Source organism: Streptococcus sp. sy018 (genome assembly GCF_007859185.1).
In the GTDB taxonomy this organism is placed as follows: domain Bacteria; phylum Bacillota; class Bacilli; order Lactobacillales; family Streptococcaceae; genus Streptococcus.
In genome coordinates this window covers 403,701-486,975 of record NZ_VOHN01000001.1, presented here as the reverse complement: position 1 = coordinate 486,975, position 83,275 = coordinate 403,701, and the positions used below count along the sequence as shown (strand labels likewise).

The 83,275-nt window shown below is 38.8% G+C and carries 73 protein-coding genes and 1 pseudogene (1 of these 74 running past the window's edge); 56 read left to right on the top strand and 18 right to left on the bottom strand.

Annotated features, from left to right (window positions below; genetic code table 11):
- From FRX52_RS02305 to FRX52_RS02295, 3 genes are all read left to right on the top strand, one after another.
- Positions 1-4,691, top strand: a 4,691-nt coding sequence (locus FRX52_RS02305) for a MucBP domain-containing protein (RefSeq protein ID WP_146538359.1), incomplete at its 5' end; no start/stop codon positions are given.
- Positions 4,692-4,876: 185 nt separating this feature from the next.
- The gene (locus tag FRX52_RS02300) at positions 4,877-9,148 is read left to right on the top strand and encodes a MucBP domain-containing protein (protein ID WP_146538358.1); all 4,272 of its coding nucleotides are present in this window, start codon (positions 4,877-4,879) and stop codon (positions 9,146-9,148) included.
- A gap of 182 nt (positions 9,149-9,330) precedes the next feature.
- Positions 9,331-18,573: a YSIRK-type signal peptide-containing protein gene (locus FRX52_RS02295; RefSeq protein ID WP_146538357.1), complete on the top strand. Its 9,243-nt coding sequence runs from the start codon at positions 9,331-9,333 to the stop codon at positions 18,571-18,573.
- Positions 18,574-18,681: 108 nt separating this feature from the next.
- Here the strand turns inward: FRX52_RS02295 and FRX52_RS02290 are convergent, their stop codons facing one another.
- Positions 18,682-19,299, bottom strand: a complete 618-nt coding sequence (locus FRX52_RS02290) for a Pr6Pr family membrane protein (protein WP_146538356.1) — start codon at positions 19,297-19,299, stop codon at positions 18,682-18,684.
- 590 nt (positions 19,300-19,889) lie between these two features.
- On the opposite strand from FRX52_RS02290, the pseudogene FRX52_RS02285 reads away from it, so the two are divergent.
- The 17 genes and pseudogenes from FRX52_RS02285 to FRX52_RS02205 all read left to right on the top strand — a co-directional run.
- A pseudogene (locus FRX52_RS02285) lies at positions 19,890-20,759 on the top strand (DUF2130 domain-containing protein); the annotation flags it as partial.
- A 57-nt stretch (positions 20,760-20,816) separates the two neighbouring features.
- Entirely contained in the window at positions 20,817-21,710 is an 894-nt protein-coding gene (truB, locus tag FRX52_RS02280) for a tRNA pseudouridine(55) synthase TruB (protein WP_146538354.1), read from the top strand.
- Positions 21,697-22,623, top strand: a complete 927-nt coding sequence (locus FRX52_RS02275; RefSeq protein ID WP_146538353.1) for a bifunctional riboflavin kinase/FAD synthetase — start codon at positions 21,697-21,699, stop codon at positions 22,621-22,623. Before truB ends, FRX52_RS02275 begins: the two co-directional genes overlap by 14 nt.
- A 66-nt stretch (positions 22,624-22,689) precedes the next feature.
- The gene (locus FRX52_RS02270; RefSeq protein WP_146460635.1) at positions 22,690-23,097 is read left to right on the top strand and encodes a Spx/MgsR family RNA polymerase-binding regulatory protein; all 408 of its coding nucleotides are present in this window, start codon (positions 22,690-22,692) and stop codon (positions 23,095-23,097) included.
- 3 nt (positions 23,098-23,100) lie between these two features.
- Entirely contained in the window at positions 23,101-23,376 is a 276-nt protein-coding gene (locus tag FRX52_RS02265) for a UPF0223 family protein (protein ID WP_146538352.1), read from the top strand.
- Positions 23,366-24,133: an inositol monophosphatase family protein gene (locus FRX52_RS02260; RefSeq protein ID WP_146538351.1), complete on the top strand. Its 768-nt coding sequence runs from the start codon at positions 23,366-23,368 to the stop codon at positions 24,131-24,133. Before FRX52_RS02265 ends, FRX52_RS02260 begins: the two co-directional genes overlap by 11 nt.
- A 54-nt stretch (positions 24,134-24,187) precedes the next feature.
- Positions 24,188-25,504 (top strand): RsmF rRNA methyltransferase first C-terminal domain-containing protein, encoded by a 1,317-nt coding sequence (locus tag FRX52_RS02255; protein WP_146538350.1) that lies wholly within the window; start codon positions 24,188-24,190, stop codon positions 25,502-25,504.
- A gap of 11 nt (positions 25,505-25,515) precedes the next feature.
- On the top strand, positions 25,516-26,382 hold the full coding sequence (locus FRX52_RS02250) for a phosphate ABC transporter substrate-binding protein PstS family protein (protein ID WP_146538349.1): 867 nt from the start codon (positions 25,516-25,518) through the stop codon (positions 26,380-26,382).
- A gap of 1 nt (position 26,383) precedes the next feature.
- On the top strand, positions 26,384-27,319 hold the full coding sequence (gene pstC, locus FRX52_RS02245; protein WP_146460625.1) for a phosphate ABC transporter permease subunit PstC: 936 nt from the start codon (positions 26,384-26,386) through the stop codon (positions 27,317-27,319).
- On the top strand, positions 27,309-28,193 hold the full coding sequence (pstA, locus tag FRX52_RS02240) for a phosphate ABC transporter permease PstA (protein ID WP_146538348.1): 885 nt from the start codon (positions 27,309-27,311) through the stop codon (positions 28,191-28,193). The genes pstC and pstA overlap by 11 nt, the downstream gene beginning before the upstream one ends.
- A 9-nt stretch (positions 28,194-28,202) precedes the next feature.
- Entirely contained in the window at positions 28,203-29,006 is an 804-nt protein-coding gene (pstB, locus tag FRX52_RS02235) for a phosphate ABC transporter ATP-binding protein PstB (RefSeq protein ID WP_146495488.1), read from the top strand.
- Positions 29,007-29,018: 12 nt separating this feature from the next.
- On the top strand, positions 29,019-29,777 hold the full coding sequence (gene pstB, locus FRX52_RS02230; RefSeq protein ID WP_146460618.1) for a phosphate ABC transporter ATP-binding protein PstB: 759 nt from the start codon (positions 29,019-29,021) through the stop codon (positions 29,775-29,777).
- 15 nt (positions 29,778-29,792) lie between these two features.
- The gene (phoU, locus tag FRX52_RS02225) at positions 29,793-30,449 is read left to right on the top strand and encodes a phosphate signaling complex protein PhoU (RefSeq protein ID WP_146460616.1); all 657 of its coding nucleotides are present in this window, start codon (positions 29,793-29,795) and stop codon (positions 30,447-30,449) included.
- 68 nt (positions 30,450-30,517) lie between these two features.
- Positions 30,518-33,064, top strand: coding sequence for a M1 family metallopeptidase (locus tag FRX52_RS02220; RefSeq protein WP_146538347.1), 2,547 nt, complete (start codon positions 30,518-30,520; stop codon positions 33,062-33,064).
- Between the two features lie 87 nt (positions 33,065-33,151).
- On the top strand, positions 33,152-33,826 hold the full coding sequence (locus tag FRX52_RS02215; RefSeq protein ID WP_146538346.1) for a response regulator transcription factor: 675 nt from the start codon (positions 33,152-33,154) through the stop codon (positions 33,824-33,826).
- The gene (locus FRX52_RS02210) at positions 33,816-35,123 is read left to right on the top strand and encodes a cell wall metabolism sensor histidine kinase WalK (protein WP_146495479.1); all 1,308 of its coding nucleotides are present in this window, start codon (positions 33,816-33,818) and stop codon (positions 35,121-35,123) included. Before FRX52_RS02215 ends, FRX52_RS02210 begins: the two co-directional genes overlap by 11 nt.
- A gap of 53 nt (positions 35,124-35,176) precedes the next feature.
- Entirely contained in the window at positions 35,177-35,371 is a 195-nt protein-coding gene (locus tag FRX52_RS02205) for a DUF3272 family protein (RefSeq protein ID WP_146460607.1), read from the top strand.
- Here FRX52_RS02205 and FRX52_RS02200 read toward each other — a convergent pair.
- Complete coding sequence (locus FRX52_RS02200) at positions 35,346-36,107, bottom strand: biotin--[acetyl-CoA-carboxylase] ligase (protein ID WP_146495477.1); 762 nt, start codon at positions 36,105-36,107, stop codon at positions 35,346-35,348. The genes FRX52_RS02205 and FRX52_RS02200 overlap by 26 nt on opposite strands.
- 167 nt (positions 36,108-36,274) lie before the next feature.
- Between FRX52_RS02200 and metK the strand changes: the two genes are divergently transcribed.
- Together metK and FRX52_RS02190 are read left to right on the top strand one after the other, a co-directional pair.
- Positions 36,275-37,462 carry a methionine adenosyltransferase gene (gene metK / locus FRX52_RS02195; protein WP_146538345.1) on the top strand — a complete coding sequence of 396 codons (1,188 nt, stop codon included), beginning with the start codon at positions 36,275-36,277 and terminating at the stop codon, positions 37,460-37,462.
- Between the two features lie 113 nt (positions 37,463-37,575).
- Complete coding sequence (locus FRX52_RS02190; RefSeq protein ID WP_146538344.1) at positions 37,576-38,835, top strand: UDP-N-acetylglucosamine 1-carboxyvinyltransferase; 1,260 nt, start codon at positions 37,576-37,578, stop codon at positions 38,833-38,835.
- 76 nt (positions 38,836-38,911) lie between these two features.
- Here FRX52_RS02190 and FRX52_RS02185 read toward each other — a convergent pair whose 3' ends face one another.
- A complete protein-coding gene (locus FRX52_RS02185; protein WP_146495472.1) occupies positions 38,912-39,145 on the bottom strand; it encodes a GlsB/YeaQ/YmgE family stress response membrane protein in 234 nt (77 codons plus the stop codon).
- Positions 39,146-39,172: 27 nt separating this feature from the next.
- Positions 39,173-40,414, bottom strand: coding sequence for an aminopeptidase (locus tag FRX52_RS02180; protein WP_146538343.1), 1,242 nt, complete (start codon positions 40,412-40,414; stop codon positions 39,173-39,175).
- 141 nt (positions 40,415-40,555) lie between these two features.
- On the opposite strand from FRX52_RS02180, the gene FRX52_RS02175 reads away from it, so the two are divergent.
- The 3 genes from FRX52_RS02175 (at position 40,556) to FRX52_RS05465 (ending at position 42,246) form a co-directional block, all read left to right on the top strand.
- The gene (locus FRX52_RS02175; protein WP_146460595.1) at positions 40,556-40,687 is read left to right on the top strand and encodes a DUF4044 domain-containing protein; all 132 of its coding nucleotides are present in this window, start codon (positions 40,556-40,558) and stop codon (positions 40,685-40,687) included.
- An 81-nt stretch (positions 40,688-40,768) separates the two neighbouring features.
- Positions 40,769-42,079: a GTPase ObgE gene (gene obgE / locus FRX52_RS02170; RefSeq protein ID WP_146538342.1), complete on the top strand. Its 1,311-nt coding sequence runs from the start codon at positions 40,769-40,771 to the stop codon at positions 42,077-42,079.
- Between the two features lie 14 nt (positions 42,080-42,093).
- Complete coding sequence (locus tag FRX52_RS05465; RefSeq protein WP_186603316.1) at positions 42,094-42,246, top strand: hypothetical protein; 153 nt, start codon at positions 42,094-42,096, stop codon at positions 42,244-42,246.
- A gap of 66 nt (positions 42,247-42,312) precedes the next feature.
- Here the strand turns inward: FRX52_RS05465 and FRX52_RS02165 are convergent, their stop codons facing one another.
- Positions 42,313-42,948, bottom strand: coding sequence for a copper homeostasis protein CutC (locus FRX52_RS02165; RefSeq protein WP_146538341.1), 636 nt, complete (start codon positions 42,946-42,948; stop codon positions 42,313-42,315).
- A gap of 13 nt (positions 42,949-42,961) precedes the next feature.
- Complete coding sequence (locus FRX52_RS05515; RefSeq protein WP_261378945.1) at positions 42,962-43,603, bottom strand: hypothetical protein; 642 nt, start codon at positions 43,601-43,603, stop codon at positions 42,962-42,964.
- Between the two features lie 68 nt (positions 43,604-43,671).
- Here FRX52_RS05515 and FRX52_RS02155 point away from each other — a divergent pair, with 68 nt between their 5' ends.
- On the top strand, positions 43,672-44,223 hold the full coding sequence (locus tag FRX52_RS02155; protein WP_146538340.1) for a GNAT family N-acetyltransferase: 552 nt from the start codon (positions 43,672-43,674) through the stop codon (positions 44,221-44,223).
- A gap of 7 nt (positions 44,224-44,230) precedes the next feature.
- On the opposite strand, the gene FRX52_RS02150 is transcribed toward FRX52_RS02155, so the two are convergent.
- Complete coding sequence (locus FRX52_RS02150) at positions 44,231-45,082, bottom strand: AraC family transcriptional regulator (protein WP_146538339.1); 852 nt, start codon at positions 45,080-45,082, stop codon at positions 44,231-44,233.
- A 133-nt stretch (positions 45,083-45,215) separates the two neighbouring features.
- Here FRX52_RS02150 and FRX52_RS02145 point away from each other — a divergent pair, with 133 nt between their 5' ends.
- From FRX52_RS02145 to radC, 5 genes are all read left to right on the top strand, one after another.
- Positions 45,216-46,658 carry a glycoside hydrolase family 1 protein gene (locus FRX52_RS02145; protein ID WP_146538338.1) on the top strand — a complete coding sequence of 481 codons (1,443 nt, stop codon included), beginning with the start codon at positions 45,216-45,218 and terminating at the stop codon, positions 46,656-46,658.
- Between the two features lie 96 nt (positions 46,659-46,754).
- A complete protein-coding gene (locus FRX52_RS02140; protein ID WP_398586890.1) occupies positions 46,755-47,396 on the top strand; it encodes an SGNH/GDSL hydrolase family protein in 642 nt (213 codons plus the stop codon).
- 63 nt (positions 47,397-47,459) lie between these two features.
- Positions 47,460-48,896 carry a 6-phospho-beta-glucosidase gene (locus FRX52_RS02135; protein ID WP_146538337.1) on the top strand — a complete coding sequence of 479 codons (1,437 nt, stop codon included), beginning with the start codon at positions 47,460-47,462 and terminating at the stop codon, positions 48,894-48,896.
- A 72-nt stretch (positions 48,897-48,968) separates the two neighbouring features.
- The gene (locus FRX52_RS02130) at positions 48,969-50,078 is read left to right on the top strand and encodes an AI-2E family transporter (protein WP_146538336.1); all 1,110 of its coding nucleotides are present in this window, start codon (positions 48,969-48,971) and stop codon (positions 50,076-50,078) included.
- A 76-nt stretch (positions 50,079-50,154) separates the two neighbouring features.
- A complete protein-coding gene (radC, locus tag FRX52_RS02125) occupies positions 50,155-50,844 on the top strand; it encodes a DNA repair protein RadC (RefSeq protein WP_146538335.1) in 690 nt (229 codons plus the stop codon).
- Here radC and FRX52_RS02120 read toward each other — a convergent pair.
- From FRX52_RS02120 to FRX52_RS02095, 6 genes are all read right to left on the bottom strand, one after another.
- Complete coding sequence (locus FRX52_RS02120) at positions 50,831-51,541, bottom strand: gamma-glutamyl-gamma-aminobutyrate hydrolase family protein (RefSeq protein WP_146538334.1); 711 nt, start codon at positions 51,539-51,541, stop codon at positions 50,831-50,833. The two genes, radC and FRX52_RS02120, sit on opposite strands and share 14 nt — an antisense overlap.
- Complete coding sequence (locus FRX52_RS02115; protein WP_146495546.1) at positions 51,525-52,178, bottom strand: redox-sensing transcriptional repressor Rex; 654 nt, start codon at positions 52,176-52,178, stop codon at positions 51,525-51,527. Before FRX52_RS02115 ends, FRX52_RS02120 begins: the two co-directional genes overlap by 17 nt.
- 115 nt (positions 52,179-52,293) lie before the next feature.
- Entirely contained in the window at positions 52,294-52,641 is a 348-nt protein-coding gene (locus FRX52_RS02110) for a DUF1831 domain-containing protein (RefSeq protein WP_146538333.1), read from the bottom strand.
- A 1-nt stretch (position 52,642) separates the two neighbouring features.
- Complete coding sequence (locus tag FRX52_RS02105; protein ID WP_146538332.1) at positions 52,643-53,761, bottom strand: cysteine desulfurase family protein; 1,119 nt, start codon at positions 53,759-53,761, stop codon at positions 52,643-52,645.
- Positions 53,762-53,763: 2 nt separating this feature from the next.
- Positions 53,764-54,744 carry a ribose-phosphate diphosphokinase gene (locus FRX52_RS02100; RefSeq protein ID WP_146538331.1) on the bottom strand — a complete coding sequence of 327 codons (981 nt, stop codon included), beginning with the start codon at positions 54,742-54,744 and terminating at the stop codon, positions 53,764-53,766.
- 76 nt (positions 54,745-54,820) lie between these two features.
- On the bottom strand, positions 54,821-55,390 hold the full coding sequence (locus FRX52_RS02095; protein ID WP_146538330.1) for a CYTH domain-containing protein: 570 nt from the start codon (positions 55,388-55,390) through the stop codon (positions 54,821-54,823).
- Between the two features lie 207 nt (positions 55,391-55,597).
- Between FRX52_RS02095 and FRX52_RS02090 the strand changes: the two genes are divergently transcribed.
- From FRX52_RS02090 to FRX52_RS02070, 5 genes are read left to right on the top strand one after another with little or no spacing between them, the layout of a single operon-like run.
- Positions 55,598-56,266 carry a GTP pyrophosphokinase family protein gene (locus FRX52_RS02090; protein ID WP_398586889.1) on the top strand — a complete coding sequence of 223 codons (669 nt, stop codon included), beginning with the start codon at positions 55,598-55,600 and terminating at the stop codon, positions 56,264-56,266.
- Positions 56,241-57,083, top strand: a complete 843-nt coding sequence (locus FRX52_RS02085; RefSeq protein ID WP_146495437.1) for an NAD kinase — start codon at positions 56,241-56,243, stop codon at positions 57,081-57,083. The genes FRX52_RS02090 and FRX52_RS02085 overlap by 26 nt, the downstream gene beginning before the upstream one ends.
- Positions 57,073-57,969, top strand: a complete 897-nt coding sequence (locus FRX52_RS02080; protein WP_146538329.1) for an RluA family pseudouridine synthase — start codon at positions 57,073-57,075, stop codon at positions 57,967-57,969. The genes FRX52_RS02085 and FRX52_RS02080 overlap by 11 nt, the downstream gene beginning before the upstream one ends.
- A 3-nt stretch (positions 57,970-57,972) precedes the next feature.
- Positions 57,973-58,962, top strand: coding sequence for a phosphate acetyltransferase (gene pta, locus FRX52_RS02075; protein WP_146495433.1), 990 nt, complete (start codon positions 57,973-57,975; stop codon positions 58,960-58,962).
- Between the two features lie 51 nt (positions 58,963-59,013).
- Complete coding sequence (locus tag FRX52_RS02070) at positions 59,014-59,769, top strand: SDR family oxidoreductase (RefSeq protein WP_146538328.1); 756 nt, start codon at positions 59,014-59,016, stop codon at positions 59,767-59,769.
- On the opposite strand, the gene FRX52_RS02065 is transcribed toward FRX52_RS02070, so the two are convergent.
- On the bottom strand, positions 59,754-60,305 hold the full coding sequence (locus FRX52_RS02065) for a TetR/AcrR family transcriptional regulator (protein ID WP_146538327.1): 552 nt from the start codon (positions 60,303-60,305) through the stop codon (positions 59,754-59,756). The genes FRX52_RS02070 and FRX52_RS02065 overlap by 16 nt on opposite strands.
- A 130-nt stretch (positions 60,306-60,435) precedes the next feature.
- Here FRX52_RS02065 and FRX52_RS02060 point away from each other — a divergent pair, with 130 nt between their 5' ends.
- A complete protein-coding gene (locus FRX52_RS02060; protein WP_146495427.1) occupies positions 60,436-60,789 on the top strand; it encodes a DUF1304 domain-containing protein in 354 nt (117 codons plus the stop codon).
- 101 nt (positions 60,790-60,890) lie between these two features.
- Here the strand turns inward: FRX52_RS02060 and rpsT are convergent, their stop codons facing one another.
- Complete coding sequence (rpsT, locus tag FRX52_RS02055; RefSeq protein WP_146460545.1) at positions 60,891-61,142, bottom strand: 30S ribosomal protein S20; 252 nt, start codon at positions 61,140-61,142, stop codon at positions 60,891-60,893.
- An 85-nt stretch (positions 61,143-61,227) separates the two neighbouring features.
- On the bottom strand, positions 61,228-62,145 hold the full coding sequence (coaA, locus tag FRX52_RS02050) for a type I pantothenate kinase (protein WP_146538326.1): 918 nt from the start codon (positions 62,143-62,145) through the stop codon (positions 61,228-61,230).
- Between the two features lie 227 nt (positions 62,146-62,372).
- On the opposite strand from coaA, the gene FRX52_RS02045 reads away from it, so the two are divergent.
- The 9 genes from FRX52_RS02045 (at position 62,373) to nox (ending at position 71,572) form a co-directional block, all read left to right on the top strand.
- The gene (locus FRX52_RS02045) at positions 62,373-62,951 is read left to right on the top strand and encodes a class I SAM-dependent methyltransferase (RefSeq protein ID WP_186603314.1); all 579 of its coding nucleotides are present in this window, start codon (positions 62,373-62,375) and stop codon (positions 62,949-62,951) included.
- A complete protein-coding gene (locus tag FRX52_RS02040; protein WP_146495544.1) occupies positions 62,951-64,228 on the top strand; it encodes a pyrimidine-nucleoside phosphorylase in 1,278 nt (425 codons plus the stop codon). The genes FRX52_RS02045 and FRX52_RS02040 overlap by 1 nt, the downstream gene beginning before the upstream one ends.
- Positions 64,229-64,248: 20 nt before the next feature.
- Positions 64,249-64,911, top strand: coding sequence for a deoxyribose-phosphate aldolase (deoC, locus tag FRX52_RS02035; protein WP_146538324.1), 663 nt, complete (start codon positions 64,249-64,251; stop codon positions 64,909-64,911).
- Complete coding sequence (locus FRX52_RS02030) at positions 64,898-65,287, top strand: cytidine deaminase (RefSeq protein WP_146538323.1); 390 nt, start codon at positions 64,898-64,900, stop codon at positions 65,285-65,287. The genes deoC and FRX52_RS02030 overlap by 14 nt, the downstream gene beginning before the upstream one ends.
- 60 nt (positions 65,288-65,347) lie before the next feature.
- The gene (locus FRX52_RS02025; protein ID WP_146538322.1) at positions 65,348-66,397 is read left to right on the top strand and encodes a BMP family protein; all 1,050 of its coding nucleotides are present in this window, start codon (positions 65,348-65,350) and stop codon (positions 66,395-66,397) included.
- Positions 66,398-66,521: 124 nt separating this feature from the next.
- Positions 66,522-68,054, top strand: a complete 1,533-nt coding sequence (locus tag FRX52_RS02020; protein ID WP_146538321.1) for an ABC transporter ATP-binding protein — start codon at positions 66,522-66,524, stop codon at positions 68,052-68,054.
- The gene (locus FRX52_RS02015) at positions 68,047-69,108 is read left to right on the top strand and encodes an ABC transporter permease (RefSeq protein ID WP_146538320.1); all 1,062 of its coding nucleotides are present in this window, start codon (positions 68,047-68,049) and stop codon (positions 69,106-69,108) included. Before FRX52_RS02020 ends, FRX52_RS02015 begins: the two co-directional genes overlap by 8 nt.
- Position 69,109: 1 nt before the next feature.
- The gene (locus FRX52_RS02010; RefSeq protein WP_146460528.1) at positions 69,110-70,075 is read left to right on the top strand and encodes an ABC transporter permease; all 966 of its coding nucleotides are present in this window, start codon (positions 69,110-69,112) and stop codon (positions 70,073-70,075) included.
- 126 nt (positions 70,076-70,201) lie between these two features.
- Positions 70,202-71,572, top strand: coding sequence for a H2O-forming NADH oxidase (gene nox / locus FRX52_RS02005; protein WP_146460525.1), 1,371 nt, complete (start codon positions 70,202-70,204; stop codon positions 71,570-71,572).
- Between the two features lie 91 nt (positions 71,573-71,663).
- Here the strand turns inward: nox and FRX52_RS02000 are convergent, their stop codons facing one another.
- Positions 71,664-72,644, bottom strand: a complete 981-nt coding sequence (locus FRX52_RS02000) for an L-lactate dehydrogenase (protein WP_146460522.1) — start codon at positions 72,642-72,644, stop codon at positions 71,664-71,666.
- Between the two features lie 180 nt (positions 72,645-72,824).
- Between FRX52_RS02000 and gyrA the strand changes: the two genes are divergently transcribed.
- The 4 genes from gyrA (at position 72,825) to FRX52_RS01980 (ending at position 77,525) form a co-directional block, all read left to right on the top strand.
- On the top strand, positions 72,825-75,272 hold the full coding sequence (gyrA, locus tag FRX52_RS01995) for a DNA gyrase subunit A (protein WP_146538319.1): 2,448 nt from the start codon (positions 72,825-72,827) through the stop codon (positions 75,270-75,272).
- Positions 75,273-75,280: 8 nt separating this feature from the next.
- On the top strand, positions 75,281-76,018 hold the full coding sequence (locus tag FRX52_RS01990) for a class A sortase (protein ID WP_146538318.1): 738 nt from the start codon (positions 75,281-75,283) through the stop codon (positions 76,016-76,018).
- Positions 76,019-76,093: 75 nt separating this feature from the next.
- Complete coding sequence (locus FRX52_RS01985; protein WP_146538317.1) at positions 76,094-76,495, top strand: VOC family protein; 402 nt, start codon at positions 76,094-76,096, stop codon at positions 76,493-76,495.
- 67 nt (positions 76,496-76,562) lie between these two features.
- A complete protein-coding gene (locus tag FRX52_RS01980) occupies positions 76,563-77,525 on the top strand; it encodes a DUF1002 domain-containing protein (RefSeq protein ID WP_146538316.1) in 963 nt (320 codons plus the stop codon).
- Positions 77,526-77,535: 10 nt separating this feature from the next.
- Here FRX52_RS01980 and FRX52_RS01975 read toward each other — a convergent pair whose 3' ends face one another.
- Positions 77,536-78,483 carry an FAD:protein FMN transferase gene (locus FRX52_RS01975; RefSeq protein WP_146538315.1) on the bottom strand — a complete coding sequence of 316 codons (948 nt, stop codon included), beginning with the start codon at positions 78,481-78,483 and terminating at the stop codon, positions 77,536-77,538.
- A gap of 127 nt (positions 78,484-78,610) precedes the next feature.
- Between FRX52_RS01975 and FRX52_RS01970 the strand changes: the two genes are divergently transcribed.
- The 6 genes in view from FRX52_RS01970 to FRX52_RS01945 are tightly spaced (at most 59 nt apart) and all read left to right on the top strand, a layout consistent with a single transcriptional unit that may run on beyond the window.
- Positions 78,611-79,189 (top strand): thymidine kinase, encoded by a 579-nt coding sequence (locus tag FRX52_RS01970; protein WP_146538314.1) that lies wholly within the window; start codon positions 78,611-78,613, stop codon positions 79,187-79,189.
- An 18-nt stretch (positions 79,190-79,207) separates the two neighbouring features.
- Positions 79,208-80,287 carry a peptide chain release factor 1 gene (gene prfA, locus FRX52_RS01965; RefSeq protein WP_146495395.1) on the top strand — a complete coding sequence of 360 codons (1,080 nt, stop codon included), beginning with the start codon at positions 79,208-79,210 and terminating at the stop codon, positions 80,285-80,287.
- On the top strand, positions 80,287-81,135 hold the full coding sequence (prmC, locus tag FRX52_RS01960; protein ID WP_146538313.1) for a peptide chain release factor N(5)-glutamine methyltransferase: 849 nt from the start codon (positions 80,287-80,289) through the stop codon (positions 81,133-81,135). Before prfA ends, prmC begins: the two co-directional genes overlap by 1 nt.
- Positions 81,110-81,754, top strand: a complete 645-nt coding sequence (locus FRX52_RS01955) for an L-threonylcarbamoyladenylate synthase (RefSeq protein ID WP_146538312.1) — start codon at positions 81,110-81,112, stop codon at positions 81,752-81,754. The genes prmC and FRX52_RS01955 overlap by 26 nt, the downstream gene beginning before the upstream one ends.
- A 59-nt stretch (positions 81,755-81,813) precedes the next feature.
- Positions 81,814-83,067 carry a serine hydroxymethyltransferase gene (gene glyA / locus FRX52_RS01950; protein WP_146538311.1) on the top strand — a complete coding sequence of 418 codons (1,254 nt, stop codon included), beginning with the start codon at positions 81,814-81,816 and terminating at the stop codon, positions 83,065-83,067.
- Between the two features lies 1 nt (position 83,068).
- Positions 83,069-83,275 carry the beginning of a nucleoid-associated protein gene (locus FRX52_RS01945; RefSeq protein ID WP_146538373.1) on the top strand. Its footprint extends 768 nt past the window's final position, so 207 of the gene's 975 nt are visible here — the first part of the coding sequence; the start codon lies at positions 83,069-83,071; its stop codon lies off the right edge, out of view.

Below are 83,275 nucleotides of genomic sequence, written 5' to 3'. Positions count from 1 at the left end.
CGTCAGAAGGTGTGCAAGGTGCGACTCAAACTGGTCAAATCACTTCAAGCTTGACTAATGATAACCGTGTGACGAAAGTGACCTACACCTTTGATGGTGACACAACGAAGACGGTTCCAGGTGAGGGTACTTACACAATCAATCCAGAGACTGGAGAAATTACCTTTGTGCCAGATCCAAGCTTCACAGGTACAGCAACGCCAGTTGAAGTGACGGTAACGGGTACTATCACCAATGAAAATGGCGATGAGTCAACCGTTTCGACAACCGGTACTTACACGCCGACTGTGAAAGCCGCTGAAATCACTGTGACCAACGATGAGTCAGAAGGTGTGCAAGGAGCGACTCAAACTGGTCAAATCACCTCAAGCTTGACTAATGATGAGCGTGTGACGAAAGTGACTTACACCTTTGATGGTGACACAACGAAGACGGTTCCAGGTGAGGGTACTTACACAATCAATCCAGAAACAGGTGAAATTACCTTTGTGCCAGATCCAAGCTTCACAGGTACTGCAACGCCAGTTGAAGTGACGGTAACGGGTACTATCACTAATGAAAATGGCGAGGAGTCAACGATTTCAACAACCGGTACTTACACACCAAGTGTGAAAGCGACTGAAATCACTGCGACCAACGATGAGTCAGAAGGTGTGCAAGGAGCCACTCAAACAGGTCAAATCACCTCAAGCTTGACCAATGATGACCGTGTGACGAAAGTGACCTACACCTTTGATGGTGAAACAACGAAGACGGTTCCAGGTGAGGGTACTTACACAATCAATCCAGAAACAGGTGAAATTACCTTTGTGCCAGATCCAAGCTTCACAGGCACCGCAACACCAGTTGAAGTGACAGTAACAGGTACTATCACCAATGAAAATGGTGAGGAGTCAACCATTTCAACAACTGGTACTTACACGCCGACTGTGAAATCAGCTGAAATCACTGCGACCAACGATGCGTCAGAAGGTGTGCAAGGAGCCACTCAAACAGGTCAAATCACCTCAAGCTTGACCAATGATGAGCGTGTGACGAAAGTGATCTACACCTTTGATGGTGAAACAAGTAAGACGGTTCCAGGCGAGGGTACTTACACAATCAATCCAGAGACTGGTGAAATTACCTTTGTACCAGATCCAAGCTTCACAGGTACTGCAACGCCAGTTGAAGTGACAGTAACGGGTACTATCACCAATGAAAATGGCGAAGAGTCAACGATTTCAACAACCGGTACTTATACGCCAAGTGTGACTCCAACAACGACGTCATTCGTGGATGGCGATGGTAACCCAATCCTTCCAAATGAAGAGGGCAACGTGCCATCGAAAGACATCCCAGGTTATGAGATTGTCTCAAGCACAACGGATGAGAATGGTAACACGGTTCATACCTACCGTAAAGTAACAACACCAGTTACCTCATTCGTGGACGGTGATGGTAACCCAATCCTTCCGAATGAAGAGGGCAACGCCCCATCTAAAGATATTCCAGGTTATGAGATTGTCTCAAGCACAACGGATGAGAATGGCAACACGGTTCACACTTACCGTAAGGTGACAACGCCAGTGACCTCATTCGTAGATGGTGATGGTAATCCACTCCTTCCGAATGAAGAGGGTAATGTGCCATCTAAAGACATCCCGGGTTATGAGATTGTCTCAAGCACAACGGATGAGAATGGTAACACAGTCCACACTTACCGTAAGGTGACAACGCCAATTACCTCATTCGTAGATGGTGATGGTAACCCAATCCTTCCGAATGAAGAGGGTAACGTGCCATCGAAAGACATCCCAGGTTATGAGATTGTCTCAAGCACAACAGATGAGAATGGCAACACAGTCCACACTTACCGTAAGGTAACAACGCCAGTGACCTCATTCGTGGACGGTGATGGTAATCCAATCCTTCCGAATGAAGAGGGCAACGTGCCATCGAAAGACATCCCGGGTTATGAGATTGTCTCAAGCACAACGGATGAGAATGGTAACACGGTTCATACCTACCGTAAAGTAACAACACCAGTGACCTCATTCGTGGACGGTGATGGTAATCCACTCCTTCCGAATGAAGAGGGTAACGTGCCATCTAAAGACATCCCAGGTTATGAGATTGTCTCAAGTACAACGGATGAGAATGGTAACACAGTTCACACTTACCGTAAGGTAACAACGCCAGTGACCTCATTCGTGGATGGTGATGGTAATCTACTCCTTCCGAATGAAGAGGGCAACGTGCCATCTAAAGACATCCCAGGTTATGAGATTGTCTCAAGTACAACGGATGAGAATGGTAACACAGTTCACACTTACCGTAAGGTGACAACGCCAGTAACCTCATTCGTGGACGGTGATGGTAATCCACTCCTTCCGAATGAAGAGGGCAACGTGCCATCTAAAGACGTCCCAGGTTATGAGATTGTCTCAAGTACAACGGATGAGAATGGTAACACAGTTCACACTTATCGTAAGGTAGTGAAAACAACGACGTCATTCGTAGATGGTGATGGGAATCCAATCCTTCCAAACGAAGAGGGCAACGTGCCATCGAAAGACATCCCAGGTTACGAGATTGTTTCAAGCACAACGGACGAGAATGGTAACACAGTTCACACTTACCGTAAGGTGACAACACCAGTGACATCGTTTGTAGATGAGGATGGTAATGTGATTTCGCCAAATGAAAATGGTAAGCAGCCATCTAAGGTCATCTCAGGCTATGAGCTAGTAGGTTCAAGCACAGATGAAAATGGCAATGTGGTTCACACTTATCGTAAGGTAGTGAAAACAACCACGTCATTCGTAGATGGTGATGGGAATCCAATTCTTCCGAATGAAGAGGGTAACGTGCCATCGAAAGACATTCCGGGTTATGAGATTGTTTCAAGCACAACGGATGAGAATGGTAACACAGTCCACACTTACCGTAAGGTAACAACACCAGTGACATCATTCGTGGATGAAGACGGCAACGTCATCTCGCCAAATGAAAATGGTAAACAACCGTCTAAGGACATCTCAGGCTATGAGCTAGTAGGTTCAAGCACGGATGAAAGTGGCAATGTGGTTCATACTTATCGCAAGGTTGTGAAGACAACCACGTCATTCGTGGACGGTGATGGTAACCCAATCCTTCCGAATGAAGAGGGCAATGTGCCATCGAAAGACATCCCAGGTTACGAAATCATCTCAAGTACAACGGATGAGAATGGTAACACGGTTCACACTTACCGTAAGGTAACAACACCAGTGACCTCATTCGTAGATGAAGACGGCAACGTCATCTCGCCAAACGAAGATGGTAAACAACCGTCTAAGAACATCTCAGGCTATGAGCTAGTCGGTTCAAGCACAGATGAAAATGGCAATGTGGTTCACACTTATCGCAAGGTAGTGAAAACAACCACGTCATTCGTGGACGGTGATGGTAATCCAATCCTTCCGAATGAAGAGGGCAACGTGCCATCGAAAGACATTCCGGGTTATGAGATTATCTCAAGCACAACGGATGAGAATGGTAACACAGTCCACACTTACCGTAAAGTAACAACACCAGTGACATCATTCGTGGATGAAGACGGCAACGTCATCTCGCCAAACGAAGATGGTAAACAACCATCTAAGGCCATCTCAGGTTATGAGCTGGTTGGTTCAAGCACGGATGAAAATGGCAATGTGGTGCACACTTATCGCAAGGTAGTGAAGACCACGACATCATTTGTGGATGGTGATGGTAATCCAATCTTTCCGAATGAAGAGGGTAACGTGCCATCGAAAGACATCCCAGGTTATGAGCTTGTCTCAAGTATAACGGATGCGAATGGCAACACAGTTCACACTTATCGTAAGGTAACAACACCAGTGACATCATTCGTGGATGAGGATGGTAATGTCATCTCACCAAACGAAGACGGTAAACAACCATCTAAGGATATCTCAGGCTATGAGCTAGTAGGTTCAAGCACGGATGAAAATGGCAATGTGGTTCACACTTATCGCAAGGTAGTGAAAACAACCACGTCATTCGTGGATGGTGATGGTAATCCAATCCTTCCGAATGAAGAGGGCAACGTGCCATCTAAAGACATCCCAGGTTACGAAATCATCTCAAGCACAACGGATGCGAATGGCAACACAGTTCACACTTACCGTAAGGTAACAACGCCAGTGACATCATTCGTGGATGAAGACGGTAACGTCATCTCACCAAATGAAGATGGTAAGCAACCATCTAAGGCCATCTCAGGCTATGAGCTAGTAGGTTCAAGAACGGATGAAAATGGCAATGTGATTCACACTTATCGCAAGGTAGTGAAAACAACCACGTCATTCGTGGATGGTGATGGTAATCCAATTCTTCCGAATGAAGAAGGTAACGTGCCATCTAAAGACATCCCAGGTTATGAGATTGTCTCAAGCACAACGGATGCCAATGGTAACACAGTTCACACTTACCGTAAGGTTGTGAAGAAAGAAGAGCCAAGTGTTCCAACACCAAGCTCTCCTAAAGCGCCAACTCCAGCTAAACCAGCTGAAGCGAAGCCAGCACCAGCTACTAAGACAGAAAACAGACTTGAAGTTCTTCCAAATACAGGAACGGAAAACACAGCAACAGCATCAGCTCTTGGTGTGGGTATGATTTTAACTGCTCTTGGTTTAGCAGGTAAGCGTCGTCGTAAGGAAGATTAAACTTTGTGAAATAGTCTCTGAACGACCAAAAACCACCTATCGTAAGATAGGTGGGTTTTTTATTTACATCCTACAAAAGTGATTTTTTTGACTTTTTAGCTTAAAAAATTGACAAAAGGGGAGAAAGAGCGATATGATAGAATTGTGTATATTGATTACGCTTACTATAAAAAGGAGATGGTTTTATGTTTAGAAAAGGAAAACGTGAAGACACAGCCCAACGCTTCACGATTAAGAAGTTTAAGTTTGGTGCTGCGTCAGTATTGATTGGTACAGTCTTTGCAGTCTTTGCAGGTGCTGCTCAAGCCGAAACAGAAACATCAGTAGCTGAAGGTACGATGTCAACGACGCTTGTGTCAGAAACTGAGGTTTCATCTACTGAAGTATCAACAGTAGAAACACCTGTTGTTGCAGAAGAAGTGGTTTCTGAGCCCGTAGCAAGCTCAGAAGAAACAGTAGCTTCATCAGAAGTTGCAACATCAAGTGAGGAAGTTTCTGAAGAAAGCAAGTTAGAAACATCAACGTCTTCAAGCGAAGAAACGGTTAAAGAAACGAAAGCAGAAGCAACGACAACTGCAATTTCAGCTTCAACTTCAACAAGTGCATCAGTTACGACACCTTCTCGTGTTGTAGCCACCACTTACAAAGTGACTTATACAGATGTTGAAACTGGTGTAGTGATTGCCAATGGTCGTAGCAAGTCAACAGCTACTACAACAAGTTTGCCAGTTGAAGAGACAGACAAGGTGACGTTTGAAGTCACTGAGAAAGCGAACATGTCATTACCAGAATTGACTGGCTACAAGTTGGCGGCAGGTCAAGCCGAGGTTCAAGTAGCCATCATTACTTATGGTGATCGTAATAGTCGTTTTATCAACTTTAACGTGGTTAAAGAAGATGTAGCAGCGGCAGGTGGCAACAACGATAATGAAACAGAATCAGCTGGATTCCGTGCTGTTATCATGCCAGATAATGAAACTGATGTAGATGAAGTTCAAGATAAAGGGAATTTTGAAGAACTTAATAAATTCTCAAATAAAGATGGTATCGTCTATGTTTTGAATGGTGATACAGGTGAAATTGTTGAAGTGGATACTACAGCAGGTACAGAATACTATATCACGTCAGGCATGTCACAAGCCGCAGCTGGCTATGATAGTCTAGAAGCATTAGGACAAAAATATGCTGCTCAATTTAAAGAAGATACAGAACTAACCGTTAATGGTGTGGCTTTCAATGGTCTAGGTGTTACAGATGATGGAACAACACTCTATATGTATATGACAGCTGATTTTTCAAGTAATAGCAGATATCAATTTTATGAAAAAGATCGTGGTGTTCCACTGGCTATTTTGAAAATGACGGCAGAGAGCAGGACTTGGGAAGTTGTTTCAGACTACAAGCAATGGGATACAGCTAATTATCCTAATGCTAATATGCCAAGTTACACTATGGGAGCTATAGATCCTACGACAGGAATCTACTACATCGCTACCGCAGAAAATACATTTAATAGAAATTTTTCAGAAGTTTTACCAGCGACAAATGAAGAAGCTAACGCTCAAAAAGACCAAAGAGATATCGTGTTGCGTTTTTGGTCATATAATCCTGAAAATAGTGAATTTAGAAATATTGGTTACATTAAGACAAATGCTAATCAATATAATGGAACAGATGGCCATACAACAAATGGAGATATTGCTTTCACCGATGAAGGTAAAATGGTCATTATCTTACGTCCAACTGGAGCTGGAAATTTAGCAAAAACAGGAGAATCTTTACAATACATCGTTGAATCTGATGTTATTTCAGCTGCGGCACGTACGGGAACAAAATACACTAAGATCGAAGGAACCCTATCGGCTCCATTTGCAGTTGCTGGTTTAACCAATGGAACAGGTATTGATTCTGATGGGGTAGTTTATTATTCAACTTCTCGCTCAACGATTGGTAAAATTGTTGATAATGGTGATGGAACCTTTACAGCAACGGATGCTATTTATACAAGTTCAACAACTAGTACAGGACTTTGGTCAGACTTAGCAGCAGTAACCTATCGTGCCAAAGGAACTGTTCGTATTTTTTATCAAGATACTGAAGGCAATAAAATTTCAGAAAACAATAAAATTGTCGGAAAACGTGGTGAAAATTATGATGCAACCGTACCTGAAGTCAAACCACAAGAAATTACAACGACTGATGGTAAAACATATCGTATCGTTCGTAGTGAAGGAACTGAGATTGGTAAACTTAAATCTGAGGTAATTGAAGTCACACATATCTATCAAGAAGTTAAGGGTTCAGTGGTCGTTAATTATGTTGATGAATCAAACACCGTTCTTCAAGAGTCAGTAACAGATACGGAAGAAACGTCAACAGGCACAAGTTATGACACGACAGACAACAAACCAACAAGATTAACCAAAGACGGTAAAACGTATGAATTGGTAAGAACTGAGGGGAATGAAACAGGAACGGTAACAGAAGGTAGAACCGAAGTCACTTATGTTTACCGTGAAGTTAAGGGTTCAGTAGTCGTTAATTATGTCGATGAATCAAATACCGTTCTTCAAGAGTCAGTAACAGACACGGAAGAAACGTCAACAGGCACAAGTTATGACACGACAGACAACAAACCAACAACCTTAACCAAAGACGGTAAAACGTATGAGTTGGTAAGAACTGAGGGTAATGAAACAGGAACGGTAACAGAAGGCAGAACTGAGGTCACTTATGTTTACCGTGAGGTTAAAGGTTCAGTAGTGGTTAATTATGTCGATGAATCAAACACAGTTCTTCAAGAGCCGGTAACAGATACAGAAGAAGCGTCAACAGGCACAAGTTATGACACGACAGACAATAAACTAACAAGATTAACCAAAGACGGTAAAACGTATGAATTGGTAAGAACTGAGGGTGATGAAACAGGAACGGTAACAGAAGGTAGAACCGAAGTCACTTATGTTTACCGTGAAGTTAAGGGTTCAGTGGTTGTTAATTATGTCGATGAATCAAACACAGTTCTTCAAGAGCCAGTAACAGATACGGAAGAAGCGTCAACAGGCACAAGCTATGACACGACAGACAACAAACCAACAAGATTAACCAAAGACGGTAAAACGTATGAATTGGTAAGAACTGAGGGCAATGAAACAGGAACGGTAACAGAAGGCAGAACGGACGTCACTTATGTTTACCGTGAAGTAGTTTCTCCAACGCCGACAGGTTCAGTAGTTGTTAATTATGTCGATGAATCAAACACCGTTCTTCAAGAGCCAGTAACAGATACGGAAGAAGCGTCAACAGGCACAAGTTATGACACGACAGACAATAAACCAACAACATTAACCAAAGACGGTAAAACGTATGAATTGGTAAGAACTGAGGGTGATGAAACAGGAACGGTAACAGAAGGCAGAACCGAAGTCACTTATGTTTACCGTGAAGTAGTTTCTCCAGTAAAAACTTCAACGACAACATCATTCGTGGATGAAAACGGTACGCCATTGTTACCAAGTGAAGAAGGTAGTCAACCATCTAAAGATATCTCAGGATATAAGTTGGTAGGATCAACCACAGATGAGAAAGGCAATGTTGTTCACACATATCGTAAGGTAGTGAAGACGACAACATCATTCGTGGATGAAAGTGGAACGCCATTGTTACCAAGTGAAGAAGGTAGTCAACCATCTAAAGATATCTCAGGATATAAGTTGGTAAGCTCAACCACAGATGAGAAAGGCAATGTTGTTCACACATATCGTAAGGTAGTGAAGACGACAACATCATTTGTGGATGAAAGTGGAACGCCATTGTTACCAAGTGAAGAAGGTAGTCAACCATCTCAAGCCATCTCAGAATATAAGTTGGTAAGCTCAACTACAGATGAAAAAGGTAATGTAGTTCACACTTATCGTAAGGTAGTGAAAACGACAACATCATTCGTGGATGAAAGCGGTACGCCATTGTTACCAAGTGAAGAAGGTAATCAACCATCTAAAGATATCTCAGGATATAAGTTGGTAAGCTCAATCACAGATGAAAAAGGCAATGTTGTTCACACTTATCGTAAGGTAGTGAAGACGACAACATCATTCGTGGATGAAAGTGGAACGCCATTGTTACCAAGTGAAGAAGGTAGCCAACCATCTCAAGATATCTCAGGATATAAGTTGGTAAGCTCAACCACAGATGAAAAAGGCAATGTTATTCACACATATCGTAAGGTAGTGAAGAAAGAGGAACCAAGTGTTCCAACACCAAGCTCTCCTAAAGCTTCAGCTAAACCAACTAAATCATCTGAAGTGAAGCCAGCACCAGCTACTAAGACAGAAAATAGACTTGAAGTTCTTCCAAATACAGGAACGGAAAACACAGCAACAGTATCAGCTCTTGGTGTGGGTATGATTTTAACTGCTCTTGGTTTAGCAGGGAAGCGTCGTCGTAAAGAAAACTAATCATCCTTGAGTAGTCTCTCGACAATAAAAATTCATCTATCTTTGATAGATGAATTTTTATTTATATTAAACAAAGATGATTTTGTAGGACTTTTTACCTTAAAAAATTGACAAAATAGGTAGGGAGCGATATGATAGAATTGTATATATTTTTATGCTAACTATAGTAAAAGAGGGGTTTTATGTTTAGAAATGGTAAACATGAAGACACAGCCCAACGCTTCACGATTAAGAAGTTTAAGTTTGGTGCTGCGTCAGTTTTAATCGGTACAGTCTTTGCAGTCTTTGCAGATGCTGCTCAAGCCGAAACAGAAACATCAGTAACTGAAAGTACAACGTCAACGACGCTTGTGTCAGAAATTGAGGTTTCATCTACTGAAGTATCAACAGTAGAAACACCTGTTGTTGCAGAAGAAGTGGTTTCTGAGCCCGTAGCAAGTTCAGAAGAAACAGTAGCTTCATCAGAAGTTGCAACATCAAGTGAAGAAGTTTCTGAAGAAAGCAAGTCAGAAACATCAGCGTCTTCAGGCGAAGAAACTGCTAAAGAAACGAAAGCAGAAACAACGACAACTGCAACTTCAGCTTCAACAAGTGCATCAGTTGCGACACCTTCTCGTGTTGTAGCTACCACTTATAAAGTGACTTATACAGATGTTGACACTGGTGCAGTGATTTCCAATGGTCGTAGCAAGTCAACAGTTACTACAACAAGTTTGCCAGTTGAAGAGACCGACAAGGTAACGTTTGAAGTTACTGAGAAAGCCAACATGTCATTGCCAGAATTGACTGGCTACAAGTTGGCAGCAGGTCAAGCAGAGGTTCAAGCAGCCATCATTACTTATGGTGATCGTAATAGTCGTTTTATCAACTTTAACGTAGTTAAAGAAGATGTAGCAGCGGCAGGTGGTAACAAGGATAATGAAACAGAATCAGCTGGTTTCCGTGCGGCAAACGATCCTGCTAATTTTGAAGAAGAAGTGACTGCTAACTCTATTTATACAACTCCTGATGGTAAAGTTAAGTTTATTATCAATGGTTATCAAGGTACAGAGTTTGGTAGAGTGAGTCAATTTCCTGAAGATTCAGCAACAGGTGGACGTACGGATATACCATTAACAGCAGAAGAAGCAAGAAAAATTGCAGCAGAATCTCGTTTATGGAAAGGCAAATTACGTCCTACAGGTACAAGATTAAGTACAGCTGATAAGTATATTTATGATACTCAAGGACCGTATGAATTTTTAACCACTGAGATTTATCGCACAGTATATGAACAAGGAAATGATTATGTTTATATTCAAAATTGGAGCAAACGATTTGATTTAGCAGAAGAATCAAAAGCAAGTGGTTATGCTATCGTAGGAGTTCAACCATTAAATTTGCCGCCAGGGCTAGCTTATAATGCTAAAACAGATACGATTGAAGGTTATATTGCTGCTTGGATTCAAAATGGTGTTTACCAGACACGTACTCGTTTTACTTTGAGTACAGCTGAGGGTAACACTGTTAATTACACTATGGATGGCTTACGTCAAGGATGGATAGGATGGACAGATAGTTCAGCACCTAAAGTAATTGCACAATCAAGTGAATATACTGTAGGGGATACTATTGATTATTCTATCGGCTATTCTGATAATGACCGCATTGCTACAGATGATGAAGCAAACTATACAGTCAATCCAACAGGGACACGTATTCAGGGAGCGACATCAACTAATTCTTCATTGAATTATCGAACGAATACGACAAGTTTTACTGCTAAAGATGGAACAACGTTAAGGTCAGAAAATACGGCAAGACCAATTACCTCAACAACAGGTGTTGCGGGTGTTATTGGAGGAGGAACTGGAACGATTTCTAGTTTAATCCCAGGAACGGTTTATACACCATCAACTGGTAAGATTACAGGTAATGCGACAGCAGTTGGTATCTATACTCTAACGGTCTATGCAAAAGATTTTGAAAATACGATTACTGCAGAAAATAGTGATCAATGGAACATGTATGGGCAAGAAACTCAAGAGAACATGACCATTTCTATTAAACCAAAAGTAGAAGTTAAGAATGTTGAAGCTTATGCAACGGACGTTCCAGTGACTATTTCTAGTGGTGTAAATAAAGCCATTATTACGATGCCAGATGGTACGGTAACTTATTTAAATAACCAAGATAATAGTTGGGTGGTTACTTCGGGAACAACCAATACGGCAGTAACAGAAGGTCAAACTCTTGGTAATGTAGGTGAGCTATTTAACCTTCCAGTGACTAGTGATGCGACACAATATGTTGGTATTGATACAATAGCTGTTGAAGCAATTGTTGACAATGTCCAAGCAGTTATACCGAAATCAACAGTAACAGTAACCGATGCGACAGGTGTTGTGCGTAACGCTACTTTAAATAAAGTAACTGGTAAATATGAATTACCTGATGAAGAAGCCTATGTTGTTGTTGAAAATAGTGATGGCACATCAACTATTACTGAGCGTCGTGTGTATGATAGTGCTAAAGCCAATGGCCAACATGATTATATTGTCTATGAATTTACAAGAACCTACAATGCAACATCGTCATTAGAAAATTTATCAGAAAAAGTATTGGAGATTAAAACCAATGGTCAAGTGACAACTGTTGGAGAGGTAACACGAACGGTTACCTCAAATACTCAAGGTTATGTAAGGGTTAATTATGATGGTCTCACAAAAGTATGGACGGCTAGCGATAATTCTACTGTGACAGCTAGAGAAGAAGGGACAGGCTGGCTCATAGAAACCGATAGTGGCTATGGTGGCTTTGTAGCGCGTCGAGAAGTTACCGCAACAGATGTGGCCTCAATTCAAAATGATGTCCCGACAAGTAGTTCTACTAGTTATAGTAGTCTAAAAGGAACAACAGTTGATTTATTTAATGCACCATCGGCAGCGGTTAGTTTTTCTGACCAAGAAGATGATGCATCTAGTGACCAACAATCAGAAACGATTGTAACCGGTTTGACAGTGACTGCTCCAGATGAAACAGTCATTGAATTTAATTCTGCTAAGGATGAAGAGACAGCTTTCATTGATGCCCAAAGAGAAGCATCTGCTAAAGCATCTGAATTAGCTAATGCTATTGTATCAAGTGAACGCCATCAACAGAGTTTAGCATTAGCAGAAGAAACTGTTCGCCGTGCCGAAGAAAAATTAGAACATGCTCGTCAAGCCTTAACAATATCGAAACTAAGAGATGGGGCAACGGTTAATAGAACTAAAGCAGAATCAACTGTTACAGAAGCAGAACAAGCATTAGAGGTAGCTAAGGCAGATCTTAGTGCTAAATCAGTTACTGCCGGAACTGATGAAACAACGATTCAAACGATTAAGGAACAATTAGCCCAAGCCTTGACAAAGGTAGAAGAAACCCGTACTGCTTTGATTGATGCGTCTAATCTAGCAAAAGAAGAAATGAAAGCTTATTTGTTAGATCAAGTTGGTGTTTATACTGTAACAGTAACAGCAGTTGATTCGAATGGTCTTGTGACCAATCCAACTATTGACGAGACAGATTCAGGTTCAATTGTGGAGTATGCTATCGCTTCAACAACCTACAATATCACAGTTCAAGATATTTCAGGAACGCCAGAATATACATCAGGTGTACTTAATGAAACGCAAACAGATAGCATGGCAGATAACTTTACTGTGTCAGATGCTAATGCAAGTTTGGTTTATGGTTTAATTGATCCTGCAACAGGTTCAGAAAGCACAAGTGTTACAACTAGTGAAGGTACCTACACGATTGATACTAACACAGGTGAGATTAGCTTTGCTCCGGTGACAGATTTTGTCGGCACTGCAAGTGCTATCACAGTTAAAGCAACAGCCACCTCTACGGCTCAAGATAATAGTACTTTTTCTTATTCAGCAACAACAACTTATACACCAGTTGTTTATGGCATGTCTGCAACAGATGTGACTTCTGAAGATTATCAAGGTGTTACTCAAACTGGTCAACCTCGCTTTGAATCGCTGAATAATAGTGAGAATACGACCGATTATTCAGAAACAAGCTCTAATGAATCGCTTGTATCTATTTCAACAACAGGCGCTTACCGTTTAGCAAACGCTGATAGTGAAGGTAAGGTAGTTGTTGATGGCGAAGGAACTTATACGATCGATACAGATACAGGTTTGGTCACCTTTGTTCCAGAACAAACCTTCACCGGTCAAGCAGGAGGAGTATCGGTTATTGCAACAGGTACAGTAACTGATAAAGAAGGTAAGGTCTTAACGGTTACAGCGACTGGCACCTACACACCACGCGTGATTAACCTAACGCCAACAGGAACAGATCGTGAAACAAGTGGTCCACAAGGGCAAGCTCAAACGACGAATGCGACGAGCATGTTTAAGGCTGGAACAGATGGCAACGGCACAGAAGGTTTAGATGAATCAAGTCTGACTTTGTTAGATGAGTCAGGTAATCCAACAACTACAGTAACAGTAGCTGAAGGAACCTATACTTTAGAAAATGGCATAATTACTTTCCAACCACTCTCAAGTTTTGTTGGTACAGCAACACCTGTTCGTGTTCGTGTGCAAGATTTAAGTGGTGATTCTGCGACCAATACCTACACGCCGACAGTGACAGATGTTACGATGACATCAGAAAATGCGTCATCAGAGGCAGTTCAAGGAGCAACGCAAACGGGTACACCAACCTTTGAAACATCTGATTCTTCAGTAACTATTACAGGATACAGCTTGGTTGGAGCAAATGAAAATGGTCAAGTCGTTGTCGAAGGCGAAGGTACTTACACGATTGATTCAGCGACAGGTCAAGTGACCTTTATTCCAGATCCAAGCTTTACTGGAACGGCGACTAGTGTGACGGTAACGGCAACGGATTCAAATGGTGAGACCCAAACTGCAACCTATACACCAACTGTTATTCCTGCAACAATTGTTGCGACCAACGATGAATCAGAAGGTGTGCAAGGTGCGACTCAAACTGGTCAAATCACCTCAAGCTTGACCAATGATGAGCGTGTGACGAAAGTGACCTACACCTTTGATGGTGAAACAAGTAAGACAGTTCCAGGTGAGGGTACTTACACAATTGACCCAGACACTGGTCAAGTGACGTTTATCCCAGAACCAGGCTTCACAGGTACCGCAACGCCAGTCGAAGTGACGGTAACGGGTACTATCACTAATGGAAATGGCGAAGAGTCAACCGTTTCGACAACCGGTACTTACACGCCGACTGTGAAAGCCGCTGAAATCACTGCGATCAACGATGAGTCAGAAGGTGTGCAAGGTGCGACTCAAACTGGTCAAATTACCTCAAGCTTGACCAATGATGACCGTGTGACGAAAGTGACCTACACCTTTGATGGTGAAACGACGAAGACAGTTCCAGGTGAGGGTACTTATACAATTGACCCAGACACAGGTGAAATTACCTTTGTGCCAGAACCAGGCTTCACAGGTACCGCAACACCAGTTGAAGTAACAGTAACAGGTACTATCACCAATGGAAATGGCGAAGAGTCAACGATTTCGACAACTGGTACTTACACGCCAAGTGTGAAAGCAGCTGAAATCACTGCAACCAACGATGAGTCAGAAGGTGTGCAAGGTGCGACTCAAACAGGTCAAATCACCTCAAGCTTGACCAATGATGACCGTGTGACGAAAGTGACCTACACCTTTGATGGTGACACGACGAAGACAGTTCCAGGTGAGGGTACTTACACAATTGATCCAGACACTGGTCAAGTGACGTTTATCCCAGAACCAGGCTTCACAGGTACCGCAACGCCAGTCGAAGTGACGGTAACGGGTACTATCGCCAATGAAAATGGCGAAGAGTCAACCATTTCGACAACCGGTACTTATACGCCGACTGTGAGAGCAGCTGAAATCACTGCGACCAACGATGAGTCAGAAGGTGTGCAAGGTGCCACTCAAACTGGTCAAATCACCTCAAGCTTGACCAATGATGACCGTGTGACGAAAGTGACCTACACCTTTGATGGTGACACGACGAAGACAGTTCCAGGCGAGGGTACTTACACAATCAATCCAGACACAGGTGAAATTACCTTTGTGCCAGATCCAAGCTTCACAGGTACTGCAACACCAGTTGAAGTGACGGTAACGGGTACTATCACTAATGGAAATGGCGAAGAGTCAACCGTTTCGACAACCGGTACTTACACGCCGACTGTGAAAGCCGCTGAAATCACTGCGACCAACGATGAGTCAGAAGGTGTGCAAGGTGCGACTCAAACTGGTCAAATTACCTCAAGCTTGACCAATGATGACCGTGTGACGAAAGTGACCTACACCTTTGATGGTGAAACGACGAAGACAGTTCCAGGTGAGGGTACTTATACAATTGACCCAGACACAGGTGAAATTACCTTTGTGCCAGAACCAGGCTTCACAGGTACCGCAACACCAGTTGAAGTAACAGTAACAGGTACTATCACCAATGGAAATGGCGAAGAGTCAACGATTTCGACAACTGGTACTTACACGCCAAGTGTGAAAGCAGCTGAAATCACTGCAACCAACGATGAGTCAGAAGGTGTGCAAGGTGCGACTCAAACAGGTCAAATCACCTCAAGCTTGACCAATGATGACCGTGTGACGAAAGTGACCTACACCTTTGATGGTGACACGACGAAGACAGTTCCAGGTGAGGGTACTTACACAATTGATCCAGACACTGGTAAAGTGACGTTTATCCCAGAACCAGGCTTCACAGGTACCGCAACACCAGTCGAAGTGACGGTAACAGGTACTATCACCAATGAAAATGGCGAAGAGTCAACGATTTCAACAACTGGTACTTACACGCCGACTGTGAAAGCGGCTGAAATCACTGCAACCAACGATGCGTCAGAAGGTGTGCAAGGAGCCACTCAAACTGGTCAAATCACTTCAAGCTTGACTAATGATGAGCGTGTGACGAAAGTGACCTACACCTTTGATGGTGAAACAACGAAAGTTGTTCCAGATGAGGGTACTTACACAATCAATCCAGAGACTGGTGAAATTACCTTTGTGCCAGAACCAGGCTTCACAGGTACCGCAACACCAGTTGAAGTGACAGTAACAGGTACTATCACCAATGAAAATGGCGAAGAGTCAACGATTTCAACAACTGGTACTTACACGCCAAGCGTGACTCCAACAACTGGTACTTACACGCCAAGCGTGACTCCAACAACGACGTCATTCGTGGATGGTGATGGTAATCCAATCCTTCCGAATGAAGAGGGCAACGTGCCATCGAAAGACATCCCAGGTTATGAGATTGTTTCAAGCACAACGGATGAGAATGGTAACACGGTTCACACTTACCGTAAGGTGACAATGCCAGTGACCTCATTCGTGGATGAGGATGGTAATGTGATTTCACCAAGTGAAGAGGGCAACGTACCATCTAAAGATATCCCAGGTTATGAGATTGTCTCAAGTACAACGGATGAGAATGGTAACACAGTTCATACTTACCGTAAGGTAACAACACCAGTGACCTCATTCGTAGATGGCGATGGTAACCCAATCCTTCCGAATGAAGAGGGCAACGTGCCATCTAAAGATATCCCAGGTTATGAGATTGTCTCAAGTACAACGGATGAGAATGGTAACACAGTTCATACTTACCGTAAGGTGACGACGCCAGTGACCTCATTCGTGGATGAGGATGGTAATGTGATTTCACCAAGTGAAGAGGGCAACGTACCATCTAAAGATATCTCAGGTTATGAGATTGTCTCAAGTACAACGGATGAGAATGGTAACACCGTTCACACTTACCGTAAGGTGACAACACCAGTGACATCATTCGTAGATGAAGATGGTAATGTGATTTCGCCAAATGAAAATGGTAAGCAGCCATCTAAGGTCATCTCAGGCTATGAGCTAGTAGGTTCAAGCACAGATGAAAATGGCAATGTGGTTCATACTTATCGCAAGGTAGTGAAGACCACAACGTCATTCGTGGACGGCGATGGTAACCCAATCCTTCCAAACGAAGAGGGCAACGTGCCATCTAAAGACATCCCAGGTTACGAGATTGTCTCAAGCACAACGGATGAGAATGGCAACACGGTTCATACCTACCGTAAGGTAACAACACCAGTGACCTCATTCGTGGATGAAGACGGAAATGTCATCTCACCAAACGAAGATGGTAAACAACCGTCTAAGGACATCTCAGGCTATGAGCTGGTTGGTTCAAGCACGGATGAAAATGGCAATGTGGTGCACACTTATCGCAAGGTAGTGAAAACAACCACGTCATTCGTGGACGGTGATGGTAATCCAATTCTTCCGAATGAAGAGGGTAATGTGCCATCTAAAGACATCCCAGGTTATGAGATTGTCTCAAGCACAACGGATGAGAATGGCAACACAGTTCACACTTACCGTAAGGTAGTGAAAACAACAACCTCATTCGTGGACGGTGATGGTAACCCAATCCTTCCGAATGAAGAGGGTAACGTGCCATCTAAAGACATCCCAGGTTATGAGATTGTCTCAAGCACAACGGATGAGAATGGTAACACAGTCCACACTTACCGTAAGGTGACAACGCCAGTGACCTCATTCGTGGATGAAGACGGCAACGTGATTTCACCAAATGAAAATGGTAAACAACCATCTAAAGACATCTCAGGCTATGAGCTAGTAAGTTCAAGCACGGATGAAAACGGCAATGTGGTTCACACTTACCGCAAGGTAACAACACCAGTGACCTCATTCGTGGATGAGGATGGTAATGTGATTTCACCAAGTGAAGAGGGCAACGTACCATCTAAAGATATCTCAGGTTATGAGATTGTCTCAAGTACAACGGATGAGAATGGTAACACCGTTCACACTTACCGTAAGGTGACAACACCAGTGACATCATTCGTAGATGAAGATGGTAATGTGATTTCGCCAAATGAAAATGGTAAGCAGCCATCTAAGGTCATCTCAGGCTATGAGCTAGTAGGTTCAAGCACAGATGAAAACGGCAATGTGGTTCATACTTATCGTAAGGTAGTGAAAACAACCACGTCATTCGTAGATGGTGATGGTAATCCAATTCTTCCGAATGAAGAGGGTAACGTGCCATCGAAAGATATCCCAGGTTATGAGATTGTCTCAAGCACAACGGATGAGAATGGCAACACAGTCCACACTTACCGTAAAGTTGTGAAGAAAGAGGAGCCAAGTGTTCCAGCACCAAGTTCTCCTAAAGCGCCAACTCCAGCTAAACCAGCTGAGGCGAAGCCAGCACCAACCACTAAGACAACAAACAAACTAGACGTTCTTCCAAATACAGGAACTGAAAACACAGCAACAGCGTCAGCTCTTGGTGTGGGTATGATTTTGACTGCTCTTGGTCTTGCAGGTAAACGTCGTCGTAAGGAAGATTAAACATTGTGCAATAGTCTTTGAACGACCAAAAACCACCTATCGTAAGATAGGTGGTTTTTTAGTGAGAAATAAAACCCTTTATCATCATAAGATAAAGAGCCTAGGTTGTTATTTTTTTCCGATAAATTTTTTAAGTAACAGTAAGCCATAACCAAATAAAAGGTATCCAATAAAAATGGCTAATGAATTTGTTAAGACACTCGTCCAACCATACTTACTGACATTGATAAAGAAATAAGGAAAAGGACTGTCAGTAGCACCAGGAATAGGTAGTTTAGTCACTAAGCCGTTAAAAAGGGCAAAGAAGCTATAGAGTAAAGGAACGATTGTCCAACGAAATGGATCAAAAATGCGATAGCTATTCTTTTTATCCAAGATAAGGGTGTCTAAAATCATGCCGATGGGAATAATATAGTGAACTAGGAAGTTACGGATATTCCAAAAATCCTCGGGTTTGACCAATGGAGCCAGTAAAAAATGATAGATGACAAAAGTAATGGTAATAGCCATAGTGACCCCACCTTTGAGGCGTAGGAGTCGGTCTTGGTTAAGAGTGTGACGTTTGCTTTCTAGTAGAACTATAAAAATGAGAAAACTAAAAACGAGTATATTAGAAAGCACCGTGTAATAAAGGAGCATTCCCCAACCGTCCTTAGCGATTTGTAGGCTGACGCCTAAAATGCCCAAAGCAGCTAAGAGGCTGCGATAACGTTGTCTATATGACATAAAAAATCCTTTCAAAAATAAAACATAATGTCACTATTATAGCCTAGTTAAACCTCAAATTTCAAGTGCTTGGCTCAAAATATGTTAAAATGAAAATGAAGAATCATCATAAAGGAGAAAACATGAATCAGATTATTTGTCCACATTGTGAAACGACTTTTACGGTTAATGAAAATGACTATCAAAAACTTTTGAATCAAGTTCGTGGTCAGGAATTTGACAAAGAAATTCAAGAACGCTTGCACCGTGAGATTGGTTTGGTTGAGGAAAAACTCAATAATCAATCGCAGCAAGAATTGATGAAAAAAGACCATGAAATTTCACAACTGACCTTGAACTTGGAACGTTTAACGGAAAAAAATGCGGCAGAGCTTGCTAAGACTGAAGCTGATAAGGATAGGCAGCTAGAAGTACTGACTAAAAAACTTGAAACGTTGGAGTTAGAAAATCAAGTAAAATTACAAGCCAGTCTCGCTCAAGTTGAAAGAGAGCGGGATCAACTTACGATGAAGTTAGAGAATTTAGCTGAAAAAAACGCTTCAGAACTCGCTAAAACTGTAGCTGACAAAGATAGGCAACTAGAAGCCCTAGCCAATCAATTATTATTAAAAGAAAAGGAACAGGAGCTATCCTTGGCTAAGCTACAGGGCGATTATGAGCGTGACCTGCAAGCAGCTAATGAGCAGGTGGAATTTTACAAGAATTTCAAGGCTCAACAATCAACCAAGGCTCTTGGCGAAAGTTTAGAACATTACGCAGAAAACAAGTTCAATGAGATTCGTCACTTGGCCTTTCCTAACGCGACGTTTATAAAAGATAATCAGGTATCAGATAGTGGTTCTAAGGGAGATTACATCTACCGAGAAGTGGATGAGCATGGGGTTGAGATTCTCTCAATTATGTTTGAGATGAAAAATGAAGCAGATACGACCAAGACTAAGCATAAAAATAAGGATTTCTTTAAAAAATTAGATAAGGATAGACGAGAAAAAGGTTGTGAGTATGCTGTCTTAGTCAGTATGTTAGAGGCTGACAATGATTATTATAATATCGGTATTGTTGACGTCAGTCATGAATATAAAAAGATGTATGTGGTGCGTCCACAATTCTTTATTCAGTTGATTGGTTTGCTGCGTAATGCAGCTATGGATGCTCTGAAATACAAACAGGAATTAGCCATCATTCGTGAACAAAATATTGATATTACTCATTTTGAGGAGGATTTAGATGCCTTTAAGATGGCATTTGCTAAAAATTATCAGAGTGCGAGTAAGAATTTCAAAAAAGCGATTGAGGAGATTGATAAATCAATCAAGCGTATGGAAGCTGTTAAGGCAGCTTTGACAACCAGCGAAAATCAATTACGTCTAGCTAATAATAAATTAGAAGATGTTTCGGTGCAAAAATTGACACGGAAAAATCCAACGATGAGAGCAAAATTTGCTGAATTAAAAGAATAAGTTATTCATAAGGAGGAGTGCTTTTCCCTCCTTTTTTTTTGTGATATAATAGCAGTTATGATGAACGGAATTATCAATCTAAAAAAAGAGGCAGGCATGACCAGTCATGATGCAGTATTTAAACTGAGAAAGATTCTCCGAGAGAAAAAAATTGGTCATGGGGGAACCTTGGATCCTGATGTGGTTGGTGTCCTTCCTATTGCTGTTGGTAAGGCAACAAGGGTTATTGAATACATGACAGATAGTGGTAAGGTTTATGAGGGAGAGATTACTTTGGGCTTTTCAACCACTACAGAAGATGCTAGTGGGGAACGCGTTGATTATCTAGCGGTGAATGATGCCTTAAAGGCAGAGCAGATTGATCAAGCTATGGCAGGTTTCATTGGTGAGATTATTCAGGTTCCACCAATGTATTCAGCAGTTAAAGTCAATGGTCGTAAACTTTATGAATATGCTAGAGCTGGTGAGAGTGTTCAACGTCCTAGTCGTCAGGTGCAGATCATTGATTTCCAACGTACCAGTGATTTAATCTTTGAACAAGGCTTGTGTCGTTTTCATTTTCGTGTGGCATGTAGTAAGGGGACTTATGTTCGCACCTTGGCAGTTGATTTGGGAGCTAAATTAGGCTATCCCAGTCACATGTCTTATTTAGAACGCACGGCTTCAGCGGGACTAACCTTAGACCGAGCCTTAACCCTGTCAGAGATTGAAGACAAATTAGTCAAGGATGACCTCTCTTTTTTACTGCCTATTGAACATGGGGTAATGGGCTTACCAAGGGTTGATTTGACTTTTGACCAAAAAGAAGAAGTTGGCTACGGTCGTTTTATCACGCTTGATTGTCAAGAACAACTAGTCGCCGCTTTTTATCAAGACCAGCTAGTAGCCATTCTTGAGCAGCGTGAGCAATTTTATAAACCTAGAAAAGTATTAAACAATGAAAATTCATGAAATAACTAATTACCATCAAATTCAAGAAAATGAAGAAACGATTTTGGTTTTAGGCTATTTTGACGGCCTCCATTTAGGGCATAAGGCCCTTTTTGATGAGGCAAAAACAGTTGCCAAGGACAAAGGACTAAAAGTGGTTGTCCTAACATTTCCAGAAAGTCCACAATTAGCCTTTGCTAAGTTTCATCCTGACTTGCTTCGCCATATCAGTTACCCAACCAAACGCTATGCCAAGTTTGCGGAGTATGGTGTTGATGACTTGTACTTGTTGCCCTTTACGAGTGACTTTGCTAGCTTAAAGGCCAAGGATTTTATGGCGACTTATCTGAAAGCTCTAAACCCTCATACCATTGTGGTTGGCTTTGATTATAAGTTTGGTTCTGATGGTAAAACAGCTAGTTACCTAGCCAGTCAAAGTCAATGTCAAGTGATTGAAGTACCAGAAGTCCAAGATAGCGATCAAAAAATTAGTTCGACTAGAATTCGTCAGCTATTAGCCCAAGGTCAAATCCAACAAGTCAATCGTTTGCTTGGTTATGACTATTCGATTAGAGGGTTAGTTGTGCATGGGGATGCTAGGGGCAGAACCATTGGTTTTCCAACAGCCAATATTGCCTTACTAGATCAAGTTCATTTACCAAGCGACGGGGTTTATGTCACCGAAGTGCGTGTGAAAAATCAAGTCTATCGTGCCATGACCAGCATTGGCAAAAATGTGACTTTTGGTGGTAACGACTTACGAATTGAATCACACCTGTTTGATTTTACTGGCGAGATTTATGGTGAAACCATTGAAATTTTTTGGTTGGATAAAATTCGAGAAATGGAAAAATTTTCTGGTATTGAAGAGTTGATTTGTCAACTAGAAGCCGATCAAAAAATCGCTAAAAATTGGAAAAAGCTAGCTATTTAAGGTTAAATTTGATATAATGAAAGGGCTTAGAATTTCTAGAATCATTATTTTATAGGAGTATATCGAATGATAACCTTATTTTTATCTCCTAGTTGTACTAGTTGTCGTAAGGCTAGAGCTTGGTTGATGAAACATGATGTCTCCTTTGTAGAACATAATATTATGACAAGTCCTTTGAGTCGTGAAGAATTGATTAAAATTTTATCTTTAACAGAAAATGGAACAGAAGATATTATTTCAACACGATCGAAGATTTTTCAACGTTTGAATATTGATGTTGAGGAGATGTCTATTACAGAATTACTAACTTTGATTGCCGAGAATCCAAGTCTATTGCGTCGTCCAATTATCATGGATAGTAAACGCATGCAGATTGGTTTCAATGAAGATGAGATTCGTGCCTTCTTATCAAGAGATTACCGTAAGCATGAATTAAGACAGGCAACTATTCGTGCGGAAATAGGAGGGAGCTAACTCATGAAAAATTATAGCTATCCGATTGATGTATCTTGGAGCACTAGCGAGTTGACTGCTGTGCTTCATTTTTTAGGTTTAGTTGAACAAGCCTATGAGGGGAATGTTACAGTTGAAAACTTACTGGAAGCTTATCAAGCCTTTAAGCAGGTCGTTCCTAGTAAGGCACAAGAAAAACAGCTAGATCGTGAGTTTGAAAAAAATAGTGGTTATTCAACTTATCGGGCTGTTCAAGAAGCTAAAAATCTTGAGAAAGGTAGATTGTCGCTTGGAAAATAAGTACAGTTTTGCTTGTCAACTGATTCGTCAAGCAGGTCAGTTATTAAGGCAACGTCTATCAGAGGAGTTGATTGTTGAGGAAAAATCAGGATTTGCTGATTTAGTCACGAACTTAGACCTAGCAATACAGGATTTTTTAGTTGAACAGATCAAGACCCACTACCCAACAGATGCTATTTTGGCAGAAGAGAAAAATCTTTACCATGATTTGATGACAGGAACGGTTTGGATTCTTGATCCCATTGATGGAACGACCAATTTTATTGTTCAAAAAGATGATTTTTGTATTCTTCTAGCTCATTATCACAAGGGTCAAGCACAATTTGGTTTGATTTATCAAGTCATGGCTGACAAGCTATATCATGGTGGTGGAGAGTTTGAGGTTTATTGCAATGAAGACAAGTTATTGCCTTATCAAGATAAACCCTTAACACGCTCTCTTTTTGCCTGCAATAGTCAAATGTATCGAGATAATGTTGCTCACTTAACTGATTTTCTCAATCAAACCTTGGGTGTTCGTATGTATGGTGGGGCAGGTATCAGTTTATCCTATGTGTTGTCAGGACGTTTGTCTGGTTACATTTCCAATATTCAAGTTTGGGACTATTTACCTGCCAAGATAATGGGAGAAAAGTTGGGGTATTGCTTGTTGACCTTATCTGGTCAAGAGCCAGATTTTAAAACCCGACAAGAAGTGATGTTTATCCCAAAAGTTAAGCAAGAGGAAATTTTGGCTTATTTATCGGGCATTAGATAAGCGACTTACGGAATTTTTTTGCCAGAAACCCCTTTCTTATAGTATAATAAAAGTATGAAAACGATATTACCACAGGCCTTTATTGATAAGTATCGTGAGCTTTTAGGAGAAGAAGCAGACGCCTTTTTTGCTAGCTTTGATCAACCTGCTCGCTCTGCCTTTCGCATAAATCCCTTGAAAAAACAGAGGGTTGATTTTCCTCAGGCCATTCCTAATACAGAATGGGGCTACTATGGTAAGATTAGTGGCAAATCTCCTGAACATGTGACAGGTTTGATTTATTCGCAAGAACCAGCAGCTCAAATGGTTGGACAGGTAGCAAAACCAGAACCTGGAATGCGCGTGTTGGATTTGTCGGCTGCACCAGGCGGGAAATCAACTCACTTGTTATCTTATCTTGGTAATCAAGGCATTTTAGTTAGTAACGATATTTCTAAAAAAAGAAGTCAAGTATTGGTTGAAAATATAGAACGTTTTGGAGCAAGAAATGTTGTGGTGCTTAATGAAAGTGCCGACCGTCTAGCCAAGGTCTTCCCTAATTATTTTGATTTGATTGTTTTTGATGGGCCTTGTTCTGGTGAAGGTATGTTTCGGAAAGATCCAGAAGCCATTCAATATTGGACAGTTGATTATCCTAACCAATGTGCAGACTTACAAAAATCCATTTTACAAGATACTCTGACTATGCTAGCTCCAGGTGGGCGATTGGTGTATTCAACTTGTACGTGGGCTCCCGAAGAAAATGAGGGCGTGGTTAGTTGGCTTTTACAAGAATACCCAGAACTTACTTTGCTTGATGTGCCTAAATTAAATGGTATGGTTGAAGGCATTGATTTGCCACAAACGGCTCGAATGTATCCACATCAGTTTGATGGTGAAGGACAATTTGTTGCTCACTTTCAAGATCAAAGACTACCAGCATCAATCCGTATTAAATCAGGTCACTCTAATTTGACTAAGGGACAAAAAGCCTATTGGCAAGAGTTTGCCAAAGAACATTTAAAGGTGGATTTAAGTGGCATGTTGCAGGTTTTTGGTGATCAATTATATCTGTTACCTCAAGAGTTGCCTGATTTATCTTCCTTAAAAATTGCACGCAACGGTTTACATCTAGGAACGTTTAAGAAAAATCGCTTTGAACCATCGTTTGCATTGGGGATGGCTCTAAGTTCGGATGAAGTCAAACAAACAGTAACTATTAGTGAAACAGATTTCAACAAATATGTGTCAGGGCAAACAGTGACTTTGCAAGAACCTTTGTCAACAGGCTGGTATCAACTGTTAGTGGGAGGTAATGGTTTGGGCTTTGTTAAGGTCGTTGGTCAAGTGATTAAAAATTATTATCCTAAGGGATTAAGATTTCAGGTATAAAGGAAAAAGAAATGAAAAAACAACTTAAATTGGCATTTACAGCGTTGATTGTTCTATCAACGTTTAGTCTAGCGGCGTGTTCTAAGTGGATTGATAAAGGTCAATCAACAACTGCTGTAGGCTCAACGGCCTTACAACCTCTAGTTGAGGCTGTTTCTGATGAATTCTCTAAAAATAATATTGGTAAATACATCAATGTCCAAGGTGGTGGGTCTGGCACAGGTTTATCACAAGTTCAATCGGGTGCAGTAGATATTGGGAATAGCGACCTTTTTGCTGAGGAAAAGTCAGGAATTGACGCAGCTGCACTGGTGGATCATCAAGTAGCGGTTGTTGGAATAGTGCCAATTGTTAACAAAGCTATTACTGTTGACAATCTGACTGTTGAACAACTTAAACAAATTTTTACAGGTCAAATTAAGAACTGGAAAGAAGTTGGAGGTCAAAATTTGCCGATTACGGTTATCAACCGTGCTTCTGGTTCTGGTAGTCGAGCGTCTTTTGATGCAACAATCATGAAAGATGCCCAACCTCTTAAAGCACAAGAGTTGGACTCAAATGGTATGGTGCGTAGTATTGTAGCTCAGACGCCTGGAGCAATCTCGTATTTAGCTTTCTCTTATACAGATGATACTGTTAAAAAGATTAAGTTAAATGGTTATGAACCAACTTCAGAAAATGTTCAAGTCAATAATTGGCCAATTTGGTCTTATGAACACATGTACACCAAAGGGCAACCAACAGCCTTAACGAAGGAATTTTTGGACTACATGATGAGTGAAGAAGTTCAAAATACAGTGATTAAGGATATGGGTTACATTTCCATTAACGATATGAAAGTGAAAAAAGATGCCAAAGGTGTCGTAACGGAGAAATAAAATGTCTAATGAAATTTCAAAACGTTTATTATCAACTTCAAAAAATTCCAAACTGGAGAAGTTTGGTAAGACCATTACCTTTTTCTGCCTCCTTTTAATTGTTTTTGTGGTTGCTATGATTCTCCTTTTTGTCGCTCAAAAAGGTTTAGCAACTTTTATCAAGGATGGTGTCAATCCCATTAGCTTCCTATTTGGTACAGATTGGAATCCGTCGCAAACAGGTCCAGATGGTTTGCCGATCTTGGGAGCTTTACCTATGATTTTAGGCTCTTTCTTTGTCACTTTCTTGTCAGCCTTGTTGGCGACCCCATTTGCGATTGGAGTGGCTCTCTTTATGACAGAAATCTCACCTAAGCGAGGGGCAAAAATCATGCAACCAGCTATCGAACTTTTGGTCGGTATTCCGTCGGTTGTTTATGGTTTTATCGGTTTAACGGTGGTTGTGCCTGCCGTTCGTTCGGTATTTGGCGGTTCAGGATTTGGTATCCTGTCAGGTGTCTTTGTACTCTTTATCATGATTTTGCCAACAGTCACTTCAATGACGGTTGATTCACTAAAAGCAGTTCCACGTCACTATAAAGAGGCGAGTTTGGCTTTAGGAGCAACTCGTTGGCAAACAATTTCTCGTGTCATTTTACAGGCAGCTAAGCCAGGGATTTTAACAGCAAGTGTTTTTGGCATGGCGCGTGCTTTCGGAGAAGCCTTGGCTATTCAAATGGTAGTAGGAAATGCGGCACTGATGCCAACCAGTTTAATCAGTCCGGCTTCAACCTTGACTTCTGTTTTGACTATGGGAATTGGTAATACGGTTATGGGGACTGTTCGTAATGATGCCCTTTGGAGTTTAGCCCTAATTCTTTTATTGATGAGCTTGTTCTTTAATAGCATGATTAAACTAATTACACGTCCGAAAGGTAAGAAAAACTATGTACGCTAAAAAAACTGATAAAATTGCCACAGGTGTTCTCTATGGTATTGCCGGCTTTGTCTTACTTATCTTGATAGGTTTAATTGGCTATATTCTAGTTCGTGGTTTATCACATATTTCATGGTCTTTTGTAACAGGTCAATCAAGTGCTTACAAGGCAGGTGGGGGCATTGGGATTCAGCTCTACAATAGTATCTTTCTCTTAGTGATTACACTTCTGATTTCTTTACCCTTATCACTGGGAGCAGGTATTTATCTATCTGAATACACAAAGGCAGGTCCAATCACAAACTTGATTCGTAATGCCATTGAGATTCTTAGTTCGCTACCGTCTGTTGTGGTTGGTCTATTTGGTTTCTTGGTCTTTGTTGTTCAAATGGATTATGGCTTTTCAATTTTGTCAGGTGCTATGGCTTTGACTATTTTCAATCTACCAATGATGACCAGAAATGTAGAAGAAAGTTTGAAAGCTGTTCACCATACTCAACGTGAAGCAGGCTTGGCTTTGGGACTTTCTCGTTGGGAAACCATTATTTATGTGGTTGTTCCAGAAGCGCTACCAGGTATCATAACTGGGGTAGTCTTAGCGAGTGGTCGTATTTTTGGTGAAGCAGCAGCTCTCATCTATACGGCTGGTCAATCAGCTCCAGCACTTGATTGGTCAAACTGGAATCCTTTAAGTGTAGCTAGCCCAATTTCTATTTTCCGCCAAGCAGAAACCTTGGCAGTTCATATTTGGAAGGTTAATGGTGAGGGGCTGTTACCAGATGCAGTACAAGTGTCTGCGGGAAGTGCAGTTATCCTATTATTCTTTATCCTTATCTTTAATTTTTCGGCCCGTTATCTAGGTCGAAAACTTCATGCCAAATTGACATCACAATAGAGGAGAATTATGGTCGAATATAATTGGAATGAAAAGCATATCATCACTTTTGATAAAGATAATGTTGCTCTAGAAACCAAAGATTTACATGTTTTTTATGGGACAAAAGAGTCAATCAAAGGCGTGGATATGCAGTTTGAAAAAAATAAAATAACTGCTTTAATTGGTCCATCTGGTTCAGGAAAGTCAACCTTTTTAAGAAGTTTGAATCGAATGAATGATACCATTGACATTGCTCGAGTGACAGGAGAAATTTGGTATGAGGGCTTAGATGTGAATCGTCCTGATATCAACGTTTATGAGATGAGAAAACAAATTGGCATGGTTTTCCAACGCCCAAATCCCTTTGCTAAGTCTATTTATCGTAACATCACTTTCGCTCATGAGCGTGCAGGGGTCAAAGACAAGGCATTTTTAGATGAGTTGGTGGAAACGTCACTCAAACAAGCAGCTCTTTGGGAACAGGTTAAGGACGATCTCCACAAGTCAGCATTGGCACTTTCAGGTGGTCAACAACAACGCTTGTGTATTGCTAGAGCAATAGCAGTGAAGCCAGACATTCTTTTGATGGATGAGCCAGCTAGTGCTCTTGATCCGATTTCAACCATGCAGGTCGAAGAAACCATGATGGAGTTGAAAAAAGATTACACCATTATCATCGTCACTCACAACATGCAACAAGCAGCTCGTTCAAGTGATTATACTGCGTTTTTCTATAGTGGTGATTTGATTGAGTATGATCAAACCAAGAAAATTTTCCAAAATGCAAACTGTCAGTCAACCAATGACTATGTTTCTGGACGTTTTGGATAGAAGGGGGATAAGATGCAAGATCCAATTTTACATATCAGCGATATTTCCCTTTACTATGGGAAGAAAAAATCATTAAACAATATTTCCATGGATATTTTCCCAAATGAGATCACGGCTTTTATTGGTCCATCAGGATCAGGGAAATCAACACTTTTGCGTTCCATTAACCGAATGAATGACTTGATTCCAAGCGTTACCATTACTGGATCAATTATGTATAAGGGACATAACATTTACAGTCCACGGATGGATACGGTTGATTTGCGTAAGGAAATTGGCATGGTCTTTCAACAACCCAATCCGTTTCCAATGTCGATTTACGAAAACGTTGTTTATGGCTTACGTTTGAAAGGTGAAAATGACAAACAAAAGTTTGATCAAGTTGTAGAAACGTCACTCAAACAAGCGTCAATTTGGGACGAAGTTAAGGATCGCTTACACGATTCAGCCCTTGGCTTATCAGGTGGTCAGCAACAGCGGATTTGTATTGCTAGGGTACTAGCAACCAGTCCTAAAATTATCCTACTAGATGAACCGACATCTGCTCTTGATCCGATTTCCTCAAGTAAGGTTGAGGAAACCCTTTATGAATTGAAGTCAGATTATACACAGATTATTGTCACCCATAGTATGCAACAAGCCAGTCGAATTTCAGACAAGACAGCCTTCTTCTTGAATGGTGATTTGGTTGAATACGATGATACGAAGAAAATCTTCCTTAATCCAAGCAAGCAAGAGACAGAAGATTATATTACTGGTAAATTTGGTTAGAAAAAGGAGAATACTATGTTACGCACTCAGTTTGAAGAAGAACTAGAAAAATTACACAATCAATTTTATTCGATGGGAACAGAAGTACTTGCTCAAATCAATAAGACAGTTCGTGCTTTTGTGAGCCATGATGTTGATTTGGCCCAAGAAGTCATTGCAGAAGATGATGTGGTCAATGATTATGAGGTTAAATTGGAGAAAAAATCTCTTGAAATTATTGCCTTACAACAGCCTATTGCCCAGGACTTACGCAATGTTATTACAGTTTTGAAGGCTTCAAGTGATGTGGAGCGTATGGGTGATCATGCGGTTTCAGTTGCAAAAGCAACCTTGCGTATGCAAGAGGAAAGTAATTACTTGCCAGCTATTGAAGCAGAAATCAAGAAAATGGGACGTGCCGTTAAGGCCATGGTAGAAGATGCCCTAGATGCTTACGTCACAGGTGATGCAGATAAGGCTCGTGATGTCGCAAAAATTGATGCTGATATTGACAACTATTTCCGTAATATTCAAAGTCAAGCTATCGAAGAAATTCGTCAAAATCCAGACACTATTTTTGCTGGTAAAGAGTATTTCCAAGTCTTGCTGTATTTAGAGCGAATTGGTGATTATGCTAAAAACTTGTGTGAGTGGGTTGTTTATTTGAAAACTGGTAAGATTATTGAATTGTGATATAATAAAGACAAGTAAGGAAGTACGATGGTTACTTCCTTTCAGTCTATATAAAGAAGGAGAAAAAGATGGAAACCGTTGAGCATTTAGTCAAACGTTTTGTCCCTGAGCATTATGATATTTTCTTAGATATCAATCGAAAAGATAAAATCTTCTCGGGTCGAGTTGCGATTAAGGGACAGGCAATTAAAGAAACCATTGCATTTCATCAAAAAGATTTGAAGATTGAAACGGTTCTTGTATCAGGTAAAAAAGTGGAATTTGAAGTTAATCACGATTTGGAAGAACTTCGTTTCCAGGTGGAGCAAGTTGGTCAACAAGAGCTTGAACTTACTTTTTCAGGTCATATTACAGATGGTATGACAGGAATGTACCCATCTTATTATACAATCGATGGGATTAAAAAAGAGGTGCTTGCTACTCAATTTGAAAGCCATTTTGCAAGACAAGTTTTTCCATGTCTTGATGAGCCAGCGGCTAAGGCGACTTTTAGTTTATCAATTAAATTTGATCAAGGCCAAGGAGAAGTTGTTCTCTCCAATATGCCTGAAATTGATATAGAAAAACGTCAAGAAACAGGTATCTGGAGCTTTGAAACAACCCCACGCATGTCAACTTATCTACTAGCTTTTGCGATTGGTGAACTTCAAAGCAAGTTAACAACCACTAAGAGTGGTGTAGAAGTTGGCATTTTTGCCACCAAGGCACATAAATCCTCTTCGTTAAATTTTGCACTTGATTTTGCCAAGCGAATTTTGGAGTTTTATGAAGACTACTTTGGTGTTCCTTATCCATTGAAACAGTGTTATCATATTGCTTTGCCTGATTTTTCAGCAGGAGCAATGGAAAATTGGGGCTTGATTACTTATCGTGAAATTTATCTCTTGTCAGATGAGAATTCAACCTTGATGAGTCGTCAGCTTATTGCACTAGTGATTGCGCATGAAGTAGCTCATCAATGGTTTGGTAACCTTGTGACAATGACTTGGTGGGATGATTTATGGCTCAATGAAAGTTTTGCTATGATGATGGAAAATCTAGCTGTTGATAGGCTAGAACCTACTTGGCAAATTAGCAATGATTTTAAAATTAAAGAGATTCCCTCTGCTCTTAATCGTGATGCCATTGATGGTATCCAATCTGTTCATGTGGCTGTCAATCATCCAGATGAAATTCAAACGATTTTTGATGGTGCCATTGTTTATTCTAAGGGTAGCCGTCTAATGTTTATGCTTTATCATTGGTTGGGTGAAGAAGCCTTTGTTGCTGGTTTGCGAGATTACTTTGAGCAACATCAATATGGTAATACGGTTGGTCAAGATTTGTGGAATGCCTTATCTGGTCATTCGGACAAGGATGCAGCTAGCTTTATGGAGAGTTGGCTAGAACAGCCAGGTTTTCCAGTTGTTACAGCCAAGGTAGAAAATGATACCTTAATCCTTAGTCAAAACCAATTCTTTATTGGTCAACATGAAGCAAAAGGTCGTCTGTGGCATATACCACTCAATAGTAACTGGTCAGGTATTCCAGACACCTTGTCAAAAGCTGTTCTTAAAATTCCTAATTTTAGTCAGTTAGCAGCCAAAAACAAAGGTGCTTTTCGTCTTAACCTAGGTAATACGGCTCATTTCATTAGCTATTATGATGGGCAGTTGCAGACTGATTTGATGGCTGATTTAGCTGAGTTAGATCAGATGAGTAAATTGCAAATCATCCAAGAGTATCGTTTACTTGCCGCCAGTGGCTTGATTTCCTACACCCAATTGCTACCATTTTTGACTGTTTTTAGTCAGGAGAGCTCTTATCCTATGCTATCAGCCTTGCAAGGACTTGTCTATAGCTTAAGAAATATCATTGATGAAGGCTCCGAAGCGGAGCAAGCTCTCAAACAACTTGTTATTAAAAGTTTTCAAACTAGTTATGAGCAATTAGGTTTAGTGGCTCAAAAAGATGAAGATGACGCTATTGAAAAAAGCCGTCATATCATGTTGAGCATGTTATCATGGGCCAATCACGCGGAAGTTGCGACTCGTTTGCAAGAGGTTTTTAACCAATATACAGATAAATTGGATGAAATTCCAGCAGGGATTCGTCATGCTGTTTTGTCTAATCAATTAAGACGAGCTGAAAGTCAATCTCTTGTGGATCAATACTTAGAGCAGTATGTTCAAACAAGTGATGGTGTATTGCGTGTCGAATTACGAGCAGCTCTAGCCTTGACCCAATCAAAAGCTACTCTTGATCAGTTAGTGACATCTCTAAACAATAAAGATATCATCAAACCACAAGATTTATCGAGCTGGTATTTGGCGTTACTGCAGTCAAACTTTGCTCAAGAACGCTTATGGACATGGGCAAAAGAAAATTGGTACTGGTTGAAGAAAACCTTTGCTGGTGATATGAGTTATGCTGATTTTGTTAGTGTTGCTGCGGCTTGCTTTAAGTCAGAAGAACGCTTGGCAGAATTCAAAGCATTTTATGAACCAGAATTATCTGACTTGGCCCTAACTCGTGAGATTGAAATGGGTATGCGTGAAATTCAATCACGAATTGATCAAGTGTCTAAAAATAAACTCGAGTTAGAACAAGCTATTTTAGCTCACATAAAGGCCTAGTAGAAGGAGAGAGAGTTTGACTTCTGAACTCTCTCTTTAGTCTAGCTTAAGAAAAGTTTGTTAAACTTCTCATTAGAAGGAGATATCATGATTAAAATTTTATTAGTTGAAGATGATTTAAGTTTGTCCAATTCAGTTTTTGATTTTTTGGATGATTTTGCTGATGTCATGCAGGTTTTTGACGGTGATGAAGGTCTTTACGAGGCTGAAAGTGGTGTTTATGATTTGATTTTATTGGATCTTATGTTACCTGAAAAAGATGGCTTTCAAATGCTAAAAGAGTTAAGAGAAAAAGAGGTCTTGACACCAGTTATCATTATGACAGCCAAAGAAAGTCTAGATGATAAAACTAATGGTTTTGAGTTAGGAGCAGATGATTATATTACCAAACCTTTTTACTTAGAAGAGTTAAAAATGCGTATTCAGGCCTTGCTCAAACGTTCTGGAAAACTAACGGATAACAATCTGCATTATGGCGATCTTGAAGTGAATACCACGACCAATACGGTTTTAGTTGCTAATCAAGAGGTCGAACTATTAGGTAAGGAATTTGATTTGTTAATTTATTTTCTACAAAATCAAAACGTCATTTTACCAAAATCTCAGATTTTTGATCGGATATGGGGATTCGACAGTGATACCACCATTTCAGTGGTTGAAGTCTATGTTTCCAAAATTCGTAAAAAGCTAAAAGGAACTGATTTTGTGAATAATTTACAAACACTAAGGAGTGTGGGGTATATTTTAAAGAATGCTGAGTAGAATTAAAGGGTTATCCAAATCTGAAAATTTTCCCTTTTTTCTCCACTTTTTAGGTGTTTTTACAGGGATATTTTTGGTCATGACGGTCATTATCTTACAAGTCATGTCTTTTGGAATCTATACCACTGTTGATTCCAATCTCAGAACGGCACAAAAGGATATTTCGTCTTATGTGACCTTGGCCATGATAAAAAATAGTTTTAACGCCATTACTGACAATAATAAAACAACTGCTGACGATCAGTCTAAGTTAATCCCACCTAGCGAAGTGATTGCTAATACCGATGTTATTTTATATAGCTCTGATGGTAATATCTTAAATACACTTGATACCTTATCAGGTCTTGAATACGTCAAATTGGACAAGAAAAATTTAGATAGCATTGTCAAAGTGTCCCTAACCAATATTTTGGGAGAAACCCTTGAGTATAGGACTTTGACGGTGCCAGTGCAGAACGTGATTTATCCTGAAGTGGCCTATGCTATGATTGCCATTAACACCAATCAGTTAGAAGAAGCTAATAATCGCTATGCTAAAATGATTGTTATTGTCATGATAACTTTTTGGGTAGTGTCAGTGGGAGCCAGTGTTTACTTAGCCAAATGGAGTCGTCGTCCAATCTTGGCCAATTATGAAAAACAAAAAGCCTTTGTTGAAAATGCTAGTCATGAGTTACGTACGCCTTTAGCAGTTCTGCAAAATCGCTTAGAAACTCTATTTCGTAAGCCCAATTCAAGTATTATGGATAATACGGAAAATATCGCGTCAAGCCTAGATGAAGTTCGTAATATGAAATTGTTAACGACTAATTTACTTAATTTGGCTCGACGTGATGATGGCATAAAACCCGACTTAGAAACCTTATCATCAGACTTTTTTAATGACATTTTTACTAATTATCAAATGATAGCAGAAGAACAAGGTAAATTGTTTAAGGTAAATAATCAAGTCAAACACCAAGTTGTTTCAGATAGAATCTTATTAAAACAGTTGATGACGATTCTTTTTGACAATGCCATGAAATATACCGATAAAAATGATGAAATTGTTTTTGAAGTAAAATCAACAGATAAACATTTTTATTTGAGTGTGGCTGATCAAGGAATTGGGATTAGCTCTGAGGATAAAAAGCATATTTTTGATCGTTTTTATCGAGTCGATAAGGCTAGAACAAGGCAACAAGGCGGTTTTGGCTTAGGATTGGCTCTGGCTAAGCAAATTGTAGATTCGTTGAAAGGAACGATTACTGTTCAAGATAATGAGCCCAAAGGCACCATTTTTATCGTTAAATTCTAGTAAAAAAGTAACTGGTTTTTGTTTTCCAGTTACTTTTTTGTTAGAATAGGATTATGACAATTTTACAATTTTTGTTGGTGGCATTTTTTTGTGCCTTAGAAACCATTTTTTTCAATCAAGCCTTATTTAATGGAGAGTATTTGATTGCAGCCTTTTGGGGATTTTTGCTCTATCGTGATCTTAGACGGGTTTATTTTGTGACAAAATTAACGGAAAGCCTGTTCACATTTCCCAAGAAGAAAGACTAATGTGGTGACTGGAGAGACGTTTTTGGCTGTTATCAGTTAGTTGAACCACTAATTCTCCTTTTTGACTAATGTCAATCACAAGTCCTTCATAGCTTTTACCTTTGTCGGTAAAGCTTATTTTTTTATCCAAAACCAAGGATTTATCACGATAAACCCTAATTAAATCGCGTTTTGGTGTATTAAAGAAAATTTGCCAAATCTCACTGATGAGCTGGTTGCGACTAATGGGTGGTGTTTCTTGGAAAAGTGAATGAGCAATTTGGTTCAATTCAGAAGGAAATTCACTAATGAAAAAATTGATTCCGACTCCAATTAAGAGGTCAGTTACCACATCTTGTTCTGAGGATAAACTTTCGGTCAAGATACCTGCAATTTTTTTACCTTGGTAGTAGATGTCGTTGACCCATTTGATACCACAATCAATCCCAGTCAGACGCTGAATAGCCTTGACAATACTGGTTGCTGTCATCATAGTATAGACTGGTAAATCATCGTAGGAACAATTTGGTTTGAGGTGTAAAGTCATATAAATGCCACCTTGATTGGTATAAAAAGGACGACCAAAACGTCCAACAGCTTGTTCTTGTTGGGGAGCAAGGTAGAGAACTGGTAGCTGCTCTGCACTTTTCAGGTTTAGTTTGGCATCTAATTGGGTGGATTGGCTGTTGGAATTGACAGAGACCTGAAGCCCAGTAGCCTGACTAATTTCTTTGGCTGATAGATAATCCGTTTTCATATTCTAAGTATAATAAAAAATGACCGTAATAGGCAACTAAGAAAGCTAAATTTTGATAAAATATGTTAAAATAGTAGAGTTAATGAGTCCCGAAAAGGTAGTTGTCTAGATAGGTAGCTAGTACTTTGTAACTTTTTAACAAGATTTATTAAAAGGGGGACATTTTTATGTCAGAACGTAAACTATTCACTTCTGAATCAGTATCTGAGGGACATCCTGATAAGATTGCTGATCAAATTTCAGACGCTATCTTGGATGCGATTTTAGCAAAAGATCCAGATGCTCATGTAGCAGCCGAAACGGTTGTTTATACAGGATCTGTTCATGTTTTTGGTGAAGTTACGACATCAGCTTATGTTGATATCAATCGCATTGTTCGTGATACCATTGCAGAGATTGGCTACACCAAGACGGAGTATGGTTTTTCAGCTGAAACGGTTGGCGTGCATCCGTCATTGGTTGAACAATCTCCAGATATTGCCCAAGGTGTTAATGAAGCCTTAGAGGCTCGTCAAGGTCAAGAAGATGCCCTGGATCGAATTGGCGCAGGGGATCAAGGTTTGATGTTTGGCTTTGCCATTGATGAAACACCAGAATTCATGCCCTTACCGATTTCTCTTTCTCATCAATTGGTTAAAAAATTGGCTGATTTACGGAAGTCAGGTCAGTTGAGTTACCTAAGACCAGATGCCAAAAGTCAAGTAACGGTTGAGTATGATGAAAATGATCAACCAATCCGAGTAGATACTGTGGTGATTTCAACACAACATGATCCAGACGTCAGTCAAGACCAGATTGCCAAAGATGTCATTGATAAGGTCATTAGAGCAGTAATTCCAGCTCATTATTTAGACGATAAAACTAACTATTTGGTTAATCCAACAGGCCGATTTGTTATTGGAGGCCCTCAAGGAGATTCGGGCTTAACCGGTCGTAAGATTATTGTGGATACTTACGGTGGTTATGCTCGTCATGGTGGTGGTGCTTTTTCAGGCAAGGATGCAACAAAGGTTGACCGCTCTGCTTCTTACGCAGCTCGTTATATTGCAAAAAATATTGTTGCAGCAGGTTTGGCTAAAAAAGTAGAAGTTCAACTGGCCTATGCTATCGGTGTGGCAAAACCTGTTTCGATACGTTTAGACACTTTTGGAACTAGCCAAATGTCTGAAGAAAAACTGCAAGAAGCCGTACGTCAACTGTTTGATTTACGACCAGCAGGCATTATCAAGATGTTGGATTTGAAGCGTCCTATTTATCGTCAAACGGCTGCCTATGGTCACATGGGACGAACAGATATTGAGCTACCATGGGAGCGTTTAGATAAGGTTCAAGCTTTGCAGAATTATTTTCAGTAAATAAAACAAGGAGGTATAGAACCTCCTTTTATTTTGGATAAATCATTTGTAAAAATTAGTGAAATGTGATAAACTAGTAAAGTTGAATATAGTGTTAAGAAAGAATAGAACGTATGCGTAAGATTGTAATCAATGGTGGTAAACTTCTAAGTGGAGAAGTAGCGGTTTCTGGTGCCAAAAATAGTGTGGTGGCCTTAATTCCAGCTATTATTTTAGCAGATGATATTGTCACTTTGGATGGTGTGCCAGCCATTAGTGATGTTGACAGTTTAGTAGAAATTATTGAGATTATGGGCTGTGTGGTTAAACGTGATGGTGAAACCCTTGAAATTGACCCACGAGGTGTTAAAAATATCCCTCTACCTTATGGTAAAATCAACAGCTTGCGTGCCTCTTATTATTTTTATGGGAGTTTGTTAGGTCGTTTTGCAGAAGCCACAGTTGGCTTGCCAGGTGGTTGTGACTTGGGTCCTCGTCCGATTGATCTTCATTTGAAGGCTTTTGAAGCCATGGGAGCTAAGGTTTCTTATGAAGGTGAGTCTATGCGTTTGGCGACAGATGGTAGTCCACTTCAGGGAGCTCATATCTACATGGATACAGTGAGTGTTGGAGCAACCATCAATACCATGATTGCAGCAGCTAAGGCTCAGGGGAAGACTGTTATTGAAAATGCAGCGCGTGAACCTGAGATTATTGATGTGGCAACGTTGTTAAATAATATGGGGGCTAATATCCGTGGGGCAGGTACAGATGTCATAACCATTGAAGGTGTTAAACACCTACATGGCACACGTCATCAGGTTATTCCAGATCGCATTGAGGCAGGAACCTACATTGCTATGGCAGCAGCTATTGGTCAAGGTATTCGTGTCACAAATGTTTTATATGAACATTTGGAAAGTTTTATTGCTAAACTGGAAGAAATGGGTGTGCGAATGACCATTGATGAAGATAGTGTCTTTGTTGAAAAACAAGATAATCTCAAAGCAGTGTCAGTTAAGACATCGCCGTATCCAGGTTTTGCGACCGATTTGCAGCAACCAATCACTCCTTTACTTTTAACAACTCAAGGTCGTGGTAGCATTATTGATACGATTTATGAAAAACGAGTTAATCATGTGGCTGAGTTAGCACGTATGGGTGCAGATATTTCAGTTGTTGGTGGAAAAACAGTTTACAATGCCCCAAATCAACTAACGGGTGCAGCAGTTAAGGCAACGGATTTGCGAGCGGGTGCGGCATTGGTAACGGCTGGTTTGATGGCTCAAGGAAAAACAGAAATTACCAATATTGAATTTATTTTGCGAGGTTATTCTAATATTATTGAAAAATTGACAGCTCTAGGAGCAGATATTCAATTGGTTGAAGATTAAAAAACTAGGATGAATTATCCTAGTTTTTTATTTTGTCATAAAAAAGGTCAATGCCTCTTAACATCGACCTTTTTGGTTAGCGATTATCCTTAGGAATAAAGATACTTAGAATAATCACGGCACCAAGAATTGCTGGAAAGATTGGTCGTCCAGCAAGATATGGCCCCCAGTCGCCTAAAAGCCATTGACCTAGACTAGCACCAATTAAACCGACTATAATGCGAGTTAGACATCCGATACGATGGTTACGTTTGGTAATCAAACCAGCCAGTCCCCCAATAATAGTCCCAACAATAATTGCTTGAATCATAATATTCTTATCTTTCTAATCTTTGTGTTAGATAGCCCATTCGCCACCACGGAAGATTGGGACACGCTGACCGTCAGCTGTAATCCCATCAATATCCATCTTCTCAGAACCAATCATAAAGTCCACATGTGTTGTTGAACGGTTAAGACCAGCAGTTTTCAGCTCATCTTGGGTCATGTCAACTCCACCTTCAACACTGTGAGCATAGGCTGAACCGATGGCCAAATGATTTGAAGCATTTTCATCAAAAAGGGTATTAAAGAAAGTTAATCCAGAGAGAGAAATTGGCGTTTTATGTGGGACTAGGGCAACTTCCCCAAGAGAACGAGCTCCATCATTTTCTTCAATGAGGCGTTTAAGGGTTTCTTCACCTTTTTCTGCCTTGACATCAACAATTTGACCATCCTTGAAAGTGAAGGTCATGTTCTCAATGACGACTCCGGCATAACTCAATGGTTTGGTGCTAGTGACAACCCCATCAGCACGACGATAATCTGGAGCAGTAAAGATTTCTTCAGTTGGCATGTTGGCAATGAACTTTTCACCTTGAGCATTGAAACTACCCGCAGCTTCCCAAATGTGATTTTTTGGCATACCAAGGGTTAAATCTGTACCTGGTGCAAGATAGTGAAGGGCGTCAAACTGCATGTCATTAAGGATTTTTGCTTTTTCTGTTAATTTAGCTTCATGCTCATCCCAAGCCTTAACTGGGTCTGCTTCATAGATACGATTCATCTTAAAGATAGCATCCCAAAGGGCATCCACTTGTTCTTCACGAGTTTCCAGATTAGGAAAGACCATTGCAGCCCATTCAGGACTAGAAGCTGCAGCTAAGTTCCAGCTAATTTTATTAGCTTGAGTAGCAATTCGTTGTTTTTCAAGAGCGGTATTGATGGCTTTAGTGGCGGCTGCTAGACGTGTTGAATCTACACTAGCATAGGCACTTGGGTTATTTGATAGAACAACTAAACGACTAGCCTTTTTGTCTAAAAAGTAGTTAGATTTATCCACTAGGTATTGTGGGATAGTCGTCAAGCGTTCTTCATCGGCATGTAAATAACGTTCTCGAGTAATGGCTTCATCAGTAAAGTCAACAATGACCTCACTTGCTCCTTTGGCATAAGCTTCCTTTGTCAATAGACGAGCCAACTCGTATTGACGGACATCAATGGTTAAACAAAGGGTATGTCCTTTTTGAACATTGACTCCTTTTGCGATTAGTAATTTTGCATATTTTTCGAGTAATTGATCAAAATTTGCTAGTGTCATAAGCATCTCCTTTTATGTGATAGGCTTAATATAGCATAATTTGGTAGAAATCTCAATTAAGAAAGCGTTGGGTAAGGCTTGAAAAAAAGTGTCATTCATGATAGGATAGTTAAAGAGTAAATTAAGAAAAGGTGAGAAATTATGGCTTTTGGCGATAATGAAGTAAGAAAAAAAACGCTTTTTGAAAAAATCACATTGGTTGTCGTTGTTATCATGCTTTTGATTACAATTGGTGCTGCTGTATTGACAGCTATTAGTGCAATTTCAGCCTAGTTTATCTAGGCTTGTTTGAACAAAGGGTGACAAATTGACCAAGTGATGTTTTGTCCCTCTTTTTTTGTATAGGAGAAATAAATGAGTATGTTTTTAGATACTGCCAAAATCAGCGTTAAGGCAGGTCGTGGTGGTGATGGTATGGTGGCCTTTCGTCGTGAAAAATATGTCCCAAATGGTGGTCCTTGGGGTGGTGATGGTGGCCGTGGTGGCGATGTTATTTTCATCGTTGATGAGGGCTTACGCACCCTGATGGATTTTCGTTACAATCGGAAATTTAAGGCTAAATCTGGCGAAAAAGGCATGACTAAGGGCATGCACGGACGTGGGGCAGAAGACCTTTATGTTCGTGTGCCTCAAGGCACAACGGTACGTGATGCTCAAACTGGCAAAGTGATTACGGATTTGGTGGAACATGGTCAAGAATTTATCATTGCCAAAGGTGGTCGTGGTGGTCGTGGTAATATTCGTTTTGCAACCCCTCGCAATCCTGCTCCAGAAATTGCTGAAAATGGTGAACCAGGTGAAGAACGCGAACTGGCTCTTGAGTTGAAAATCCTAGCTGACGTTGGTTTAGTAGGGTTTCCGTCAGTTGGGAAATCAACCCTTTTAAGCGTGGTCACGGCAGCCAAACCTAAGATTGGGGCTTATCATTTTACAACCATTGTGCCTAATTTAGGAATGGTGAGAACCAAATCTGGCGATGGTTTTGCCATGGCTGATTTACCAGGTCTGATTGAAGGAGCCAGTCAAGGTGTCGGTCTTGGTACCCAGTTTCTTCGCCATATTGAACGAACTCGTGTTATTTTGCATGTCATCGATATGTCAGCAAGCGAGGGGCGTGACCCTTACGAAGATTACTTGGCCATCAATCATGAATTGGAAACTTATAACTTACGTTTGATGGAACGGCCACAGATTATCGTTGCCAACAAGATGGATATGCCAGAATCTGAAGAAAATTTAGCGATTTTTCGTGAAAAATTAGCTGCTACTTATGACGAGTTTGATGAACTACCACTGATTTTCCCGATTTCTAGTATTGCCCATCAAGGCTTGGATAATCTATTGGAAGCTACGGCAGAATTACTAAATCAAACTGATGAATTTCTGCTTTATGAAGAGGCTGATTTGGAAGAAGAAGTTTATTATGGCTTCAATGGTGAAGAAAAAGCCTTTGACATTTCTCGTGATGATGACGCCGCTTGGGTTCTATCTGGTGAGAAGTTAGAGAAACTTTTTGTCATGACCAATATGGAACGTGATGAGTCAATTATGAAATTTGCTCGTCAGTTGCGTGGTATGGGGGTTGATGAAGCCCTTCGTGAGCGTGGTGCTAAAGATGGCGACATTGTTCGTATTGGTAATTTTGAGTTTGAATTTGTGGATTAAAAAGGAGGATGATTATGGGTGATAAGCCAATATCTTTCAAGAATGAGGAAGGTCAATTTATCTCAGCAGCAGATATTTGGACGACTGAGAAACTAGAAGAACTGTTTAATACCCTTAATCCTAATCGCCAATTACGTTTGGCAAAAAATCATCAAGATAAAGAATAAATAAAGCACCTAGAATAGCTATTCTAGGTGCTTTATTATTATCAGATATGATAGTTAAGATAAGATTTAGATGATTTTTGTGCCATGAACGATAGGTGTCCCAATTTGTGAAGCTAAGCTATGACAGTTTTGAGCAGTGACGCCACCCCCAATCATGATTTCAATTCTATTATTGGCATAATCAACTAAAGATTTGAGATGATTAATATTATCAGTAATTGGCTGTCTAAGATTGGCTGAACCATGCACTAAGACACGAGTAAAGCCATAATCAATCAGTTGTTCTAAGGCTTGAAACTGCTCTGCTTTAGGAATAAGGTCAAAGGCCATGTGAAAAACCAGGGGCAATCTTTGAGTGCTTGGGAGCAAGGATTCAATGGCTAGGCAATCAAGTCGATTGTCTTGAGTTAGTAATCCCATGACTAAAGCGTCACTTCCTAACTTGATTGCTTTCAAAATATCAGTTCTCATCAGCTCTATCTCTTCTTGAGTATAGACAAAATTTCCCCCACGCGGTCGAATCATGGTGGCTAATGCAATCCCCTTGCTGTGTAGAATTTTAGCAGCATGTTCAATAGTTTGAGCAGAAGGCGTGACACCACCAATGGCTAAATGTTGGCACAACTCGACACGCGCTACTTGATGGGGGCTTAACTCCAAAAGATTTTCTACCGTTTCGGTACAAAGTTCCTTGATTAACATATTTTTTCCTTATTTAATTATCATCTTGGTTAGAAATAGAGGCTCCAGATGTCACATCAGACCATCCGACCAGTGCTTGTCCGCTATCATCTAAGTAGGCTTTTAGAAGTGGTGAAATATCTTGGGTGTATTGGAAGATGCCTCGTAGTTTTTTTTGGTCATCATAGAGGGCTTGATAAGTTTGAATCAACCGTTGGTTGAAACTATCTAGGGGAATTGGCAGATGAAGGCTATCCGTTTGGCTGGTCTTGATGTCTGATAAGATCCAAGATTCCAATTGCTCCACATCATCTGCAAAGAAAAAACTACCGTCAGGTTGCCCATTACTGTATAGCACCTGTCCTTTTTCATCAAAAATCGTTAGTCGTAGGGGCAGATAATGCAATAGCTCTTGCGTTTGCTTGTCAATAAATTGGCGAATTTGCCTTGCGATTTGCCAAGGGTGTTCAGCAGAATTTAGTATAAGCAAAGGCAGTTCAGTTTCAACTGTGCTTGTGCTGAAAATGGCTTGATGAGTGTTAGTTATGTTTTGCGTAAAGTCATCAAGACTAGAAATAGTCAGTTGTAACAAATCATCAAAATAAGTTTGAATGTCTTGCCAAAAGGCCAATGTTTGTTTGTCGCGATAAAGGGCGAGAGCGTTCAATCTTTTCATAATCTCATCTTACGTTTTTTTATCAAAAAAAGCAACTAAGTGCTATAATAAAGATAGGAGGTGTTAAGATGAGTAAAAGTCCTTGGCTTATTTTGGCTGAACATCAGATTATTGAAACACAACGACTGCGTTTGCGTCCACTTTCCCTAGCTGATGCAGAAGATTATCATGAATTTAATATGGATGACGATTTGTTAAAATATAGTTATATGGCCAGTCGCACCAAAGAAGAGAGTTTAGAAGAATTAGTCCTGTGGAATCTCAAAACTCCCTTGGGTCGTTATGGTATTGAACTGCTGAGTGAAGGTAAAATTATTGGTAATTCTAGCATTCGCTTGGACGACACAAGCACGAAAGCAGAGATTGGAATTACCTTAAATCGTCATTATCACCATCAAGGCTATGCTAGAGAAACGCTTGCTGCCCTAAGAGATTTGGCGGTAAGCATGCCGACGGTTAATTATTTGAAAGCAAGTTGTAACCAAGACAATCAGGCTAGTCGAGCTGTGCTAGAGGCCATTGGCATGAATTTGGAAGAAACTCTTGAGAACACGACCAGTCTTAGAGGTCATCAAATCACCACCTTAATTTATGGCTTAGATGTATCCAAAAACGCTTAGGTTTAGTCTAAGCGTTTTTGATGAGTTGATTTTTTCGATATTGGCTAGGTGTGACTTGATGATAGGCTTTGAATTGTCGATTAAAGTTGGAAAGGTTATTAAAGCCGACTTGCTGAGCAATCTCAAGAATCGAATCAGTCGTGTCAACTAAACGTTCACAAGCCTTATTAAGCCTAACCTGAATGATAAAATCAGTGCAGGTAGTTCCTGTATGCTCCTTGAAAAGAGCCATAAAATGCGTCTTGCTATAGCCCATCTGTTGGGCAAGCGTATCAATGCTCAAGGGAGTATGATAGTTGTGATTGATGTAGTCAATTAACTCACGAATTTTTTCATTTTTACGGTAAATGTCGTTACTTTGCTTACGCACGACATAGCGATAATAAAAGAGATAATAGATGAGTTCTTGTAATTTTGATTTGAGTAAAATCTCAAAATGTCGCTCTTTCTTCTCCACTAGCTGAAAAATTATAAACAAACAAGTTTTGATGTCTTGGTAGCCAGACATATCAGGCTTGATACAAGGTGTCAATTTATACTGGCTATTTTGTAAGGGTTGTAAATAGCGTAAGCTCACCAAATCAACCATGGAAGCCCCAAGCATATCAAGATGGCAATTAAAGACAGCCGTCAGATGTTCCTTTTGAGCCAATGGATGAATAGAGTGCATACCATTGGGACGGATTAGGATAATATCACCAGCTTGGCTATTGAAATAATCATAATCAATATGATAACGGGCAGTTCCCTCATGCACATAGTGGATTTCTAGTTCAGGATGCCAATGAAAAAGAATATCAGGACGTCCATTTTGGACATGGATTTGTTGAAATTGGTAAGGTAGTGGATTATTACTCATATTAGATGACCCTTTTTATTTTTTTTCTATTATAACAAAATCAGACAAAAGTATCAGTTTTTCGCAGGATAGTGTCGGAAAAATCTATGAAAATAGACTATATTATTAGTAAAAAGACATAGGAGGGTAAGAAATGACACAGTCAATTTTTCCAAAAAACTTTTTATGGGGTGGGGCAACAGCAGCCAATCAGCTTGAAGGAGCTTACAATCAAGATGGCAAGGGCTTGTCTGTACAAGATGTCACACCAAATGGAGGCGTGCCAGCTAATTCAGCAGATAAAAATCCTCGGATTACTGACTACCCAACGTCTGATAATCTCAAACTTGAGGGAATCGATTTTTATCATCGCTATAAAGAAGATATTGCACTCTTTGCTGAAATGGGTTTTAAGGTCTTTCGCATGTCTATTGCCTGGTCACGTATTTTTCCAAAAGGAGATGAATTAGAGCCAAACGAAGCTGGTTTAGCTTTTTATGATAAGGTTTTTGATGAATTGGCCAAATATGGTATTGAACCTTTGGTGACCTTATCACATTATGAAACGCCCTTATATCTAGCACGCACCTACAATGGTTGGGCTAGTCGTGAACTAATTACTTTTTATGAACGTTATGTGCGAACCGTCTTTATGCGCTATAAGGATAAGGTAAAATATTGGTTGACCTTTAATGAAATTAACTCTGTGCTTCACGCGCCATTTATGTCTGGTGGCATTGTGACGCCTGTGGAAAACCTGTCTAAACAAGATTTGTATCAAGCCGTTCATCATGAACTAGTAGCGTCAGCCCTTGCAACTAAGCTTGGTCATGAGATTAACCCTGAATTCAAAATTGGTTGTATGGTTCTAGCCATGCCGACCTATGCGATGACAGCCAATCCTTTGGATCAATTAGCTGTTCGTCAATTTGCTAATCATAATTATTTCTTTAGTGATGTTCATGCGCGTGGCAAGTACCCTAATTACATCAAACGCTATTTCAAAGAAAATGATATTAGCATTGAGTTTGCTGAAGGTGATGAAGAAATCCTACAACACACCGTTGACTTTATTTCCTTCTCTTACTACATGAGTGTGGCTCAGGCCCATAATCCAGAAGATTATAATACAGGTCGAGGTAATATCATGGGTGGCGTTACCAATCCTTATTTATCAGCATCTGAATGGGGCTGGCAGATTGATCCGATAGGCTTACGTCTGGTCTTAAATGATTTTTATGATCGCTATCAGTTGCCACTTTTTATTGTAGAAAATGGACTTGGGGCCAAGGATGTTTTGGTTGATGGAGCTGACGGGCCAACGGTTGAGGATGACTATCGTATTGATTATTTACAACAACATCTTATTCAAGTTGGAGAAGCTCTACAAGATGGGGTTGATGTGTTGGGCTATACCACTTGGGGCCCAATTGATTTAGTGTCAGCATCGACTGCTGAATTAAGTAAACGTTATGGTTTTATCTATGTCGATCGTCATGATGATGGTAGTGGTAGCCTAGCACGTTATAAGAAAAAATCATTCTATTGGTATAAAACTGTCATTGCCAGCAATGGAGCTAGTTTGTACCAAGATTAGTCACCAATCAATAGATTTCTTCAAAACTATAAAACGGGTATTTTGTTTAATAGTGTTTGATATTGTATAATAGAGAAGTAACATGATGTCATGTTAATGATTTTATTAAGGAGAGGAAAACTTATGTTAGAAACAGGAAATCAAGCTTTAAACGATTATATCATGCAACGTTTTCAAGGCTTTATACAAGACAATCAGAAAGAGAAAAAAGGCGGCATTGTTTTTGCAGGAGATTCGATTACCGAATTTTTCCCTTTAAAAAAATATTTAGGGCGTGACCATCATTTGATTAACCGAGGCATTGCTGGAACAGATACGGTTTGGTTACAAGAACATTTAGCAGAGCAGGTTTTAGCTGTAGAGCCTAGTAAGGTTTTCTTGTCTATTGGTACTAATGATATTGGACGCGAGTATCCAAAACAAGAGACGATTGAACGTTTCAGTCAAATCATTAGTCAAATTAAATCTAATAACCCCTTTGTTCAGATTTATCTACTTTCTATCTTCCCTGTCAATGAGTCTGTAGACTATCAAGAAAAAGTTAAGATTAGAACTAATCAAGCTATTCAATCTTTAAATCAAGACTTATCTCAATTACCAGGTGTTGAATTTATTGACTTGTACCCATTATTATTGGATAAGGATGGGCAGTTAGCAGCTAATCTGACAACAGATGGGCTTCATCTGACTATGCCAGCCTATGAGATCATTTCTAAAAAACTAGCTCTGTATTTATAAACCAATTGATTTTTTGATATCAAAAGATAATTTAATCTTTTATCAATTATAAGGAGTAATGAGATGACAATTTATCCAGAATTTCCTAAAAATTTCCTTTGGGGTGGTGCTACGGCTGCTAACCAGTGTGAAGGAGCTTATGATGTTGATGGTCGTGGCTTAGCTAATGTTGATGTTGTGCCAATCGGTAAAGACCGTTTCCCCATCATAGCAGGTCAAAAGAAGATGTTCGACTTTGAAGACAGCTATTTCTATCCTGCAAAAGAATCTATCGATTTTTATCATCGCTACAAGGAGGATATTGCCTTATTTGCTGAAATGGGTTTCAAAACCTATCGCATGTCAATAGCTTGGTCACGCATTTTTCCAAAAGGTGACGAATTAGAACCAAATGAAGCAGGTCTTGACTTCTACGAAAAAGTGTTCAAGGAATGTCATCGGTATGGGATTGAACCCTTGGTCACCATTACTCACTTTGACTGTCCAATGCACCTGATTAAAGAATATGGTGGCTGGCGTAATCGTCAGTTAATCACGTTTTACGAACGCTTGTGTCGTACTCTTTTCACACGTTATAAAGGACTGGTCAAATACTGGTTGACTTTTAATGAAATCAATATGATTTTACATGCGCCATTTATGGGGGCGGGTCTTTACTTTGAAGATGGTGAAAATCAAGAACAAGTCAAATACCAAGCAGCCCATCATGAATTGGTAGCATCAGCCTTAGCGACTAAGATTGCTCATGAAATTGAACCAGAAAATAAAGTTGGTTGTATGTTAGCGGCAGGTCAATATTATCCCAATACACCCCATCCAGATGATGTGTGGGAGAGTTTGAAATTAGATAGAGAAAACTACTTTTTTATTGATGTTCAAGCGCGTGGTGAGTACCCAAATTATGCCAAAAAAGAGTGGGAACAAAAAGGGATTGACATCAATATTGAACCCAAAGACTTGCTACTTTTGAAAGAGAACACGGTTGATTTTATTTCTTTCTCTTATTATTCTAGTCGAGTAGCTTCAGCAGATCCAGCAGTCAAGGAAAAAACGGCTGGTAATATCTTTGCCTCAATCAAAAATCCTTATCTCACAGAGTCAGAGTGGGGGTGGCAAATTGATCCACTTGGTCTAAGGATTACCCTTAATACCATATGGGATCGTTATCAAAAACCGATGTTTATCGTTGAAAATGGTCTGGGAGCAGTAGATACACCAGATGAAACAGGCTATGTGGCAGATGATTACCGTATTGACTACCTGCGTGAGCATATTAAGGCGATGAATGATGCCATTAACCAAGACGGTGTGGAACTCTGGGGCTACACGACTTGGGGTTGTATCGATCTCGTATCTGCCGGTACTGGTGAAATGAAAAAACGCTATGGTTTTATCTATGTTGATCGTGATAATGAAGGAAATGGTAGCCTAAAACGTTCCAAGAAAAAATCGTTTGATTGGTACAAACAAGTTATCGCAACTAACGGCAGTATGTTATAATAATGATAAAGGTGGAGAATACCTCTCACCTTTATTTTTGCTATTTTATTAGAGAGAAGTTTAGGATAAAAAATGACATTTAATCGTTCACGTTTTCTTTTTATTATTATTAGTTTTGCAAGTTGCTATGCAATAATGACTTACTGGTCTGTGGGAGCCTCTTTGATCAATACCCTAAAAAATGCATTGATGCCTTTTATAACAGGTGCAGGTATTGCCTACGTGATTAACATTGTTATGAGTGGCTATGAAAAACTGTTAACTAAGCTGTTTAAAAAATCTTTTAAGGGGTTACGAGCGCTTAGTTTATTGCTCGCCTATTTAACATTTATTTGGGCCTTTGTTTTTATTTTTTCAATTGTTTTACCAGATTTGATTAGTAGTCTAAAACGACTTTTAGCCATTAAACCATCTGATATTCAAAATATTTTGATGGAAGTTCAACAAAATGATAAGGTAACGAAACTTTTAGATTATTTAGGTGGCGAAGTTGTCATTAGTCAACAAATTTCTAGTTATAGTCAACAAATCTCTAATCAATTTTTAGGCCTACTATCAAACTTACTGTCATCTGTGACAAAGTTTGCTTCAGGTTTGATGTCTTTGTTTGTGAGCCTTATCTTTTCTATTTATGTTTTATCAAGTAAGGAAAGTCTAGCGAGACAGGTAAATCTTTTGCTTGATACTTATTTAGGTCGCTTTGCTAAAAGTTTTCATTATGTTCGAGAAATTCTACATAAACGTTTTCGTGGTTTCTTTGTAAGCCAAACCCTTGAAGCAATGATTTTAGGTACTTTAACTACTATTGGTATGTGGATTTTCAAATTACCTTATGCTCCAACTATAGGTATTGTGATTGCTTTTACAGCGATTATTCCAGTTGTAGGTGCTTATATCGGGGTCACAGTCGGAACGATTTTAATTTTAACCCAATCAGTGAATCAAGCGATTTTCTTTCTTATCTTTGTGATTATTTTGCAACAGTTTGAAGGCAATCTAATTTACCCTCGAGTTGTAGGTGGCTCTATAGGTTTACCAGGAATGTGGGTTCTATTATCCATTACTGTAGGTGGAGCCTTGGGTGGTATTCTAGGTATGCTTTTAGCAGTACCTCTAGCTGCAACCTTTTATCAGTTAATCAAAGATCAGGTGGTTAACATTCAAGCTAGAAAAAATAGATGATATTTTTAAAAAGCGAGCGTCCAAAAAAGGAAGCTCGCTTTTTCTTACGAATAATAAGATAGGAGGTAGATAAGTGATGTATGAGATTAAGTTGAGAAAAGATGTTTTTTTGCCCCGTGAGCGTCTATTAAACGACGGAGCAGCTCAACTAAGTAATCAAGAACTATTGGCTATTTTATTACGTACAGGTACAAAACAATCATCGGTTATTGAGATAGCTACAAAAATAATCAATAATCTTAATAATTTAGCTGAATTCAAAGAATTATCTATTCAAGAATTGCAGCAAGTGTCAGGAATTGGGCAAGTTAAGGCGATTGAATTGAAGGCAATGATTGAGTTAGGTAAGCGTATCACTCAAGCAGAATACTTAAAAGAACATCAGATTTTAAGCAGTGAGCGTATTGCTAAAAAAATGATGTTGGAATTTGGCGATAAAAAACAAGAGCACCTAGTGGCACTCTATTTAGATACACAAAATCGTGTGATTCAGCAAAAAGTCGTTTTTATAGGAGGAGTGAGACGCTCGATTGCAGAATCAAGAGAAATTCTTCACTATGCTTGTCGAACAATGGCGACCTCCCTTATTATCGTTCATAATCATCCGTCAGGTGTTCCACAACCAAGTGAGAGTGATATTAGTTTTACAGAAAAACTTCATCGTTCCTGTCAAGATTTGGGAATTATTCTACTCGATCACATTATTGTTGGGCAACGTCGTTACTACAGTTTTCGTGAAAAGGACCGAATACTTACAAACGGTTAACAACATAATCAAAAAGGGCTAAGTCTTCTGGGCGACTTTTATGAAGCAATTCTGGATGCCATTGAACTCCCAAAAAATTACAATCAGTCGCAAGAACTGCTTCAATGGTACCATCCTTAGGATCACGAGCAATGACTTTTAGATTTGGTGCTAATTCTTTAATACTTTGATGGTGAAAAGAATTGATACTAGCTGTTTTTCCATAGATCTCTGCTAGAATACTATCTGAATCGACTTGCATATCTTGAGAAAGGTAGTCAGAAGGATGATCTTGCCAATGATTTTCAATCGTTTGATTCAAGTTGCCTCCAAGAGCAACATTCATCAACTGAGTTCCTCGGCAAACTGAAAAAATTGGTTTTTTTTGAGCTAAGGCTTCCTTAATCAAGGCTAATTCAAATTCGTCACGTTCTCGTAAAAAATCGCAATCATCTGTTTGAATGGTCTCTCCATAAAATTCTGGAAGAACATTTTGACCGCCAGTTAAGATAAGTTTATCAATTAGATTGATATAAGTGGCAGCATATTCTGGTTTACTAATGGGTAGAATAAGAGGGAGGCCGCCAACTCTTTTCACCCCCTCAACAAATCCAGTTGCCGTATAAGAAATATTGACACCGTCAGGGGTCATTTGATCTAGTGTCGTGCGTTGATTACCAGTGATTCCAATAATAGGTTGCTTATTGTTTATTGTCATTGTCATCTTGATTCATAAAGTAAAGAAGAGTCTGTAATTCACTTGTCAAATCGACATATTGAACAAAGACATCTTTAGGGAGGTTAAGGTTTATTGGTGAAAAACTTAAAATGCCTTTTATTCCAGCTTCAACTAAGAGATCAGCAACTTCCTGAGCTTTAACACTAGGAACAGTTAGAATGGCTGTATGACTGGCTAAATGCTCAAGTTTTTCCTTAATACTAGCAATATCATAAATAGGGATATTATCAGGGGTAGTCTGACCAATCAATTCATGTTCAGCAGTGTCAAAGGCTGCAACAATTTGCATCTTATTGCGTTCATGAAAACGGTAATGAAGAAGGGCTCGTCCGAGGTTTCCAACGCCAATTAGGACAACATTGGTGATAGAGTGGTCGTTGAGAATATCAGCAAAGAAGTTCATTAGTTTTTTGACGTCATAGCCAAAGCCACGTCGCCCTAATTCTCCAAAATAAGAAAAATCACGACGAACGGTTGCCGAATCAATGCCAATAGCATCAGCAATTTGACGAGAGTTAACTTTTTCAATATTTTCTGCATTAAGTCGTTTGAAGATACGATAGTAAAGAGATAAACGACGAGCAGTAGCATTTGGGATGCTTTTATCAATAGTCATAAATGTCATACGCTTTCTTTGAAATGTAATTTAGTTTAGATTCTATTTTAATGAAAGTTTGTGAATTTTTCAATAAAATAGCTTTGAGTTTAATAAAAAGCGCCGAAACGCTCTTTTAGACTGTGAATTTATCAAAAATCCCACGTTCTACCAAGCTATTCATGAGAAAGTAGAACTTATCTTGAAAAATTTTATGTTGTTCTGACTTGAAAATATTAACAGAACGAAGACCAGATTGATCTGTAATAGTCAATTTGAAACCTGTTAATTCTTTGTTGACGATGATTTTTAGTGGGAAACCTTGATTAGAATTGGGGATTTCTTCTAACAATCGAGTCAGTTCGTAGTGACCAATTTTATTTTCAAAAAAAGTGGTGTCACGCAGGGTGTATTTTTTTATTTTAGGGCTGATTGCATAACGGTATTGACAATCAGGTAGATGAATTTCTTGTTTAAATGCCATACTAATGTTTTATCACTTTCTTTAAGATTTGAGCTAAAGCAAGGACTTCAGCAAGGGTATTATATTCAGAGAAACTAATTCTAATCACTTCTTTGAGACGTGGAGAAGTCTTGCCGTAATAACTAGCTAAGACATGGCTTGGTTCGATATTACCAGTGGTACAGGCTGAACCTGCTGAAAGCGAGAAACCAGCCAAGTCGAGTTGAGTTAATAAGAGAGCATTATTCGTTTCTGGAAAACCTAAGCTAAGGACGTAAGGAAGGCTATTTGCCCCTTGATTAAGATAATAATTAACACCTAGTTGATCTAGTTGTTTCAAGAAACTAGCTTTCAATCCATAGATTTGTGCTAAGTTTTCCTTTTCTTTTGCTAAACAGTCCAATAAAGCAGTGGTCATACCTGCAATGCCTATTAGATTTTCGGTGCTTGCACGTCTATTGTTTTCTTGTTGTCCACCATGTAAAAGTGGAGTTAGTTTAAGGGTATTGTGATAGAGAAAACCACACCCTTTAGGCCCGTGAAATTTATGAGCTGACGCAGACAATAAATCAATATGTAGCTCCTGAGGATGAACGGATAATTTACCGATCACTTGAATGGCATCAACATGAAAAACTGCTTGATGTTCTGTTAAAAGTGTGCCAATCTCCTCTATTGGATAAACATCACCTGTTTCATTATTGGCATACATGATGCTGACCAAGATGGTGTCTGGTCGCAAGGCTTCTTTTACTTGTTGAGCAGAGATGGTTTGATTGATAGGTTCTAGGTAAGTGACTTCAAAACCACATGTTTCTAAATAGCTCATGGTATGTAAGACGGAGTGATGTTCAACACTTGTTGTAATTAAGTGTTTTCCCTTATCTTGATTGGCCAAGGCATAGCCTTTGATCGCCAAGTTATTGCTTTCTGTTCCACCAGATGTAAAAATTAGTTGATTATCCTTAACTGCTAAAGCTTGAGCTAGTTCTTGACGGCATTGGCGAAGGAGTTGATTGGCTTTACGTCCATCTTGATGAAGACTAGATGGATTTCCAAAAACCTGGCTCATCACCTGTGTCATCCGTTCAATCACTTTCGGTGTTAAATGACTGGTTGCCGCATTATCAAAATAGACCATGATTAAGCATCCTTTTCATCAACACGGTAAGAGAAGAGTGGACTGAGTGGTTGTCGTTCTTGAATGCGAATAATCGCTTCTCCGATTAACTGGCTGGCTGAAATATAAACCAACTGTTCAGGTTTTGGATGTTGACTCTTAATGGAATCTGTAGCAATAATTTCTTTGATTGGGGCAGCATTTAAGACATCTGCGGTTGTTTTGGTTAGGTGGGCATGACTAACAGCCGCATAAATTGCAGTTGCACCACCAGCTTCTACAATTTTAGCAGCTTCAGCTAAGGTTTTTCCGGTATTCAAGATGTCATCAATTAGAATCGCCTGTTTACCAGCCACATCTCCAATGATGTAGCCTTCTTCACGATTGGCATCATCCTTGGCATAATCGATAATCGCGATTGGGGCATCAAGATATTCTGCTAGACTGCGAGCACGTTTAATACCTGAATTTTTTGGACTAACAACAACGACTTCATCAGCTGGGAAATGTTGATTGATGTAACGTTTTGCAAAAAGAGGGGTAGTTAATAAATTATCTACGGGAATATCAAAGAAACCTTGAACTTGAACAGTGTGCAAATCTAGAGTAAGGATACGATTAACCCCCGCCTTAACTAGCATATTCGCAACTAGTTTAGCTGTAATTGGTTCACGGGAAGAAGCAATGCGATCTTGACGAGCATAACCAAAATAAGGAATAACAACGTTTATAGTATTAGCACTGGCTCTTAGGCAGGCGTCAATCATAATCAGTAATTCCCACAAGTTATCATTAACGGGAAAGCTTGTTGATTGAATAATATATATGTCAGCTCCTCGAACGCTTTCTTCAATGTTAACCATAATTTCACCATCAGCAAATTGACGTGAAGAGACCTTGCTCAAGGGAATACCGGCAGCACTGGCAATTTTTTCTGCCACTTCCATATTAGAGGAAAGTGAGAAAAGTTTGACGGTTTTTGTAAAATGATTGTGATCAGACATCAATAAAAGGCTCCTTTTATAAAAAACTTCATTTTATTTTATCAAAAATGGCAAAAGATTTCAGTAAGTAACTATTTTAATTTTTAGGGAGTGTGCTTGCAAAACGAGCAAGTTTACTTTTGGCAAATTTATAGTTGATATTATATTTTTTCAAAAAAGCTTGAAAATCAGCTTCTCCTTTACTAGCATCGTTAACTTCTAACTCTAATTCATAGTCTTTGATTTGGGCATAGCGATTGCTGTCTAAGGCAATCAACCCAATGTCAATCTGACTTTCACGGCGAATGGTTGTTAGGTTACCGAGTAGATTAAGTTTACTTAAATCAATTCCCGCATCCAAAATAGGTTGAGTGACTGTATTGATTGGAAAATGTCCTGTACGAATGAGTTCTTTAGCTTTTTCTAAGCTTAATTCAGCATTAAATTCTAAATTCCCAACGTCTTGGGGAATTTTAAGTGTTAGTTCAGCAGACTGACTAAAGGTTCTAATTCTAAGTGATAGTCGATGTTTTTTAAGTTGAAAATCAGCGGTATCAAAATAATAGTTGGTCTGGGTGATTTGAGGCACATGGCTAAATAATAAATCAAGTCGTTTAAATTCATCCTTGGTTAACAAGGTTTTGTATTCAATTTCGAGATGTTTCATAGGTTTCCTTTCTTTTGGTTTATTAATCTAATCATATTTTATCTTAAAGTTAAGAAAATATCATGTTTTTACTAGATAATGAGCAATTTGATGACGAAAAGGAAAATATAAGGAAAAAATTTAGACAGAAAGTATGGTATAATGGTAGAAGTAGTTTGTTCGATAAAAGACGTTCTGATGCTTAAAGGAGGTATTGATGTAATGGAAATGAAAGACTGGGAAGCCTTTTTAGACCCCTATATTCAGACAGTCGGAGAGTTAAAGATTAAATTAAGAGGCATTCGCAAACAATTCCGTAAACAAAATCAGCATTCTCCAATTGAATTTGTTACAGGTCGTGTCAAATCAGTTGAGAGCATTAAGGAAAAAATGGTTAGGCGAAATGTTCCATTAGAACGAATTCGAGAAGATATCGAAGACATTGCAGGGTTGCGGATCATGGTTCAGTTTGTGGATGATATTGATGAAGTTTTGACCTTGTTACGACAACGTGGTGACATGAAAGTTGTGATTGAGCGTGATTATATCAATCATAAAAAAGAAAGTGGTTATCGTTCTTACCATGTGATTGTTGAATATCCTGTTGATACCATTACTGGTCCCAAGACAGTCTTAGCAGAAATTCAAATTAGGACTCTAGCCATGAACTTTTGGGCAACCATTGAGCATTCGCTTAATTACAAGTATGGCGGGGATATTCCTAGTGAATTACAAAAACGTTTGAAAAGAACGGCAGATATTTCATTAAAATTGGACGAGGAAATGCGTAAAATTAGGGATGAGATTAAAGAAGCGCAATTGTTATTTGATCCCATTCATAAACGTGTTAATGATGGTGTAGGAAATAGTGATGACACAGATGAATTTTACCGATAAGGTTATTAAAGTAGCTATTATTTCAAATGGCAATTACCAGAGCCGAGGGATAGCTCATAAATTATTTAATATTTTACGTGATGATCAGGACTTTTATTTGACTAAGCGTCATCCAGACGTTGTTATCTCTATTGGTGGCGATGGTATGCTATTGTCTGCCTTTCACATGTACGAACGGTCATTGGACAATATTCGATTTGTTGGAATTCATACAGGCCATTTAGGATTTTATACGGATTATAGAGATTTTGAAGTCAATAAACTGTTAGATGATTTGCGTTCAGATCGAGGTGAAAAAATCTCTTATCCCATTTTACGCGTTAAAACGACGTTATCAGATGGTCGTGTGTTGACCTCACGTGCCTTAAATGAAGCGACCATCAAGCGTATGGAAAAGACCATGGTTGCCGATGTTTTGGTCAATCAAATAAAATTTGAGAGCTTTCGTGGTGATGGTCTATCCGTATCGACTCCAACGGGTAGTACAGCCTATAATAAGTCACTTGGAGGAGCTGTTTTACATCCCACTATCGAAGCATTACAATTAACAGAAATTGCTAGCTTAAACAATCGTGTCTTTCGTACCTTAGGCAGTCCTTTAATCGTTCCTAAAGGAGAAAAAATAGAAATTATTCCCAAACGTTTAGGAACGTATGTTATCGCTGTAGATAACAAAACTTATAAGCATAGGGATGTTGTTAAGATTGAGTTTGAGTTAGATCAGAAAAAAATTCATTTTGTTGGTTCTGACAGTCACATCAGTTTCTGGGAGCGTGTTCGAGATGCTTTTATCGGAGAGTTAGAAGATGAAGTTTGATTTTATTGCCCATCGTCCCTGTCAAGTTAAGAGTTTACTGAAGGAGCATGATGTTTCAAAGGCTCTTTTAGCTAAAGTTAAGTTTAAGGGGGGCAATATTTGGGTTAATGATGTGGAACAAAATGCCACCTATGTTTTAGCTGTTGGAGATAAGGTAACCATTGAGGTTCCAAATGAAGAAGATTTAGCGGGTAGTTTACAACCTGTGGCGCGTGATTTGGCGATTGTTTATGAAGATGAACATTTTTTACTTCTCAATAAGCCCCATGGTGTAGCCAGTATTCCAAGTGTGCTTCATTCTAATACAATGGCTAATTTCGTTAAATATTATTATGTAGCTAATGATTATCCTAATCGTCAGGTTCATATTGTCACACGATTGGATAAGGATACCAGTGGTTTAATGCTTTTTGCTAAACATGGTTATGCTCATGCTCGTTTGGATAAACAATTACAAGCTAAAACAATTGAAAAACGTTATTATGCCTTAATTTCAGGCTCAGGAGAGTTGGCCAGTCAAGGTGATATTATTGCGCCAATAGCTAGACCAGAAGATAGCATTATCACACGTTGTGTGCATCCAGATGGCAAGTATGCTCATACTAGTTATCAGGTTGTTGAAGATTTTGGTGAGGTCAAGTTGGTAGATATTAAACTACATACAGGACGCACGCATCAAATTAGGGTACATTTCGCACATATTGGTTTCCCGCTACTAGGAGATGATCTTTATGGTGGCCGCATGGACTTGGGGCTAACTAGACAAGCCTTGCATTGTCATCAACTAAGTTTTGTCAATCCTTTTACCAAGGAAAAACAAATACACACGAGTGACTTGACAGATGATATGGAAAATTTTATGATAAAATGGAAAACGAAAGGATAAAGAGTGATTATGGCATCATTATTTGAAACATTAAAAGAAAAAATTGTCGGCAAAAATATTAAGATTGTTTTTCCAGAAGGTAATGATTTGCGAGTGGTTACGGCAGCTGGACGCTTAAAAGCTGAAGGTTTGTTAGAACCGATTGTTTTGGGAAATACAAGTGACGTTGAAAAATTATTGGCTGAGGCTGGTTATGAGCAGTCAAACGTCACAATCATTGATCCAGAAAACTATGATCAATTAGCAGTGATGAAAGAAATGTTTCTTGACTTGCGTAAGGGGAAGGTCGAGCCAGAACAAGCTGACCAATTATTGAAAGATGTTAATTATTTTGGTGTGATGTTGGTTCAAATGGGCTTGGCAGCTGGTATGGTAAGTGGTGCGATTCATTCTACAGCAGATACTGTACGACCAGCCTTACAAATCATCAAGACAAAACCAGGGGTTTCAAGAACATCAGGAATTTTCATCATGAATCGTGATAGCACGAATGAACGTTTGGTTTTTGGTGATTGTGCGATTAACATTGAACCAAATGCGCAAGAATTGGCGGAAATTGCAGTTAATACAGCGGAAACAGCTAAAATTTTTGCTATTGATCCTTATGTGGCGATGTTAAGTTTTTCAACGATGGGGTCAGGGAAATCACCTAATGTTGATAAGGTAGTTGAAGCAACACGTTTGGCTAAAGAAATGGCACCTAACCTAAAATTAGATGGGGAATTACAGTTTGATGCAGCTTATGTAGCAGCCACTGCCAAAATTAAGGCACCAGATAGTCAAGTGGCAGGACAGGCAAATACCTTTATCTTCCCAGACCTTCAGTCAGGTAATATAGGTTATAAGATTGCTGAACGTTTGGGCTCATTTGAGGCAATCGGACCAATTTTACAAGGTTTGAATAAACCAGTTAATGACTTATCTCGTGGATCAAATGCCGAAGATATTTATAAATTAGGTATCATCACAGCAGCACAGGCTTTAGATAATTAAGCTAACAAAAAACTGGATGAGTTTATCCAGTTTTTTTCAATAAGGAGAAAAATGAAAACGATTTTAGTAACAGGGGCATCAGCTGGTTTTGGACGAGCCATTTGTCAAGAATTGGTTCAATCAGGTTATCGCGTTATTGGAGCCGCTCGACGACAAGAAAAATTAGAAGATCTAAAAAAAGAATTAGGTGAATCTTTTTATCCCTTATCATTAGATCTTACTAATAAAGCAGAAGTTGATAAGGCATTGGCTCAATTACCTGAAAATTGGTCAATGATAGATGTCTTGATCAATAATGCAGGTTTGGCATTAGGATTGGATAAAGCACAAGAGGCAGACTTCAATGATTGGGAAACCATGATTATGACGAATGTTTTAGGGTTGTCATTCATCACTAATCAACTCTTACCTAAACTTGTCCTTAAACGCGGTCAAATTATCAATATTGGTTCAATTGCGGGTACTTATCCTTACCCTGGTGGTAATGTTTACGGTGCAACCAAGGCATTTGTTAAACAATTTAGTCTTAATCTACGTGCAGATTTAGCAGGAACAGGCGTTCGAGTGACCAATTTGGAGCCAGGTCTTTGTGGTGGCACAGAATTTTCTTTTGTTCGTTTTAAAGGAGATAAGGAACGAGCTGAAAAATTATACGAAGGAACAAATAGCATTCAACCCGAAGATATTGCTAAGACGATTATTTGGTTGATTCAACAACCTCAGCACATCAATATCAATCGTCTGGAAATGATGCCAACCTCACAAAGTTTCGGAGCCTTACCAGTTCATATTCAAGAAGATAAGTGATAAGGTTTAATCATTTTAAGGAGAAAGTCTGCCATTTGGCTAGGGCTTTCTTTTTTTCCTTGTGAAATCCATGTTTGACAAACAGTGAAATAAGCACTCGAAAGATAGACGATACAATAATGATTTTCATGTGTTTCAAATCTATCTAAAAATTTAGAGCCTTGTATTTTTAAATCTTCCCGTACAAGTTCCTGAAATTTATAGCGCAAGAAATCATGAATTTCTTTACTTCCATTTGGTAGTAACAGAGTAGAAAATAAGGTTTCTTGATTTAGAATGTCAAAAATTTGGCAAATATTTTCATGTCGATTAGTAGTAAATTGAGCAAAAACAAGTTCTAGTTTTTGAAAAACACGTTGTTGACAGCAATCGATAATGTCATATTTATCTTTATAGTAATTATAAAAACTAGCCCGACTGATTTGGGCTTCTTTAGCGATTTGGCTGCTGGTAATTTTTGTTAAGGTTTGAGTCATCAATAGCAAACTTAGTGCATTTTCGATTTTTTTCTGACTCCGTTGTACTGAATTAATCATTTTATGCTCCTTTAATTAGACAGTTTTTGTTTTTTTGTCTAAAACTAATTGCTTTGTTCTTGTTTAATTCATAGATGCTTGTTATTCTATTATAGCACATCAACTATTTAACCTAAAAGGAGTATTTTTTATGTCAATTATAGCTAATTTTTTTGTTGTCTTAGTAGCCCTAGAGTGTTTTTATATCATGTATTTAGAAACCGTGATAACCAGTTCTGCCAAAACCGCTAAAGTTTTTGGCATGTCACAGGAGGAATTGAAACAAAAATCACTCAATACCCTATTCAAAAACCAAGGTATCTATAACGGACTATTAGGTGTTGGCCTACTATATGGTTTGTTGTTTAATGTCAGTTTTGTTCCAGCTATTTTAATTTACATTATTTTGGTTGCTAGCTACGGTGCTTTGACTAGCAGTCCTAAAATTATTTTAACTCAAGGTGGCCCAGCGATTTTAGCGCTTATTTTGACTATTTTTGCTTAATTTTTAACCATTAAAAGCCTATGTATGAATAGGCTTTTTTGTTTCTTAAAATGGTCAAGTGATTCATTTGAATATGAAAAAACAGTCCGATGGACTGTCTTTTAGTTTGCTAATTTTGTAGCAAGACGTGCTTTGTCACGACTTGCTTTGTTTTTATGAATCAAGCCTTTTGACTCAGCTTTATCAATAACTGAACTTGCAGTACGGTAAAGTTCTTCAGTTGGGTTAGCTTCGAATGCTTTGATTGCAGTACGCATAGCTGATTTTTGTGCTGAGTTTTTAGCGTTTTGTTTTACGTTAAGTTCAGCACGTTTGATAGCTGATTTGATATTTGCCAATGTTTTCACCTCCATTTATACTAACTATCTTATTATAGCTGAAAATAATGTACTTGACAAGCAGAAATCATCATTTTCTATAAAATTATCACTGAGAATATTATTTTTTGAGAAAAATTTGTTTAATTTCATGATTATTTGATTTGTATAAAATCAGTTCAGCACGTTGCTTGGTTGGTTCGATAAATTCTTTAAGATTGATGAGATTGATAGATTGCCAAACATTTTTTGAGAAGGCTAAGGCTTCTTGACGAGGCATCTGTGTAAATTGATAATAATAGTTAGTTGGTTTGGTTACTGCTAAATCTAATAATGTTTCAAAACGTTCTAAGTACCAACGTTCAATAGCTTGACGATCAGCGTCGATATAAATTGAAAAATCAAAATAATCACTAATGTATAGATTTTGATTTTCTTGAGTTTGTAAAACATTGATACCTTCGATGATTAAAATATCAGGCACATCAATTTCTTCTTGATGATTGGGGACAATATCATAAATATCATGTGAATAAATAGGGATTGTTGTTTTTTGGTTATTTTTTATCTCATTAAGGAAATGAATTAGACGCTTCATATCATAGGATTCAGGGAATCCTTTGCGCTGGAGTAGATGTTTCTTTTTTAAAATAGCGTTCGGATAGAGAAAGCCATCAGTAGTTACCATGTTGACTGTACTTTTGGGAAAGGTTCGTTTTAATAGAAGGGTTAATAGACGACTCGTTGTTGATTTGCCAACGGCAACACTACCAGAAATGCCGATGATAAAAGGTCTATTGGGAGTACGCTGTTGTAAAAAGATATTTTTCGAAAAATGAAGATCATCAAAATTTTTCTTATAAATTTGAATTAAACTAACCAAAGGAAGGTAGATGTCTTTAACATCTGCAATGCTAATTTTATCATTAAGACTTTTGATACGTTCTAATTCATCAGTTGTTAGGGGAATATGGTCAGTAGGGGATAGTAATTGCCGCCAACTCTGACGTGAAATTGTAAAAAAATTACTTAAATCCATAGTTGAGAGAATTCCTTAAATAAAAATCGTATATTTGGTTTGTCTAGGCTTACAAACACTAATATTATAGCATAAATGAAAAGAAAACGCTTGATTGCCGAATGTTATCTCTTTGTAAGCGTCATTAAACTAACGAAAAAATGATTTAAAGCTTGTCAAAATCTTAAGATTATGTTAAGATAATTTTGTAAGAAAAATACAAGAGTGTATTGATAAATATGACAAATATGTATTATACAGAAAATCCAAATAGTCAACACGACATTCAAAAACTAGAAGTTGACTTATTAGGACAAAAATTTCATTTTTTAACAGACTCGGGTGTTTTTTCCAAGCGTATGGTTGATTATGGAAGTCAAGTGCTTCTATCTACTTTAACTTTTTCGCCAGGAGAAAGTGTCTTGGATGTAGGATGTGGTTACGGACCGTTAGGAATTAGTTTGGCTAAAGCTTATCAAGTGAAGTCAACAATGGTGGATATTAATTTACGAGCTCTAGATTTAGCAAAGCAAAATGCTCAGTTAAACCAAGTTCAGCCTAATATTTTTCAATCAAATCTTTATACGGAGGTAACCGGTAACTTTGATCATATCATCAGTAACCCTCCTATTCGGGCAGGAAAAGTAGTCGTCCATACTATTTTATCAGAGGCGATTCATTATCTGAACAAGGGTGGAGATTTAACCATTGTAATTCAAAAGAAACAAGGTGCTCCTAGTGCAAAGCAGAAAATGGAAGAAGTTTTTGGTAATTGTGACATTATTAAAAAAGATAAGGGCTATTATATACTTAGAAGTGTGAAATGATGAGAGCAGTAGATTTAATTCAAAAAAAACGTGATGGCAAAGAATTGAGTACAGAAGAAATCAACTGGTTGATTTCAAATTATGCTCAAGGACAAGTGCCAGATTATCAGATGTCAGCTATGGCAATGGCGATTTACTTCCAAGGGATGTCAGTTAATGAGATTCGAGATTTGACTATGAGCATGGTCAAAACAGGACAAGAGATTGATTTGTCTTCTATTGGTGGTATTAAAACAGATAAACACTCGACAGGAGGTGTCGGTGATAAAGTGACCTTGATTTTGGCACCTTTAGTTGCTAGTTTTGGTGTTCCTGTCGCTAAAATGAGTGGACGTGGTTTAGGCCATACTGGTGGTACTCTTGATAAGTTGGAATCAATCAAAGGTTATCAAATCGATCGGACACAAGAAGAATTTATTCAACAAGTTAAAGAAATTGGTGTTTCGGTTATTGGACAGTCGGATCAACTGGTTAAAGCGGATAAGTTGCTTTATGCTTTGCGTGATGTGACAGCGACAGTTGACATTATTCCACTGATTGCTAGTTCAGTTATGAGTAAAAAGATTGCGGCAGGAGCAGATAGCATTTTGCTAGATGTGACAGTTGGTGATGGTGCCTTCATGAAAAATCTTGATGATGCTGAAACCTTATCTCGAACTATGGTTGCCCTTGGTAATGAAGTCGGTCGCAAGACAGTTGCAGCAATAACTAACATGAGTCAGCCTTTGGGGCGTGCTGTAGGTAATCGCTTAGAAGTGTTAGAGGCACTAGAGATTATGCAAGGTAAGGGTCGTGAAGATGTGACAGAGTTTATCTGTGAATTGGCTCAAGTTATGTTAGAGTTGGCCGGACGTAAGGAAGAATTATCAACCATCAAAGAACATCTCATCAATGGTCAAGCTTTGAAAAAATTTGAAGAGATGGTGGCTTATCAAGGTGGAGATTTGGAAGATTTGTATCGTCCATCGCAAGCTCAATACATTACTGAAGTCAAAGCTGAAAAAGATGGCTACATCACTGCTTTGCCAGCCTTGGAATTTGGCTTGATTGCTATGCGTTTGGGGGCGGGTAGAGCTGTCAAAACTGATGCTCTAGATTATGAGACAGGTTTAGTTTTTGATAAAAAAGTAGGAGAATTTGTTGCTAAAGGTGATGTGATTCTTAAAGTTTACTCAAATCAAGAATTAGACTCAACAGTTTTAGCAGAGTGTCAAGCTAATATTGCAATTGGTGATGTTCAAGAAAAACCAAAAGAAATTTTGAAAATTATTTCTTAGGAAAGAGGCTAAAAGTAATTATGCAACTAAATAAATATATTGATCACACGCTACTCAAACAAGATAGCACACGTGAACAAATCGATCAACTAATCGCTGAAGCAAAAGAATATGATTTCGCAAGTGTCTGTGTAAATCCAACTTGGATTTCTTATTGTGCTAAAGCATTGAAAGAGACAGATGTTAAAGTTTGTACAGTTGTAGGTTTTCCTTTAGGTGCAACATTATCAGATGTTAAGGCATTTGAAACAGCTGCAAGTATTAAAGCTGGAGCTGATGAGATTGACATGGTAATTAACATTGGTGCGTTGAAGTCGGGAGACCTAGAATTAGTAGAATCAGATATTAGAGCTGTTGTTGAAGCTAGTCAAGATAAATTAGTTAAAGTCATTATTGAAACATGTCTTTTAACTGAAGAAGAAAAAGTTTTAGCTTGTCAACTAGCAGTTAAAGCTGGAGCTGATTTTGTTAAGACGTCAACGGGTTTTTCAACTAATGGTGCGACGGTAGCCGATGTAAAATTGATGCGTGAAACAGTCGGATTAGAAGTCGGTGTTAAAGCAGCAGGAGGTGCCCGGTCACTTGCCGATGCCCAAGCTTTTATTGAAGCAGGAGCGACGCGTATAGGTACTTCTTCAGGTGTGGCAATTATCAAAGGAGAAAGCGTTAATGGTGGATACTAAGTTAATAGATTTAGCTCAAAAAGCCAGCGAGAAAGCTTATGTACCTTATTCAAAATTCCCAGTTGGAGCAGCTGTTAAAACAGCTGATGGAGAATTTTTCTTAGGTTGTAATGTGGAAAACGTCAGTTATGGTTTAACCAATTGTGGTGAACGGACAGCTATATTTAAAGCAGTTTCTGAAGGTTATACAAAATTGACAGAAATCGCAGTATATGGTGAAACGGAAGAACCTATATCACCTTGTGGAGCTTGTCGTCAAGTGATGGTTGAATTTTTTGAACCGACTAGCAAGGTGACATTGATAGCAAAAAATGGTAAGACGGTCGAGATGATGGTCAAGGATTTAATTCCATATTCTTTCACAGATTTTAACTAATCTGTTTCTTATGTACCGTAGCTTTAAGTTACAAAAAAATATTTAGGAGGGTTCAGTCACATGAACAAAAAACTTATTGGTGTTGGTTTGGCTTCAGTAGCCGTATTGGGATTAGCGGCTTGTTCAAATCGTAAGGCGGCGTCATCTAGTGAAGCAGCAACGGATTTGAAAGTTGCAATGGTTACGGATACTGGTGGAGTTGACGATAAATCATTTAACCAGTCAGCTTGGGAAGGTTTGCAAGCTTGGGGTAAAGAGAATGGTCTATCAAAAGATAATGGCTATACTTACTTCCAATCATCAGGTGAATCAGAATTTACAACTAACTTGAGTAGTGCAGTAGATAGTGGTTATCAGTTAGTTTTCGGTGTAGGATTTGCTCTCTATGATGCAGTAGATAAAGTTGCTGGTGATAATCCAGATACTAACTTTGCGATCATTGACTCTGTTATTGAAGGTAAAGATAACGTAGCGAGTGTTGTTTTTGCAGATAATGAAGCGGCATATTTGGCAGGGGTTGCAGCAGCTAAAGCAACGAAAACTAAACAAGTTGGCTTCATCGGTGGTATGGAAGGTGAAGTTATCACTCGTTTCGAAAAAGGTTTTGAAGCGGGTGTGAAATCTGTAGATTCATCTATTAAAATTTCAGTAGAATATGCTGGTTCATTTGGTGATGCGGCTAAAGGTAAAACAATCGCAGCTGCTCAATATGCAGCTGGTGCAGATGTTATCTATCAAGCAGCAGGAGGAACTGGTGCAGGCGTATTTAGTGAAGCTAAATCAATCAACGAAACTAAAAACGAAGATGAAAAAGTTTGGGTTATCGGTGTTGACCGAGATCAATCTGAAGAAGGTAAATACACTTCTAAAGATGGTAAGGAATCAAACTTTGTTCTAGCATCATCTATTAAAGAAGTTGGTAATGCTTTACAATCAATCACAAACGAGACAAAAGATGGTAAATTCCCAGGTGGTAAAACAACTGTTTATGGTCTTAAAGATGGTGGTGTGAATATTGCTACAACTAATCTTGATGATGAGGCTAAAAAAGCAGTGGAAGATGCTAAAGCTAAAATTATTTCTGGTGAAATCACTGTTCCAGAAAAATAATGATGCATAAAGCGACCATTGTCGGTCGCTTTTTAAGAGACTGAGGTATTTATACCTCAGTAAAGCTTAGCAATTTTGCTAAGTTTTACTGACTGATAGATATTATGTTGAAAGGAAGATTCCTATGACTGAAAATGTCATTGAAATGAGAGAAATCACAAAAAAATTTGGTGATTTTGTAGCTAATGATCACATTAACCTAACGGTTAAAAAAGGTGAGATTCATGCTCTTCTTGGTGAAAATGGAGCAGGAAAATCAACTTTGATGAATATGCTCGCAGGCTTACTTGAACCAACGAGTGGAGAAATTGCGATTAAAGGTGAGGTGGTTAAAATTGATTCCCCCTCTAAATCTAACAGTTTAGGGATCGGAATGGTGCATCAGCACTTTATGCTAGTTGAAGCTTTTACCGTTGCTGAAAATATCATTCTTGGTAATGAAACGGTCAAAAATGGTGTTTTAGATTTGAAGAAAGCTACTAAAGAGATTAAGGAACTTTCTGAAAAATATGGCTTGGCTGTGGATCCTTCAGCTAAGGTCGAAGACATTACGGTAGGTGCTCAACAACGTGTTGAAATTTTGAAAACTCTTTATCGTGGAGCAGATTTGTTGATTTTTGATGAGCCAACAGCCGTTTTGACCCCATCTGAAATTCAAGAATTGATGGTAATCATGCGTAATTTGGTTAAAGAAGGTAAATCTATTATCCTAATCACACATAAATTAGACGAGATTCGAGCAGTTGCTAATCGTGTTACTGTAATTCGTCGTGGTAAGAGTATTCAAACGGTTAATGTTGCTGGAGCAACTGCTGAAGATTTGGCTGAAATGATGGTTGGACGTTCTGTTTCTTTCAAAACGGCTAAAAAAGCTGCTGAACCAAAAGACGTTGTGTTATCAATTAAAGATTTAGTTGTCAATGAAAATAGGGGAATTCCAGCCGTTAAAAATCTATCATTAGATGTGAGAGCTGGTGAAATTATTGGTATTGCTGGAATTGATGGCAATGGTCAGAGTGAATTGATTCAAGCAATCACAGGATTACGCAAGGCGAAATCAGGCAGCATTAAAATCAAAGGACAAGAAATAACAAAAATGACAGCTCGTCAAATTACAGAGCTGAGTGTTGGTCATGTTCCTGAGGACCGTCATCGTGATGGTTTGGTACTTCCTATGACTTTGGCTGAAAATATCGCGCTTCAAACTTATTATAAAGAACCTTTAAGTAAAAAAGGTATCTTAGATTATAAGAAAATCAATGAGTATGCGAAAAAATTGATGGCAGAGTTTGATGTTCGTGGAGCTAATGAACTAGTACCTGCCAAAGGTTTTTCAGGTGGTAATCAGCAAAAGGCTATTATTGCCCGTGAAGTTGATCGTAACCCAGACTTACTAATTGTTAGTCAACCAACTCGTGGTTTGGATGTGGGAGCGATTGAGTATATTCGTAAACGTTTGATTGCTGAACGTGATAAAGGCAAGGCAGTTCTTGTTGTGAGTTTTGAATTAGATGAAATTTTAGATGTTTCAGATCGTATTGCTGTAATTCATGACGGCCATATTAAAGGCATTGTAAAACCAGAAGAAACTAATAAACAAGAGTTAGGTATCTTGATGGCAGGCGGTGCTATTGACAAGGAGGTTAGTCATGTCTAAGAAAAATCAACAAATTATTGTTCCTTTAATTTCAGTTCTACTAGGCCTGTTGCTAGGTGCAGTAGTCATGCTTATTTTTGGATATGACCCACTTTGGGGTTATGAAGGTCTTTTCCAAGTGGCTTTTGGTAGCTTGAAAAATATTGGAGAAATTTTCCGTGCGATGGGGCCACTAATTTTAATTGGTTTAGGCTTCTCAGTAGCTAGCCGTGCTGGATTCTTCAACGTTGGATTACCAGGACAAGCCTTAGCTGGTTGGATAGCTGCGGGCTGGTTTGCTTTGGAAAATCCCGATATGTCTCGTCCATTGTTAATTCTCATTACTGTTATTATTGCGATGCTTGCTGGAGGACTTGCTGGTGCGATTCCTGGTATTCTTCGTGCTTATTTAGGAACTAGTGAAGTTATTGTAACTATTATGATGAATTACATCATTCTTTACGGTGGTAATGCCATTATTCAAAATGCTTTTTCTAAAGATTTAATGCGTAGTGTTGACTCTAGTATTCAAGTTAGTAGCAATGCTTCTTATCAAACAGAATGGCTATCAGCAATGACTAGTAATTCTCGAATGAATATCGGTATTTTCTTTGCCTTGATTGCAATTGTTGTTATTTGGTTCTTACTGAACAAAACAATTTTAGGTTTTGAAATTCGTTCAGTTGGTCTGAATTCACATGCCAGTGAATATGCAGGTATGTCAGCTAAAAAAACCATTATCTTATCTATGGTTATCTCAGGTGCCTTAGCAGGTCTTGGTGGGGTTGTTGAAGGACTAGGAACGTTTGAAAATGTCTTTGTTCAAAACAGCTCACTTGCTATTGGTTTTGAAGGGATGGCTGTTAGTTTGTTAGCAGCGAATTCTCCAATTGGTATTTTCTTTGCTGCCTTGCTTTTTGCCATTTTGAGTGTTGGTAAGACAGGGATGACTGTGGCTGGTATTCCACCAGAATTGGTAAGTATTGTAACAGCTTCAATTATCTTCTTCGTTGCATCACATTATTTAATTGAACGATTTATGGCTTCACGAAAAGCTGGAAAAGGAGGAAAATAGGATGCCATCATTAAGTTTAGTAACAATTTTATCGCTCTTAGTATCCTCTATGTTAATCTATGCTGCGCCTTTAATTTTTACTAGTATTGGCGGGGTTTTCTCAGAACGTTCTGGAACGGTTAATGTCGGTCTTGAAGGGATCATGGTTGTTGGAGCCTTTTCTGGAATTGTTTTCAATTTAGAATTTGCTGATAGTTTTGGAAAAATGACTCCTTGGGTAGCTATGTTGGTAGCAGGTTTGGTTGGGTTAGTTTTTTCTCTTATCCATGCCTTAGCGACTATCAATTTTAGAGCCGACCATACTGTAAGTGGTACAGTACTCAATCTTTTAGCACCTGCTCTAGCGATTTTCTTAACTAAGGCTCTTTATTCTAAAGGGCAAACAGATAATATCCAACAATCTTTTGGAAAATTCACTTTCCCAGTTCTGTCAGATATTCCTGTTCTAGGTGAAATTTTCTTTACAAATACGAGTATCTTAGGTTATTTAGCGATTGCTTTCTCATTCGCTGCATGGTATGTTCTATATAAGACACGTTTTGGTTTACGTTTGCGTTCAGTTGGTGAGCACCCACAAGCAGCAGACACTTTGGGAATCAATGTTTACAAAATGCGTTATTTTGGTATTATGATTTCAGGTTTCCTTGGTGGTGTTGGAGGAGCACTCTATGCGCAATCTATCTCAGTAAACTTTGCCATTACAACAATCTTAGGTCCAGGTTTCATTTCCTTAGCGGCGATGATCTTCGGTAAGTGGAATCCAGTCGGTGCTATGTTGGCTAGTCTATTCTTTGGTTTATCACAAAGTTTAGCGGTTATTGGTAGTCAATTACCACTCTTGTCAAAAATTCCAACAGTTTACCTTCAGATTGCACCTTATCTTTTGACTATTGTGGTTTTAGCAGCTTTCTTTGGACAATCTGTCGCACCTAAAGCTGATGGAGTGAACTACATTAAATCAAAATAAAAAATCGGTTATGCCGATTTTTTATTTTTTAAATAAATAACGTAAAATCTAGTCAAATTAGTGGAAAGCGTTTTTAAAAAATGGTATAATAAAAGAGTAAGAAAAAATGAAAGTAGAGATTTTAAAATGAGTAAAATTGTTGTTGTTGGTGCAAACCACGCGGGTACAGCTTGTATTAAAACAATGTTGTCAAATTATGGTAGTGAAAACGAAATTGTTGTTTTTGATCAAAACTCTAACATTTCTTTCCTAGGTTGCGGAATGGCGCTTTGGATTGGTGAACAAATTGCTGGACCGGAAGGTCTGTTCTATTCTGATAAAGAACAATTGGAAAGTATGGGAGCTAAGGTTTACATGAACTCTCCTGTTGAGTCTATCGACTATGACAAAAAAGAAGTTCATGCAGTTCTAGAAGATGGAACAAAACATGTTGAAACTTATGACAAATTGATCTTTGCAACAGGTTCACAACCAATTCTTCCTCCAATCAAAGGTGCTGAAATCAAAGAAGGTTCTCGTGAATTTGAAGCTACACTTAAGAACTTGCAATTTGTTAAATTGTATCAAAATTCAGCAGACGTTATTGAAAAACTAAAAGATGCTGATATTAAACGTGTTGCTGTTGTTGGTGCAGGTTATATTGGTGTTGAGTTAGCAGAAGCTTTCCAACGTAAAGGCAAAGAAGTCATCTTGATTGACGTTGTTGATACATGTCTTGCCGGTTATTATGACAAAGATTTGACTGATATGATGGCTAAGAATCTTGAAGATAATGGCATCCAACTGGCTTTCGGTCAAACGGTTAAAGAAATCGCTGGTGATGGTAAAGTTGAAAAAATCATTACTGATAAAGCTGAGTACGATGTTGACATGGTTGTTTTGGCTGTTGGCTTCCGTCCTAATACAGCTCTTGCTGGTGATAAAGTTGAATTGTTCCGTAATGGTGCATTCCTTGTTAATAAGAAACAAGAAACAAGTGTTAAAGATGTTTATGCAATTGGTGATTGTGCAACAATCTATGACAATGCAACTAAAGACACTAGCTATATCGCTCTTGCATCAAATGCCGTTCGTACAGGTATCGTAGCAGCACATAACGCTTGTGGTACAGATCTTGAAGGAATTGGTGTTCAAGGGTCAAATGGTATTTCAATCTATGGCTTGCACATGGTATCAACTGGTTTGACACTTGAAAAAGCAAATCGTCTTGGTTTTGATGCTGAGGTCACTGAGTTTACTGATAATCAAAAACCAGAGTTTATGGAACATGGTAACTTCCCAGTAACGCTAAAAATCGTTTACGATAAAGAATCACGTCGTATCCTTGGTGCTCAAATGGTAGCTCGTGAAGATATGTCTATGGGTATTCATATGTTCTCACTTGCTATCCAAGAAGGTGTAACGATCGAGAAATTGGCACTAACAGATATTTTCTTCTTGCCACATTTCAATAAGCCATACAACTACATCACAATGGCTGCTCTTAATGCAAAATAATTTAATAAATCTCAGCCAAAGAGCTGAGATTTTTTCTTGTTTAATGACTAATAAAAAACATCCTTAATCATTAAGGATGTTTTTTATTAAATTAGTTTTTACTAGCAGATGCAAATTCTTCTTTCGCAAATGCTTCATCAATAATATCTTTTAATTGTTTAGCAGAAGCTTGCATTTTTTGAAGTTCAGAATCGTTTAATGGAATATTGACTGGGTGAACAACACCGTGTGCACCTACAATAGCTGGTTGACCGATATAAACATCTTCAACACCTTCGTATTGTCCATCTTGATAAACTGAAATTGGAAGAACAGCTGATTCATCGTCAAGAATAGCTTTTGTAATACGAGCAAGAGCCACAGCAATACCATAGTAAGTTGCTCCTTTTTTGTTGATGATTGAATAAGCGGCATCACGCACAGAAATAAAGAGATCAATCAAACCTTGCTCATCAACGTCTTGGTTATCTTTTAACCATTGTTCTAATTTAACACCGGCAACGTTAGCATGTGACCAAACTGCAAATTCTGAATCACCATGTTCTCCCATGATATAAGCATGGACTGAACGTGCGTCAACACCGATTTTTTCAGCCAAGGCCTGACGGAAACGAGCAGAATCAAGTGAAGTTCCTGAACCGAGAACACGTTCTTTCGGGAAACCTGAGAACTTCCAAGTCGAGTAAGTTAAGATGTCAACTGGGTTAGCTGCAACAAGGAAAATTCCATTGAAACCTGACTCAACAATTGCATTAACAACTTCTTTGTTGATGCGAAGGTTTTTTTCTACCAAATCCAAACGAGTTTCACCTGGTTTTTGTGGAGCACCTGCTGTCAAAACAACTAAATCAGCGTCATGACAGTCAGAATAATCAGCAGCATAAATCTTTTTAGGTGATGTGAAAGCAAGCGCATGGCTCAAATCTTCAGCGTCACCTTGAGTTTTTTCTTTGAAAATATCAATAATTCCAAGTTCTTGTGCAATACCTTGAGTAACCAAGGTGAAGGCATAAGATGAACCAACGGCACCATCGCCGACAAGGATAACTTTTTTGTGTTGTTTAGTTGTCATATTCTAAACATCTCCCTTTATATTTTATTGGATTTCTCCATACGAACCTTATTCTATCACTTTTTGTGAAAAATGTCATTAAGAAAATGAAAAATCCTTGATGAGAACGCTTACAGACCGAGAGTTTTAGCTTTTTATGGTATAATAAGAAGGTGAGTTTCGTGAGAAAAGAGGCAGAAAATGCAAGATAAAAATTTAGTAAATGTCAATTTAACAAGTGAAATGAAAACAAGTTTTATTGACTATGCCATGAGTGTAATTGTGGCTCGTGCCTTGCCTGATGTTCGTGATGGCCTTAAGCCCGTTCATCGTCGAATTCTATATGGGATGAATGAACTAGGGGTGACACCAGATAAGCCTCATAAGAAATCGGCTCGTATTACAGGTGATGTCATGGGTAAATACCATCCTCATGGTGATTCATCTATTTATGAAGCCATGGCTCGTATGGCTCAGTGGTGGAATTACCGACATATGTTGGTTGATGGTCATGGAAATTTTGGTTCAATGGATGGTGATCGTCCAGCGGCTCAGCGTTATACTGAGGCAAGAATGAGCAAGATTGCTTTAGAAATGCTGCGTGACATTAACAAAAATACGGTTGACTTTGCAGATAACTATGATGGTAGCGAGCGAGAACCTTTAGTTTTACCTGCTCGTTTCCCTAATCTTTTGGTTAATGGGGCAACAGGAATTGCAGTTGGTATGGCAACCAATATCCCACCACACAATTTAGGAGAAACAATCGAGGCGGTCAAAATGGTGTTGGATAAGCCAGAATCAACAACCCGGGATTTGATGACGGTTTTACCTGGTCCTGATTTTCCGACTGGCGCTTTGGTTATGGGTAAGTCAGGCATTCATAAGGCTTATGAAACAGGTAAGGGGTCTATTGTTTTACGAGCTAAGACAGAGATTGAAGAGATGTCCAATGGTCGTGAACGGATTGTCGTGACAGAGTTTCCTTACATGGTCAACAAGGTTAAAGTTCATGAGCATATTGTTCGCTTAGCTCAAGAAAAACGTATTGAGGGAATTACGGCAGTTCGTGACGAATCTAATCGTGAAGGCGTTCGTTTAGTTATTGAAGTCCGACGTGATGCGTCAGCGAGTGTTATCTTAAATAACCTTTTCAAGTTAACCAGCCTGCAAACAAACTTTGGTTTCAATATGCTGGCCATTGAACATGGTATTCCTAAAATTCTTTCCTTGCGTCAAATTTTAGATAATTATATTGCCCATCAAAAAGAGGTTATTACACGTCGAACACAATTTGATAAGACCAAGGCAGAGCAACGAGCACATATTTTAGAAGGTTTGTTGATTGCTTTAGACCATTTGGATGAAGTGATTACAATTATCCGAAATAGTGAAACTGACGCCCTAGCTCAAGCTCAGTTAATTAAGCGATTTAATTTATCGGAACGTCAAAGTCAAGCCATTTTGGACATGCGTTTGCGTCGTTTGACTGGCTTGGAACGAGATAAAATTCAGTCAGAATATCAGGATTTATTAGCTTTAATTGCTGATTTAGCTGATATTTTAGCCAAACCAGAACGTGTTATTGCCATTATCAAAGAAGAACTTGAAGAAATCAAGCGTAAGTATGCTGATGAACGTCGTACAGAATTGATGGTGGGTGAAGTTCTATCAATTGAAGATGAAGATTTGATTGAAGAAACAGATGTTTTGATTACCTTGTCTAATAAGGGATATATCAAGCGTTTACCACAAGATGAGTTCCGTAGTCAGAAACGTGGGGGACGTGGTGTTCAAGGAACAGGAGTGAATGATGATGATTTTGTTCGTGATCTAATCTCAACCAGTACCCATGACGTTATGCTCTTTTTTACAAATAAAGGACGTGTCTATCGTCTGAAAGGCTATGAAATCCCTGAATATGGTCGTACTGCCAAGGGGCTTCCAGTGGTTAATCTGCTCAAACTAGAGGAGAATGAGACCATCCAAACGATTATGAACTTGAAGAGTGATGATTTTGCGAATAAGTTTCTTTTCTTCACGACCCAACAAGGCCTTGTGAAGCGCTCAAGCTTATCAGCTTTTAGTAATATTCGTCAAAATGGTTTGATTGCCTTGAATTTGAAAGAGAACGATGAACTGATTAACGTTTTGTTGACAGAAGGCCAAGATAATGTTATTATTGGGACTAAATTTGGTTATTCTGTCCGTTTTGATGAAACAAAAGTGAGAAGTATGGGACGTAGTGCGTCTGGAGTCAAGGGATTGAGTTTACGAGAGGGTGATTGTGTTGTCGGTGCCGCCCGTATTAACGACAGCCAAGAAGTGTTGATTATTACAGAAAATGGTTTTGGTAAACGAACATCAGCTAGTGAATATCCAACTAAAGGCCGTGGCGGTAAAGGAATTAAAACCGTTAACATTACCGAACGCAATGGTCATTTGGCAGGTCTTGTCACGATTACAGGGAATGAAGATGTTATGGTCATGACAACGACTGGTGTGATGATTAGAACCAATGTTCAAAATATCTCTCAAACGGGTCGTTCAACGCAAGGCGTCAAGGTTATGCGGTTGGATCAAACAGCCAAAATTGTCACTTTTACCTTGGTTGAGGCAGAAGAAGCCGTAGAAATAAGTGAAGAATAGAGGGAAATATGGCAAAGAAATCAAGAAAAATTAGTAAATGGTTGCGTCCATTACTATTGAGCCTTATGCTAATTGTTGGATTGGCTCTGGTCTTTAACAAATCCATCCGTAATAGCTTAATCGCAGTCAATACCAATAAATACCAAGTTTCTAAGGTAACTAAGGAAAAAATTGAAGAAAACAAACAGTCAGAAGGGAACTTTGATTTTTCAACGGTAAAATCTATTAGTACCGAATCTGTACTGGCTGCTCAAATGGAGGCTCAAGAATTACCAGTTATTGGTGGTATTTCTATCCCAGAATTGAATATTAACTTGCCAATTTTTAAGGGCTTAGATAATACTGCTCTGACTTATGGAGCTGGTACCATGAAAGAGGAGCAGGTTATGGGCGCAGAAAATAACTATGCCTTGGCCAGTCATAATGTCTTTGGTTTGACAGGAGCTTCCGAAATGCTCTTTTCACCATTAGAGCGTGCTCAATTGGGAATGAAAATCTATCTCACTGATAAGGATAAGATTTATACCTATGTGATTTCTGATATTACAGAAGTAACACCTGAGCATGTTGAAGTTATTGATGATACACCAGGTGTTAAGAATCTCACCTTGGTCACTTGTTCAAATCCTGAAGCAACTGGACGAATTATTGTTCATGCTACTTATGAAGGAGAAGTTGATTTCAGTCAGGCTTCTCAAGAGATTCAAGATTCCTTTACAAAATCTTACAATCAAATTAGCTTATAAATTCAATAAAAGACTGGATAAATCCAGTCTTTTATTTTGACTTATGATATAATAAAGAAAAATTGGAGAATAAGAATGAAATTAGATGTGATTCATCATGTGGCAATCATTGTTTCTGACTATGACAAGTCACGAGATTTTTATGTAAACAAGTTAGGTTTTGAGATTATCCGAGAAAATCATCGTCCTCATAAGCAAGACTATAAACTTGATTTGAAATGTGGGACGATTGAGTTGGAGATTTTTGGTAATAAGCTATCAGATTCCTCTTATCAAGCTCCACCAAAAAGATTAGATTATCCAGAAGCTACTGGGTTAAGGCATTTATGCTTTAAAGTAGCAGATGTTGAACAGACTAAGAAAGAACTGGAATCTATGGGCATTTTTGTTGAACCAGTTCGCTATGATGATTATACTAATGAAAAATTAACCTTTTTCTTTGATCCAGATGGCTTACCTCTAGAATTACATGAGTGATTATTAAGAAAAAGATAAGTTTATTGTGTTATTGTAGTGTTATTTAGAAAGATTAAGGAGAATAATGATGAAATGGCATAAAATTTTGATGGCTAGTGCAGTGATTTTTACAACTAGCATGGCAACCAGTAATGTTCAAGCAAATAGTCAAGTCCAAACGGTTATTGATGAAACTTATGTGCAACCTGACTATGTCTTGGGGTATTCTTTAACTGAAGAACAAAAGGCGACAACGCTGAATTTGTTGGGTTACAATAGTCAAGACCAGCAACTTAAAACCATGACAACCAGTGCTTTTGCTCAAATCATGAATGTTGCTGATGATCCAAGTTTGCAGTTGTATTCTTCGGTGAAAATTCAAAAATTAGGTTCATCAGGCACACTGAAAGTCAATATCGTGACACCAGAAAATATTACCAAGGTAACAGAAAACATGTATCGTAATGCAGCCGTTACTTTGGGGATTGAAAAGGCAGAAATTACAGTGGCTTCTCCTATAGCCGTAACGGGAGAAAGTGCTTTAGCGGGTATTTATTATTCTTTGGAGCAAAATGGTGCTGAAATTGCGACAGAAAATAAAGAACTGGCTCAAGAAGAATTGAGTACTTTGGCTAATATTGCTGCTGAAAATCAAGATAAAGAGAATTTTGATGCTGATAAATTAAATGTGGCTTTGACAGATATTAAACAGGCTGTTGCAGATGGTGGTTCTAATTTAACCAAACAAGATATTGAAGAGATTGTTAACAATACTTTAACTAATTATGGCTTGAATACAAGTATGACCAGTAATCAAATTACTTTAATTGTCAATTTTGCACTTAATCTATCAAAAAGTGGCGTGATTACAGATGCAGCTTTCAAATCAACCTTATCATCTTTGAAAGATAGTATTGTGGCTGAGGCAGGTTCGCTGTTTGACCAGGTGAATTTGAATTTTGATGCCAATGCTAGTATTGAAGAAAGTAAAAATTTCTTGGCTAATATTTGGCAACAAATCATTACCTTTTTCAGAAACTTAATCAACTAATAAAAAAGTTCTAGACCAAGCGTCTAGAACTTTTTTGATAAGATTTTAGGCGATTTGAAAGATACAGTTGATTGTCTTTATCAATGATAATGCCTTCTAACTGTTGGTGTTGATTGATATAATTCAGTGCCGTAGCAATAGGTAAACCAAATAAGCGAGTACTCCAAATATCTGCTTCAAATGATTGAGGACTAATAATGGTTAGGCTTGCCATGTCACTATCTATGGGAAAACCTGTTTGCTTATCAAGAAGATGATGATATGATTTGTCACCATCCTTAAACTGCCTTTCATAGATACCAGATGTGACGATAGATAGATTTTTTATAGGTAGGGTCAATAAATGTTGACCACGATCTGCCTTGGGGTCTTGTATCCCAATGAACCAAAATCCACTAGGGTGATTGGGATTAGGTCCGTGAGCCAAAACATTACCACCCAAATTAAGCATGGCAGAAGTGACTTGTTCTTTTTTTAAAAATGCCATCAATTGATCAGCAATGTATCCCTTGGCAATAGCTCCTAAATCTAGTGACATATTAGGACGGTTCAAAGAGATAGTTGAGGTGTTTGAATCAAGCAATATATCACTGGCTTGGCTATTAAGTAGTGCTTTTTTAATACTGTCATGGGTTGGGAGATGGGCATCTGAAAAACCAATTCGCCAAACATTGACCAAGGGACCGATGGCGATATTTAACTGGCTCTGGGGTGCCAGACTGTGTTGCTTTCCAATAGTAATCAAGTCAAACAAGTCAGGAGCGATAGTAAGTGGGCTCTGATAGGCTTTATTATGAATTGTTGTTAGCTCAGAATGCTTATCATAAGGACTAAACCGTTGGGCATAGTAACGTAATTGTCGGCAAGTTTCTTTCAGTACTTCATCACTATATTTACCAGTAATCATTACGTCAATTTGTGTTCCCATAAGAGATAAACGAGTTTTAGCGAGTGTCATACATTTTAGTGTATCATAAAATGCATTTCTGTGATAAGCATTTTTTTATTTTATCCTTGCTGACTTATCCCAAAAAGCAGAAAATATGATAAAATAAAAGGAACTATGTTTTAGAATAGGAATGAAAATGGCACAGCTATATTACAAATATGGAACCATGAATTCAGGTAAGACCATTGAGATTTTGAAGGTGGCTCATAATTATGAAGAACAAGGCAAGCCTGTTGTTATTATGACGAGTAGTTTGGATACACGAGATGATTTTGGAATTGTTTCCAGTCGGATTGGTATGCGTCGTGAGGCCCTGCCGATTGCTGATGATACTGATATTTATAGCTATATTGAAAATTTAGCAATCAAGCCTTATTGTGTCTTGATTGATGAGGCTCAATTTTTAGGCAAACACCATGTTTATCAATTGGCTCGTGTGGTAGATGAGTTGGATGTACCAGTTATGGCTTTTGGTTTGAAAAATGATTTTCAAAACCGTTTATTTGAAGGGTCAGAACAGTTGTTATTGTTGGCAGACAAAATTGAAGAAATAAAAACCATTTGCCATTTTTGCAGTAAAAAAGCGACGATGGTACTACGAACTGAAGATGGCAAACCAGTCTATGTTGGTAATCAAATTCAAATTGGTGGCAATGAAAGCTACACATCTGTTTGCCGCAAACATTATTTTAATCCAGAACCATTAACTATTTAAATTACAAAGGAGAAACGGATGAATATTTATGATCAATTACAAGCAGTGGAAGACCGTTATGAAGAGTTAGGCGAGCTACTGAGTGATCCACAAGTGGTATCGGATACTAAGCGATTTATGGAATTATCTCGTGAAGAGGCAAATACTCGTGATACCGTGACGGCTTATCGTGAATATAAACAAGTGATTCAAAATATTGCTGATGCAGAAGAGATGATTAAAGATGCTGGTGGCGATGCAGAATTGGAAGAAATGGCCAAAGATGAGTTGAAAACAGCAAAAGCAGAAAAAGAAGATTATGAAGAAAAGTTAAAAATCTTGCTACTGCCAAAAGATCCTAATGATGATAAAAACATCATCTTGGAAATTCGTGGTGCAGCAGGTGGTGATGAGGCGGCTCTTTTTGCTGGTGATCTCTTAGCCATGTATCAAAAATATGCTGAAAGTCAAGGCTGGCGTTTTGAAGTCATGGAAGCCTCAACAAATGGTGTCGGTGGCTTAAAAGAAGTTGTAGCTATGGTATCAGGGCAGTCTGTTTACTCAAAACTCAAATATGAATCAGGTGCCCATCGTGTTCAGCGAGTACCTGTAACAGAAAGTCAAGGACGTGTCCACACATCAACGGCGACAGTTTTAGTGATGCCAGAAGTAGAAGAAGTTGAATATGATATTGACCCTAAAGATCTTCGCGTGGATATTTACCATGCTTCTGGTGCAGGCGGTCAGAACGTCAACAAGGTAGCAACAGCAGTACGTATTGTTCACTTGCCAACTAATATCAAAGTTGAAATGCAGGAAGAGCGAACGCAGCAAAAAAATCGTGAAAAGGCGATGAAGATTATCCGAGCTCGTGTTGCAGATCATTTCGCTCAGATTGCTCAAGACGAACAAGATGCCGAGCGTAAATCAACTATTGGTACAGGTGATCGCTCAGAACGTATTCGAACTTATAACTTCCCACAAAACCGTGTGACAGACCATCGTATTGGTTTGACGTTACAAAAATTAGATACTGTATTGGGTGGTAAGATGGATGAAGTAGTGGATGCTTTGGTTCTTTATGATCAAACTCAAAAATTGGAAAAATTAGCTAACTAATGAATTATGCAAGCTTACTAAATCATTATGGTGATCAGTTAGAGCTGGTTGGTGAAGAAAGAGAAGCTCTGAATTTCGTTTTTAGAGAAATGAAAGCTTGGTCTTACACTGAGTTTGTTCTTAAATTGTCCCAAGAAGTTGAACTTGAAGATGCTTCTATCATAAAAGAAATTTTTGAACAACTTTATAGGCACTATCCAGCTCAATATATTTTAGGAAAAAGTCAGTTTTATGGACTAGACTTGATGGTGGATGAACGTGTTTTGATTCCACGGCCAGAAACAGAAGAATTGGTGGATTTGATTTTGGCTGAGAATTCTGCTGCTATTTTAGACGTTTTAGATGTTGGAACAGGCAGTGGAGCTATTGCTTTGAGCTTGGCTAAGACTAGAGCTGATTGGCAGGTGACTGCTAGTGATATTTCACAAGACGCTCTTGATCTGGCACAAACGAATGCTCAAAAAAATAACTTAGAGCTTACTTTTGTTCAATCTGATTTACTGACAAATATTGAAAGTAAGTTTGATATTATTGTTTCTAATCCCCCTTATATTGCTTATGAAGATGAAAATGAAGTAGGAATAAATGTTTTAATGTCTGAACCTCACCTTGCTCTCTTTGCTGAAGAATCGGGATTAGCTCTTTATCGACGATTAGCTGAAACCAGTATTGCTTTTCTTAAACCACAAGGTAAGATTTATTTAGAAATTGGTTACAAACAAGGACAGGCTATCAAAGATCTGTTTGCCTTACATTTTCCAAATAAAAGAATTCGTGTTTTAAAAGATCGATTTGGTCAAGATAGAATGGTGGTGATTGATCATGAGTCTAGAACAATTGGTGGCTAAATTAAAACAAGGAGAAGCGCTCGTTTTACCAACAGAGACAGTCTATGGTCTTTTTGCCAATGCCATGAATGAAACAGCAGTCAATCATGTGTACCGTTTGAAAAAACGACCAAGAGATAAGGCCTTAAACCTTAATGTTAGTAGCTTAGAGGATATTTTAGCTTATTCTAAAAACCAACCTGCTTACCTAAAAAAGCTCTATCAGGCTTTTTTGCCAGGCCCATTAACGCTAATTTTGTCTAGTAACGATGCGGTGCCAACATGGATTAACTCAGGACTAGATACGGTTGGTTTTCGACTGCCTAGTCACCCAATCACACGAGAAATCATTCAACAAGTGGGACAACCTTTGATTGGGCCATCTGCGAATTTGTCTGGTCAAGTCAGTGGTCGAGTATTTGAACAAATTATTAAGGATTTTTCTAATCAAGTGACTGGTATAGCTGATGATGCTGCAATTTTGGGAGTGGATTCGACAATTTTAGACTTGTCTAGGCCACAGGCTCGTATTTTAAGACAGGGCAGTATTACCAAGCAACAACTACTTGAGAAAGTACCAGAACTTGTTTTTGAAGAAGATAGTTTATCAGGCTATCATGAGATGGATTCATCAATCTAATTTGTGATTACAAGAGTGAACAGCTCAATAGACAATTTTTTAGAATTTAGGAGAAAAAGATGATTTTTGATAAGGAAAATTACCGAGATTTTGATCCAGAACTTTGGCAAGCTATTGATCAAGAAGGACTTCGCCAACAAGATAATATTGAGCTAATTGCCTCGGAAAATGTGGTGTCAAAAGCAGTTATGGCAGCTCAGGGTTCTCTATTGACGAATAAATATGCTGAAGGCTACCCTGCCAAACGTTATTATGGTGGCACAGACGTGGTGGATGTGGTGGAAAATTTAGCTATCGAACGTGCCAAGGAACTTTTTGGTGCTAATTTTGCTAATGTACAGCCTCATTCGGGTAGTCAAGCCAATGCAGCAGCCTATATGGCTTTGCTTGAACCAGGTGATACGGTTTTGGGAATGGATTTATCAGCTGGGGGGCATTTAACTCATGGTTCTCAGGTTAATTTTTCAGGTAAGACTTATCATTTTGTTGCTTATGGTGTTGATAAAAAGACCGAACAATTGGACTATGAGGAAATCTTGTCCTTGGCTAAAGCACATCAACCTAAAGTGATTGTTGCTGGAGCATCTGCCTATTCTCGTACGATTGATTTTTCTAAATTCCGTGAGATTGCAGATCAGGTTGGGGCAAAGCTCATGGTCGATATGGCTCATATCGCAGGTTTAGTTGCGGCTGGTTTACATCCAAATCCTGTTCCTTATGCTGATGTGGTAACTTCAACTACTCATAAGACCCTGCGTGGACCTCGTGGTGGTTTAATTTTGACTAATGATGACGAACTAGCTAAAAAACTCAACTCCGCTATCTTTCCATGTTTGCAGGGTGGGCCATTGGAGCATGTCATCGCAGCTAAGGCAGTAGCTTTCAAGGAAGCCTTAGATCCAGCATTTAAGGATTATATGAAGGCAGTTTTGGCTAATAGTCAAGCCATGACTCAAGTTTTTGAAAAAGACTCTGATTTTCGTTTGATTTCTGGTGGCAGTGACAACCATCTTTTCTTGGTTGATGTGACGAAAGTAGTGGAGAATGGAAAAATTGCTCAGCACATTCTAGAAAGTGTTAATATTACCTTAAATAAAAATAGTATTCCATTTGAAACCTTATCACCGTTCAAAACGTCTGGTATTCGTATTGGTACTCCGGCCATTACCAGTCGTGGTATGGGGATTGTAGAAAGTCAGACAATCGCCCATTTGATGATTAAGGCTTTGAAAGAAGCTGATAATGAAAACACTTTGTTTGAAATTCGCCGTGACATTAAACGATTGACTGATAAATTCCCTTTATATGACTAAGATAGACGATTTTTACTTAAAAAAGATTATTATTCATCAATTTAGCCCTGCGGATACTGATTTGCTCTTATCTGATAGGGAAATTGTTTTAACGCCTAAACTAGATGATTATTTTAGAAAAAAACTTGCCAAGGTTTTTTCTGATGAAGCCAAACGAGGTCAGTTTTCAACTGACAGCCCCTTTCTTTCTCATTTATCTGATGATTTT

Excerpts from the sequence above, each read along its gene's own strand:
- FRX52_RS02145 (WP_146538338.1), top strand. The coding sequence starts at position 45,216 with ATGACACAGTCAATTTTTCCAAAAAACTTTTTATGGGGTGGGGCAACA.
- FRX52_RS02215 (WP_146538346.1), top strand. The coding sequence starts at position 33,152 with ATGATTAAAATTTTATTAGTTGAAGATGATTTAAGTTTGTCCAATTCA.
- coaA (WP_146538326.1), bottom strand. The coding sequence starts at position 62,145 with ATGGATTTAAGTAATTTTTTTACAATTTCACGTCAGAGTTGGCGGCAA.
- prfA (WP_146495395.1), top strand. The coding sequence starts at position 79,208 with ATGAATATTTATGATCAATTACAAGCAGTGGAAGACCGTTATGAAGAG.
- FRX52_RS01955 (WP_146538312.1), top strand. The coding sequence starts at position 81,110 with ATGAGTCTAGAACAATTGGTGGCTAAATTAAAACAAGGAGAAGCGCTC.
- obgE (WP_146538342.1), top strand. The coding sequence starts at position 40,769 with ATGAGTATGTTTTTAGATACTGCCAAAATCAGCGTTAAGGCAGGTCGT.
- FRX52_RS01985 (WP_146538317.1), top strand. The coding sequence starts at position 76,094 with ATGAAATTAGATGTGATTCATCATGTGGCAATCATTGTTTCTGACTAT.
- FRX52_RS02205 (WP_146460607.1), top strand. The coding sequence starts at position 35,177 with ATGACAATTTTACAATTTTTGTTGGTGGCATTTTTTTGTGCCTTAGAA.
- FRX52_RS02045 (WP_186603314.1), top strand. The coding sequence starts at position 62,373 with ATGTATTATACAGAAAATCCAAATAGTCAACACGACATTCAAAAACTA.
- FRX52_RS02095 (WP_146538330.1), bottom strand. The coding sequence starts at position 55,390 with ATGAAACATCTCGAAATTGAATACAAAACCTTGTTAACCAAGGATGAA.
- FRX52_RS01990 (WP_146538318.1), top strand. The coding sequence starts at position 75,281 with ATGGCAAAGAAATCAAGAAAAATTAGTAAATGGTTGCGTCCATTACTA.
- FRX52_RS02295 (WP_146538357.1), top strand. The coding sequence starts at position 9,331 with ATGTTTAGAAATGGTAAACATGAAGACACAGCCCAACGCTTCACGATT.
- pstA (WP_146538348.1), top strand. The coding sequence starts at position 27,309 with ATGTACGCTAAAAAAACTGATAAAATTGCCACAGGTGTTCTCTATGGT.
- FRX52_RS02070 (WP_146538328.1), top strand. The coding sequence starts at position 59,014 with ATGAAAACGATTTTAGTAACAGGGGCATCAGCTGGTTTTGGACGAGCC.
- FRX52_RS02010 (WP_146460528.1), top strand. The coding sequence starts at position 69,110 with ATGCCATCATTAAGTTTAGTAACAATTTTATCGCTCTTAGTATCCTCT.
- FRX52_RS02020 (WP_146538321.1), top strand. The coding sequence starts at position 66,522 with ATGACTGAAAATGTCATTGAAATGAGAGAAATCACAAAAAAATTTGGT.
- FRX52_RS02080 (WP_146538329.1), top strand. The coding sequence starts at position 57,073 with ATGAAGTTTGATTTTATTGCCCATCGTCCCTGTCAAGTTAAGAGTTTA.
- FRX52_RS05465 (WP_186603316.1), top strand. The coding sequence starts at position 42,094 with ATGGGTGATAAGCCAATATCTTTCAAGAATGAGGAAGGTCAATTTATC.
- FRX52_RS02030 (WP_146538323.1), top strand. The coding sequence starts at position 64,898 with ATGGTGGATACTAAGTTAATAGATTTAGCTCAAAAAGCCAGCGAGAAA.
- FRX52_RS02040 (WP_146495544.1), top strand. The coding sequence starts at position 62,951 with ATGAGAGCAGTAGATTTAATTCAAAAAAAACGTGATGGCAAAGAATTG.
- FRX52_RS02220 (WP_146538347.1), top strand. The coding sequence starts at position 30,518 with ATGGAAACCGTTGAGCATTTAGTCAAACGTTTTGTCCCTGAGCATTAT.
- FRX52_RS02290 (WP_146538356.1), bottom strand. The coding sequence starts at position 19,299 with ATGTCATATAGACAACGTTATCGCAGCCTCTTAGCTGCTTTGGGCATT.
- FRX52_RS02255 (WP_146538350.1), top strand. The coding sequence starts at position 24,188 with ATGAAAACGATATTACCACAGGCCTTTATTGATAAGTATCGTGAGCTT.
- radC (WP_146538335.1), top strand. The coding sequence starts at position 50,155 with ATGTATGAGATTAAGTTGAGAAAAGATGTTTTTTTGCCCCGTGAGCGT.
- FRX52_RS02060 (WP_146495427.1), top strand. The coding sequence starts at position 60,436 with ATGTCAATTATAGCTAATTTTTTTGTTGTCTTAGTAGCCCTAGAGTGT.
- FRX52_RS02200 (WP_146495477.1), bottom strand. The coding sequence starts at position 36,107 with ATGAAAACGGATTATCTATCAGCCAAAGAAATTAGTCAGGCTACTGGG.
- FRX52_RS02175 (WP_146460595.1), top strand. The coding sequence starts at position 40,556 with ATGGCTTTTGGCGATAATGAAGTAAGAAAAAAAACGCTTTTTGAAAAA.
- FRX52_RS02140 (WP_398586890.1), top strand. The coding sequence starts at position 46,755 with ATGATTTTATTAAGGAGAGGAAAACTTATGTTAGAAACAGGAAATCAA.
- FRX52_RS02270 (WP_146460635.1), top strand. The coding sequence starts at position 22,690 with ATGATAACCTTATTTTTATCTCCTAGTTGTACTAGTTGTCGTAAGGCT.
- FRX52_RS02265 (WP_146538352.1), top strand. The coding sequence starts at position 23,101 with ATGAAAAATTATAGCTATCCGATTGATGTATCTTGGAGCACTAGCGAG.
- FRX52_RS02105 (WP_146538332.1), bottom strand. The coding sequence starts at position 53,761 with ATGGTCTATTTTGATAATGCGGCAACCAGTCATTTAACACCGAAAGTG.
- deoC (WP_146538324.1), top strand. The coding sequence starts at position 64,249 with ATGCAACTAAATAAATATATTGATCACACGCTACTCAAACAAGATAGC.
- FRX52_RS02150 (WP_146538339.1), bottom strand. The coding sequence starts at position 45,082 with ATGAGTAATAATCCACTACCTTACCAATTTCAACAAATCCATGTCCAA.
- FRX52_RS02135 (WP_146538337.1), top strand. The coding sequence starts at position 47,460 with ATGACAATTTATCCAGAATTTCCTAAAAATTTCCTTTGGGGTGGTGCT.
- FRX52_RS05515 (WP_261378945.1), bottom strand. The coding sequence starts at position 43,603 with ATGAAAAGATTGAACGCTCTCGCCCTTTATCGCGACAAACAAACATTG.
- prmC (WP_146538313.1), top strand. The coding sequence starts at position 80,287 with ATGAATTATGCAAGCTTACTAAATCATTATGGTGATCAGTTAGAGCTG.
- gyrA (WP_146538319.1), top strand. The coding sequence starts at position 72,825 with ATGCAAGATAAAAATTTAGTAAATGTCAATTTAACAAGTGAAATGAAA.
- FRX52_RS02015 (WP_146538320.1), top strand. The coding sequence starts at position 68,047 with ATGTCTAAGAAAAATCAACAAATTATTGTTCCTTTAATTTCAGTTCTA.
- FRX52_RS02210 (WP_146495479.1), top strand. The coding sequence starts at position 33,816 with ATGCTGAGTAGAATTAAAGGGTTATCCAAATCTGAAAATTTTCCCTTT.
- FRX52_RS02115 (WP_146495546.1), bottom strand. The coding sequence starts at position 52,178 with ATGACTATTGATAAAAGCATCCCAAATGCTACTGCTCGTCGTTTATCT.
- truB (WP_146538354.1), top strand. The coding sequence starts at position 20,817 with ATGATGAACGGAATTATCAATCTAAAAAAAGAGGCAGGCATGACCAGT.
- FRX52_RS02025 (WP_146538322.1), top strand. The coding sequence starts at position 65,348 with ATGAACAAAAAACTTATTGGTGTTGGTTTGGCTTCAGTAGCCGTATTG.
- FRX52_RS01975 (WP_146538315.1), bottom strand. The coding sequence starts at position 78,483 with ATGACACTCGCTAAAACTCGTTTATCTCTTATGGGAACACAAATTGAC.
- pstB (WP_146495488.1), top strand. The coding sequence starts at position 28,203 with ATGGTCGAATATAATTGGAATGAAAAGCATATCATCACTTTTGATAAA.
- FRX52_RS02000 (WP_146460522.1), bottom strand. The coding sequence starts at position 72,644 with ATGACAACTAAACAACACAAAAAAGTTATCCTTGTCGGCGATGGTGCC.
- FRX52_RS02250 (WP_146538349.1), top strand. The coding sequence starts at position 25,516 with ATGAAAAAACAACTTAAATTGGCATTTACAGCGTTGATTGTTCTATCA.
- FRX52_RS02090 (WP_398586889.1), top strand. The coding sequence starts at position 55,598 with ATGAAAGACTGGGAAGCCTTTTTAGACCCCTATATTCAGACAGTCGGA.
- FRX52_RS02275 (WP_146538353.1), top strand. The coding sequence starts at position 21,697 with ATGAAAATTCATGAAATAACTAATTACCATCAAATTCAAGAAAATGAA.
- metK (WP_146538345.1), top strand. The coding sequence starts at position 36,275 with ATGTCAGAACGTAAACTATTCACTTCTGAATCAGTATCTGAGGGACAT.
- pstB (WP_146460618.1), top strand. The coding sequence starts at position 29,019 with ATGCAAGATCCAATTTTACATATCAGCGATATTTCCCTTTACTATGGG.
- FRX52_RS02100 (WP_146538331.1), bottom strand. The coding sequence starts at position 54,744 with ATGTCTGATCACAATCATTTTACAAAAACCGTCAAACTTTTCTCACTT.
- FRX52_RS02155 (WP_146538340.1), top strand. The coding sequence starts at position 43,672 with ATGAGTAAAAGTCCTTGGCTTATTTTGGCTGAACATCAGATTATTGAA.
- FRX52_RS02165 (WP_146538341.1), bottom strand. The coding sequence starts at position 42,948 with ATGTTAATCAAGGAACTTTGTACCGAAACGGTAGAAAATCTTTTGGAG.
- FRX52_RS02065 (WP_146538327.1), bottom strand. The coding sequence starts at position 60,305 with ATGATTAATTCAGTACAACGGAGTCAGAAAAAAATCGAAAATGCACTA.
- FRX52_RS02130 (WP_146538336.1), top strand. The coding sequence starts at position 48,969 with ATGACATTTAATCGTTCACGTTTTCTTTTTATTATTATTAGTTTTGCA.
- FRX52_RS02110 (WP_146538333.1), bottom strand. The coding sequence starts at position 52,641 with ATGGCATTTAAACAAGAAATTCATCTACCTGATTGTCAATACCGTTAT.
- FRX52_RS01980 (WP_146538316.1), top strand. The coding sequence starts at position 76,563 with ATGAAATGGCATAAAATTTTGATGGCTAGTGCAGTGATTTTTACAACT.
- FRX52_RS02190 (WP_146538344.1), top strand. The coding sequence starts at position 37,576 with ATGCGTAAGATTGTAATCAATGGTGGTAAACTTCTAAGTGGAGAAGTA.
- rpsT (WP_146460545.1), bottom strand. The coding sequence starts at position 61,142 with ATGGAGGTGAAAACATTGGCAAATATCAAATCAGCTATCAAACGTGCT.
- FRX52_RS02120 (WP_146538334.1), bottom strand. The coding sequence starts at position 51,541 with ATGACAATAAACAATAAGCAACCTATTATTGGAATCACTGGTAATCAA.
- FRX52_RS02185 (WP_146495472.1), bottom strand. The coding sequence starts at position 39,145 with ATGATTCAAGCAATTATTGTTGGGACTATTATTGGGGGACTGGCTGGT.
- FRX52_RS01970 (WP_146538314.1), top strand. The coding sequence starts at position 78,611 with ATGGCACAGCTATATTACAAATATGGAACCATGAATTCAGGTAAGACC.
- FRX52_RS02085 (WP_146495437.1), top strand. The coding sequence starts at position 56,241 with ATGACACAGATGAATTTTACCGATAAGGTTATTAAAGTAGCTATTATT.
- glyA (WP_146538311.1), top strand. The coding sequence starts at position 81,814 with ATGATTTTTGATAAGGAAAATTACCGAGATTTTGATCCAGAACTTTGG.
- phoU (WP_146460616.1), top strand. The coding sequence starts at position 29,793 with ATGTTACGCACTCAGTTTGAAGAAGAACTAGAAAAATTACACAATCAA.
- FRX52_RS02300 (WP_146538358.1), top strand. The coding sequence starts at position 4,877 with ATGTTTAGAAAAGGAAAACGTGAAGACACAGCCCAACGCTTCACGATT.
- FRX52_RS02180 (WP_146538343.1), bottom strand. The coding sequence starts at position 40,414 with ATGACACTAGCAAATTTTGATCAATTACTCGAAAAATATGCAAAATTA.
- nox (WP_146460525.1), top strand. The coding sequence starts at position 70,202 with ATGAGTAAAATTGTTGTTGTTGGTGCAAACCACGCGGGTACAGCTTGT.
- pstC (WP_146460625.1), top strand. The coding sequence starts at position 26,384 with ATGTCTAATGAAATTTCAAAACGTTTATTATCAACTTCAAAAAATTCC.